At 63.0% G+C, this 112,164-nt stretch carries 122 protein-coding genes, 1 tRNA gene and 1 pseudogene (2 of these 124 running past the window's edge); 52 read left to right on the forward strand and 72 right to left on the reverse strand.

Annotated elements, in window-relative coordinates:
- The 4 genes from BVU17_10660 to BVU17_10675 all read right to left on the reverse strand — a co-directional run.
- Positions 1-1,165: the 5' portion of a hypothetical protein gene (locus BVU17_10660; GenBank protein ID AUG47956.1), read on the reverse strand. The gene continues 218 nt to the left of window position 1, outside the view; the window shows 1,165 of its 1,383 coding nt (coding positions 1-1,165); the start codon lies at positions 1,163-1,165; its stop codon lies beyond the left edge, outside the window.
- Positions 1,166-1,333: 168 nt separating this feature from the next.
- Entirely contained in the window at positions 1,334-1,522 is a 189-nt protein-coding gene (locus tag BVU17_10665; protein ID AUG47957.1) for a hypothetical protein, read from the reverse strand.
- Entirely contained in the window at positions 1,519-1,917 is a 399-nt protein-coding gene (locus BVU17_10670) for a (2Fe-2S)-binding protein (GenBank protein AUG47958.1), read from the reverse strand. Before BVU17_10670 ends, BVU17_10665 begins: the two co-directional genes overlap by 4 nt.
- Before the next feature lie 62 nt (positions 1,918-1,979).
- Positions 1,980-2,456, reverse strand: a complete 477-nt coding sequence (locus BVU17_10675) for a hypothetical protein (protein ID AUG47959.1) — start codon at positions 2,454-2,456, stop codon at positions 1,980-1,982.
- A gap of 153 nt (positions 2,457-2,609) precedes the next feature.
- Here BVU17_10675 and BVU17_10680 point away from each other — a divergent pair, with 153 nt between their 5' ends.
- Positions 2,610-3,323 carry a geranylgeranylglyceryl/heptaprenylglyceryl phosphate synthase gene (locus BVU17_10680; protein AUG47960.1) on the forward strand — a complete coding sequence of 238 codons (714 nt, stop codon included), beginning with the start codon at positions 2,610-2,612 and terminating at the stop codon, positions 3,321-3,323.
- Here the strand turns inward: BVU17_10680 and BVU17_10685 are convergent, their stop codons facing one another.
- From BVU17_10685 to BVU17_10710, 6 genes are all read right to left on the reverse strand, one after another.
- Positions 3,324-5,528, reverse strand: a complete 2,205-nt coding sequence (locus BVU17_10685; GenBank protein ID AUG47961.1) for an amino acid transporter — start codon at positions 5,526-5,528, stop codon at positions 3,324-3,326.
- Positions 5,528-5,995 carry a potassium transporter gene (locus BVU17_10690; protein AUG47962.1) on the reverse strand — a complete coding sequence of 156 codons (468 nt, stop codon included), beginning with the start codon at positions 5,993-5,995 and terminating at the stop codon, positions 5,528-5,530. Before BVU17_10690 ends, BVU17_10685 begins: the two co-directional genes overlap by 1 nt.
- Positions 5,996-6,122: 127 nt before the next feature.
- Positions 6,123-6,614: an ArsR family transcriptional regulator gene (locus BVU17_10695; protein AUG47963.1), complete on the reverse strand. Its 492-nt coding sequence runs from the start codon at positions 6,612-6,614 to the stop codon at positions 6,123-6,125.
- 149 nt (positions 6,615-6,763) lie between these two features.
- Complete coding sequence (locus tag BVU17_10700; protein ID AUG47964.1) at positions 6,764-7,336, reverse strand: hypothetical protein; 573 nt, start codon at positions 7,334-7,336, stop codon at positions 6,764-6,766.
- Positions 7,333-8,082 carry an ABC transporter ATP-binding protein gene (locus BVU17_10705; protein ID AUG47965.1) on the reverse strand — a complete coding sequence of 250 codons (750 nt, stop codon included), beginning with the start codon at positions 8,080-8,082 and terminating at the stop codon, positions 7,333-7,335. Before BVU17_10705 ends, BVU17_10700 begins: the two co-directional genes overlap by 4 nt.
- Positions 8,079-8,978 (reverse strand): nitrite reductase, encoded by a 900-nt coding sequence (locus BVU17_10710; protein ID AUG47966.1) that lies wholly within the window; start codon positions 8,976-8,978, stop codon positions 8,079-8,081. Before BVU17_10710 ends, BVU17_10705 begins: the two co-directional genes overlap by 4 nt.
- Positions 8,979-9,169: 191 nt before the next feature.
- On the opposite strand from BVU17_10710, the gene BVU17_10715 reads away from it, so the two are divergent.
- Entirely contained in the window at positions 9,170-10,474 is a 1,305-nt protein-coding gene (locus tag BVU17_10715; protein AUG47967.1) for an aspartate--tRNA(Asn) ligase, read from the forward strand.
- Positions 10,475-10,606: 132 nt separating this feature from the next.
- On the opposite strand, the gene BVU17_10720 is transcribed toward BVU17_10715, so the two are convergent.
- The 7 genes from BVU17_10720 to BVU17_10750 all read right to left on the reverse strand — a co-directional run bounded on the left by BVU17_10720 (position 10,607) and on the right by BVU17_10750 (position 17,518).
- A complete protein-coding gene (locus tag BVU17_10720; protein AUG47968.1) occupies positions 10,607-10,789 on the reverse strand; it encodes a hypothetical protein in 183 nt (60 codons plus the stop codon).
- 104 nt (positions 10,790-10,893) lie between these two features.
- The gene (locus tag BVU17_10725) at positions 10,894-11,724 is read right to left on the reverse strand and encodes a capsular biosynthesis protein CpsH (GenBank protein ID AUG47969.1); all 831 of its coding nucleotides are present in this window, start codon (positions 11,722-11,724) and stop codon (positions 10,894-10,896) included.
- A gap of 168 nt (positions 11,725-11,892) precedes the next feature.
- On the reverse strand, positions 11,893-12,654 hold the full coding sequence (locus tag BVU17_10730) for an aldehyde oxidoreductase (GenBank protein AUG47970.1): 762 nt from the start codon (positions 12,652-12,654) through the stop codon (positions 11,893-11,895).
- 79 nt (positions 12,655-12,733) lie between these two features.
- Positions 12,734-13,093 (reverse strand): transcriptional regulator, encoded by a 360-nt coding sequence (locus BVU17_10735; GenBank protein AUG47971.1) that lies wholly within the window; start codon positions 13,091-13,093, stop codon positions 12,734-12,736.
- Positions 13,094-13,245: 152 nt separating this feature from the next.
- A complete protein-coding gene (locus BVU17_10740) occupies positions 13,246-16,017 on the reverse strand; it encodes a bacterio-opsin activator (GenBank protein AUG47972.1) in 2,772 nt (923 codons plus the stop codon).
- A gap of 236 nt (positions 16,018-16,253) precedes the next feature.
- A complete protein-coding gene (locus tag BVU17_10745) occupies positions 16,254-16,859 on the reverse strand; it encodes a hypothetical protein (GenBank protein ID AUG48894.1) in 606 nt (201 codons plus the stop codon).
- A gap of 17 nt (positions 16,860-16,876) precedes the next feature.
- Complete coding sequence (locus tag BVU17_10750; protein AUG47973.1) at positions 16,877-17,518, reverse strand: hypothetical protein; 642 nt, start codon at positions 17,516-17,518, stop codon at positions 16,877-16,879.
- A gap of 75 nt (positions 17,519-17,593) precedes the next feature.
- Here BVU17_10750 and BVU17_10755 point away from each other — a divergent pair, with 75 nt between their 5' ends.
- On the forward strand, positions 17,594-18,196 hold the full coding sequence (locus BVU17_10755; GenBank protein ID AUG47974.1) for a hypothetical protein: 603 nt from the start codon (positions 17,594-17,596) through the stop codon (positions 18,194-18,196).
- Positions 18,197-18,239: 43 nt separating this feature from the next.
- On the opposite strand, the gene BVU17_10760 is transcribed toward BVU17_10755, so the two are convergent.
- The 3 genes from BVU17_10760 to BVU17_10770 form a co-directional block, all read right to left on the reverse strand.
- Positions 18,240-18,509, reverse strand: a complete 270-nt coding sequence (locus BVU17_10760) for a KEOPS complex Pcc1-like subunit (protein ID AUG47975.1) — start codon at positions 18,507-18,509, stop codon at positions 18,240-18,242.
- A 99-nt stretch (positions 18,510-18,608) separates the two neighbouring features.
- On the reverse strand, positions 18,609-18,743 hold the full coding sequence (rpoP, locus tag BVU17_10765) for a DNA-directed RNA polymerase subunit P (GenBank protein ID AUG47976.1): 135 nt from the start codon (positions 18,741-18,743) through the stop codon (positions 18,609-18,611).
- Positions 18,744-18,769: 26 nt separating this feature from the next.
- Complete coding sequence (locus BVU17_10770; protein ID AUG47977.1) at positions 18,770-19,078, reverse strand: 50S ribosomal protein L37Ae; 309 nt, start codon at positions 19,076-19,078, stop codon at positions 18,770-18,772.
- 75 nt (positions 19,079-19,153) lie between these two features.
- On the opposite strand from BVU17_10770, the gene BVU17_10775 reads away from it, so the two are divergent.
- Entirely contained in the window at positions 19,154-19,378 is a 225-nt protein-coding gene (locus BVU17_10775) for a hypothetical protein (GenBank protein AUG48895.1), read from the forward strand.
- Positions 19,379-19,413: 35 nt separating this feature from the next.
- Positions 19,414-20,055 (forward strand): hypothetical protein, encoded by a 642-nt coding sequence (locus tag BVU17_10780; GenBank protein AUG47978.1) that lies wholly within the window; start codon positions 19,414-19,416, stop codon positions 20,053-20,055.
- A gap of 18 nt (positions 20,056-20,073) precedes the next feature.
- On the opposite strand, the gene BVU17_10785 is transcribed toward BVU17_10780, so the two are convergent.
- On the reverse strand, positions 20,074-20,802 hold the full coding sequence (locus BVU17_10785; protein ID AUG47979.1) for a metal-binding protein: 729 nt from the start codon (positions 20,800-20,802) through the stop codon (positions 20,074-20,076).
- Between the two features lie 62 nt (positions 20,803-20,864).
- Positions 20,865-21,701, reverse strand: coding sequence for a sugar kinase (locus BVU17_10790; GenBank protein AUG47980.1), 837 nt, complete (start codon positions 21,699-21,701; stop codon positions 20,865-20,867).
- Between the two features lie 135 nt (positions 21,702-21,836).
- On the opposite strand from BVU17_10790, the gene BVU17_10795 reads away from it, so the two are divergent.
- The 3 genes from BVU17_10795 (at position 21,837) to BVU17_10805 (ending at position 23,092) form a co-directional block, all read left to right on the forward strand.
- Complete coding sequence (locus BVU17_10795; GenBank protein ID AUG47981.1) at positions 21,837-22,139, forward strand: hypothetical protein; 303 nt, start codon at positions 21,837-21,839, stop codon at positions 22,137-22,139.
- Positions 22,136-22,645, forward strand: coding sequence for a hypothetical protein (locus tag BVU17_10800; protein AUG47982.1), 510 nt, complete (start codon positions 22,136-22,138; stop codon positions 22,643-22,645). The genes BVU17_10795 and BVU17_10800 overlap by 4 nt, the downstream gene beginning before the upstream one ends.
- Positions 22,646-22,774: 129 nt before the next feature.
- Positions 22,775-23,092: a hypothetical protein gene (locus BVU17_10805; protein ID AUG48896.1), complete on the forward strand. Its 318-nt coding sequence runs from the start codon at positions 22,775-22,777 to the stop codon at positions 23,090-23,092.
- 13 nt (positions 23,093-23,105) lie between these two features.
- Here the strand turns inward: BVU17_10805 and BVU17_10810 are convergent, their stop codons facing one another.
- Positions 23,106-23,408, reverse strand: a complete 303-nt coding sequence (locus BVU17_10810) for a hypothetical protein (GenBank protein ID AUG47983.1) — start codon at positions 23,406-23,408, stop codon at positions 23,106-23,108.
- 270 nt (positions 23,409-23,678) lie between these two features.
- On the opposite strand from BVU17_10810, the gene BVU17_10815 reads away from it, so the two are divergent.
- Together BVU17_10815 and BVU17_10820 are read left to right on the forward strand one after the other, a co-directional pair.
- Positions 23,679-24,068, forward strand: coding sequence for a prefoldin subunit beta (locus tag BVU17_10815; GenBank protein AUG47984.1), 390 nt, complete (start codon positions 23,679-23,681; stop codon positions 24,066-24,068).
- A 4-nt stretch (positions 24,069-24,072) separates the two neighbouring features.
- On the forward strand, positions 24,073-24,309 hold the full coding sequence (locus tag BVU17_10820; GenBank protein AUG47985.1) for a DUF3194 domain-containing protein: 237 nt from the start codon (positions 24,073-24,075) through the stop codon (positions 24,307-24,309).
- A gap of 53 nt (positions 24,310-24,362) precedes the next feature.
- Here the strand turns inward: BVU17_10820 and BVU17_10825 are convergent, their stop codons facing one another.
- Positions 24,363-24,689 carry a hypothetical protein gene (locus BVU17_10825; GenBank protein AUG47986.1) on the reverse strand — a complete coding sequence of 109 codons (327 nt, stop codon included), beginning with the start codon at positions 24,687-24,689 and terminating at the stop codon, positions 24,363-24,365.
- A gap of 102 nt (positions 24,690-24,791) precedes the next feature.
- Complete coding sequence (locus BVU17_10830) at positions 24,792-25,259, reverse strand: hypothetical protein (protein ID AUG47987.1); 468 nt, start codon at positions 25,257-25,259, stop codon at positions 24,792-24,794.
- Between the two features lie 295 nt (positions 25,260-25,554).
- Here BVU17_10830 and BVU17_10835 point away from each other — a divergent pair, with 295 nt between their 5' ends.
- The 5 genes from BVU17_10835 to BVU17_10855 all read left to right on the forward strand — a co-directional run bounded on the left by BVU17_10835 (position 25,555) and on the right by BVU17_10855 (position 31,068).
- Positions 25,555-26,016: a hypothetical protein gene (locus tag BVU17_10835; protein AUG47988.1), complete on the forward strand. Its 462-nt coding sequence runs from the start codon at positions 25,555-25,557 to the stop codon at positions 26,014-26,016.
- A 43-nt stretch (positions 26,017-26,059) separates the two neighbouring features.
- Entirely contained in the window at positions 26,060-26,734 is a 675-nt protein-coding gene (locus BVU17_10840; GenBank protein ID AUG47989.1) for a hydrolase, read from the forward strand.
- 90 nt (positions 26,735-26,824) lie between these two features.
- Positions 26,825-29,278, forward strand: a complete 2,454-nt coding sequence (locus BVU17_10845; GenBank protein ID AUG47990.1) for a bacterio-opsin activator — start codon at positions 26,825-26,827, stop codon at positions 29,276-29,278.
- 99 nt (positions 29,279-29,377) lie between these two features.
- Entirely contained in the window at positions 29,378-29,677 is a 300-nt protein-coding gene (locus tag BVU17_10850) for a hypothetical protein (protein ID AUG47991.1), read from the forward strand.
- A 422-nt stretch (positions 29,678-30,099) separates the two neighbouring features.
- The gene (locus BVU17_10855; GenBank protein AUG47992.1) at positions 30,100-31,068 is read left to right on the forward strand and encodes a hypothetical protein; all 969 of its coding nucleotides are present in this window, start codon (positions 30,100-30,102) and stop codon (positions 31,066-31,068) included.
- Positions 31,069-31,122: 54 nt separating this feature from the next.
- Here the strand turns inward: BVU17_10855 and BVU17_10860 are convergent, their stop codons facing one another.
- On the reverse strand, positions 31,123-32,631 hold the full coding sequence (locus BVU17_10860; protein AUG48897.1) for a 2-isopropylmalate synthase: 1,509 nt from the start codon (positions 32,629-32,631) through the stop codon (positions 31,123-31,125).
- 193 nt (positions 32,632-32,824) lie between these two features.
- Positions 32,825-33,172 (reverse strand): hypothetical protein, encoded by a 348-nt coding sequence (locus BVU17_10865; protein AUG47993.1) that lies wholly within the window; start codon positions 33,170-33,172, stop codon positions 32,825-32,827.
- 82 nt (positions 33,173-33,254) lie between these two features.
- Between BVU17_10865 and BVU17_10870 the strand changes: the two genes are divergently transcribed.
- The 4 genes from BVU17_10870 to BVU17_10885 all read left to right on the forward strand — a co-directional run bounded on the left by BVU17_10870 (position 33,255) and on the right by BVU17_10885 (position 37,523).
- Positions 33,255-33,803 carry a hypothetical protein gene (locus BVU17_10870; GenBank protein ID AUG47994.1) on the forward strand — a complete coding sequence of 183 codons (549 nt, stop codon included), beginning with the start codon at positions 33,255-33,257 and terminating at the stop codon, positions 33,801-33,803.
- Between the two features lie 71 nt (positions 33,804-33,874).
- Complete coding sequence (locus BVU17_10875) at positions 33,875-34,972, forward strand: histidine kinase (protein AUG47995.1); 1,098 nt, start codon at positions 33,875-33,877, stop codon at positions 34,970-34,972.
- Between the two features lie 69 nt (positions 34,973-35,041).
- On the forward strand, positions 35,042-35,611 hold the full coding sequence (locus BVU17_10880; protein AUG47996.1) for a GMP synthase: 570 nt from the start codon (positions 35,042-35,044) through the stop codon (positions 35,609-35,611).
- Positions 35,612-35,666: 55 nt separating this feature from the next.
- On the forward strand, positions 35,667-37,523 hold the full coding sequence (locus BVU17_10885; GenBank protein ID AUG47997.1) for a hypothetical protein: 1,857 nt from the start codon (positions 35,667-35,669) through the stop codon (positions 37,521-37,523).
- A 187-nt stretch (positions 37,524-37,710) separates the two neighbouring features.
- Here the strand turns inward: BVU17_10885 and BVU17_10890 are convergent.
- Positions 37,711-37,795: transfer RNA gene (locus tag BVU17_10890), tRNA-Ser, on the reverse strand.
- 85 nt (positions 37,796-37,880) lie between these two features.
- On the opposite strand from BVU17_10890, the gene BVU17_10895 reads away from it, so the two are divergent.
- Positions 37,881-38,828, forward strand: a complete 948-nt coding sequence (locus BVU17_10895; protein AUG47998.1) for an ATPase — start codon at positions 37,881-37,883, stop codon at positions 38,826-38,828.
- On the opposite strand, the gene BVU17_10900 is transcribed toward BVU17_10895, so the two are convergent.
- Entirely contained in the window at positions 38,825-39,235 is a 411-nt protein-coding gene (locus BVU17_10900; protein ID AUG47999.1) for a polysaccharide biosynthesis protein GtrA, read from the reverse strand. The genes BVU17_10895 and BVU17_10900 overlap by 4 nt on opposite strands.
- A gap of 6 nt (positions 39,236-39,241) precedes the next feature.
- Positions 39,242-40,660 (reverse strand): sulfatase, encoded by a 1,419-nt coding sequence (locus tag BVU17_10905; GenBank protein AUG48000.1) that lies wholly within the window; start codon positions 40,658-40,660, stop codon positions 39,242-39,244.
- Positions 40,661-40,880: 220 nt separating this feature from the next.
- On the opposite strand from BVU17_10905, the gene BVU17_10910 reads away from it, so the two are divergent.
- On the forward strand, positions 40,881-41,408 hold the full coding sequence (locus BVU17_10910) for a GNAT family N-acetyltransferase (protein ID AUG48001.1): 528 nt from the start codon (positions 40,881-40,883) through the stop codon (positions 41,406-41,408).
- Positions 41,409-41,427: 19 nt separating this feature from the next.
- On the opposite strand, the gene BVU17_10915 is transcribed toward BVU17_10910, so the two are convergent.
- From BVU17_10915 to BVU17_10925, 3 genes are read right to left on the reverse strand one after another with little or no spacing between them, the layout of a single operon-like run.
- Positions 41,428-43,146: a hypothetical protein gene (locus tag BVU17_10915; GenBank protein ID AUG48002.1), complete on the reverse strand. Its 1,719-nt coding sequence runs from the start codon at positions 43,144-43,146 to the stop codon at positions 41,428-41,430.
- An 18-nt stretch (positions 43,147-43,164) separates the two neighbouring features.
- The gene (locus BVU17_10920) at positions 43,165-43,521 is read right to left on the reverse strand and encodes a molecular chaperone Hsp20 (GenBank protein AUG48003.1); all 357 of its coding nucleotides are present in this window, start codon (positions 43,519-43,521) and stop codon (positions 43,165-43,167) included.
- Between the two features lie 47 nt (positions 43,522-43,568).
- The gene (locus BVU17_10925; GenBank protein ID AUG48004.1) at positions 43,569-44,345 is read right to left on the reverse strand and encodes a hypothetical protein; all 777 of its coding nucleotides are present in this window, start codon (positions 44,343-44,345) and stop codon (positions 43,569-43,571) included.
- A gap of 199 nt (positions 44,346-44,544) precedes the next feature.
- Between BVU17_10925 and BVU17_10930 the strand changes: the two genes are divergently transcribed.
- Positions 44,545-45,471 carry a molybdenum cofactor biosynthesis protein gene (locus BVU17_10930; protein ID AUG48005.1) on the forward strand — a complete coding sequence of 309 codons (927 nt, stop codon included), beginning with the start codon at positions 44,545-44,547 and terminating at the stop codon, positions 45,469-45,471.
- Here the strand turns inward: BVU17_10930 and BVU17_10935 are convergent.
- The 6 genes from BVU17_10935 to BVU17_10960 all read right to left on the reverse strand — a co-directional run bounded on the left by BVU17_10935 (position 45,459) and on the right by BVU17_10960 (position 50,056).
- Entirely contained in the window at positions 45,459-46,106 is a 648-nt protein-coding gene (locus BVU17_10935; GenBank protein ID AUG48006.1) for a 3-phosphoglycerate kinase, read from the reverse strand. The two genes, BVU17_10930 and BVU17_10935, sit on opposite strands and share 13 nt — an antisense overlap.
- Positions 46,107-46,213: 107 nt before the next feature.
- Entirely contained in the window at positions 46,214-46,633 is a 420-nt protein-coding gene (locus BVU17_10940; protein ID AUG48898.1) for a hypothetical protein, read from the reverse strand.
- Positions 46,634-46,643: 10 nt separating this feature from the next.
- Positions 46,644-46,922, reverse strand: a complete 279-nt coding sequence (locus BVU17_10945; GenBank protein AUG48007.1) for a 4a-hydroxytetrahydrobiopterin dehydratase — start codon at positions 46,920-46,922, stop codon at positions 46,644-46,646.
- A 41-nt stretch (positions 46,923-46,963) separates the two neighbouring features.
- Positions 46,964-48,310, reverse strand: a complete 1,347-nt coding sequence (locus BVU17_10950; protein AUG48008.1) for a glutamyl-tRNA reductase — start codon at positions 48,308-48,310, stop codon at positions 46,964-46,966.
- The gene (locus tag BVU17_10955; protein AUG48009.1) at positions 48,307-48,954 is read right to left on the reverse strand and encodes a siroheme synthase; all 648 of its coding nucleotides are present in this window, start codon (positions 48,952-48,954) and stop codon (positions 48,307-48,309) included. Before BVU17_10955 ends, BVU17_10950 begins: the two co-directional genes overlap by 4 nt.
- Positions 48,955-49,000: 46 nt before the next feature.
- A complete protein-coding gene (locus BVU17_10960; GenBank protein ID AUG48010.1) occupies positions 49,001-50,056 on the reverse strand; it encodes a heme biosynthesis protein in 1,056 nt (351 codons plus the stop codon).
- A gap of 111 nt (positions 50,057-50,167) precedes the next feature.
- Here BVU17_10960 and BVU17_10965 point away from each other — a divergent pair, with 111 nt between their 5' ends.
- Positions 50,168-50,458: a hypothetical protein gene (locus tag BVU17_10965; protein AUG48011.1), complete on the forward strand. Its 291-nt coding sequence runs from the start codon at positions 50,168-50,170 to the stop codon at positions 50,456-50,458.
- Between the two features lie 5 nt (positions 50,459-50,463).
- Here the strand turns inward: BVU17_10965 and BVU17_10970 are convergent, their stop codons facing one another.
- From BVU17_10970 to BVU17_10980, 3 genes are all read right to left on the reverse strand, one after another.
- The gene (locus BVU17_10970) at positions 50,464-50,874 is read right to left on the reverse strand and encodes a hypothetical protein (protein AUG48012.1); all 411 of its coding nucleotides are present in this window, start codon (positions 50,872-50,874) and stop codon (positions 50,464-50,466) included.
- A 176-nt stretch (positions 50,875-51,050) separates the two neighbouring features.
- On the reverse strand, positions 51,051-51,245 hold the full coding sequence (locus tag BVU17_10975) for a cold-shock protein (protein ID AUG48013.1): 195 nt from the start codon (positions 51,243-51,245) through the stop codon (positions 51,051-51,053).
- A gap of 2 nt (positions 51,246-51,247) precedes the next feature.
- Positions 51,248-51,442 carry a cold-shock protein gene (locus BVU17_10980; protein ID AUG48014.1) on the reverse strand — a complete coding sequence of 65 codons (195 nt, stop codon included), beginning with the start codon at positions 51,440-51,442 and terminating at the stop codon, positions 51,248-51,250.
- Between the two features lie 115 nt (positions 51,443-51,557).
- On the opposite strand from BVU17_10980, the gene BVU17_10985 reads away from it, so the two are divergent.
- Positions 51,558-52,484 (forward strand): di-trans,poly-cis-decaprenylcistransferase, encoded by a 927-nt coding sequence (locus tag BVU17_10985; protein AUG48015.1) that lies wholly within the window; start codon positions 51,558-51,560, stop codon positions 52,482-52,484.
- Here BVU17_10985 and BVU17_10990 read toward each other — a convergent pair whose 3' ends face one another.
- Positions 52,485-53,093, reverse strand: a complete 609-nt coding sequence (locus tag BVU17_10990) for a UDP diphosphate synthase (protein ID AUG48016.1) — start codon at positions 53,091-53,093, stop codon at positions 52,485-52,487.
- Between the two features lie 95 nt (positions 53,094-53,188).
- Here BVU17_10990 and BVU17_10995 point away from each other — a divergent pair, with 95 nt between their 5' ends.
- Both BVU17_10995 and BVU17_11000 read left to right on the forward strand, forming a co-directional pair.
- Positions 53,189-54,547, forward strand: coding sequence for a hypothetical protein (locus tag BVU17_10995; GenBank protein AUG48017.1), 1,359 nt, complete (start codon positions 53,189-53,191; stop codon positions 54,545-54,547).
- A complete protein-coding gene (locus tag BVU17_11000) occupies positions 54,544-54,960 on the forward strand; it encodes a GNAT family N-acetyltransferase (protein ID AUG48018.1) in 417 nt (138 codons plus the stop codon). Before BVU17_10995 ends, BVU17_11000 begins: the two co-directional genes overlap by 4 nt.
- Here BVU17_11000 and BVU17_11005 read toward each other — a convergent pair.
- Together BVU17_11005 and BVU17_11010 are read right to left on the reverse strand one after the other, a co-directional pair.
- Entirely contained in the window at positions 54,957-56,285 is a 1,329-nt protein-coding gene (locus tag BVU17_11005) for a DNA primase (GenBank protein AUG48019.1), read from the reverse strand. The genes BVU17_11000 and BVU17_11005 overlap by 4 nt on opposite strands.
- A gap of 177 nt (positions 56,286-56,462) precedes the next feature.
- A complete protein-coding gene (locus tag BVU17_11010; GenBank protein ID AUG48020.1) occupies positions 56,463-57,173 on the reverse strand; it encodes a xylose isomerase in 711 nt (236 codons plus the stop codon).
- Between the two features lie 51 nt (positions 57,174-57,224).
- Here BVU17_11010 and BVU17_11015 point away from each other — a divergent pair, with 51 nt between their 5' ends.
- From BVU17_11015 to BVU17_11035, 5 genes are all read left to right on the forward strand, one after another.
- Positions 57,225-57,569, forward strand: a complete 345-nt coding sequence (locus tag BVU17_11015; protein ID AUG48021.1) for a tRNA-binding protein — start codon at positions 57,225-57,227, stop codon at positions 57,567-57,569.
- A gap of 75 nt (positions 57,570-57,644) precedes the next feature.
- Positions 57,645-57,854, forward strand: coding sequence for a hypothetical protein (locus BVU17_11020; protein ID AUG48022.1), 210 nt, complete (start codon positions 57,645-57,647; stop codon positions 57,852-57,854).
- 1 nt (position 57,855) lies between these two features.
- Positions 57,856-59,382 (forward strand): sodium:solute symporter, encoded by a 1,527-nt coding sequence (locus BVU17_11025; GenBank protein AUG48023.1) that lies wholly within the window; start codon positions 57,856-57,858, stop codon positions 59,380-59,382.
- A gap of 90 nt (positions 59,383-59,472) precedes the next feature.
- The gene (locus BVU17_11030; GenBank protein AUG48024.1) at positions 59,473-59,895 is read left to right on the forward strand and encodes a hypothetical protein; all 423 of its coding nucleotides are present in this window, start codon (positions 59,473-59,475) and stop codon (positions 59,893-59,895) included.
- A 402-nt stretch (positions 59,896-60,297) separates the two neighbouring features.
- Positions 60,298-61,047 (forward strand): hypothetical protein, encoded by a 750-nt coding sequence (locus tag BVU17_11035; protein AUG48025.1) that lies wholly within the window; start codon positions 60,298-60,300, stop codon positions 61,045-61,047.
- 371 nt (positions 61,048-61,418) lie between these two features.
- Here the strand turns inward: BVU17_11035 and BVU17_11040 are convergent, their stop codons facing one another.
- On the reverse strand, positions 61,419-62,375 hold the full coding sequence (locus BVU17_11040; GenBank protein AUG48026.1) for a hypothetical protein: 957 nt from the start codon (positions 62,373-62,375) through the stop codon (positions 61,419-61,421).
- 422 nt (positions 62,376-62,797) lie between these two features.
- On the opposite strand from BVU17_11040, the gene BVU17_11045 reads away from it, so the two are divergent.
- Both BVU17_11045 and BVU17_11050 read left to right on the forward strand, forming a co-directional pair.
- On the forward strand, positions 62,798-63,715 hold the full coding sequence (locus BVU17_11045; protein ID AUG48027.1) for an aspartate kinase: 918 nt from the start codon (positions 62,798-62,800) through the stop codon (positions 63,713-63,715).
- A gap of 230 nt (positions 63,716-63,945) precedes the next feature.
- Entirely contained in the window at positions 63,946-66,618 is a 2,673-nt protein-coding gene (locus BVU17_11050) for a valine--tRNA ligase (GenBank protein AUG48028.1), read from the forward strand.
- Positions 66,619-66,924: 306 nt separating this feature from the next.
- Here BVU17_11050 and BVU17_11055 read toward each other — a convergent pair whose 3' ends face one another.
- Positions 66,925-67,695 carry a hypothetical protein gene (locus tag BVU17_11055; GenBank protein AUG48029.1) on the reverse strand — a complete coding sequence of 257 codons (771 nt, stop codon included), beginning with the start codon at positions 67,693-67,695 and terminating at the stop codon, positions 66,925-66,927.
- Between the two features lie 153 nt (positions 67,696-67,848).
- Here BVU17_11055 and BVU17_11060 point away from each other — a divergent pair, with 153 nt between their 5' ends.
- Both BVU17_11060 and BVU17_11065 read left to right on the forward strand, forming a co-directional pair.
- Positions 67,849-68,757, forward strand: coding sequence for a pyridoxal biosynthesis lyase PdxS (locus BVU17_11060; GenBank protein AUG48030.1), 909 nt, complete (start codon positions 67,849-67,851; stop codon positions 68,755-68,757).
- Between the two features lie 89 nt (positions 68,758-68,846).
- Positions 68,847-70,070, forward strand: coding sequence for a mechanosensitive ion channel protein (locus tag BVU17_11065; GenBank protein AUG48031.1), 1,224 nt, complete (start codon positions 68,847-68,849; stop codon positions 70,068-70,070).
- Position 70,071: 1 nt separating this feature from the next.
- Here BVU17_11065 and BVU17_11070 read toward each other — a convergent pair whose 3' ends face one another.
- Entirely contained in the window at positions 70,072-70,380 is a 309-nt protein-coding gene (locus BVU17_11070) for a hypothetical protein (protein AUG48032.1), read from the reverse strand.
- Between the two features lie 214 nt (positions 70,381-70,594).
- Here BVU17_11070 and BVU17_11075 point away from each other — a divergent pair, with 214 nt between their 5' ends.
- Together BVU17_11075 and BVU17_11080 are read left to right on the forward strand one after the other, a co-directional pair.
- On the forward strand, positions 70,595-71,176 hold the full coding sequence (locus tag BVU17_11075; GenBank protein ID AUG48033.1) for a hypothetical protein: 582 nt from the start codon (positions 70,595-70,597) through the stop codon (positions 71,174-71,176).
- A 46-nt stretch (positions 71,177-71,222) separates the two neighbouring features.
- Positions 71,223-73,229 carry a hypothetical protein gene (locus tag BVU17_11080; GenBank protein AUG48034.1) on the forward strand — a complete coding sequence of 669 codons (2,007 nt, stop codon included), beginning with the start codon at positions 71,223-71,225 and terminating at the stop codon, positions 73,227-73,229.
- 20 nt (positions 73,230-73,249) lie between these two features.
- On the opposite strand, the gene BVU17_11085 is transcribed toward BVU17_11080, so the two are convergent.
- Entirely contained in the window at positions 73,250-73,999 is a 750-nt protein-coding gene (locus BVU17_11085; GenBank protein ID AUG48035.1) for a hypothetical protein, read from the reverse strand.
- Between the two features lie 181 nt (positions 74,000-74,180).
- Here BVU17_11085 and BVU17_11090 point away from each other — a divergent pair, with 181 nt between their 5' ends.
- Both BVU17_11090 and BVU17_11095 read left to right on the forward strand, forming a co-directional pair.
- The gene (locus BVU17_11090) at positions 74,181-74,858 is read left to right on the forward strand and encodes a hypothetical protein (protein AUG48036.1); all 678 of its coding nucleotides are present in this window, start codon (positions 74,181-74,183) and stop codon (positions 74,856-74,858) included.
- A gap of 98 nt (positions 74,859-74,956) precedes the next feature.
- A complete protein-coding gene (locus tag BVU17_11095; GenBank protein ID AUG48037.1) occupies positions 74,957-76,294 on the forward strand; it encodes a hydroxymethylglutaryl-CoA synthase in 1,338 nt (445 codons plus the stop codon).
- Positions 76,295-76,905: 611 nt separating this feature from the next.
- Here BVU17_11095 and BVU17_11100 read toward each other — a convergent pair.
- Together BVU17_11100 and BVU17_11105 are read right to left on the reverse strand one after the other, a co-directional pair.
- Positions 76,906-77,613, reverse strand: a complete 708-nt coding sequence (locus tag BVU17_11100) for a transcriptional regulator (protein AUG48038.1) — start codon at positions 77,611-77,613, stop codon at positions 76,906-76,908.
- A 52-nt stretch (positions 77,614-77,665) separates the two neighbouring features.
- Complete coding sequence (locus tag BVU17_11105; protein AUG48039.1) at positions 77,666-78,214, reverse strand: type IV pilin; 549 nt, start codon at positions 78,212-78,214, stop codon at positions 77,666-77,668.
- Between the two features lie 98 nt (positions 78,215-78,312).
- Between BVU17_11105 and BVU17_11110 the strand changes: the two genes are divergently transcribed.
- Entirely contained in the window at positions 78,313-79,833 is a 1,521-nt protein-coding gene (locus BVU17_11110) for an AAA family ATPase (protein AUG48040.1), read from the forward strand.
- Here the strand turns inward: BVU17_11110 and BVU17_11115 are convergent, their stop codons facing one another.
- The 5 genes from BVU17_11115 to BVU17_11135 all read right to left on the reverse strand — a co-directional run bounded on the left by BVU17_11115 (position 79,834) and on the right by BVU17_11135 (position 83,598).
- On the reverse strand, positions 79,834-80,814 hold the full coding sequence (locus BVU17_11115) for an amino acid ABC transporter permease (GenBank protein AUG48041.1): 981 nt from the start codon (positions 80,812-80,814) through the stop codon (positions 79,834-79,836). It lies immediately after the preceding gene.
- 3 nt (positions 80,815-80,817) lie between these two features.
- The gene (gene glnQ, locus BVU17_11120; protein ID AUG48042.1) at positions 80,818-81,570 is read right to left on the reverse strand and encodes a glutamine ABC transporter ATP-binding protein; all 753 of its coding nucleotides are present in this window, start codon (positions 81,568-81,570) and stop codon (positions 80,818-80,820) included.
- A complete protein-coding gene (locus tag BVU17_11125) occupies positions 81,567-82,247 on the reverse strand; it encodes a glutamine ABC transporter substrate-binding protein (GenBank protein ID AUG48043.1) in 681 nt (226 codons plus the stop codon). Before BVU17_11125 ends, glnQ begins: the two co-directional genes overlap by 4 nt.
- A gap of 3 nt (positions 82,248-82,250) precedes the next feature.
- Positions 82,251-83,045 carry a basic amino acid ABC transporter substrate-binding protein gene (locus BVU17_11130; protein AUG48044.1) on the reverse strand — a complete coding sequence of 265 codons (795 nt, stop codon included), beginning with the start codon at positions 83,043-83,045 and terminating at the stop codon, positions 82,251-82,253.
- 64 nt (positions 83,046-83,109) lie between these two features.
- On the reverse strand, positions 83,110-83,598 hold the full coding sequence (locus BVU17_11135) for a cytochrome AA3 biosynthesis protein (GenBank protein ID AUG48045.1): 489 nt from the start codon (positions 83,596-83,598) through the stop codon (positions 83,110-83,112).
- A gap of 128 nt (positions 83,599-83,726) precedes the next feature.
- Here BVU17_11135 and BVU17_11140 point away from each other — a divergent pair, with 128 nt between their 5' ends.
- The gene (locus BVU17_11140) at positions 83,727-85,640 is read left to right on the forward strand and encodes a histidine kinase (protein ID AUG48046.1); all 1,914 of its coding nucleotides are present in this window, start codon (positions 83,727-83,729) and stop codon (positions 85,638-85,640) included.
- A 172-nt stretch (positions 85,641-85,812) separates the two neighbouring features.
- Complete coding sequence (locus BVU17_11145) at positions 85,813-88,065, forward strand: NADP-dependent malic enzyme (GenBank protein AUG48047.1); 2,253 nt, start codon at positions 85,813-85,815, stop codon at positions 88,063-88,065.
- Positions 88,066-88,151: 86 nt separating this feature from the next.
- On the opposite strand, the gene BVU17_11150 is transcribed toward BVU17_11145, so the two are convergent.
- From BVU17_11150 to BVU17_11175, 6 genes are all read right to left on the reverse strand, one after another.
- Positions 88,152-88,412 carry a hypothetical protein gene (locus tag BVU17_11150; GenBank protein AUG48048.1) on the reverse strand — a complete coding sequence of 87 codons (261 nt, stop codon included), beginning with the start codon at positions 88,410-88,412 and terminating at the stop codon, positions 88,152-88,154.
- 328 nt (positions 88,413-88,740) lie between these two features.
- Positions 88,741-89,403, reverse strand: coding sequence for a ribonuclease H (locus BVU17_11155; protein ID AUG48049.1), 663 nt, complete (start codon positions 89,401-89,403; stop codon positions 88,741-88,743).
- Between the two features lie 395 nt (positions 89,404-89,798).
- Positions 89,799-90,494, reverse strand: coding sequence for a phosphoribosyltransferase (locus BVU17_11160; GenBank protein AUG48050.1), 696 nt, complete (start codon positions 90,492-90,494; stop codon positions 89,799-89,801).
- Between the two features lie 68 nt (positions 90,495-90,562).
- Positions 90,563-91,945 carry a tRNA pseudouridine(13) synthase TruD gene (locus BVU17_11165; protein ID AUG48051.1) on the reverse strand — a complete coding sequence of 461 codons (1,383 nt, stop codon included), beginning with the start codon at positions 91,943-91,945 and terminating at the stop codon, positions 90,563-90,565.
- 281 nt (positions 91,946-92,226) lie between these two features.
- Positions 92,227-93,576 (reverse strand): MFS transporter, encoded by a 1,350-nt coding sequence (locus tag BVU17_11170; protein ID AUG48052.1) that lies wholly within the window; start codon positions 93,574-93,576, stop codon positions 92,227-92,229.
- A gap of 77 nt (positions 93,577-93,653) precedes the next feature.
- Entirely contained in the window at positions 93,654-95,057 is a 1,404-nt protein-coding gene (locus tag BVU17_11175) for a serine--pyruvate aminotransferase (GenBank protein AUG48053.1), read from the reverse strand.
- Between the two features lie 159 nt (positions 95,058-95,216).
- On the opposite strand from BVU17_11175, the gene BVU17_11180 reads away from it, so the two are divergent.
- Positions 95,217-96,188: a 3-phosphoglycerate dehydrogenase gene (locus BVU17_11180; protein ID AUG48054.1), complete on the forward strand. Its 972-nt coding sequence runs from the start codon at positions 95,217-95,219 to the stop codon at positions 96,186-96,188.
- 22 nt (positions 96,189-96,210) lie between these two features.
- Here the strand turns inward: BVU17_11180 and BVU17_11185 are convergent, their stop codons facing one another.
- Positions 96,211-97,134, reverse strand: coding sequence for a transcriptional regulator (locus BVU17_11185; GenBank protein ID AUG48055.1), 924 nt, complete (start codon positions 97,132-97,134; stop codon positions 96,211-96,213).
- 204 nt (positions 97,135-97,338) lie between these two features.
- On the opposite strand from BVU17_11185, the gene BVU17_11190 reads away from it, so the two are divergent.
- The 4 genes from BVU17_11190 to BVU17_11205 all read left to right on the forward strand — a co-directional run bounded on the left by BVU17_11190 (position 97,339) and on the right by BVU17_11205 (position 100,836).
- Positions 97,339-97,998, forward strand: coding sequence for a thiaminase II (locus tag BVU17_11190; GenBank protein AUG48056.1), 660 nt, complete (start codon positions 97,339-97,341; stop codon positions 97,996-97,998).
- On the forward strand, positions 97,995-98,744 hold the full coding sequence (locus BVU17_11195; GenBank protein ID AUG48057.1) for a transcriptional regulator: 750 nt from the start codon (positions 97,995-97,997) through the stop codon (positions 98,742-98,744). The genes BVU17_11190 and BVU17_11195 overlap by 4 nt, the downstream gene beginning before the upstream one ends.
- The gene (locus tag BVU17_11200; GenBank protein AUG48058.1) at positions 98,745-100,253 is read left to right on the forward strand and encodes a sodium:proline symporter; all 1,509 of its coding nucleotides are present in this window, start codon (positions 98,745-98,747) and stop codon (positions 100,251-100,253) included.
- 187 nt (positions 100,254-100,440) lie between these two features.
- On the forward strand, positions 100,441-100,836 hold the full coding sequence (locus BVU17_11205; protein ID AUG48059.1) for a universal stress protein UspA: 396 nt from the start codon (positions 100,441-100,443) through the stop codon (positions 100,834-100,836).
- A 56-nt stretch (positions 100,837-100,892) separates the two neighbouring features.
- On the opposite strand, the gene BVU17_11210 is transcribed toward BVU17_11205, so the two are convergent.
- The 3 genes from BVU17_11210 to BVU17_11220 form a co-directional block, all read right to left on the reverse strand.
- Positions 100,893-101,585: a proteasome endopeptidase complex, archaeal, beta subunit gene (locus BVU17_11210; protein AUG48060.1), complete on the reverse strand. Its 693-nt coding sequence runs from the start codon at positions 101,583-101,585 to the stop codon at positions 100,893-100,895.
- Positions 101,585-102,319: a proteasome endopeptidase complex, archaeal, alpha subunit gene (locus tag BVU17_11215; GenBank protein AUG48061.1), complete on the reverse strand. Its 735-nt coding sequence runs from the start codon at positions 102,317-102,319 to the stop codon at positions 101,585-101,587. Before BVU17_11215 ends, BVU17_11210 begins: the two co-directional genes overlap by 1 nt.
- Positions 102,320-102,388: 69 nt before the next feature.
- Complete coding sequence (locus BVU17_11220; GenBank protein ID AUG48062.1) at positions 102,389-102,727, reverse strand: aminoacyl-tRNA hydrolase; 339 nt, start codon at positions 102,725-102,727, stop codon at positions 102,389-102,391.
- Between the two features lie 882 nt (positions 102,728-103,609).
- On the opposite strand from BVU17_11220, the pseudogene BVU17_11225 reads away from it, so the two are divergent.
- From BVU17_11225 to BVU17_11240, 4 genes and pseudogenes are all read left to right on the forward strand, one after another.
- Positions 103,610-103,789, forward strand: a pseudogene (locus BVU17_11225) (hypothetical protein).
- A gap of 595 nt (positions 103,790-104,384) precedes the next feature.
- Complete coding sequence (locus BVU17_11230; GenBank protein ID AUG48063.1) at positions 104,385-104,972, forward strand: dCTP deaminase; 588 nt, start codon at positions 104,385-104,387, stop codon at positions 104,970-104,972.
- The gene (locus BVU17_11235; protein ID AUG48064.1) at positions 104,973-105,869 is read left to right on the forward strand and encodes a DNA-binding protein; all 897 of its coding nucleotides are present in this window, start codon (positions 104,973-104,975) and stop codon (positions 105,867-105,869) included. It abuts the gene before it with no gap.
- On the forward strand, positions 105,866-106,516 hold the full coding sequence (locus tag BVU17_11240; GenBank protein AUG48065.1) for an alkanonic acid methyltransferase: 651 nt from the start codon (positions 105,866-105,868) through the stop codon (positions 106,514-106,516). The genes BVU17_11235 and BVU17_11240 overlap by 4 nt, the downstream gene beginning before the upstream one ends.
- A gap of 18 nt (positions 106,517-106,534) precedes the next feature.
- On the opposite strand, the gene BVU17_11245 is transcribed toward BVU17_11240, so the two are convergent.
- The 6 genes from BVU17_11245 to BVU17_11270 form a co-directional block, all read right to left on the reverse strand.
- Entirely contained in the window at positions 106,535-107,296 is a 762-nt protein-coding gene (locus BVU17_11245) for a hypothetical protein (protein ID AUG48066.1), read from the reverse strand.
- Between the two features lie 183 nt (positions 107,297-107,479).
- Positions 107,480-107,965 (reverse strand): hypothetical protein, encoded by a 486-nt coding sequence (locus BVU17_11250; GenBank protein ID AUG48067.1) that lies wholly within the window; start codon positions 107,963-107,965, stop codon positions 107,480-107,482.
- A gap of 130 nt (positions 107,966-108,095) precedes the next feature.
- Entirely contained in the window at positions 108,096-109,028 is a 933-nt protein-coding gene (locus BVU17_11255) for a thiazole biosynthesis enzyme (protein AUG48068.1), read from the reverse strand.
- 90 nt (positions 109,029-109,118) lie between these two features.
- Entirely contained in the window at positions 109,119-109,907 is a 789-nt protein-coding gene (locus tag BVU17_11260; GenBank protein AUG48069.1) for a hypothetical protein, read from the reverse strand.
- Positions 109,908-109,984: 77 nt separating this feature from the next.
- Complete coding sequence (locus BVU17_11265) at positions 109,985-110,443, reverse strand: hypothetical protein (GenBank protein ID AUG48070.1); 459 nt, start codon at positions 110,441-110,443, stop codon at positions 109,985-109,987.
- A 231-nt stretch (positions 110,444-110,674) separates the two neighbouring features.
- Entirely contained in the window at positions 110,675-111,319 is a 645-nt protein-coding gene (locus BVU17_11270; GenBank protein AUG48071.1) for a transcriptional regulator, read from the reverse strand.
- An 81-nt stretch (positions 111,320-111,400) separates the two neighbouring features.
- On the opposite strand from BVU17_11270, the gene BVU17_11275 reads away from it, so the two are divergent.
- On the forward strand, positions 111,401-112,164 hold the start of the coding sequence (locus BVU17_11275) for a urocanate hydratase (GenBank protein ID AUG48072.1). The gene runs 985 nt beyond the window's last position; 764 of the gene's 1,749 nt are visible here — the first part of the coding sequence; its start codon is at positions 111,401-111,403; the stop codon falls past the right edge of the window.

Raw genomic sequence — 112,164 nt, forward strand, 5'->3', positions numbered from 1 at the left:
CCGTCTTGTACTGTTCGTCAGCCTCGACCCGGACTTCGACTGTGGGGGCAGAGAGATTGGTCGCAGCGCACGCAATCACTTCCCGGACGCTCGTCTGGACAGTCGCGTCAGCGGCAGTGGCGTCCGGCGGTCCAGCGTCGATAGTGACCGAGAGGTCGGCATACTCGTGCCGGGCATCGGTGACGCCAGCCTCAACGGTAGCGTTTAGGTTTGCCGGCTCCTGCTCTCGGGCATCGAGGGTCCGGTCGACGTGCCGTGCGTTCTCCGAAAGCGAAGACAGGCGCTCCGCCGCCGTAGCGATGGTGTCGAGATGGTCTACAGCCGCTGCGTCGAACAGGCCTTGCGCTTCGAGCCATTCCAGCCGACCGCTGATGACGTTCAGTTCGTTCCGAAGATTGTGCCGGAGCACTCGGTTCACGACTGAGAGGCGTTCCTCTCGGCGCTCGACGTCGTCGCGGAATCGGTGGATATCGCGCGTTTGCTCCAGGAGGAGCGCTGCGTTTGAGAGTGGTGCGCCGTACTCAATGGCCTCCTTCGGCGGGGTGTAGTATGGGTTTGTACAGAGTGTCTCGCGGTAAATAATGGCCTCGTGCGTCTGTAACGCTTTGCCGATATCCTCGCCGGTAAACTGTTCCAGGCTGTACTGACAGAGCGCCGTGACTGGCAGGTCCGGGTGGGCTTCGTCAAACCGGTGTTCGAACTCGATGACATCCTCAAAGCTGCAGTCGAGGTCAAGCGACCAACTATTCTCACCAGCCGCACGGAGTCCGCTATATCCGTCTGCGACAGCATCGGCAGCTAAGTCACGGAACTCGTCGACGCTTTCCTTCGGGTCAAATACCCCGTTTGAATAAATCTTGGCGGAGTCAACTAACACCAGTTGGCCGTCGGCTTGCAGCGAATCGACGTCGAGTCCGGCGTCGGAGAGCGCCGTCGCGATTGTTGCCGTCTCGTTTTCATCGGCGATGTAAATCACCTGTTCATCCTGTTGGATGCCGCGGGCGACAAATGTCGTGACGACGCGCATCTGTTCCGCGTGTGTCCGGTAAAACAGAGCGAGGTGGCGAGGCAACTCAGTCGTCGCAAATTGGGTCTGGAGCTGTCGACGCCTGTCAGCTGGCGACGAGTCCGGGGTGTCTGGGTCACCCGTCGAGGACTCTGACATAACTACGTCTACGCGGTGAAGCGTCCTTATTCTTCGGTACAGGGTACAACCTGCAAAGCCGGATGGACAGCTGCCGGCAGTCGCTCAGTCTGCCGAAATACTCCCAAGGGAGAATGGAAACTGATGTTTATTTTCCGGCGTAGAACAGGACAGTAACAGTGAGTGTGGCTACGAGACGAAGGTTACGCCGCCACACACCGGGCACTCGACCGCTTCGGCAGTCTCGACAGTTATCTCGTCGACAGCGCCGTAGACGACTGCGTGTCTCATCGGCTCCGGAATCTGGCGCTCACAGAGCGGGCACTCGACGACGCCGGCCCGGAGTCGGTCCCGGTCGATGCTGTGGCCGCCGGTCACAACTGGAGGTGGGACGTGGAACTCGGGCCGTCGTCGTCGATGCCACCCTCGTGGGCGAACGCGTAGTCGTCGTCGGTGAGGAACACGTCGCCGTGGGTCTCCGATATCTCGACCCCGGGGAGCGTCGTCCCAGCGGCGTCGCCGTTGTCACAGCCGCCGTCGCAGGCATCGAACAGCGAACCGTGTCGGGGGCAGATGAGCTGGTCGTCCCGCATCGGGACACCTCGTCCGGTGTCGAACCGCTGTGCTTCGTGCGTACATCGGTTCACCCACGCCTCGACGCCGTCGTCACAGGGGACGAGAACGACCTCTTCGAGGTCGCCGTAAGGGTCTTCCGCGGTGAACAGCCATGACCCGTCTTCGTGGACCGTCTCGACTGTCGTAAGTCGCTGCACGACTGGCGCGTTAGGTTGCCGCCGGTATCAGCGTTCCCGTCGCACGCCTCCCGCTGTCTGCGTCACTCACCGGTCTCCGCGGCGATGAGACGGACCAGCGCAGTAACGAACACCGCGAACAGTCGCCAGACCAGCACGCAACTGACCACGAGCACGCCGAGGACGATGGCGACCAGCCAGAGGAGGAGGCCGAACTGCAGTTGGGTGAGCAGCCCCACGACCAGTCCGACGACGAACCCGCCGACGAAGAGGACGCCGGCACCCTTGAGACAGCGGCGCTGCCAGCGGTCGAACGCCAGCGTGTCCTCGGCCCCCAGAAGCGATGGCAAGGCGATACCGAGCCCGGCACCGCCAAGCGCGAGGACGAAGAAGACGCTGCCGAACAGATACGAGAGTCCGCGGACGAAGCTGTCACCGGACGACGACGCTGTCGGCATCGTCGAGAGGGAGTACAACACTGCCACCGTCACGGCAGCGCCCGTGAGAACGAGCACACCTCGGATGGCAGTGACGATGTACCGGCGCTTGTCCGCTGTCATCGTCTGACGATTGTAACATAACCGTCATAAATCTTCGGAGACATATATATCCGGAGCCGACGCCAGTCGGACTGTCCGATCGGGCTGTCAGCGTGACCCACTGTGATACGTGTATCCGAAGCGGTTATACGGCCACGCGCAAGTCTGGCAGGTATGAGCGACTGGGCGGACTGGGACCACATCGTGAAGATAGACCCCGACAAGACGCTGGTCGACGGAGAGACCTTCGAAGACGTCGCGGCGACGGGGACCGACGCCATCGAAGTCGGCGGGACCACCGGAATGACAGAGGAGAAGATGAAGCGGGTCGTCGACGCCTGCGGGAAACACGACATCCCCGTGTACATCGAGCCGTCTAATCCCGCGTCGGTCGTCCACAGCGACCGTCACGACGGCTATCTCATCCCGGTCGTGATGAATGCTGGCGACGTGGCCTGGATCACTGGCGCGCACAAGGAGTGGATACGCATCGACGACGAGATCGACTGGTCGCGGACCTTCACGGAGGCCTACATCGTCATGAACCCGGAGGCGTCGGTGGCGTCCTACACGCAGGCCAACTGCGACCTCGACGCGGCCGACGTGGCCGCTTACGCCGAAGCCGCCGAGCATCTCCTCGGGCAGGAAATCGTCTACGTCGAGTACTCGGGGATGCTCGGCGACACCGACATCGTCGCCGCCGCCGCAGACGCGCTCGACGACGCGACGCTGTTCTATGGCGGCGGCATCCACGATTACGAGTCCGCCCGCACCATGGCACAGCACGCCGATACCATCGTCGTCGGCGACCTCGTCCACGACGAAGGCGTCGAGGCAGTGCGAGAGACGGTGCAAGGCGCGAAGGACGCCACGGCGACCGTTCGGTAGTTAGAACGCGAGCCGTTCGAGCAGACGGCCGACGACACCGTCGGGATGACGTTTTGTGTCTACTTCCATCGACGCGTGGTCGCTGTCTTGAATTGCCGACTGCGTAGTGCTGTCGCCGTTTGACCGGCGGGCCGAAAGCCCACCGTTGTGTGCGTGTATCAGGAGCGTCCTGTCGCTGTCAGCCGCGTCTATTGTCGCTGAAAGGTCCTGCCGGTCGACGAAGCTCCGCTCCGTCGGCACGTCACAGAGGTCCAGCAGGTCATCGTGGTATGCTTCGAGTTGCTGGCGTTGTTCGGCCGACTGGCGCTCATCAAGCGGGTAGAGGAACTGGAGGTCGGCCTCGGTCGCTGTCGCGACAGCGTTCCCAACGCGGACTTTCAGCGGGTCATACGGGCCGCGGGTCGTGACCAGTGTGATCGTCTCCAGCGCGTCGAGCGGCTGTGCGTCGACGGCAATGGTATCACAGTCAGTCTGTTTCCGGATGCGGTCGATACTGTCGCCCAGCAGCGAATCCCCGAACGACGCGCCACGTTCCACCAGCAACACATCGACGCCTTGCTCGTCGACGGCGTTGGCGACGGCCCGTTCGGGGTGGTGGCTGACAAGTTCGCCGTATTCGACCGGGACATCAAGGGCAGCCGCCAGCGTATCAGTCCGACACTCGAATTCGCGGTCGTCCGGAGATTGCACGCCGGAGGCGTAATCGAGGGGCTGCTGGTCGGGCACTTCGTCGAACTGGACGACAGAGAGGCTGCTGCCGGTGGGTGAGAGCGCGGCCCCGACCTCCAGCAGTGTCGCTTCGCTCTCCCGCGAGGACCCCTCGGGAAGGGCAACAAGCACGGATGTATCCGCCGTCTCGTCGAGCGTCGCCTCAGTCCGGTCGAGCGCGCGGTCGCCGATACTCCGGCGAACGGACTCCTTGATCGCGCCTTCTCTGGTGACTCGCGGTCTGACGTAGCCCAGATACCAGATGACGCTGCCAACGACGATACCGGCGGCTCCGACTATCGCGATCAGGCCCATCTGCGTCAGCAGGGCAAAGCCGGTCAGGGTGCCGAATATCGGCGTCCACGGGTAGAGCGGGACCTCGAAGGAGGGGTCGTAGTCTGGGGCGTCGCTCTCACGGAAGCCGATGAGCGCGACGTTGATGAGCGCGAACACGAGGATTTTGAACGCGCTCGCGAGCTTCGCGATCTCCAGAATCGGAACGAAGAGGATAAGCAGCAACATCACGCCGCCGGTCAGCGTGATGGCGGTCACCGGCGTGCCAAAGCGGTCGCTGACCGTACTGAGCAGGTCGGGCGCGAGTCCGTCGCGGCTCATGGCGAACGGGTAGCGTGAGGACGAAAGGATGCCGGCGTTAGCTGTACTGACCAGCGCCAGAATCGCCGCCAGAACGACAGCCGCGACACCAGTGGTTCCGAGGGTCATCTCGGCCGCGTCCGCAATGGGCGTCGTGCTCCCGGCAAGCTGGTCGAGCGGGACGACGCCGACGACGACGGCGACGACGAGCACGTACAGCAGCGTGGTGAAGGCGAGCGATCCAAGCATTCCGAGCGGGATGACGCGGTCCGGGTCCTCGACCTCCTCGGCGATAGAAGCGATCTTCGTCACGCCGGCGAAGGAGACGAGCACGAGGCCGGTCGCGGCGAAGATCCCTTCGACGCCGTAGTCCCACATCCCGCCGTACGTCGCGGTGTTGACTGCCGGCCCGCCGCCAGCGACGAACCAGCCGATTGCCACGAGCATCACCGCGACGATGCCGATCTGGAGTCGGCCGGTCTGTTCCGCGCCGAGGATGTTGACGAGGATGAGAACGACGGCGAGCGTGATCGCAACCGGACGGATCGGCAGGTCGAAGAGAAGAACGAGGTACGGCACGCCGCCGACGAGCGCGAGCGCGCCCTTGAACGAGAGGGAGAACCACGTTCCGAGTCCCGAAACTGTGCCCAGTAGCGGCCCCATCGACCGCTCGATGTAGACGTAGGTGCCGCCGGCTTCGGGCATGGCGGTCGCCATTTCGGCCTTGCTGAGTGCGGCGGGCAGCACGAGCACGCCCGCGAGAAGGTAGGCAGCGATGATGCCGGCCCCGGCGTCTTTCACCGCCAGCGCCGGCAAGATGAAGATCCCGCTGCCGACCATCGCGCCGATTGATATCGCTACCACTGACAGCAGTCCGAGGTCGCGTTCCAGACCCTTGGCCATTATTTCGCGGTTTCGGACATCTGGAGCGTTGTTTCGACAGTGCATTCCAGTTCGGTCGCCAGGACCTGCGAACCACAGACCACCTCGGAGCCGACCGACTCGAACGCCGATCGATGCTGCGGGTCGTTAAGCACGACAACCACGGTTTCGACATCGAACTGCGTCCGAAGCAGCTGTGTCACGAGGAACGCCCCGTGGTCGGTCTGCATCGATACCAGAGCGACATCGGTCGTTTGGGCCCCGGCGTCCTGAAGAACAGTACGCTCCCGGCCGTCACCGACTACCACGCGTGTGTCGTCGGGCGTTTGCCCGGCAACGCCATCGTGGTCGGTGACGAGACAGGCATCGGTGCCCCGATCTAACGTCGTTACTACCTCAGACCCGACGTACCGGTCGCTGATGATCAGTACCGACGGGGGGTCGATGTCGTCGTCCACTCGTTCGCGGAGTCCAGTAAGAGATATCATTGGGTTCGTAGAGGCCAGAGCTACCCGGCCAGTACACCAGCATTGATTCCGGAAACCGATAAATATCTAGGGAATAGTTCCGATTCCGGACTATTGTGGATATATAATCTATTTTCGGAAGATTACACTATGTAGACTCACCTTCGGCATCGTCGTGCCCGAACTGGTGAAACGGCCGGGTGTACTCGTTCCGAATGAGGTCCTCGTCGACGACCTCCAGTCCGATATCGTTGAGGTCTCTGCCGATGCGGCTCAGGTCGTTTCCGTCGGTTCCGACCACCTCAACGTGGACGTTGTCGGCCCCCGTCATGACCTCTCGGATGGCGACGACGCCGGAGACGTCGAGTGCCCGCTGCGCGACCTCCTCGCGCTCGTGGATTGGTGCCGTGCAGACGATGAGCGTATGGAGTTGGTACCCCGCGGCCTCGTAATCGACATCGACATCGTAGCCGGCGATGACGCCAGCTTCTTCGAGCTTCGTGATACGGTTCCGGACCGTTCGTGCGGAGACATCGAGCGACTCGGCAATCTCACTCGCCGACGTATGTCTCGCATCCTGCTGCAGCGCATAAATGATGTTCCGGTCCAGGTCGTCGATAGGGTACTCCGCGTCGGCCATGTCAACTGTTTCGACGGCTACCAGTACAAAAGTTCAGGATATTGGCCCGGACGCTGCGGTATTGTCAGGCTGTTTTCCACACTCCTCTGTGACTCACCAGCAGCGCGACGCCCCGCTGTGTGGGTTCGGGGCACAGACGCCGCTATGTCTCAGGAAAGCACCGACTGTTCGGTGAGTGTCACGGTTACTGTCGGGTGATACGCGACCCAGTCGGTATCCTCGCCGGTGCGGTAGGATAGCAGAACGTCGTCAAAGTAGCCCTGCAGCGTGTACGTGCCGGCGGTCGACACCCGCCGCCCGATGAGTTGGTACTGCCGCTGAATAGATTCAGCAGTCGCTAGCGTTCCGGTGAGTGGGTCGCCGTCTTTATGCGCCCCGTTTGGCCGTACCTCGACAGCAGTTGACTGCTCATACGCAGCGGTCAACAGGAGAATGTCAGCGGACACTGACCCGCCCACTGGCGTCAACCCTAACATCCCGAGTGGCCAGACACCGGTGTTCTTTATTGTAACGTCCTGTGTCCCGGTGTTTCGGAGCGTTATGTCCAGCCGACCGGGGCTTTCGATTGCGATGTCCCGATCAATCACTGTCACATCCAGTGCCAGCGGGTGCGAATCAGCTTCGGTTTCCACGCTGGAGATCGTGTACTCAGGATCGCCCAAACAGCCGGCGAGTCCGGACAGCACCGCCGTCGACACAGCCAGATACCGGCGGCGGTTCATAGGTCCACCTCGGTAACGTGGGCGGAGCCATCAGTCAGTGTCATGAAGATGTCTTCCACTGTCGCATCGGACGAAAGGTCACAGGTGTCTCGGAGCGTCGGCAGCGTGCCTTCTGCAATGAGGGCCCCTTCGTACAGAATCCCGACGCGGTCACAGACCAGATCGACCTGCCCGAGGACGTGACTGGAGAAGAAGACGGTTGCCCCACGTTCGGATTCGGCTTCGACGACATCCCGTACCAGCGCGACGCCGTGGGGGTCAAGCCCAGTGAACGGCTCATCAAGGATCAGGAGGTCCGGTTCCCCGACGAGACTCATCGCGAGTGCTAACCGCTGTTCCATTCCCTGTGAGAACTCGCCGGCGGGTCTTTCGATAGCATCGACCAGTCCGACGCGCTCAAGCAGTGCCCGCGGGTCGTCGTCGGCACGCTTCGTGTCAATCACCAGTTCGAGATGCCGCCGCGCGGACAGCGACTCGTATGTCTCGAAGCGGTCGGGGCAGATCCCAACGCGCTGATGGCAGGCGACGACATCGGTCCACGGGTCGTGGCCGAGAACGCGCGCTGTCCCCGACGTTGGTTTGATGTAGTCCATCAGCAGATTGATCGTGGTCGACTTACCGGCGCCGTTCGGGCCGAGGAAACCGTACACCTCGCCCTGCGCTACGGTCATGGTCAGTGCATCGAGCGCATCAACCTCGCCGTACTGTTTCGAAAGCCCCTCGGTCTCGATTGCCGGCGGCGTCACGCGAGGTCACCTCGGTTGAATCGATAGCTGGCCAGTGCGAGCGGGATGACGCCCCAGAGAAGCAATACGACGAGAGCAACCGACTCGTGCAGGTAGGCAGGGACTGGCTGTCCACTGAAGGCTGCGTCAACGACGTACTCGTTGATCGAATGCCCGGGATACAGTACCGCGGCGACTGACGTGTACTGGCCGCCGGAGTTTGCCAGTCCGAGTATCCAGTTCGTTACCGTTCGGTACGCTCGCCCCGGTGAAATCCGAAGGATAGCGAACAGCAGGCCGTCAGCGGGCGGTTCGAGCGGATTCACTGCGTTCCCGGTCACAGCTGAGTAGAGCCGGACACCAACGATTTTCCATCCCAGTGTCAGCAGCAGAAAGAAACCGCCGAAGACCACGGCGGTTACACGGACTGTGCTGGTCGTCACTGCCGATGCCGCTGTTGCAATCGACACGAGCACAGCGATGTACAGCACCGTCACCAGAAACACGCCAATAAAACGCAGCGGGGAGAACAGCCCGAACTTGACACCGCCAACCACGCCGAGAATGACCGTTGCGAGGGCAAATGGAAGCACGGTGCCGACGCTCCGACCAAAGACCTTGCCGATGAGAATATCAGTTCGCGTGAGAGGCAGTCCAAGCAAGAATTTCAAACTCCCCGACGTGCGCTCCTTGATAATCGATCGATACGTGAGTAACAGGACGCCAAGTGGGAGCAGCGTGGACCCGGCCGCCTGAACGAACCCGACCGTAACATCCGGACCAAGGAGGTCCCAACTGATGTAGGTGGGACCGTAGCCCCAGACGGCGAGCAGGGGAGCAAGTAGCCAGGTTCCTTTTGATTTGAGTAGCGCGACTGCTTCTTTCCGCGCAACGGGAAACCATCGAGGGAGGGCCATGTGGTCGGATTTGAAAGTGTATCACATAAAACACACTATCAACTGTTTATACGTTCAAGCGGCACCGAGCTACCGCTTCGGTCGGGCCGGAACGGTACTGGAGACATTTTTAATACCACCCCCGCCAGGAACGACTTGCGTCCTCACCTCGAAAGGCTGTTCTTAAGTTCCGGCCACAAGAACCAACGTCCATGGAAAACCGAACCTACACGGCGGACGCGACGCCGGGCGACACGGTCACCGTCGCCGGCTGGGTCCACGAGATCCGAGATCTCGGTGGTATCGCCTTCCTTATCCTTCGAGACACCACCGGCAAGATACAGGTCAAGTTCGAGAAAGACGAGATGGACGACGACCTCGTGGAAACGGGGTTGAACGTCCAGCGCGAATCGGTCATCTCGGTGACCGGCGCTGTCGAGGAAGAGCCACGCGCGCCCACCGGTGTCGAAGTCACGCCGGAGTCCGTCGACGTGATTTCGGAAGCCGACCCCGAACTGCCCCTTGACCCGTCGGGTAAGGTCGACGCCGAACTGCCGACCCGCCTCGACAACCGCACGCTCGACCTCCGCAAGGACGAAGTGAAGGCCATCTTCGAGATCCGCGCGGAGGTCCTCCGGTCGGTCCGCGAGGCGTTCCGCGAACTCAACTGCACGGAGATCAACACGCCGAAAATCGTCGCTACGGGGACCGAGGGCGGCACCGAGCTGTTCCCGATCACCTACTTCGGACAGGAAGCGTTCATGAACCAGAGCCCACAGCTGTTCAAGCAGCTGATGGTCGGCTCCGGCCTCGAACGCGTCTTCGAAATCGGTCCAATCTTCCGCGCAGAGGAGCACAACACGCCGCGGCACCTCAACGAGGCGACCTCCATCGACTTCGAATCGGCCTTCTACGACCACACCGAGGCAATGGACGCCTGCGAACACGTCGTCAAGTCCGCCTACGAGGGCGTCGCCGAGAACTGTCAGGACGAACTGGACGCCCTCGGTCTCGAAGAGGAGTTCGAGGCCCCAGAAGGTGACTTCCCGCGGCTCACCTACGAGGAAGCGCTCGACAAGATCAATGCGACCGGCGAACTCGACGAACCGCTGGTGTGGGGCGACGACCTCTCGACGGAGGCCGAGCACGTCCTCGGGCAGGAAGTCGGCGAGCACTACTTCATCACTGACTGGCCCAGCGAAATCAAGCCGTTCTACATCAAGGACCACGACGACGACGAGGAGGTCTCGACCGGCTTCGACATGATGCACCCGTCGATGGAACTGGTCTCGGGGGGCCAGCGTGAACACCGCTTCGACCACCTCGTCGAAGGGTTCGAACAGCAGGGGCTGGACCCTGAGGCCTTCGAGTACTACACCAAGATGTTCAAGTACGGCATGCCGCCACACGCCGGCTGGGGCCTCGGCGGCGAGCGCCTCATCATGACGATGCTCGGACTGGAGAACATCCGAGAAGCGGTGCTGTTCCCGCGAGACCGGCAGCGCTTGTCTCCCTGAGACAGCGACTCTCTTCGTAGAGTCACACTGTCTCGTAGTGGTTCACGTTCTCGAGTTTGGAATGGCAGCGATGGATAGCCGCAGGGCTCCGCTCCGAACCGACACGAGGGCGGCGATCCGACCTGTCCCCGACTACGCGTTTGTTGCCGCCTGTTTCAGAATCTGTGGCACAACCACAACTTCGAGTGCGGCGATTCCGAGTGCGACATAGCGTATCGTTCCTTCGAGCAAGAAGAGCGCGACAGCCGCAACGATCGTGGCGCTGACCAGTGGGAGACCGTATCGAACAATCGGATTCTCGAATGGGGAGGGCATACAGACTAGCCACTTGGGCGATATAGCTTATTTTTTCTGCATCTGCTATTGTGCGGGCAGGGGCGGAGAGGCGGCAGAGCACCGCCTCTGTCTCAATACCCTACTCAGTCGTCTGCAGGCGCAGCCCCGCCGGAGCCGATGCCCATTCCGGACCCTGAGACGGTGCCTTCGTTGGCGGCGACCCAGCGCAGGAGCAGGAACGCGAACACGTACTTTGCGAGGATGTCTAGCCCGGAGTAGCCCCACGAGGTGACGCCGACGCTCAGAAGGGCAACCCCCTCGGAACCCAGCGCCCAGAGAATCGGGTAGCCGAGCCACAGCACCACAGTGAGAAGCTTGAGCGTCCCGAATATCTCGCTTGTGCCGGCGGCTTCCGCGTCGGCTGGCCACTGGACGAGCAGGACGTACAGTACGGCGAGGAAGAACGCGCAACTGATGCCGTAAAACACCCAGCGCAGCAGGTGCGAGGAGGTAATGAGCGCGGCGGCGAGGCCGGTCACGCACATTCCGATGTCCATCGTGATCGCGGTGAACAGCGACGCGATATCGGTGTCAGCCAACAGGCCCAGCGCCAGGAGAATCATCGGTGTCGAGAACGTCCAGGTCAGGTACCGACCCCACGGCGACAGGACGTCCTGACCGGCGAGGGCGTGGCCCGGCGGCATCTGCAGAAACCCGACCGTTAGCCCGGACGCCAGGCCGGCGTAGCTGGAAATCGAGACCAGCGGCACCAGCATCGTCGCAACCCAGATGAGTTTTGCGCGGGGCGACTCTATGTCTCGACCCATTGCGACGAACAGGAGGATGGCGACGCCCGCCAGCGCGATGTTCACCCAGAGCGAGGAGTTCAGGAGGAAATTCGACTGTATCTCCTGAAGCACGTCTGACTGTGTCGCCTGAAGCACTGTCGTTGCAGTGGTACTGGCAGCTGTCATGTATGCTAACTACGAAGAGTACACTTAAAGACGCGTAGCCAAACGGTATCGGTATGGCCCATCGGATTCGGGTTTCGGAAGGGATAGGCCACGCACGGACACGGGGAGAGGACCGCCGAGCCAGACCGTCTCAGACCGCGCCTGGCCGCTCGTGGTGGACGCTGGGAGTCACTCCGGGAACAGTTCTTCTTCTCGCTCGATGGCTTCGATACGCGCAATCTCGGCGTCGGTCAGTTCCAAGTCGGCAGCGGCGAGGTTGGCTTCGAGATGGGACCGGGAGGACGCCTTCGGAATCGTGACGACAGCTTCGTAGCTGGTCACCCAGGCGATGCTGACGGCGGCCGGCGACGCGTCGTGCTGGTCCGCGATGTCGACGATGGTCGGTTCCTCGAATACGCGACCGCCGGCCAGCGGTGCGTACGCGACCAGCGGATAGCCGTGTTTCTGGGCGTCAGCGAGGAGTGATTCCTGCCAGAACAGCGGATGGAACTCGACCTGATGTGCAGCAATCGCATCGAGGTGATCGCGCGCGATAGCCAGCTGGTCCGGGTCGAAGTTCGAGAGTCCGACGTGCTCGGTCAGTCCCGCCTCGCGCACGGCCTCGACGGCGGGCAGCGTTGTTCCCGGGTCATAGTCGCCACGTGGCCGGTGGACGTACAGTAAGTCGACGGCGTCGAGGCCGAGTCGGTCGAGGCTCGCTTCTGTCGCCGGGCGGACGGCAGTTGCCCCGAGTGCGTCGATCCAGAGCTTCGTCGCGACAGTCAGGTCGGCACGGTCGGTTTCGGCGGCGGCGATGCCCGCGCCGACAGTGCTCTCGTTGTCATATATCTGAGCAGTATCGAGATGACGGTAGCCACAGTCGACGGCTGTCCGAACGACCGCCTCGTCCTCGATACCCATCGTGCCGAGCCCGACTGGTGGGAGGTCCATGCTCCAGCGTTGGGACCCCCGTTAAAAACCAGTAGCGGCTCCGACAGGGGACATCCCCCCAGATGCGCCCCTCGGTCGGTTAGAAATCGGTCTGCTGCGTGACGGCCGCCGCGTGGTCAGCCCACTTTTCAACGGTGGGCGAACCCCAGTACTTTACTGCGCCGCTTCGCTCGTCGTAGTCGATGAGTCCGATCTGATGGAGCATCGGTAGGTGCTGCTCTTCGAGTTGGGCTCGGATAGTCGCGGGTGACGTGTCTGCTGCATCGACCGTGCTCGTGCCCCCCAGCTCCGATATCGCCGATGCGAGCGCCCCAACGTCAGCGGCCGTCCGGTCACTGCTCGCAAAGTAGCGACAGACGGCGCGGCGCCGCCAATCAGCCAACACCTCGAACACGTCATCTACATCCGCCGTAGACAGCGTTCGCTCCGACGGCGTCATCCCACACCACTGGTCGCTCTGAGACCCTCCATTCCTTTGGTTACTCATTACCCACGTAAAATTAATAGCCCTACCCCATATTAACTCTGTACCTAGACGGCTAGGCACCCGTCGAATGCGCCGCCCTCGCTCGCTGACGGCCTCACCGCGGCTCAGGAGTCTATTTCAAACACGGCATCGATGAGATTCCGCTGCGCCCGCCGGAGGTGCTGATGAAGCGTCGGTGACGCGATACCGAGCCGCTCTGCCAGTTGCTCGGCGTTGGTGTCCCGGGGCCAGCCGTAGTAGCCCGTCAGGAAGGCCGTTCTGAGGACTTCTTCCTGGCGCTCAGTCAGGTGATTCCGAGGGTCTGTCTCGGCGTCAGGGATGTCGCTTGGCTGCTCACACTCCTGTTTTGCCGTCAGCGCGATGCCTGGCATCCGGTCAGAGACTGCGTCCTGTATCGCCCGGGAATCGGCATCCTGCGGGGCCTCGACAGTAATAGAGAGCGTCCCGTCATCGGCAACTATCGTCCGACAGCGGGCACCGACATCCAGCAGCAGTGATTGGACGGTTTCTGTCACCTGAAGTTCGACAACGGCGCTGGCCTCGTCTGAACGAACGACCCGCGAACCGAGGACCTCCGTATGCGAACAGAGATGCGCAGCGACTGCATCGGGCGGCCCCCCGTGTACGGAGAGATAGAGCAGATGTGTCGGCTTGGTCTCGACAGACTCAATGACTTCAAGCCGGCATCCGTACGCGTTCGCTGCCGAGACAAGCGGTATGTCAGGGCGTTCTGATTCGAATGTCAGCTCAAGCGCGGTGTCGTCAGACAGGAGTTGCCTATTATGGACCGCGGCAAGCGTGTACCCAACCATCTCACCGAGGACAGCGAAACTCTCGGCTATACGGCCACTGAATGCCGCCGGCTGGTCGGCGTACACGCAAAGAACGCCGTGGACGGTGTTCCCCTGAACCAGTGGAATCGCTGCGGCAGATTTGAATCCCTGTTCACGAGCGGCGGCCCCACACCGCTTGAATTCGGTCGGGTCACCACAGTCCTGTATCGTCTGGACGGCGCCTGTCACGAGGGCCGTTTCACACAGCGCTCGGTTGGTCCCGTCACCACCGATGAGGTCGTCGACACAAGCGCCATCGTCGCCGGCTACCGTTTTCGGGACGAGACTGTCGTTCGCGCCCGCTCGCTCGGCGATCCACGCTAGCTCACAGAGGTCGGATTCAACGACGCGCTCACACACCGTCTTCGCGGTTTCGCGGCGGGTCGCGGCACCACCTAGCGCGTGAATGAGGTCCTGTATGACCATGTTGACCCCGTTGAGTGTCGCCAGTTCGTCGCGCTGGCGTTCGATTGCGTTCTGACGTTTCCGTTCGTCGGTGATGTCCTGATGGATTCCGACTGCTCTGATCGCCTCGCCGTCGTCGTTCCACTGGAACACCTTGCCGATGTCCCGGATCCACCGCCAGTCCCCGTCTTTGGTCTGCATTCGGAACTCGCACTGATACAGATCGGTCTCCCCGGCCTTCAGCTCCTCAAGCGCCTGTTCCGCTCGGTCGAGGTCGTCTGGATGGACGAGGTCGGCCCACGTCTCGTAGTGTGGCTCCAGTTCGTCTGTCGTGTAACCGAGCATTCCGGTCCATCGTTCGTCGAAGGTGACAGCGTTGGTTTTGGGGTTCCAGTCCCAGACGCCGAGTTCCGCGCCCTCGAGCGCGAAGTTCAATCGCTCCGTCATCTCCTGATACTCGCGCTCGCGGTCACAGCGTTCCGTGATGTCCCGAGCGACGCCGAGCAGCCCACTGTAGTTGCCGTTTTCGTCGTGAATCAGCGTGTGGTTGATTGATACCTTCCGTTCAGTACCGTCTTTCCGACGAAACGTCAGATCAGCAGTTGCGCTCTCCCGTTCAGGCGCTTCAAGCAGTGTTTCGACAGTCGCCTGCCCCGTCGAGAGTTCACCGGGGGCAAGCACTGTCGTGGCGTGTTCACCGCACAGTTCGGTCGGCTCGTACCCGAGGTTCGACGCAAACGACTCGTTACAGAAGTCGATGACACCGCGTTCGTCGAGCGTGTAGAGCCCGTCCTGTGCCCGCTCGACCATGAGATCCAGCAGCGCTGTGCGGGCATCACGCCGGGCAGTGTCAGTGATATCTCGCAGCAGGACGAGCGTAAGTCCGCCCGCAGCGGCCGGTAGTTCGTGCCCGCGTCGGAGGAGGTACTGATCGCGGTCGCTACCCGAAACCCGGATGGCAACCGGTTCAGTCGAGGTGCTCTGGAGCCGCTGTAACTGCCGACGGCCACTGGACGTATCGGGGAGTGCTGTCTGCATGGCGTCGTAGAAGCGTTCGACCTGGCGAGTGTCGTCGAGAGAGTCAACGAACACCGACACCGATTCGCTCGACCAGTGTACCGTTCCGTCATCTGCCAGCAGGACAGCGATTTCGTTCGCTTCAGCACGCGATTCGATTTCGGACAGCGCATCTCGGAACGCGGACTCGGTCCGGTCGGCTGACGCCGACACGACGCTGATAATCTTCTCCGCCAGCAGCAGCGGCTGTCCGTCCCCCTGTTTCGAGACGACTGTCGCCGCATCGTCGACGACAGCCGCGGCGCTATTCGTCGCAGTGGCGTCGGTGTAGAGGACGACCGGGTAGCGGTCATTCGACACCAGTGCGGCCGGGATATCGCCCAGTCCAGTCGGGTCCAAGACGAGACAGGAGACATCCGTCGACACGGCGGCTTCTAGCGCGGCATCTGTCGTTGCCACGCTCGTCACCGTTATATCAGCGTGGTGGTCCGCCAGTCCCTCGCGTATCTGCTCTCGTGCCGTTGCGTCGGAGTCGAGATACACAACTTCGATGTCTCGACTGGCAGCGTCGGCCTGTCTCGCTCCCGCAACCGCGACGTCGTCGAGGTCGTTTCCAATCATCACCCTGGTATGCTGTTCAACCACTTTACTGAGGGGTAATAACTGTTCGGCGGCGACGGGTTTCACATGACAACTACTCAACTGGATGGTGGCCACGGTAATTGAACGGCTGGGGATCGCACGCGGCTTCCGTTGTGGCCTATCGAACAGACATCGTTCGGGTCAATGGTGTACTGTGTTCGGCCACCACAGCCACCGTAGCTAGCATTTCGGCTACCAAGTCCGGCGACACAGTATCAGTCGACACCGAACAGTCGTTCTCGAATGGTTTCGGCGACATCGGTGAGGTGGGCCTGTCCGAACGCCGCGACCAGCAGCGCCCCGAGCGAATTGAACATCGTATCCCGGACCGTGTCGTCGAGACCGTGTTGCGCCAGCGGCATCGTGACACCTGTTTCGGTGGCGACGATATCGAGCGCGAACTCGAACAGTTCCCAGATAACTCCGAACGAAAGGACGACGACGAAGATGTACACGAAAAAGACGCGCTTTGGGATGTGTATCGAATCGTTGTGGAGGTCGATGGTCCGGGCCGTCGTGTACCCGAATGCGGCGATGAGCGAGGCCGACATCGCGTGGGTGAGGTGGTCCCACCAGCCGATCTGACCGTAGAGTCCGGCCGAGCCGAGCGTATGCAGAAACACCGCGGTCGTGATCCAGAGGGCGAGCCACGGGTCAAGCGCGAGGTTGTAGTTCCGCCGCATCACTGCAGGGAGAAACGTCACCAGCAGACCGACACTACCGTTCGTAATCGGCTTTGGCCGACCGGCGACGATGCCGTAGGCGACCAGCGCAAGCAAGACGAGTTGCATTGCATGGGTGATCCGCCGCTGATTCCGAATCGACGGTCGGGGCAGCCTCATCGTCGCACCATCCGTCGGATGACGCGCCAGAGGCGGCGGTCCCGCCGTCTGAAGTAGCCATCGAACAACACACCCGCGACGAGGCCAGCGAGGGTGACGTACAGCCACTCGGTCATCAGCGCTTCGTTGGTCGTGAGATACGTCGTTCCGAGAAACCGGTCGGCGTTCCACCGGAACACCGTCCAGGCCGCCACGGCGGCGAGTGTTGTCAGGACGACGAGACAGACAGCGAACCAGTGTGTGACCTCCATCTCAGTGAACATGTGCAGTTCCGCGATAACGAGCAACGACAGCGCTGCCAGCGAGAGATACGTCGCAAAGGTTCCGACCGTGCCGCCGACGAGGCCCCGGACCAGGATCGGCAGACAGGCGAGAAAGAGTAGTTCCCACGGCAGCATGACGCGCCACTCGCGGAACGCCACCGGCGGCACGAGGACGACGAAGCCGACGACACCGACGAGTAGTATCCACTGGTAGTCGACATCAAGGGCGCTTTCGATGAACACAGCCGTGAGAATAGCGACGAGCAGCCACGCGATGAGTGCGTTTGTTCGCCCATCGCGGAAGAGCATCTCGAGCGTGTCGTCGAGGTCGATGTTCCCGAGGGTACCGTCGGGACGCTCGGACCCATCCGTCATTGCGTCCACGTGGGGTACGACAGCGAATAAACCCAGCGACGTGTTTATACCGCCGACAGACGCTTATACAGGTATATGATGCTGCCGACGCACGCGATAGCGGGGCTCGCCATTGCGACACCGCTGCTCGTCCTTGCGCCGGACCACGCCGCGGTCGCGCTCGCAGGCGGTCTCGTCGGTGGCGTTCTGCCCGATCTCGACCTGTACTCGGGCCATCGGCGGACGCTGCATTACCCCAGCGGGTACACGCTCGCGGCGCTCCCGAGTGCCGGTTTCGCCGCTATTCTCCAGACGCCACTCCTCGTCGCGGTCACTTTCGTCCTGCTGGCCGCTGCCCTCCACTGCCGGATGGACCGGTACGGCGGCGGCCTCGAACTCCGTCCGTGGGAAGCTACGTCCGAGCGCGCCGTGTACGACCACGTCCGCGGCCGATGGCGGTCGCCGAAGCGATGGATACTGTACGACGGGGCACCTGCAGACGTGGGGCTGATGGTACTCGTTGGCGCGCCGCTGTTCGTCGTTCTAGACGGACCGTTCCGCTGGGTCGTCGCCGTGGCCCTCCTCACCGGCGTGACCTATGGCCTCCTGCGCCGTCGACTGGCAGCCCTGGCACCGGTTGTGTTCGGCAACGTTCCCGAATCGATTGCGGCCCACGTCCCGGACCGCTACCGGCAATAGCGCTCGCCTGCCGCGCCGCTTCCTGATTTCCGTGATGCCTCCGTTATTTCGGCGCTGCTTCTCTCTGCCGTCCCACGAGAGCGTCTTCGGCAACGCCGCGTAGCGTCAACCACGTGTTGATACCCGCCCGCAGTGCGACGAGGTCAGTCGCCTCGACCGTGAGTTCGACTCGCTGTCCATCCCGGCCGAGCCGCGCTGTCGTCCGGTCGCCCTCGATATCGTCGATTTCGGGACGAATGCTCCGCTCGATAGCGCGAGCCCTGGCAGCGCTGTCGTACTCGGCGGTGAGGTGGGTCTGATGTGGTGCAGTCATACTGTTGGTGGGTATCGAATCGGTCGCAGGACTGCCCCAGAAAAGCCGCATGTAACGTGGCGCAGTCGACCGTCGGCTGTCGGCCGCGAACCGACCGCCTCAGTTGACGTTGATCTCTTTGACGTCTGGCGACCGCTCCTTCAGCAGGACGCGGTGTCCGCAGTACGGGCAGCGAACGCCGCCGTACTCGTCCAGCGTCACGTCGCGCTTACAGCGTGAACACTTGTAGCTCATAGTTGAGAGATAGGAGCGGAGGTCCTTTACTCCTCGTCTTCGGACAGTGCAGCCCGAATGGAGCGTCGAACGGTCTTGCCGCCGGGCGTCTCCGGCTTGTAGCTGCCGCCGGTGAATTTGTAATCACAGTACCCGCACTGCCAGATGCCCGTCCCCTGACGGTCGACGCGGTCCTCGCCGCAGTTCGGACAGGCGTGGTCCTCGTTCATCTCCGATTCAATCTCCGCGACGCGGCGTCGAGACACGCGACCGTAGCGAGCGCCGAAACGGCCCGAGCTACCGGTCTTTCCGCTCTTGCTAGCCATAGTGGTCTGTTGTCCGCCGAGCGGCCACATAAGGCCTTCGAGATGCGGTCCAGTCGGCCGACGGCCACAGGGATTAACACGCTCGGCCAGCAACGCCCGACCGACATGGACGAGATACTCGACGTCGTCGACCTCGTCGCGGACTCCGGATTCGAGGGTATCGTCACGTGGCTCGTGCGAATCGTCGGGCTCGTCGCGCTGCTGGGCGGCCTCGGTCTGTGGCTGTTCACCGACATGGGACTGCTCGTCGTGCCGGCAGTGCTGTTACTCGTCGGTCTGGTCCTCCTCATTGCCCCCAGCGTCCTCCTGCTGGCCGCGGAGCTAGCCTAGACCACTCAAGAGGGAGGCGAGCAAACCATCGGTCGATGGCAGCCAACGAACTCCGCAGTCGCATCCAGCGGGTCGCGCCAGCCACGAGCGGGCGGCTTACAGCATCGGAGTTCTTGCTCTCGGGTGCAGCGGCCGGGCTGGTCGGCTGGGGTGGTACGCAGGCGGTTGCGTGGTCGGACCACGCTACCGGCGCGCTGCTCGTCACGGTGCTGTGGGCCGTCCTGATCGGCGGCTTCGTCGGCCTGACCGTGCTTCACGCACCGGACTCCATCCGCTTCTCCGACGCGATGTTCGCCTGGGGAGCAGTCAACAGCACTGCGATGGCGCTGACCGTCGCTGGCCTCTTCAGTGTCGTCCCCGGACAACTGGCGTTCTGGCACGCGTGGGTCGGTGCGACAGCCGTTGGCTACTGCTGGACCGGCGGCGTCCTCGAAGGAGCCGGACAGCCCGTGCGCGGCCGCGGGTACCTCGGTGCCGGCGTTGTCGGACTCGGTCTGTTGGCCATCGGGGCGGTCGCGTTCCCGCTTGTCTCCTCGGCCGGCTACCTGGCGCTCGCCGCGCTCCATGCGCTCCCGATGCTTCTCGACGTCCGAACGGCGTTACCGGCTGCTCACCGGACTAGTGTCGTCGGTGTCGCGGTGGCCGCAGTGCTTGTTGCGGGCGTCGTGGTGGCGTGACCACAGGTGCTGCGGGTACTACTCCTGCAATTCGGCTTCTCTGAGTGCTTCGTTCAGGTCGGCCCGGACGTGTTCGCCGAGTTCACGGTCGCCGGCCGTCGTGACGACACGGTTCTCCTGAACGCTAGAGCCGTCGCGGATGAGCACCCGGACGTTGCCGTTGTCGTCGGCGCGGGTCGCCTTCGCCCGGACGCCCGTCGGCGAACTCGCGCCGCCGGCGTCGATGGGACCGGGGATGACCTTCTTGACGTGGGGGTGGCCGGCGACGGTCTGGATGACCCGCTGGCCCGACCGGCCGCCGATGAGCGTCGAGTGGCTCCCGCCGAGTTTCTCCGCCGGCGCGGCGTCGACCACCTCCAGCGCCGGTTCGCCCTGGCGGTCGATGACCCGCTGGACCGGGTCCTCGCCCTCGACGCGGAAGAACTCGTAGTGCAACTGCGGGCGGACGGCGGCGATGACGTCGCGGTCGCCCGTGACGTACACCTCCTCGGGCCGCTTGCGCCGGACTTCGTCCGCGACGAGGCCGGCGAAGTTCCGCAGTTCGACGACGACGGCCTCGTCGCTGCCCTCGCCCTCCGGCGTCGTCGTCACCGTCCGCTGGCCGACGACAGCCCCGTCAAGCAGCGCTGTCACCGTCGCCCGCTCGCGGTCGAGTTCGAGGACGGCGGCGTCCGTATTGGCAGTGTGACAGACCAGGCAGTAATCGCCCGGTCGGTCGAGCGGCGTGGCACACTGCCGACAGTCCATAGCTGTGGCTACGGGTCCGCGCTGATAAGGGGGACGGTTCGGCAGTTTCCCGAGGCGCTGCGTCAGCCCTCGTCTTCGATGGTCGCCCCGGGCGGGTAGACCGTCGTAACGGTCGCGTCGTAGCCGGCGTCGGAGAGCCCGGTACCGAGCGCGAACACCGTCTCGCCGAGCATCGCCATGGCGGCGTCACCGCCGGCTTCGGCCACGTCGTCGATGACCGACTTGACCTCCGGCGTCAACAGGTCCGCCTCGCGGGAAAACTGCCGAGCGGCCTGCATGAACGCCGATAGTTTCGGCTCTTTGACGACGGTAGAGAGCGCGCGCTCGCCGGCAGCCGTCAGCGGCTCCGTGTCACCACCGACCACGTCCGCCGTCGATAGCTCGCCGAGCGTGAGATATTCGACGCGGCTGCGGGCCGGGATGGCGTCGAGGTAGTTGAACTGCGGCCCGCCGGGTTCGAGGCGAAGCGGCACGCCGCCCCGGGCCTGCGCGACAACGTCGCCGAGGCCCGAGCCGGACTGGACTTCCGCGCCGTGGGCGATGGTCACCAGTTCGTTGTACGACAGGCCGTGGCCGAAGGCAGCGTTGGCCGCTAGCGCAGTGCCGAGCGCCAGTCCGCCAGAGACGCCGAAGCCGGACCCGAGCGGAAGCGGCGTTTCGGCGGTGACAGTCGCCGTTGTTCGCAGGGCGTCAAGCACTCGCTCGACAGCCTCCACCGCAATCGGCTCGCCGTTCAGCGTTATCTCGGTTTCAGCCTCGCGGCTGACAGTAACAGAAACGCCATCAGACAGGGTTAGCCCCCCGCCGCGAGAGCCGGTCTCGATCGGATCGTCGCCCCGGTCGACGGTAAAAAAGCCCGTGATGTGGCCGGGCACGAACGCGTGTGCTTCGTCGCTCATTGCCTCCCCGTGGGTTCCGGCGGCGTTAAGGGTTGGTGGTCGCCTCGTCTGCCCCGTCCGGACGTTCAGGCCAGCCGACAGGCAGTTCTCCGACCCGTAGTTTGATGTGCGTTTACGGCGGATGACTGTGCAAACATGCCGACGATAAGCGCGCGACTCCCGAGCGAAGAGAAAGCCGAACTGGACGATGTCGCCGAGTTGCTCTCCGAGGACCGGTCGACCACGATTCGAAAGGCCCTCCGGGAGGGACTGGAGACGCTCCGACTCCGCGTCGCTGTCGAGCAGTACCAGTCCGGCGACGTGTCGGCGGCCGAAGCCGCACAGCTTGCGGACCTCTCCATCGCGGAGTGGCTCGACGTGGCCCGCGAGCGGAACCTGACGACACAGCTCGAACTCTCCGATCTGGAACTCGATGCCGACACAGCCGCGGAGCTATGACTCGCATCTACGTCGGGCCGACGTCGCTGTACTCGCTGGGGCAGGTTGGGGAGCTGTCGCTGCTTGACGCCTTTGACGGCGACATCGTCATCCCAGAGCCAGTCATCGGCGAGGTACAGGTCGAACCGACCGCGACGAACCTGACCGAATACCGCGAGAACGATATCGACACTGGCGTCGACGAGGACCACATCGACCAAGCCAGGTCTCTGCTCGGCGATTCCGAACTCGGAGCCGCTGTGACAGTGCTCGCTGGCGTGTTAGCTCACCGTACCAGCGACGACCGCTCCGCCGTGGCTGTCGTCTCTGAGGATCGCACCGTCCGCCGGATGGCGCAGGGCCTCGGCGCGGAAGTAACGAGCAGTTTCGGCGTCGTAGTCCGGGCCGCTATCGAGGACAAGTACCTCAAACCGACCCAGGCAAAGCGAATCGTCAGGCGAATCGACCAGCACGGGATGCATTTGACTGGGGAGTTGCGGGAACGGGCCGTCGGCGAGGTCGCATAGCGCCAATTGAACACGCGCCGGCGTTAGCCCATCTGTGCTGGGGTAAGGGACTAATAAACACGGTCCGTACTCCTTGCCGTGTCAGAACAACCCGCGCCTCAGTTTCTCGTGGCCTCGGCCGCCGTCTGCGTGCTGGGCTGTCTCGTCGGAGCACTGCTCCCGGTTGTTGTCGGGTCATCAGCCGCGTTTACCGGCAGCGTGACTTCGAGCGGGCTTCTCGGACTCGTTTTCACCGTCCGAAACCTCCAACTGCTCCGCGTGACCGGCGAGCCGAGTTTACCACCGGCTGTCCTGACGACGATTTTTGGCGGCTGGTTCATGCTCGCCCCGCTGTTGTACACGGATGTCGGCTTTCTCGCCACTGCGGGAACACAGCTCGCCGGAACGGTCATCTCGACGTTCGGACTGTACGTCACAGTCGCCGGCCTAGCCGACGGGCCAGCGTAGCTAGCCGCGACAACTACTCGCCGGCCGCGGCGGCCAGTTCCGTGGTAACGGCATCGACAGCGCTCTCGATATCTGGATATCGACCCGTTCCGACGTCTTTGCACCCCTGTTTTCTATCGACCCGGACCGCGCTGGCGTCGAAAAGCTCGGGTCGAACGACGAGTTTGGCCGCGGCACAGACGCCGTCGTCGTCCGGAATCCGATACTCGACGATACCACCGTTGGCATCAGTCCGCTGCCACGGTTCCAGCGGGTCCGGCAGTGCAGCGACCAGTTCATCCGGGTCAGCGGCTGTCTCCGGTGACGGGTGGGACATACCGTAGTCAGGGCTGTGAGACGCAAACGTGTTACGCTGACCCTCTCGGTGCTTTGTTCAGACACCGTCATGATGCCATGCTCTCAGGACTTCGTCTATCCCTGTGGTCCCGTGTCGTTCTACTGTCGGTGCGTTGGGCTGACTCTGCCCCCAGTTCGGACGTTTTACGCCGATATCGGACGATTCGGACCCTGAGCCTGCCGCGGTTTCGACACCTATGTTCGGAGCTAGATGCATGGGTTTAACACTCCGGCTCCCAACTCTGAAGGTATGCAGGGTAATCTTCCGCCTGAAGCACAGGAGAAGCTCGAGGAACTGCAGGACCTTCAGCAGACAGCACAGCAGGTCGCTGCACAGAAACAGCAGGCCGAGACAGAGCTCCAGGAGTCCCAGACGGCGCTCGACGAGCTCGACGACATCGACGAGGACGCGACCATGTACCGCGAGGTCGGCGAACTCCTCGTGAAGACCGAGTTCGACGAGGCACAGGACGACCTCGAAGAGAAGGTTAACAGCCTCGAAGTCCGCGTGGAAACGCTCGAAAAGCAGGAAGAGCGTGTGCAAGAGCAGTTCGAAGACCTCCAGAGCGAGCTCCAGCAGATGCTCGGCGGCGCGGGCGGCGCGGGTCCGGCCGGCGGCCCCGGCGCTGGCGGCGCATAAGGCGATGCCGACAGACGATGAGGTCGTCGAGACGGCCTCGGCCGCCGCCGAAGACGTTGTCTTCTCTCGGTACGACGTCGGCGCAGTCGAGGACCTCGACGTGACTGTCACCTTCGAAGACAGCGTGCTGGACGTCGACGTGTACGTCAACGCGCCCGACAGTCGTCAGGACGAGGCACAGGTCGCGGACGACGCCGCCCTCGCCGCCCGGGCTGCCGTCGACGACCTGTTCGAAGAATAGGCACCCGCACCGGCGCGGGCAGTCACTCGGTGTTCTACCGACGCCGAGAACCGTCAGTCGTGGCCATCGAGGGCTGGGTCTCCGGTCCGGTCGCTCGCGAATCCGGTCCGAAACGCGATCCAGCCGAGCACTGAGACGAACAGTATCGGCGGGAGAATCATGAACCCCCACAGCGGGTCCAGCCCCCAGCCGAGCAACAGGGCCAGGTCGAACAGCCCGATAGCGAGAAACGGCGAGACAAACAGAAGGGCCCGCTTCCGGTTCATCTCGCCCGACGATTCTGACGCCGACGAGTCCTCGTCACCCGCAAGGAGGTCCGCTGTCGTGCGGTCACCAGTTCCGTCGTCGGCGTGGACGCTGGACTCGGCGGTGTCATCCATACACACCACTCAGAGGTCAGCAAGCAAAAAAACCGCGCTTGGTCAGTCGTCGGTGGAGAGCCGGCGAGTCAGGGGGAGGTACGCGTCACTGTCGTCGTCAGTTCACTGGTCGCCGTCCGAATCCGTCTCGCCAGTCGGCTCCTCATCAGCGTCATCCGCGTCACCGCTTTCGTTCGCAGTCGCATCGCTCTCCTCACTGGGAGTCAAGTCGCTGATCTGTTCGCCCAGATTCCCTGTGAGTTCACCGGCCTGCTTCTGGTCGATGAGCGTGTGGATCTCGCTGACGAAGTCAGGGACCTGTTCGGGAAGAGCCGATGGCGGGCCGCGCTGGTCGGCTGCCTGGCCGGCGTCAGCGGGCGGGCCGCGTCGGTCAGCCGCCTCGGCAGCGCCGCCCGATTCGTTCTCGTTTGCGGTCGTTGTTTCGTTCGCTGCCTGCTCCGTCGCGGTGTTCGCCTCTGCGTTGTCCGCGTGGGCATCGGCCTGTGCACCTGCTGCGCCGGGCAGTGCCGCCGCCGAGCCCGTGATAACGAGCACGGCGAGTAGGCCGCCGGCAATCGTAGTGAGTTTCATTGTGGTCGTTGCCTCCGCTTGGCTCTCTGGCCCAGTAGCATATGAAGGAGGGAAGCGGAAAACGCGGATTAAGCCGAATTTATCCGAATTGGATTCTCTAACGTCCGTTTTAATTCGGTTTAATTCCGATTCGACGCCCGTTCACAGCTCAGTCACACTGTAGCCGGACTGCCGGATGAGATGGCTGGCATGCGCGCCGTGCTGCCGGTCCAGACGGCGAGCGAATCGTACACGGAACAGCTCCTGAAACCACCGGCGGGGTAGCTTTTCATACCCGCGAGCCCAACACTGGTCCATGGAACACGATGCCACGGTCGAAGGGGTCGGCGTCGGCGTCAGCGAGGAGGGGGGCGGCACGCCGGTCGTGCTGCTCCGGGCGCGTGAGGAGATCGTCCCAATCTTCGTCAGCAAGGACCAGGCCCAGTCGATGCAGCTGGCGATGGCCGGCGAGCCCTTCGAGCGCCCGCTCACCCACGATCTGCTGGTCGAGATGGTGACGGAATTCGGGGCTGCCATCGACCGCGTCCGTATCGACGACTTGGCCGACGGGACGTTCTACGGGAAAATCGACGCGGAGCAATACACCGACGACCGGCGGAAGGACATGGTGTTCGACGCCCGCCCATCGGACGCTATCGCAATTTCCCTGCGAGTAGATTGCCCAGTCGTAGTAACCGATGACGTTATCGACGAGGCCGGGCGACCGCCGGAGCAGTTCGATCAGGGCGGAAGCGACAGTGAGGATCTCGGCCTGTGAGGACGCGAAACCTTTCTGCGCCTGTCCGTCCTAAAAATGCGTGATGGGGTACGAATCGGTCATCTTCGACAACGACGGCGTGTTGCTGACGCTGACGGACATGGATGCACACTACGTCGGCGCGCGGCAGGCCTTCGAGGAACTGGGGGTGGTCTCGCCGTCGACAGCCCACGTCGAAGCGATGAGCATCGGCGTGACAGTTTCTGAACTCACTGACATCTGTACGGAGTACGATATCGACCCCGAGCGGTTCTTCCGGGCTCGTGACGAGGCCCTGACCGCGGTGCAGCAGGCGCTTATCCGGGCCGGCGAGAAACAGCCCTACGCCGACGTAGCCGAGCTTGACCGACTTGACTGCCCGCTGGGTGTGGTTTCCTCGAACCAGCGCGAGACCGTCGCCTTCGCCTTCGAGCATTTCGATATCGGCCACTATTTCGACACCGTCTGGGCGCGCGAGCCGACAGTCGAGAGCCTTCGGCGGAAGAAACCCCGGCCGTACTACATCGAGCGGGCGATGGCGGACCTCGATGTCAGTGACGCCCTGTTCGTCGGCGACAACGCATCCGACATCGAGGCGGCACACCGGGCCGGCATCGACTCGGCGTTCATCCGTCGACCCCACAGGGTCGACACGCAATTCGACGTGACCCCAGACTACGATGTGTCCGGCCTCGAAGACGTAGTTCGAATCGCCGGTCGACGTAGCGGGAGCGACTGAGCCGTATCCGGACCCAACAGATACACAGTCGCCGCATTCTGGTACGTACACTGAAAGCAACCTTTCCCATGGCAAGTGCCGTGAAACGGTATGGAGAAGCCGGTCGGTGGAACGGATGAAGACGAACAAGCGGCACCTGACACACCGGCACAGCAGTCCCCCCCTGTGCTGTTGGAGACGCTCGCCGCGCGAATGCCCGAGCCAGTGGTCGTCGTCGCCGCGGACGGGGAGATACGGACCGGGAACGATCACCTCTGTGCGCTCCTTGACTCCGACCCGTCGGACGTGTTTGGAAGCCAGATAGCTGCGTTCTTCCCAGCTCTGCGTGACGCTGACCTCGGGACCCACTGCAGTGAGTCACCGGGAACACCGCTGACGTCGTCGTGTACTGCCGGCGACACGGAACGGTGGGTCGAAATCGCCTTCGAGCCCCAGCAGTGGGACGGCGAGGAACTGTATCTGGGTATTGTTCACGATGTCACCGAGCGCCACGAGCGGACGGAGATGCTCGAGCAGTACGAGCGCATCGTCGAGACCATCGAGGACGGCATCTACACGCTCGACGAGTCGTTCACGATGCAGACGGTCAACAGCGCCGTCGAATCGATGACTGGCTACGACAAGGACACGCTGGTCGGGTCGAACGCGACGCTGCTGGCGGACGAATCCGTCATCGAGGAGGCCGCGGAGATGTCGCGACAGTTCATCGAGGGCGAACGCGACGTGGGGACGCTGACGACGGACCTCCGGACCGCCGACGGCGAGACGCTCCCGATAGAGACCAAGTTCACCACATACGACCGCAAGGACGGGAGCTACCGGCAGGTCGGTGTCGTCCGCGACATATCGGACCGGAAGCGGTTCGAGGAGACGCTCGCAGCGCTACATGAGTCGACCCGGAAGTTGCTACACACGGAAACGAAGACGGCTGTGGCCGAACAGATACTCGACACCGCCGTCGACGTGTTGGAGTTGCCCGACGTAGAGATCTACCTGTTCGACCGGAGTGACAATACCCTCCGAAGCGTCGGCGACGTCGAGACGGATCGAAGCGCGTCTGTCGGACCGGGCGAGAGCACGGTGTGGGACGTGTTCGTACAAGACAGCCCAGTCGAAGTCGCCCCCGGCGACTCCATCGACCTCGGGGCGGGACCAGTAACGGCGGACGCGAAGCGACTCTGTCTCCCGCTCGAAGACCACGGCGTGTTTTACATCGAACTGGGTGAGCAACACAGCGACGCCAGAACGCGCGAGATGGTAGACCTGCTCGCCGCCAGCGCGGAAGCCGCACTCGCACGCGTCGACCGCGAGACGACGCTCCGAGAACGCGAGGCTGAACGCCGCGAACAGAACCGCGAACTGCGGCGGCTCAAGCAGGTCAACGCGATCATTCGACGGATCGATCAGGTACTCGTCGAAGCGGAGACCACCGAGGAGATCGAACAAGCGGTGTGTGACCAGTTGGCCGACTCACAGTGGTTCTCTTTCGCCTGGCTCGGCCGGCAGGATGCGACGGAACTCGTCCCCCGGGCGTGGGCGGGCGACACCGCGAGCTATCTGGACGCCATCTCGCTGTCACTCGAACGCGGCGGCGGACCGCCGGCCGTTCAGACCGCACAGTCCGAAACGATGACTGTTGTCCCGTCAGTGGCCGACAACCTCCGGGGCGACCACTGGCGGACTGAGGCGCTCTCTCGCGAATTCCAGTCGGCGCTCAGTATCCCGCTTGAGTACGACGACTTCGTCTACGGCGTCCTGACGGTGTACGCCGACCAGGAAGACGGGTTCGATGAGATGCTCCAAGAGGTGTTCGCCGAACTCGGTGAGACAATCGCGAATGCGATACGGGAAATCGAATCCCGGCAGCGACGGGCCGGCGACGGCACTGTCGAACTCGAACTATCGCTGTCTGCTCCGCAGTCGTTCCTGACCCAGCTCGCGGACCGGCTCGGCGTCTCTGTCGTCTGCGAAGGCGCCGTACAGCGAGGCGACGGTGCACTCCGTCTCTTCCTCGCTGTCTCGGACTGTGACCCGGTTGTTGTCGAGGAACAGCTGCTATCGATGGCTCGTGTCGACACCGCGCGAGCGATCTCTACCGACCAGCTGGACGGGCTTTACGAGGTTGTCGTGACTGGCCAGACCGTCGCAGGGACGCTACTGGAGCAGGGCGGGCGGTTGAAATCGATCCGAACGTCGACGGGCGGACTCACAGTGACAGTTGTCGTTTCGGGTGAGACTGACATCCGGCAGTTTGTCGAACAGTTCGACGAGCGCTACGCCAACGTCGCGCTGATTGCGCGCCGTGACGGCGCAGAGTCTGACAGTCAACAGGACGGGACAGTCCGGTCGGCGCTGGAAGAGCAACTCACAGACAGACAGTTTGAAGTCCTCCAGACGGCGTACCTGAGTGGCTTTTTCGACTGGCCCCGAGAGACGACCGGGCAGGAAATCGCGGCCAGTCTGGACGTGTCACAGCCGACGGTCAACCGGCACCTCCGCGTCAGCGAGCGAAAGCTGCTCGAACTCGTGTTCGGCGATAGCTGACGCCGTCGCTATACTATTAGTGGTCAGTCAACCGAGCTGTATCTGTATAGCCACAATCACCTTTTCAATCACTCATCAAACCACAAACAGCGACGAACAATGTCCCAGGCAAAACTGGTCTACAGACCGACACCCAACGAACCGCTGAGCGAAACCATCGTCCACGCCGTGGCTGACACGCTGGGTGTCGACCCCGTCGACCTCGATGATCGAATCAGTGACTGTATCGATCCAGATGCGCTGGACCGGCTGTTCCGCCCAGACACGGATGGGGCACCGAGTCCTGACGGCCTGGTCGTGTTCAGTATGGCCAACTGCCGCATCGAAGTTGAGGGGAACCGCTCAGTGCTGGTGACACCGTCCCGTGACGTTTCGGCCGCAACCGGACTGGAAGCGTAACTTGACCCCACGGCTGTTCTCCTGACACTCTCTATCGTGAGTGGTCCCGCCGACAGGTGGGTTATTATTACCTTATTTTCCTCTCTGAGTTGTATATCGCCGCTACGTTTCAGTAAGTAGATATTTCTTTTCCGGTAGCAATTGAAAAACTGGTACGTAACCTGGAGTAAAACCGGTCAAATACTTTGTTAATAGTATACTACCAGCAGGCTAGGCGTCAGTACCACTATAGGCTCAACTTCGCCTTTCGGATGTATGGACGTCGGACACCAACTGATCGAAACCGGCTCGCAGTCGGGTAAGAACGCCAAGGCAGTGACCGTTCAATCCGAGGCAGTAGAGACAGCAAAACCTCAGTTAATCAGACATTATTCCACCGACTGTGCCGGAATAGAGGCTGCAAGCGTTGGAGGGCAGTCACGATGAGCGTTGAGTCTCCGTCGGTTGATGCACAGAGCCTTCTCGAAGAGGTTCGGACGACCAGCCTCCCGGACCGGGTTGCAGAACTGGCAGACGAGTACGAGCGGGTCTGTGGCGAGCGTGATCGGTTCCTCTGGCAGTGGATCTACTCGCTGTTCCCCGAGTTTACCCTCTCCTCTGTCCATCCGGCCCACGCAGACCACGTCCGGACACAGAAGACGATTCTCACGATGTACGTCACGATTCTGGACGATATCGTCGAGAACGACGGAGACCGAGACACCTTCGAAGAGGCCCGACGGCTTGTTCAGGACCCGTCAGCCGTTGACCCGAGCCGTGCGGCAGTAAGTGAAGACTATTTCTCCTTTATCGAGCGCATCTGGCGGGAGTTCGAGGGGGGACTGACCGACGCGCCGCGCGTCAACGAGTTCTACGACGTGTTCACGTACGATATGCGACAGACGCTGAACGCGATGGACTACAGCGCAGTCGTCAACGAGAACCCCCGGATTGCGAACCTCAGCGGGGCAGAAACTTATGGGGCACATAACATGGTAATGTTCCCCTACGCGGCTGTTGACCTCATGTATTCGCCGGATTTCGAACTCGCTGACTACGGCACCGTTCGGGACCTCATCTGGGACCTACAGGAGATGGCCCGAATCGGCAACTGGCTCACGACATGGGAACGAGAGGTCAAAGAAGGGGACTACACTGCGGGAATCGTCGTGTTGGCCCTTCAGGAGGGATTCGTCACGCCCGAGGAACTCGAAAACCCTGACGGGAAAGCCGAACTCATCGACAAAATCAAAGCCGAACAGTTCGAGGCCCGGTTCCGGGACCGGTGGGCCGACATCTACCAGTCCGTTCGCGACCGCGAGTTCGACACCGAGAGCGTGGACCTCGATGCGCTGGTTCGGGGCATGGAAACAGTGTTCCAGTACCACGAGGCCAGCCGCGGACACAAGTAACGACCGTTCGTGTCGTGGTCCCGGGAGGGGACCCGTTCTGCGTAAATCAGTTACTCAGTCGTCGGCGACGAGCGTTTCTTCGTCGTCGGCGACGAGGCGGTCCATCGCGTCCACCATCGCGCGCACGGACGCCCGGGTGATGTCCGAGTCGCTGGCAGAGACGACAACGTGATCGTCACCGCGTGACATCTCGATTTCGACAGTGACGAGTGCGTCTGTCCCGCCCGTGATAGCGTCGACGTGATAGTCTTCGAGTGTCGCGTCGGCAGTGTGGGACAACGCCACTTCGGCGGCGTTCATCGCGGCGTCGACCGGTCCAGAGCCGACCGCTGCCTCCTTGCGTTCCTCGCCGTCGACCGACAGTCGGACGCTTGCGGTCGGCGTATCGGAGCCGGAGACGGCAGTCAGGCCGAGCAGTTCGACCCGGCGGTCGCGTGCGTCGCCGGTCACCTCGTCGGCGATGGTCAGCAGGTCGGCGTCGGTGACTCGCTTGCCGCGGTCGCCGATTTCCTTGACGCGACTGACGATCTCCGAGAGCTGGTCTTCGGTGACCTCGACATCGTGTTCGTCGAGGGCCGCCTCGACACCGGCCCGGCCCGCGTGCTTGCCGAGCGCGAGGCGGCGCTCGCGCCCCACCTTCTCGGGTGGGTACGGCTCGTACATCGAGTCGTCCTTGAGCGTGCCGTCGGTGTGGATGCCGGACTCGTGGGTGAAGGCGTTCTCGCCGACGACCGCCTTGTTCGGAGCCAGCGGGATGCCGGTCCGGTTGGCGATGAGTTGGGCGAGGTCGTACACCTCGGTGAGGTCCATCGACTCGACGCCGTAGCCGTGGTCGAGCGCGATGGCGACCTCTTCGAGGGCGACGTTGCCGGCACGCTCGCCAATGCCGTTTATCGTCCCATGGACGAGGTCCGCGCCCGCCGCGATAGACACCAAGGCGTTGGTCACCGCCAGCCCCAGGTCATCGTGGGTGTGGGTGCTGACCGGACCCAGATCCGAGAGCCGAGAGACGCATTCAAGCGCGCGGTCCGGCGTCGCGTGGCCGACGGTGTCGGCCCAGCAGATGCGGTCCGCACCGGCCTCGGTGGCCGCTCCGAGCAGTTCTTCGAGGTAGTCTAGGTCGGCCCGCGAGCCGTCCTCTCCGATGACCTCAACCCAGAGCCCGTGATCGACAGCGTACTCCACCAGTTCGACGGTGTTGTCGACGTTCTCGGTCTTCGAGGTGCCGACCTTCTGTTCTACGTGCTTGTCGCTGGCCGGAACGACGAGGTTGATGCCGTCGACACCACAGTCGAGCGCGAGGTCGATATCGTTCTGGATCCCACGACAGAAGCTGGTGACAGTACTGTCGAGGTCAAGTCCCGCGACGCGGGAAATCGTCTCGCGTTCGCCGGGGCCAGTACAGGCGCTCCCGGCTTCGATGACATCGATACGCGCCGCATCGAGCGAGCGGGCGATGTCGGCCTTGTCGTCCGGCGTCAGCGAGACGCCGGGGGCCTGCTCACCGTCGCGCAGTGTCGTGTCGAGAAACTGTACCTCACCGACATCTGAGAGCGCACGCATCGCTGGGTGCCCCTCGAACAGTGTGTTCTGACTCACAGAAGATGCTCCATCACGCGCCACGAATTTCGCGGCCAGCCGCCTCGCGGCGACTTCCTCTATCCTCCGTCGGGTGTTCCGACATAGTGGTGACTACTCTAATCCTCACGGTCTAAAAGGTGACGGAACCGACGACCACACTTCATACCGGTCGTGTTCAGGATTCTAAGCGGACCATGTCACCCACAGAGACGTCTGATGCCGCGCCACCGGGTAGTTCGATGACAGTGTCCGCGTTCGCGTAGCCGACCGAGCGCCAAGGTTGCATGGTTTCGACGGCTTGGACCTCCTCGTCGACGAGCCAGAGTACGTCCAGCGGGAACCGGACGAACAGCATGTGGATAAACTGTCGGCTGGCGCGGTTGAAGGGGAAGACAAGCGCGTAGTCGTCGGGAATCGATGACCGGAACATCAGCCCCCGGCTCTGTTCGAGTATCGATTCGGCGTATTCCACTTCCGTCGCGAGAGGGCGAGCCGCGCCGTCGGGGTCGTGGACGAGCCGCATACCACCGCGGAAGTCGTACGCAGTCAAAAAGTCTTCTGTCGGAACGGAGGGTTTGAGGGGGCATGGCCACGGACTATATGACATGGAGAAGGCTCCCGGGGGGACATCCGTCGGCGTTGACGACCCGTATGACCACGTGACGCGGTGTGACTTCGTTACCAGCGAGGGGAAGTGCCGCTGGGCGCGCGAACACGGCCGCCACGACCCCGAATTCGCCAACACACGGAGCTCTGACGACTTTCGCTGTCCGGCAGCAATCGCGCCCGACGACGCAGATGCAGACACAGAGCCGGAATGGGACTGGGCCGACTGCCCGCATTTCCGCTCCCGGAATCACGACCGGGAGTGTGTTCGCTGCGGACTCGAAGAGCGGCGTATGGCCCACTCCGACGAGCGGCCGCTACTGGAGGAACACCACCTCTCGTACCGCGGCGACGGCGACGAGCTATCGCACGAAATAACGGTGTTTCTCTGCCGGTGGTGTCACGCCAAAATCCACCAGTCCTGGGCGCGGCTCGACGACGACGTGAATCCAGACCCCGAAGCCATCGCACAACGGGAACAGCGCCGCTCTAAGGAGCAATCCGAACTGGGGTTTGAATCGGCAGCCGACCGCTACGACGACTCGTAACTCCATCTTAATATCAAATTTGATATCTGGTGGCAGACCGATAAGTAGGATCACAGTAACTGAGTAGTATAGTGACCTCTCCGGCGCTCACGAAGCAGTCGCTGGGGACGGGATATGTCGTCGCAACCGGTGTTGTGATTACCGGCGCACTGCTCGCCCACGGCATCTCTACCGTCCGCCCGTCCCTGATTGACATGGTCATCCTCAGCGTGGGGCTGACACCGGCGCTAGCTCTAGTAGCGGCGAACTACTGGCTTCCGGTGAGCGGACTGTCCGGCGACCAGATATGGACTGCTGCGGAGTGGTGCGGGCTGGGCATCGCGCTGTTTACGCTCATCAAAATCGTCGTACTGCTCGCCCCGATGCCGCAGTCCTCGATGATCCCGTCGATACTCGCAAGCGGGGTCGCAGTCGGCGGGTTCGGCGGGATTTTGTTCGGATGGCTGCTCGAACTCCGGCGGTCCAGACGCCGACTCGCACAGAGCAACGAAGTGTTGTTTCGAGTGCTCAGGCACGACCTCCGGAACAATCTCAACGTGGCACTCGGACACCTCGGCGAACTGCAGCGGGAGACGGCAGAACGCGGCAGCCCGAAGTCGCGTGCACACGTCGAGCAGCTGAGCGGGACCATCGATGGCATCATCGACACCACAGAGAAGGCGAGACAGATAGAGTTCGCGTTCGATGCGGACCGCCGCGCACAGGAGCCGATTGACCTCGTACCGTGTATCAGAGAACAGGCGAAACAGATCACGCAGTCACACCCGGAGGCCACCGTCGAACTCGACCTCCCTGAACAGTCGCAGGTGTACGCCGACTGGATGCTCGACATCGTGTTCCGGAATGTTGTCGAGAACGCAGTCGTCCACTGCGAGGAGACCCCGACACTGTATATTTCGGTCGAAGAACACGGCCGAACCGTGTTCGTCCACATCGGCGATAACTGTCCGTCGATTCCACAGCACGAACGGGAGGTCCTCGACAGTGGAGAGGAGACGCAACTGCACCACTCGAAAGGAGTCGGACTGTGGCTGACGACGTGGATCGTCGAAAGTTACGGCGGGGCCGTACACCTCACAACCTCGGACGACGGCAATGTCGTGACGCTGGAACTGTGCGGCCCGACGATCCTCGACGAGATTCGCCAGACCCTTCGAGAGTGGCCCTGAAACCGGACGCGAGGGGACCCGTCGACCGCATCAGGAGATATATACGCCTTCGCGGCCTTCGCGTCAGTAATGACCCGAATCGACGTTATCGACAATCACGGACAGTTCACACATCTGGAGCAACGCGCGCTCCGTGACATGGGCGTCGACGTTTCGCTCAGGGACAACACGACCCCACCCGAAGAGATTGACGCCGACGGCATCGTCCTCTCGGGCGGCCCGGATATGGACGATATCGGGAACTGTCCCGAGTACCTCGACCTCGACGTTCCCGTGCTCGGCATCTGCCTGGGCATGCAACTCATCGCCGACGAACTCGGCGGCCGGGTCGGCAGCGGCGAGTACGGTGGCTACGCGGACGTGACAGTCGACATTCTCGACGAGGCCGATCCGCTCCTCGGTTCGCTGTATCCCGACACGCGTGTGTGGGCCAGCCACGCTGACGAAGTGAAGGAGGTCCCACCCGGATTCGAGCGAACCGCGACTTCCGATGTCTGTGGCGTCGAGGCGATGAGCAACACGGACGAGGCGATATACGGCGTCCAGTGGCATCCGGAGGTCGCTCACACCGAAGAGGGCGAAGAAGTGTTCGAGAACTTCCTGTCGGTGTGTGATCAGCAGTCTGTCGCCCGCCAGTAACCGTCGGGGAAGAATGTAACTGGTTTTATATTCGCTCGTAGGGTGTGATACAAAAATGACGGCGACACAGGGAAATCTTGCTAGCCTTTCTCGATTTATTTTCAGGGCTCCGACCTGGTATACGAGCCTCGCCTTCGCGCTGATCATCGCCGCGATGACTGGCATCGTTGCGTTCGACTCACGGTTCATCCTTGACGACGCATGGCAGGGCGTGTTTCTCATCGGCCTGCCGACTTCAATCGCCAGTGCCGTGACGCCGTGGGTCGACCGCCAGTTGGGCGGGCAACTCACCCCAAACCGGGCCACTTTGCTTGCAGTCATCTGTGAGCTCATCACCATCGCGATGCTGACCGTTGCCGGCCTCATCGCCATCTTTACTGTCCGCCTCGGGCAGAACTTCGTCTTCGACGTGTTGCTAGTCGCGCTGGCGTCGATATTCGCCTTCCGGCTGCTGATACTGATGGCCGTCTCGCGGCACTCACTGCTGAAAGCGACGATTCCGGCGAGCGTCCAGACAGTCACTGCCGCCGTGTTGCTGGCGATATACAGCGGGGCGACCGCGTTCATCCTCGAAGACCCGATGCTCCGGGAGTACCTTTCTCGCCCCGAAGAGGTCCCGCCACAGGTCCAGGGGTTCATCCCGGAAGACTTCATCATTCTCGCGGTTATCTGTGTCATCTACGCGCTGGCGGTCTGGCTGTTCCTCGTCGTCATCGACCAACCGTGGCGCTCCTCGCTGGGCGTTTCCGCGCTAGATTTCCTCCGGGGCTTCATTGGCCACATCGCCGAGGGCACGCGTGAACTGGAGGAGTTCTTCGAGGATATCGGCGAAGAGGCCGTCGTTCCGGTCACCTTGCTGTCGGTCCGTCGGCCGGACGGTGAGGAGAAAGCCCGGTTCGTCCTGCCGATGATTCACCCCGGTCCGATGGGTGAGATCGGCGGGGGGAACCTCCCCAGACGCGTCGCCGAGTCGGCTGACGGCCTCGCATTCCCGCCCCACGCGACTGCCGGCCACGACTTCAACCTCGTCACAGAGCGGGAAGTCGACAAGATTCTGTCGACGGCCGAGACAGCGTACCAGCACATCGAATACGACAGCCATGCGACGGCAGGCCACCGAGTCACCGAGGGCGAGGCCACGCTGACGGGACAGGCATTTGGCTCCGACGCGCTCGTCGTGAACACGTATGCGCCAGGCTGTGCCGACGACGTGGAGTACGCCGTCGGACTCTCAGCGATGTCGGAAGCGCGGGCCGACGGGCTGGAAGACGTGCTGCTGGTCGACGCGCACAACTGCAACGACGGACTCGAAGGCGACGACCTCGGCCACGTCGTGCCCGGCAGTCAGCGGTCCTTCGATATGCTCCACGGAGCTGGCCAGCTCGGGAGCCTGCTCACAGACGCCGAAACTGGCCAACTCCGCTGTGGGGTCGCCTGGGACGCAACGCCCTGGGAGCCTGCGGAGGGCATCGGCCCGCTCGGTATCCGGGTCTGTGTCTTCGAGGTCAACGACCAGCGGACGGCGTACGTACTCATCGACGGCAACAACATGGAGCCGGGCCTCCGTCAGCGCATCATCGACGCCGCCGAAGGCGTGGATATGATGGAGGTGATGACCAGCGACACCCACATCGTCAATACTGTCGAGGCCGAGAATCAGGTCGGGCAGGCCATCCCCGAGAAGGAAATCGTTGCGCTCATCGGGGACCTCGTCGACAGAGCCGTCGCCGATCTTGAACCCGTCGAGGCCGGGATGGCGAGCGAACAGGTGACCGTGACGGTGTTTGGCAACGACCGAACCGAGACGCTGGCTTCGACCGCCAACGCGATGGTGTCGATGGGCGGTGCGCTTGCCGCGGCGTTTATTCTCATCGTCATGACGATCAGCGTGCTGATTTTCTTGCTGACCTGACTGGCAGTCGACCGGAAACGGCCCGCTCGGCCCCAGTGCTATCGCCCGGTGTTCAGTCAGAGAGCCCGGGGAGCGGAGGCGAACCACGGGCGGTGGTCACAGCATCGTACCGCGGCTCCTCATCCGGGTTTCTACTGTCTGCTACAGCATTCAGACTCGCGACGCTCACCGGTTCTGGTACAGAGAACGCCGAGGAGGAGATTTGAACTCCTGAGTCCGTGAGGACAGTTGCTCTCGAAGCAACCGCCTTGGCCAGGCTAGGCTACCTCGGCTCATCCATCAGTACCGCCGTTTGCTCTTTAGGGGTTTCGATTTCGGACTCGACACCCCTTTATCGGACCCGTAACATGACAGACTATGGACGCTACCGAGGCAAGCGAGGTGTCGAGTCAGATCCTCGACGAGATCGGGAGTGCCGTCATCGCTGACCGCGGTTTCTTCGAGACGGTGCTGCTGGGTGTTGTCGCGAAGGGCCACGTCCTCCTCGAAGACGTGCCCGGCACAGGGAAGACGCTGACCGCCCGCAGCGTCGCGACCGCGCTGGGACTGTCTTTCTCCCGCATCCAGTTCACGCCGGACCTCCTGCCGGCCGATATCACGGGAACACACATCTTCAACGAGGAGACCCGGAGCTTCGAATTCACTGAAGGGCCAGTGTTCGCCAACGTCGTACTGGCCGACGAAATCAACCGCGCACCGCCCAAGACACAGTCCGCGCTGCTCGAAGCGATGGAGGAAGGACAGGTCACCGTCGACGGAGACACGTACGACCTGCCCGAGCCGTTCTTCGTCATCGCCACGCAGAACCCGGTCGATATGGAGGGGACCTTCGAGTTGCCGGAGGCACAGGTCGACAGATTCCTGGCAAAGACGTCACTCGGCTACCCCGACGACGAAGGCGAGGTCGAGCTCCTCCGGCGGCGTGCCGGCCGGACGACACAGAGCCCGACCGTGGAACCGATACTCGACGCGGCATCGGTCACGGAACTCCGGAGTGTCCCGGAGACGGTCACCGTCGACGACGACCTGCTGCAGTACATGGCTGACCTCGTCCGGGCGACCAGGGACGACTACCGCGTGGATGTTGGAGTCTCACCACGTGGGACCCAGCGGCTGTTCGAGGCGACGCGAGCGATGGCGACAATCGCGGGCCGGGAGTACGTTGCGCCGGACGACATCAAGCGGGTCGCACAGCCGGTGCTGGCACACAGACTGGTGTTAACCCCTGATGCCCGCGTCGAGCAGGTGGACAAGGGAACGGTCATCCAGAGCGTGCTCGACGAGGTCCCCGTTCCGACGGTCTAACCCCACGTCCAGTGGGCGTCCAGCGCGTACCGGTACACGCCAGTAATGACGATTGCGCCGCCGTTCCCTATGAGGTACGTCACGCCGCCCCAGGTGACGAACGCATAGAGGAGGCCCAGCTGGAGCGGAATTGCCGTTCCCCGGACGAGGTTCGTCTTCCCCATCCCCAGCATGTACTCTTTGAGCGTCGAGTGTTGCGAGCGGTGAAACGTCCAGGCGTTGTTGAGGACGTACTGAAACAGTATCGTGAGTTCGATAGCGAGCGCCGCCCCGAGGATGTAGTTTAGACCGCCGACATCGACGAACGACCACAGCAACACCGTCTGGGCGGATGCCGCGACCACGCCGACGAGGAAAAACCGGACGAGTTGCTGTCGCCGGGCCGGTGTGACGACAGCAGACGCCATACAGCCTTACTGATAACCGAGCGCCTTTAACCGTGCTGTTATTTCGTCGGACGCTTCAGTGGTTCCAGCTCCGTTCCCGTCGCTGTCGAGTGTGGCGAGGTGCTCAGCGACAGCATCCGAAAGCCGGTCGAGAACGGTCGCGGGCGGGTCGGCGTCCGTCGAGTCCGAACACAGGTCGACCTGCTCCTCGGGGTCGTTCGTCCGGTCGTACAGTTCTTGACGGCCCGACTCTGTGAACTCGATGTACGTGTAGCGCTCGTCACGTGCGCTGAGGAGGAGTTCCCCGTCCGCGCGGCTCCGTGGAATCGGTTGGCTGGTCACGCTCTCGCCCCGGACCGCTGCGGAGACGATGGGGCCGCGGTCCTCGATAGCCGCGCCGTGGACCGCCGGAGCGACAGACTCCCCGTCCCACTCCGCCGCGGGCGTGAGCGACAGCAGGTCACACACTGTCGGCGCGATTGTATCGAGGCCGACCGGCGTCTCGACCGACTGGTCCTCGCTGTCCGGCGTCGAGACGATGTAGGGAACGTCGATGAGTTCTCGATAGAGCTTGGGGTAGTGGGCGAGATGGCCGTGTTCGAGGAACTCCTCACCGTGGTCGCCGGCGACGATGATGGCCGTATCGTCGCGGTGGCCCTCGGTTTCGAGGGTGTCGAGTAGCCGACCGACGCTGGCGTCGACCTGCCGGACTGTCGCCTCGTACAGGGTCCGAAGTGTCTCCAGCGTCCGGTCGTCGACTTCCCAGCCCAGCCCGGTTCGGAGGTGGGACGTGAGCATCCGGAGAACGCCGAAGTGGTTGTCCGACACTTCGCGAATATGCCGCGGTGCCGGCACGTACGGCGTGTGCGTGTCCATGTAATGGACCCACAGGAAGAACGGCCCATCGGTCGTCTTCAGGAACTCAGTCGCGTGGTCTTCGAGGTCTCCCATCCGGGACACGTCAGCGAAGGGGCGTTCGTCGGACCCGCCGCTGAGAACGGTCGCAGCGCGTCGGAACGGCGAGGTTCCCAGCTGGACCCAGGCCTGAATCGTCGGGTGGGCCGCCAGGTACTTGCTGTAGCCGCCGCTGTCGACGAACGGCTCGAACTCGTCGAACCCGCGGTCGTACCCCCAGTGATCGGTGAGAAAGCCGTTTGCGGCGTTGAAGCCTGCGGTCTCGATGCCGGCATCGGACACCTGCTCGGCCAGCGTCGGCGTCGACGCCAGACCGATGTCCTCGCTCTCCGCGAACACTGGCCGTGACCCGTGGATGCTGGGAAACGAGAACGGCGTCCAGTTTCCCTGTGCGGCGGCGTTTTCGAAGACGGCGCCAGATTCGGCGAGCGAGTCCATGACAGGGGAGACGCTGTCAGCGCCACCCAGTGCGTCCGCCCGCAGCGAATCAACCGTGACCAACACCACGTTGTTGGTTGCTGGGGCCGTCATTGTCGACTCACATGCCCCCTTGATCGCAATGGTATCGACGTATCGCGTCCGCAAACGGGGGGTTGCACCCAGCACGTGCCACCGGATTTTCTCATACCCCCTGTACCAGAGCCGGAATACTGAACGTTCCGGATAAATTCAGGCGGCTATAATAGAACCATACGCTGATAAGGTAGAATTAAAGCCTCACTTCGACAATGAGTCGTCCAGAGCGTACTCGATGACCGACCAGATTCAGTTTCGGTCCTACGACGACCGAGACGCCGCCGCCGTCTGGCGTCTCCACGAGCGGGCGATCCGTGCGACCGGCAACGACCCCAGCGACATCCCCGGGACGTCAGACCTGAAACACATCGAAACGCGGTATTTCGACACCGGCGGCGCGTTTCTCGTCGGTGTCGTTCCCGCCGTCGACGACGAACTGCCGGAGACGTTCGACGGCGGCCTCGCCGCGATGGGGGGGTTCCTCCCGAACGAGGTCGGCCACGCCGACGAGCGGACTGTGCCCGGCGCGGCCGAACTCCACCGGATGCGGGTCGCTCCGTCCCGGCAGCGGCGTGGCTACGGTCGTCGACTCCTGCACAGACTCGAACAGCAAGTGGCTGAGCAGGGGTACGAGGTCCTGCTTGCGACGACATCACAGAGCCAGCCCGCCGCGGTCGCGTTCTACCGCGACGAGGGGTATCAGGAGGTCGGCCGGTCGACACAGGGCGAGTACGAACTCGTTCACTTCGAAAAGCGGCTTTGACCCCCAACTCGGTCGGCGTTCAGTCGCCGCTGTAGGCGTCGTCGGTGTCCTCGCCGAAAGAGGTGTTGAGTCCGCCCGGACTCTCCCGGTCTTGCTCGCGCATACTCTGTCGCGTGAACTGTGGCTTGGCGCGGACAGCCTTCTTTGAGCGGAATGACCACCACAGCGCCAGGGACAGGCCGACAGTTCCGGCGATGCCGACACCGGTGGCCGGCAGCGACGCCTGCGTGTACAGGAACGCTGTCGAGAACAGCGTGCTCGCGAGCAACATCCCGAGGATGAGTCGCTTCGTCATCGTCGCGAGCAGGCCGTCGGAGTCCTCGATGTCGGCCTGTACGCGGAAGTCCTCACGCTCGACCCTGTCGAGGGCGGACTCCAGTTTCGGCGGGATACGGACGGCCGACCGGGCGGCATCGGACACTTCGGTTGCGCGGTCCTCGACGAAGTTCCGCACGCCCTCGGCGATGTACCCCTCCTCGCGCAGGTAGTCGGTGGCGACGCCGATGAAGTCGAAGTCCTCATCGAGAGTGACACAGACGCCTTCGACGACTGTGGCGACGCGCAATACGAGCGCCAGGTTCGCCGGCAGTCGGAGCGGAAACTCGTAGATCGTGTCCTCGACCTGCTGGATGATCTGCTGGACGCGGTACTGCTCGATATCCTCGCCACGAGCGTCGGCGATGGCCAGTTCCATCACATCGCCCATCACTTGCCGGTCGGCCTCCGGCGAGAGCGTCCCCATCTCGATGAGGGCGTCGAGGATGGCGTCGATGTCCTGGTCGGCGACGGCGGCGTAGAAGTCGATTATCTTGTCCTGGACGAACGGGTCGACCCGGCCGGACATCCCGAAGTCGTAGAAGACCAGCGTCCCGTCGTCCTGGACCGCGAGGTTCCCCGGGTGGGGGTCGGCGTGGAACACGCCGTCGTCGATAATCATCTGGAGGTACGCCCGCTGGAGCGTCTCAGCCAGCTCCGTCCGGTCGATACCGCCCGCATCGAGGCTGTCGATGTCGTTTATTTTCGTGCCGGGGACGTACTCCATCGTCAGAACCCGCTGGGTGGAGTGGGACTCCTTGACCTTGGGGATGCAGATGCGGTCGTTGTCCCGGAAGTTCTCCCGGATTTCGGTGAGCATCCGCCCCTCGCGCTGGTAGTCCATCTCCTCGCGGATGGTCTTCGAGAACTCGTCGGCGAGCGTCTCCAGCGAGAACGACCGGGAGTCGTCGATGAAATACATCAACAGCGGCAGCGACCAGCGGACGACCCGCAGGTCAGCCTCGACCAGCGCCTCAATGCCGGGGCGGCGAATCTTGACCGCGACCTTTTCGCCGTCGACCTCCGCCAGATACACCTGCCCGAGCGACGCGCCGCTTATCGCCTCCGTCTCGAACTCGTCGAAGCGGTCGTCGACAGGGCCGAGTTCGTCTTCGAGGACGACCCGCGCCTCGTCCCAGTTAGCCGGTGGCACGCGGTCCTGTAGCTTCGAGAACTCCTCGATGTACTCCGGTGGCAAAACATCCGGCCGCGTCGAGAGGATCTGGCCGAGTTTGATAAAGGTCGGGCCGAGCGTCAACAGCGAGTCCAGTAGTTGCTGTGCTCGTTTGCGACGCTGTTCGGACGTGACGCGGCGCGATGAGCCGATCACGAAGAACCGTTTTCGGTCTCGTGCGTACGCGACCAACAGGGGCAGGAAGTGGCGAGCGACGACGAGGAACCGCCAGTACGCGCGAAGGTTCACCGGATTGCCACCTCTGAGTCAGTCCCCGTCGATCGGAATCGTCGTACTCGGTGCGGCTGTTGCCTTCGGCAGGCGGAGTTCGAGGACGCCGTTTTCCACGGTTCCCTCTCCGCCCTGACCGGTCGTGTCCGGCGGGAGCGGGAGTTCGGCATCGAGGAAGACAGAGCGGTCCTCGCGGACGAAGGTGAACTCTCCGGGCACATCCTTGGTCCGTTGCCCGTCGATGCGAAGGCGGCCCCCTTCAACGGTCACGTCGATTGTATCCGCGGTCACACCCGGCAGGTCGAGCACGAGCAGGTATTCGTCCTCGGATTCGAGCACGTCCGCGAACACGGCATCGGGAAGGTCCCGAAGCGCTTCACGCAGGGCAGACATACGCTCGTCTAGGTGGTAGGCTGTGGTAAACCCGACGGTCTTCGCTACTACAGGAGGACGGAGAGGAGGACGGCAGCGCCGATGAGGACTGCGACAAGTCCGAACGCGACTTCGGCGATACTGCCCCGAACAATCCGTCGGGCAGTACCACGCTCGCTGGTGTCGGAGATAACGAATACCGGCGTCGCGTTGCCGTCCCCGACGATGGCGTCGACCAGATTGCTCCCCCATTCTGTTGCGGGGCCGCGCATCGCCTGGCCGTAGACGTACACGTCCTCCCCAACGTCCAGTCGGCGCTCGGTAAAGCGCTGTTTGTTCCCCAGGCTGATCTCCGTCACGAGCAGGTTCACGGAGCCGTCCTGCGCCTCGACGCCCTCCGTTCGCTCGACGTAGTCGGCCAAGCGCTCGGGGAGTTCAGTTCCGGGAGACACCGTCACTGACTGAGACTCGAATCGCACGTCCGCTCCATCGGGGTTCACTCGGACGCGGTCGTTCCCGTCGTCGACGACGAAGTCGACGCCGTTCTGTCCCTCGTCCAGCGTCTCCCAGTGTGAGTGTTTCCCGGACGACCGGTACTCCTCGACCTCGTAGGTGTATGCCAGACACTCGCTGCCGGTGAAGGGGGCCGTAACGGTCTCGCCCTCCTCGTGGGCGACAGCCGTACCGGTGATTTCGACGGGGCCGGTGTGGCCATCGAGCGAGCGCACCGGGACCGGATCGTTCCGGAGGATGTGAAACACCGTTTGGAGTTCCTGGCCGCCGCGGAAGAGGACGACGCTACCGATGAGCAAGAAGACGGTGGCAACCAGTTGCGGGAGGACCATACGTCGATGCCGGACCCGGCTGAAAAAAATGTTCCCAGTTATGCCGACCGACGGCTAGGGCGCGGCAGCCGGCTGAGAGCAACGTCGCCACACGCGGCAGCCAGCACAAAGCAGCGTCGCCGCGGTGGCTGAACCGGCACCGCATCGCGACAGCGCCACTACGCAGGGTACTTTTGATAGAGCGGCTGCTAGTACGGGTATGGCTGGCCCCTCGCCGTCGGATGCTGCGTCGCTCTCGCTGGAGACCGCCCGCCGCCGAATCGGCAGTGTTGCCGGACCCATCGACCGGACGGACAGAATTCCGCTCTCCGTCGCCGTCGGACGCATTCTGGCGACAGATACGACAGCGAACGAGCCTGTCGAGGAGGCAGATATCTCGGTCGACGATACTGTCTTCGAACAGGGCCATCAGGTACGGCCCGGCGACGTGGGGCTGCTGCGGGCAACCGGCGTCTCCGAACTGCTCGTCCGCCAGCGACCGCAGGCCGGAATCATACCAACCGGTGACGAACTCCGACCGGATGCCAGCACGGCCAGCAAGGTCGAGACGGCGGGGTTCACGCTTGCTCAGTACGTCGACCGGTGGGGCGGGAAGGTGACCTACCGGGACCCAGTCGCCGACGACGCGCCGGCGCTCCGGATGGCCATCCAGCGCGACCTTACCCGTGATATGATCGTCGTTACCGGAACGGAGCCGGGTGATACGCTCCGAGAAATCGTCGCCGAACTCGGCGAGGTGCTTGCGGACCGCCTCGCGATCGATCCCGGCCGTCGGGCCGGACTAGCCGTCGTCGAGAACCGACCGGTAGTACTGCTGCCGGAGTCGGCAGGCGCTGCCCGCGTCGGCGCTGTTCAGCTCGTGCGCCCGCTCTTGAAGACGTTTGCCCATGCCCCGCTGTCTCCTCATCCCGAAACACGAGCGACGCTCGCAGCGCACGTCGACAGTCAGACCGGCATCGAGACGTTTACTCCGGTCGCCGTAAGCGACGGGACGGCAACGCCGCTGCCCGGTGTTGACCTCGCGACAGCGACCCGGGCTGATGGCTGGGTGTCCGTGCCCGCTGACGAGGCCGATATCGATGCCGGAACGGCCGTCACTGTCGAGGACTGGGACTACCTGCCCTGAGACGACGCCAGATCGAGCAACGTGGCGACGCGTCTGTCGCCGCGCACGCACCGTCCCGTCTCCGCCGGGGACCGCCGACCAACGTGGACGCCATCAAGGCCTGCGTTCCACGCCGCACCGATGTCTGACGGATTGTCCCCTGCCAGCACGCCGCTGTGGCCGTTGTACCAGACACCCAGCTCCCGCATCGCCAGTTCGACCGGTTTCGGGTCGGGCTTCCAGCCGATATCGTCGTCACAGCAGACGACTGTTTCGAACCAGTCGGCGATGTCGAGATGGTCAAGCACCGGTTCGGTGAGGTACTGCTGGCAGTGTGTGACCAGTCCGACCGGTGTATCGAGGGTTGCGAGGAACGCCTCGGCGTCGTCGTAGAGATACGTCGCCTCCGCCCGAGCGACGGGGTCTTCCTCCTCGTGGAACAGCCGCCAGAACTCCTGCTGGTCGACGCCGCGCTCTGCAAGCGTCCGTGACCGTGTCCCACCGAATCCGTACCAGAGTGCATCCCGTTCGCGGTCGGTGAACTCGACGCCGAGGCGGTCGCCGACAGCACCCATCACCTTCCGAGGGTAGGCTGGCTCGATGTCGACGAGCGTCCCGTCGAGATCAAACAGCCAGAAGTCGTAGTCGGTGGTCATGAGGATACATCACTTGGAGACTCTCTAATAAAGTCTTTCGGGCCCTACGACCGGTTTTATTGCGTATAACTGCTCTGTAGCCATTGACTACGCAGCGGCGGCTCGTTTCACGTCACCCGGATCGAGCTACCAAGGTACTTGTTGGTCACGTCGCTGACCGAGTCGGCATTGAACAGCGACAGGTCGTCCGCAATCTCGGCTTTCAGCGCGTCGAAATACGCCTCGTCAGTCCTGAGTTCACTGAACGACGCCGAAACGACCTGACAGCCGAGTTCGTCTGCGACGAGCCGGCGGAAGTGCGGTTCGTCAGCGATTTCACCCCGCCAGAGCGTGTCCCGGAAGAACAGCCAGCCGCTTGTCCCCGGGTCGTCAGCCGCCCGGTACAGCGTCGTCTCGAACCGGTCAGGGTCGGTCCACAACCCATCTGCGGCTGGCTCCAGTCGGACCTCTACCCGGAAAACGTACCGCGCGGTCGCGCCGTCGGGCGCAGTCGGCTGGAGGGCAGCGAGTCTGTCAGTCGTGTCCACGGTCACACTGTCAGTCGTGGATGCCGTTCAAGCGCTCGGCGAGATCAATGTCGTTCTCGGTGATGCCACCGGCGTCGTGGGTCGTGAGTCGAACTTCGACCTCGCCCCAGCGGATGGTCATCTCCGGGTGATGCCACGCGTCCTCAGCGATGCCAGCCGCAGCGCTCAGAAAGCCCGACGCGTCGAGATAGCCGTTGAACTCGAAGACGCGGACGATCTCGTCGCCTTCCCGGGTCCACTCTTTCGGTAGTCGGTCGCTAATCTCTTCGTCAGAGAGCAGGTCTGCCATATCGACCACGTCGGACGGCGTGGGCAAAAAGGTGGGCGTGGTCAGTCGTCGGAGAGGCGGTCGAGCACCGCGTTCGGGATGTCGTCGCGCATGCCGTCCGGGATGTCTTCGACCGACATACCCTTGGTGAATTCGGGCTGGGTAGCCTGGTCGGGGCCGCCGAAGTCCGGGTCGAACAGCTCCAGCGCCGTGTGAATTGTCGACCAGTCGTCCTCCTCCGCGGCGTCGCGCAGGCTCTTGGTCGGTGCGGCGAGAATCTGCGAGACGATAGCGTCGGCCATCGCTTCGATGACTTCTGCCTGGTCCTCGTCGAAGTCAGCCGCGGAAAGTGCGCTGTTTATTTCTGCGGCTTTGACCTGTTCGGCGCTCTCGTACATCGTCGATATGACCCTGTCTGCGCGCTTGCGCTTGTACTGCGTGAGCAGCCGGTCGAACTCCTCGTCGACGATACGCTCGACCGCTTCGGCGGCTCGCTGTCGCTTGTTCCGCGTTTCGGCGGTCACCGACTCCAGCGCGTCGAGGTCGTACACCGTCACCGACGGGAGGCGGTCCGCGCCGGCCGGAACGTCGCGCGGTTGTGCGATATCGACAATTGACACCTCGCCGGCATCGCTGAAAGTCCCGATATCGAACACCTGATCGCCGCTTCCCGTCGCCGAAATGACCGCACTGGCCTCGGAGACCGCCGCCTCGATGCCGTCGAGCGCCACCGCACTGGCGTCGATGTCGACCGATTCGGCGACGTGCTCGGCGTGTGGGACCGTCCGGTTGGCCACGAGCAGCCGGTCTACCTCCTCGCTGAGTGCATCGGCAGCGAGTTGGCCCATCTCGCCAGCCCCGACGACGAGCGCTGTCTCGTTTGCCAGCGAACTCTCCTGTTTGAGAAGACGCACCGCGGCGGAGGCAATCGAGACGACGCCCTCGTTGATTTTTGTCTCCGTGCGGGCGCGCTCGCCGACGTGAATCGCTTTCGTGATGCCGTCTTCCAGCATCGGGCCGATGCCGCCGACGCCGCGGGCGGTCTCGTAGGCGGTCCGGAGCTGGCCGAGGATCTGGTCCTCGCCCAGCACAATCGATTCGAGCCCGGCGGCCACCCGGAGCAAGTGACGGAGACTCTCCTCGTGACCCATCTCGACGACAACTTCGTCGGGCACGGCTCGGGTAAACAGTTCGAGCGCGTCGAGCCCATCCTCGTGATCAGAGACGACAACGTACCCCTCGGTACGGTTACACGTCTGCAGCGCAATCGCTTCTTCCACTGCGGGATTCGCGAGCAGGGATTCGACGGCGTGGCGCTCGCTGTCCGCCGCAGCAGTCTCTAATTGGTCGACGCTTGCGCGTTCATGGGAGATACAGACCCCAACGATTGCACCAGTGTCCCCTCTCACGTTTGATCACCAGGTAACTCTCCGGTCACGTCTCTAGCTACTTGCTCACCCTTGGACCTGCCACTATCTAAAGCCTTCCAAACTTCCCGTGACCTGACAACGAACCTAACGGCGTCACGCCGTTTGGCCGGCGGGACCCCTCGCTCGCGCAGGTCCTCACGGAGGTCGCCGACGAGTTCCGCCATCAGACCAGCGTTTCCGAACTCGTCTTCGAACTCCTCGCGAAGGTACTTCGATAGCGCTGGTGCGCGCCCGCCGGTTGCAATCGCGAGCGTCACCGGGTCGTCCCGTACCGTGGCCGGTACGACGACATTGCCAAACGACTGGCCACCGTGGTCGTCAGCGCGGTTGACGAGTGCGCCGTGGTCATTGGCGGCAGTGCTGAAGGCGTCGTTCAGGTCCGGGTCGTCCGTCGCGGCGACGACCAGCGCCGGGTCGGTCCGCTTGACCCAGTCCATGGCGTCCTCCGGGGTCGGTGCGGCCCGGACTTTTTCCGCGTCCGCGAACGCGCGATCATCGAATTCGGGACTGAGGACGACGACGCTCGCCTCCGCGGCGAACGTTCGGGCCTTGCGCGCGCCGACCGGACCGCCGCCAACGACGAGTACCGTCTCACCCTCGAAGTCGTGCATGAGCGGAATCATCGGTTAGGGCTCCCTGATTCGACACTCCAGTCCGAGATGCGTACGTTCACGCGGTCTCGGTGTTCTGTCGCGCTCGTTCGTCCAACCTGATACCTGTCTTTTTCAGGATGCGAGTCGAGAACAGCGTGTCCCAGTCGTCCTCGGTCACGTCCCAGTGGTCGGCCATTCGGTCGCGGACCTGCTGGATGCGCTCCTGGCTCTCCGCTTCACTTCGCCCGTGGGTCATCGCGAAGAAGTTGTACGGCCAGACGCCGTCGTGGCGCGGCCGTTCGTAGCAGTGGGTCACAAAGTCGAACTCGGCGATGGCCGGTCCCACTTCGTTGATGACTGCGTCGGGCACGTCCCAGACGGTCATCCCGTTCTCACTGTAGCCGAGCGCGTAGTGGTTCGGGATGACGCCGACGCGGCGGACCTTTCCTTCCATGTTGAACCGCTGTAGCGTCTCCAGTACCCAGTCGACATCGGCGCCGATCTCGTCGGCCACGTCGGCGTACGGTGTGGCAGTGACTGGGAGGCCATCTTGAATTTCAAGCACGAGATCAAGTTCGTCGGCGGTGAGAGACTGGCTGTCAGTCGGTGTCACATCCGGCCCTAAGTTCGAACAGTCGACTGCCTGCGTCTGTGGGCCCTCGACGGGGAATTTCGCGCCGACGTGGAACTCCTGCTGTTTCGGGAGATTGTACGTCTCCTCGCCGGTTTCAGCCTCGATGTCGGCCAGGACTTCCTCGACACGTCCTTCTTCAGCCACCGAGACCACGAACCACATGTTCAGATGCGGATGTGCTCGCTCGTAATTGTGCGCGACCTCCGGGTACGCGTTTATAATTTCGGCATGGTCGTCGTAGCTCTCCTCGGGGGCGTGGGTCGCGACGAGCGTGGCAGTGCCGCCAATCGCTTCGGCGTTGATGAGTGCCCCGAACCGCGTGAGCACGCCCGCGTCGTCGAGGTCCTGTACGCGCGTCAACAGTTCGTCCGCGTCGATGTCGACACCGTGGTCGGTAAGCGCCGACGCGGCCGGCTCGAACGGCCGTTCGACGACCGGGAACCCCCCCTGAAAGGCGTTCAGCACGGCCCGGTCTACTGTTCCGAGGTCTTCGCTCATAGCGCTATCTGGGGGTTCTGCGAATAAAAGCAGTCCGGGACAGGCGGGCGAATGCAGCCCGCACGCCCGGGTCGCCGGAGCGTTTTACCTCCTTGCGTCCCTACCCCAGATGTGGTAATCTCGACAGCCGAACTGACGGTCCGGCTGCTGGTCTACCTGTTCGTCCTGATAGGGGTGCCGCTGTGGTTCGTTCTCATGTTCCGGCTCATGGACTACGCCGCACACGACACGCTTGTCGAGCAGTTCAGCGGCCAGCCCAACGGTCGCGACACCGGCCAGCTCAACGCCTACTTCGAACAGGCCGCCGTCGAAGCAACAAACTGCCGTATCTGTGGCGCAGCGAACGGCCCTGACTACACCTACTGTCACAACTGCCAGGAACGGCTGGTGACCAGCGACTAACGTAGCTACTCGCCTTCGACCCCGGTGACAGCGTAGCCGGCGTCCTCGATAGCTTTGAGAATCCCGTCGTGGTCGGCGCTCGCCTCGTAGTAGAAGACTAAGTCGAAGGAGCCGTTGCGCAGGAGCTGCTGGCACTCCCAGACGAACTCTTCGTCGTCCAGCGTGAGGCCCTGATGCTGGTTCGAGGCGAACTCGGGGTCGTCGCTACCGGAGTAGACGAACGTGTCCGTCGGGTCCAGCCCCGCGCCCTCGGCGATGATTTCACCGACCTCGATGGTGGCCTGCATCATCTCTATCTCGTCACTGCCGTCGTACTCCGTGTGGACGACAGCGCCGTTGAGCTGAATCTCGCCGGGCTCAAGCAGTTGTTTAGTCCGGCGGTAAAGGTCGTCGTCGAGTGCGTCGGCCTCGCTCATACCATGCGGTCGGCGGCCCTGTCCCTAAGACACTTCGGATTCCGAGCGCTGGTCGGCTCTACCCGAAGATATTCGGGCCGTGAGACGGCGCGGAGATAGCGATGAGAAGACACGCGCTACCGGAACGCGCCGCTCCATCGAGCAACACTCCTCATCGAAAAGCGAGTCGCTCTCGCCTACAGCCGCGTGAGGTTCTTCGCCCGCGGGCCTTTGTCTGCCTGTTCGATCTCGAATTCGACTTCTTGCCCTTCTTCGAGGTCTGGGCCGCCGACGTCTTCCATGTGGAAGAACACGTCTTCGTCGGCATCGTCGGTTTCGATGAAACCGTAGCCACCCGTATCGTTGAAGAAGTCGACAGTGCCTGTCGCCATGGTTACAGCCGCGTGAGGTTTTTCGCGCGCGGGCCTTTGTCGGCCTGCTCAATCTCGAATTCCACTTCTTGCCCCTCCTCGAGGTCAGGACCGTCGATGTCCTCCATGTGGAAGAAGACGTCCTCGTCGGAGTCTTCGGTATCGATGAAACCGTAACCGCCTGTGTCGTTGAAGAAGTCTACCGTACCGGTCGCCATTGCAATTTGAACGTTAAGCCGGGGTATATTAAAACTATGCGCATATATTTCACCATATTAGGCAGGAAATAACTGTACCCAGTCCCTTCCACAAAGCCCTTATTGAGTGGTTGAAATGATTACAACGATGCTATCGAGGGGGAAGCGACTGGGATATGCGGCCTACGAGCGATTGCTCCAGTGGGAACTGTCAGGTACGCCCGACCACGTCGCAGTCATTATGGACGGGAACCGGCGCTACGCCGAGAAACAAGGGACGAAGAAGCAAAAGGGCCACACAGAAGGGGCTCAAACGACGGAGGCACTGCTGAACTGGTGCGACGAACTCGGCGTCCGCGAGGTGACGCTGTACACGTTCTCGACGGAGAACTTCGACCGCGACCCCGAGGAGCGCGAACACATCTTCGACCTTGTCGAACAGAAGCTCCGAACGTTTGCCGACGCCGAACGGGTCCACGAGGCCGGCGTGTGTATCCGCGCCATCGGCGAGACAGAGATGCTTCCCGAGCGGGTCCGAGACGCTGTCGACTACGCTGAAGGGCGAACCGCCCGGTACGACCAGCTCAACCTCAACATCGCGCTGGCCTACGGCGGCCGGGCCGAACTGCTCGGCGCGGCTCGCGACATCGCCACTGCTGTCGAGGACGGGACTCTCGACCCGACGGATGTCTCCGCGGAAACCATCGAAGAACGGCTCTACGAGGGGCCGACCCGCGACGTCGACCTCATCGTCCGGACCGGCGGCGACGAACGCACCTCGAACTTCCTGCCGTGGCACGCCAACGGCAACGAGGCCGCCACGTTCTTCTGTACCCCCTACTGGCCGGAGTTCCGGAAAGTCGACTTCCTGCGAGCGATCCGGACGTACCAGAACCGAGAGCAGTCCTGGCGGACGACCCGTGCCGAGCGGTCGCTGGCACTGGTTCGTGCCATCGAGCAATCGGAGCTACCGACGGCCAAGCGGATGCTCGGGCGATTCCGTGACGCGCTCCCGAGTACCGAACGCGAGCAACTCGACGAAGAGTACGACCTCGCGGACTGATTACCGCCCGAACCGCCGCTGTCGCTCCTGATAATCCCGCAGCGCCCGCAAGTAATCCCGCTGCCGGAAGTTCTGCCAGTTCACGTCGGTAAAGTACAGTTCCGAATAGACGGACTGCCAAATCATGAAATCGGAGAGCCGTTCGGCCCCGGTCTTGATGACCAAGTCCGGGTCGGTCGGGAAGACGAGGTGCTCCTCGACCGCGGCCTCGTCTATGTCGTCCGGGTCGAGTGAGCCCGCATCGACGTCTTCCGCGAGTTTCTGGACGGCCGTCGCGAACTCCGACTGCCCGCCGAGTCCGATTGAAATCTGAATCGGGGCGTCGGCCGTCGTCTCGTCGTCCGGTACTCTGACCGCTATCTCCCGTGGCGCGGTGACATTTTCGAGCTCACGCTGTAGCGTCGGAATCGCCTCCTCGTCGAGGACGCTCACGTAGACGACGACGGTGTCAGTGCCGTACTGAACAGCCCAGTCGAAAAACCGCTCCAGGGTCCGATATGCACCGTCACCCAGCAGGTCTCGCTCTGTAATCACCAGCGCGACCGTTTCGGGCAGGTCGGCGTCGCTGCGCCGAACACGCGTTGCGAGATACCGGTCGTATAGTCCCACGCCCGCCGGTATGCTGACAGCCACAGTAAATCCCACGGTACCGTCGCCTCCACAGTTCGGAAAGGGTAAGTGCCTCTCGGGGATACCGGTGGGACGTGACTGGCACAGTCCGTCGGGCAGGTGCGTTCGCCGCGGTGGGGACCCTCGCGGTCGCCGTCCCGGCCGCAACGGGCTTTCGCTCGCTCGAACTCGCGACTGTCGCCGCTATCGCGCCCTTCGTGATCGTCGCCGCGCTCGGCGTAACGGTCATCGGACAGGACTCTCGGCTGTTCGACCTGTTCGCGCGCCCCGGCGACTACGAGGATGGGAAACTGTACGGGCTGGCAGCCTTTTCACTGGCCGCCGCCGGGCTCGCGTTGCTTGCCGTCCGGTTCAGTTTACCGGTGCCGGTGTTCGTCGGCGTCGTCGTCATCGTCGCCTACGGCAACCTCGGCCAGCGACTCGCATACACCGTCCGCGCAGACGAGGTGGTGGCAACCGCGGGCTTCGTCTTCGTCGGCTTCGTCGCCGGGGTCACAGGGCAGGTGCTCGGAACGCGGATTCAGGCGGCCGTCGGCGAGGGAGCAGCCGCCGTCGATCTGCCGCTCGTGCTGTTTCTCGCCGCCAGCGGCGCGTTCGTCGCCGCCCTGCTTCGCTCGGTCCTGTTCGAACGGGACGACCCGCTGGTGATACTCACCGTGGGACTGCTGCTGTGGCTGTTTTTCGAGCTCGACCCGTCAGTGACGACACGGCGCGTCGTCATCGCACTCGCCGTAACAGTACTGCTTGGCTACCTCTCCTACGCGCTCGACACCGCGTCGCTCCCCGGAATGCTCACCGGCGTCCTCCTCTCCTTTTTGACCATCGTGCTCGGCGGTTTCGGCTGGTTCGCCATGCTGATAACCTTCTTCGGGCTCGGCGGCCTCTCGACGAAGTACCGCTACGACGAGAAACTGGAACGAGGCATCGCCGAGGAAAACGAGGGGGCACGCGGGAGCGGGAACGTGCTGGCGAACTCCATCGTCGCGCTCTTTGCCGTCGTCGCCGCGGCGGCGAGCCCGAGCCACATCACCGTCGACCCGCTGCTGTTCTTCTATGCCTTTGCCGGGGCCGTCGCCGCGGCAATGACCGATACGTTCTCTAGCGAGTTCGGCGGGCTCTACGACAACCCGCGACTCATCACGACGCTCAAACCCGTCGAGCCGGGTACTGACGGGGGCGTGACCTGGCAAGGCGTAGCTGCTGGGGCTGTCGGCGCGGGTATCATCGCCGGCATCGCCGCACTCACACAGGACATCACCACGGTCGGCAGCGGTGTTATCCTCCTCTGTGGGCTGGTCGGCATGACCGTCGACAGCCTGCTGGGTGCGACCGTCGAGGGGTCAGTCGTCGGCAATCAGGGTGTCAACATGCTCGCGACCCTGGCGGCCGCATTAGCCGGAGTCGGCGTCGTGTTGGTCGTCGGCCTCTTATGATCCGTGAGGCCCGCCCTGAGGACGAAGCCCGGCTCCGGGCGATCCAGACAAACACGCTTGACGAGCCGTGGCCGGAACTACTCGGTTTCGGAATCGACGGTCCGCCGCTCGTGCTGGTGCTCGACATCGGTGAACCGCTCGGCTACGCGCTGGTCGTACCGGACCCGCCAGTCGCGTATCTGGCGGAGTTCGCTATCGCCCCCGGCAAACAGGGACAGGGCCTCGGGACGGCACTGATGGACGGGCTACTGGACAGGCTCCGGACTCGTGAGTTCGAAACAGTCAGACTCACCGCGCGCACGGACGACGAGCGAGCGCGCGGCTTCTACGACGGGTTCGGGTTCTCGGTCGCCGACGAACTCCCCGGCCACTACGACGACGGCGACGGCGTGTTGCTCGTTCGGGACCTCTAACCCTCGATACGGACCTGCACGGCCGTCGGCTGTTTGACGTACTCACCGTGGCCGGCGGCGACGACAACATCGACGCCGCACTGGGCGGCGACGTCGAGGAGCTTCTGCGTGCAGTCGCCGTCGACGACGACCGTCCTGGGAACAGTCTCGGCCGACGCAAGCAACGAGACGACATCGTCGGTCTCGCCCTCCGCGAGCAGCGTCGCGTCCTCGTCGAGCAGTCTGGCCGTCCCGCTGTGGTTCTGGATGACAGCCTCGATGTGGTCTGAGAGCGACGGGATGGCCGGGTTGTCGGTGGCATCCTCGTCGGTCGCGTCGGCCGCCGGAGGGGCCGTATCCGACTCGTCGGACGCCGCCGTCGCCTCGTCGGCTGTTTCGGCCTGTGCCGACCCAGCCTGTGTGCTGGGTGTGGGCTGGGTGTCAGCGGTGTCGTCCGACATCGCAGTCGCCACGGCACCGCCATCAGCGGTCGTCGATTCTCCTGTCTGGGACATCTCCTCGCGGATGGTGTCGAGGCTCTGTGCGCTTGCGACCGTCTCGTAGGGCACCTTGTCCCGGAGCGCCGCCATCACCTCGCTACGCGAGAGGTCCTCGACGGACTTGCCGGTGGGCGTGACCGCGACGTAGTCCACGTCGCCGACCTGCGCGAGTTCCTTCAGGATGAGGTCGCCGCCGCGGTCGCCGTCGAGGAACGAGGTCACCGTGCGGCCAGCTGTCAGGTCTGCGATGGCGTCGGGGACGTCCGTGCCCTCGACCGCCACGGCGTTTTTGATGCCGTACTTCAACAGTTGCATCACGTCCGAGCGGCCCTCGACGACGACGATTGCGTCGGAGTCGGCCACGCGCGGTCCGGCCGGGAGCCCCTCGTAGTCGGTCACGTCGGCGACCCGGACCTGCTGTCTGACCGTCTCGACGATGTCCGCGGTCTGGATGGACTTCTCCTCGAAGTCGTTCAGCAGTTCCGTCGCGCGCTCGACGACCTCGCGCCGCTTGGCGCTACGCACGTCCTCGATTTCGGAGACCTCTATCTCGGCCCGACACGGTCCCACCTGTTCGATGGTCTCCAGTGCCGCGGCGAGAATCGCGGTCTCGACCCTATCGAGGCCGCTTGCGACGGTTATTTCGCCAAAGGACTGTCCACCTTCGGAGCGTATTTCCACGTCGATGCGGCCGACCTTCTTCGAGTCCTGCAAGTCCCGCAGGTCCAGTTCGTCGCCGAGTAGTCCCTCCGTCTGGCCGAACACCGCGCCGACGACGTCGCTCCGCTCGACGACTCCCGCCGCCGTGATGTCGGCATGTATCAGATATTTCGCCGTATCTTGCATGATTGTCCTGTTTTCCAGCCCGTCAACCGGTGTTCCGACGGACTGCTGTCACTATACTGATGTTGGGATGTACAGCGGAATAACCTTGCGCACCCGACTCGATGGGGGAATCGTCCCACAGCTGCGTGGTGAGTCAACACTGCCGCTGTGAAACACTCTCTCCGACAGGGCAGCCACTCACTCTAGCAACGGGCGCATGCCGTCGATACCAGCCCGGATAGCGTCGACTGGGTCCGTTGGATTGTCGTGTTCGAAGACGAGCCATTGAGTCCCAGCCTCGCGGGCCGCATCGACCACCGCCTGGAGCGGCACCACGCCGTCTCCGAGGGCAGTCGGTTCCCCATCCGCAGTCATGTCCTTGAGGTGGACGACGGGCACGCGCCCGTTGAGTCGCCGAAGCAGTGCGACAGGGTCCTGTCCCGCCGCGTGCGCCCAACCGGCGTCGAACTCGAAATCAATCGTCGTCTGGTCGACGAGCGCGTCGAAGGCGGTGCCGTCGCCAAACGGGACGAACTCGTGGTCGTGGTTGTGGTACAGCAGGGGCCGGTCAAAGTCCGCCGCGAGCATCCCGAGCAGCGTCGCCGTCGACTCGACCGCGCTTTCGCTTTCGAAGTGGTCGTCGTCGAGATACGGGAGAACAATGTACGGCGCATCGAGCGTCCGGGCCTGATTGCCAACAGTGCGCGGGTCGGACTGCAGGTCGTCCAGCGGGACGTGGACGCCGGCAATGTCGAGCCCCGCATCGTCGAGTGCGCGCTGAGACGCACCCGGGTCGCCGATACCGGCGAACTCTACGCCGTCGTAGCCCGCGGCGCTGATGCGGTCGAGCACGTCCGATAGCGGTTCCCGGAGCTCGCGGAGTGTCCAGAGCTGGATCGCTGTCTGCATATCGTTGCTGCGAACGCTGTCGTAAAATAACTGGACGGGCTATCGGGGGGCATGGGATTCACTGAAACCGAGATCGACCCCGCACGGTTCCTCGAAGACGTAGAGATGCGTATCGGTGAAATCGTCGATGTCGAGCCGTTTCCCGAAGCACGCAAGGATGTGTACAAGCTCGACGTGGATTTCGGCAACGAGACCCGCCAGTCGGCCGCAGGGTTGACCGACGTGTACGAGCCTGCGGACCTGCTGGGTTCACAGGTCGTCGCCGTCGTCAACCTCGGGACAGTCTCTATCGCCGGGTTCGAGAGCGAGTGTCTGGTGACCGGCGTCGACAGCGAGGACGGCGTCGTTCACCTGACACCCGAACGGGAGGTCGACCCCGGCACCCGCGTGTATTGAAGAAGATAGTTCTTCAACCAGAGTTGATGAAGGTTCGTTACCCATTAGTACGGCCAGCGGCTAGCCCGTTGTAATATGAGTACGGTCAGGGCCGCTGGGTGGACAGTCGTCGCGCTCGTGTTGATGGCGCTGGCAGTGCCGTGGTTCCTCTGGGACACCAGCACAGTCACGGCTGGGCTACCCGTGTGGCTGTGGTGGCACATCGGATGGATGGCGCTCGCGAGCATCGTCTTCGCCGTTTTCGCGCGCACCGACTGGGGTCTCGGGGTCGAGGAGGTGCGGTGAGATGGCTGACACCGGGCTCCAGTTGGGTATCGTCGGTGCGTACATGATCATCGCGCTCGCGGTCGGCGCAGTCGCCTACCGTTTGACCGACCGGACCGCCGAGGACTACTACCTCGCCAGCCGGACGCTCGGGACGGTCGTCCTGCTGTTCACGACGTTTGCGACGCTCCTGTCGGCGTTTACGTTCTTCGGCGGCCCGAACCTCGCCTTCAGCGCCGGTCCCGAGTGGATTCTCGTGATGGGGCTGATGGACGGCATCATCTTCGCGGTCCTCTGGTACGTGCTGGGGTACAAGCAGTGGCTCGTCGGCAAGCGCCACGGCTACGTCACGCTGGGGGAAATGCTGGGCGATCGCTTCGGCTCGACGGCGCTCCGCGTTGTTGTCGCCGGCGTGAGCCTTGTCTGGCTGTTCCCGTACGTGATGCTCCAGCAGAAAGGAGCCGGACAGGCTATCGTCGGCCTCACGAACGGCGCGGTCCCGTTCTGGGTCGGGGCCGGCGGCATCACGCTGTTCATGATTGCCTACGTTGCGCTCTCAGGCATGCGCGGCGTCGCCTGGACCGACACGCTTCAGGGGCTGTTCATGCTCTCTTTAATATGGGTCGCCGTCGCCTGGGTCCTCTCTGCTGTCGGCGGCGCTAGCGAGGCGACGGCCCTGTTGGCGTCCAAAGAGCCAGCCTTCGTCGGTCTCGGCGGCGGCCTCTACACGCCGCAGTACATCATCTCGACCGCGGTCAGCATCGCCTTCGGCGTGACGATGTTCCCCCAGATCAATCAGCGCTTCTTCGCCGCCGGCTCGAAGAAGGTGCTCAAGCGGACGTTCGCGCTCTGGCCGGTGCTGGTCCTGCTTCTGTTCGTGCCGGCGTTCATGCTGGGCGCGTGGGCGGCCGGCCTCGGTGTCACGGTGCCGGAGGGCGGCAACGTCATCCCCGCGCTGCTGGGCGAGTACACGCCGACGTGGTTCACCGCGCTGGTCATCGCCGGCGCGATGGCCGCGATGATGTCCTCCAGCGACTCGATGCTGCTGTCGGGCTCGTCGTACCTGACTCGAGACCTCTACCGCCCACTGACCGGCCGTAGCAACGCTAGCGACGAAGCAACCGACCGGCGCGAGGCGCTCGTTGCCCGCCTCGGCGTGATCGTCTTTGCCACCCTCTCGTTCATTGCGAGTCTCTACTCGCCGGGAACGCTGGTCCAAATCGGCGAAACGGCCTTCAGCGGGTTCGCACAGCTTACCCTTCCTGTCGCACTTGCGCTGTACTGGCAGGGGACCACGCGAACGGGGATGTACGCCGGCGTGATCGGCAGCCAGGTGTTCTATGGCCTGCACGTCTTCCCGGTGCTCTCGACACTTGGCGGACTTGTCGGTATCAGCGTTGCCCTGCCGACGGCATACCTGGGCTGGACGCCGGGCATCGTCGGTATCATAGTCGGTCTCGTGCTGACGGTCAGCGTCTCGCTGGTGACTGCTCCCGCTGCGACCGAGAACCACACCGTCTACGCCGTCTCCGGCGTCGAGAGCGACTGAACAGGGCGCTCCGTTCTACACGGGAACCGCCGGACGGCGGCCACCGGCCGACATGTAAACCTACAAAAGCATCCAGACGAATGTGTCAATATGGACTCCGATAAGAATGTCGGCGGTCGCGACCGCCTGATCCGAGCGGTGCTGGCAGTTGTCCTGACAATCGTCTCCCTGCGCTGGCTTCGCAGCGGGAAACGCAAGCGCGGCCTGCTCGCCGGAATCGGCGCGCTCGGCCTGGGTTTCAACGCTTCAACCGGCTACTGTGGTTTCAACGATACGCTTGACATCGATACGACGGCCGATGACGACGACGTGTTCGCTCCGAACGTGGACGACGAGCCAGCAGATGAGTCGACGGACGTGAGTGTGGATTTCACGTCGTCCGACGACGCCGAGGCCTCGAACGGCCACGCCAGCGGGAAGCTTACCTGTGCCGTCTGTGAGGACCCAATCGTTCCTGGTGAGCGCCGCGGACCGAACGAAGAAGGCGCTATCGTGCACGAAAGCTGCGAATAGCGGTCGCCCGTAGACGCGTTCGGCAGCCTGAGTCTGGTCCTTTTTATAATCACCGCCCCAGTCATGCACGTATGCAGACCCACATCGTCCCGGTCGGGTTCGACTACGACCGGCGCTATATATCGATGGAGGGGGAACAGCGTCGTGGCTACTTCAAGCGAGGATAGCATTGAGACCGGCCGAACACCCCACGACAACAAGTTGAAATAGATGTATGAAACACGCTACAGCTATTGACGCTGATAATTGACCCTCACGAGGCAGGCAAGGGAGTATACGGTTCGGGCTTCGAACGAGTTCAGCGAATACGTCAACTGAATGCCTGATTCACTAGTAGGACAATTGGTGGTAGATATATACCGTTCGCGTCCTTCTGTATGCCACACGCTGTAGGAACCATTGATGAACACAATCAAAAACAAGATCGCACAAGCCTACCAGATAATGTCTGGTCATGCGGTTGAGAAATTTCTCAACCCGGTTGATTATAATGGCGTAAAGATAAACACAAACTGTGGAGCAGTACAAACGAAGAATAAAGCGCGTTTCTTTCCGTATTACTTCCGGAATGAACATTCAATAAGAGAAAAAAATCTCATTGACGCGTATCTTCCAGAAAACTATCCTATAATTGAGTTTGGTGCCGGAATTGGGTATATTTCAGCTTACATTGATAGCAAAGTTCGAGACGACGAGAGGCAAATCGCTGTCGAACCAAATCCGGAGAATGTTAACTGTAATAAAATGACGAAGCAGCTAAATCAGTCTGATTATATTCTGCTGGAAGGTGCATATTCTGCAAATGACGATGACGTAAAGTTGAGTCTTGATAATAAGTTTTCCTCCGGGAGTACGGAAAAGGAAATGTCTGACAGACAAATTAGTGTCGAAGGGTTCAGTATATCAAGCATCTGTGCCGAATATGAATTAGACGATTTCGTATTAATATCTGATATGGAAGGAGGAGAATTTAGAATGATTGACGAAGAACTCAATATTATTTCAGATTTCGTTCCCTTTGCAATTATCGAGTTCCACCCGTTTGACGAGTTTAGCGAAAGAGAATATGTGGATAAAATGGTCTCTGCTGGGTTTGTTGAATTGGACGAAATGGGGGGAACTTACGCTTTCAAAAATAAGAGTCTGATATAATCATACCCTTGGCAACAACATATCTATTGCTGACCCCCGAAGACGATAGTAGCCATTGAAAATCAATACACACCTGATCGCCCGACGGCAGTGCGATCAGTGTGTAAATCGTTTCAATTGTTACTATAGCGGCCCCACGAGACTCTTCCAAGCCTTGGAACGTCGCTAGTGGTCATAGAGAGACAAACCACATGGCGCCTGTCACTGACAACTGCACAAGACAACCTGTCCTCTTGTGGGGGAGACAATTACGACAAAATGCTGCTAACCATCGCCAGCGGTCGTAACCAAATCGTATCACTATGCCATTTTAACGGTATTCGATAAATAGGGCAGAACTATGAATCAATTAAAAAGTGTTGGACAGAATATCAGGATTTGTAACCTAGTGCCTCGAGACGGTTGTCAACAGTCTCCTTATCTGGTCTGTTAAATGCAGTAGGTGGTTCGCTAACCACTTCACGCCGGGTTTCTGAATCCTGCTCAACCTCAAACCAAGGAACAAAGCGCAACTCACGGGTGTACAAGTTATGCGGGTGAGCGTACTGGCGGTGTGTTAACGGGAATACCCGCTCTCCGAGCATTTCGCCGTGATCTGATGTTATAACGGACTTGCCGTCGAGTTCATTAACTAATGTTTCAGCATGTTCTAAAGCAATGTCAACCGATTCTTGATAGGCTTGACGAAGTTCTTCCCGTGTAACCTGCCCTTCTATTGTCGACTTCCATATATTTTGCCCACTGGAGTTCCCTGTCTTTGAGGTGTTCAGCTCCTCATTTCGCTCTCTGAGTTTCTTAGCAGTCTTTCCAAGATGAGGTGCATGAGGCGACATGATATGAATAATTAAACGCTTATCCGGATACTTTTCATGAGCATCGAGTGCCATTTGTATTGTTTTTTCAGGTTCAGATGGGTTGTGTGTTATGTCGATAGCGTGGAATGTATTATCAGGCAGTTTTGGGGTGTGCGGATTTCCCGTCACATAAACGGTATCATAGAGAGACTTTCCAGCGAAATTATTCCGCATAAACTCCCAGCTGTGGGCTCCCTTAGACAGGACTGGACGCAGCGAACCCCGAAGGGTATTTTGTTCTAAAAAGTGATCATATCGGCACGCGTCAAGAATAACCAAATTATCCCAGTCTTGGGACATTATATCAATGCCGTCTCCGTGCCTCCTCTCAAATATTTCATTATTTATGGGGAACACTACCCTCGAAGTTATACGCCCAAGTTCCCGTCTGAGAAGCGTGGGATTACTAAAGACCCGCTGTAAATTGGTAAGGTTGTACCTTTCTGGAAACATATACGATTTTCGGGAACCCACGTATAAAGTAGTGTGTTCTCAGGTTATAGAGGTGGGCAACGGGTTGTATAGCCGTGTTTATTACAACTAAACGACAATAGGGGGCATAATAGTCAGAGGTACTGCCCGGCTGACCTCATCCTTACTGGCCGACAGACGACCAAGAATGGATATCCAATCAGTTCGGTCAATAATCAAGAGTATTCGGGCAGGCGTCACATCCGCCGTTGGTTGTTGTACCGAGTGCTGTACCTCAGTGCCCGAAATCAGCGCGCCAGCGGAGTCATTCCGCGACGGTCTTCTGGAATACGGGACGGACTGAAACCGCCACGGCGGTCCTATCGCTATAGAAACACAGGAGAGTGCTGTGACAAGCATCAGGATGGGCATAACGGCGATCGAGAGGCTGATGTTTTTATAAATTCCCGCCCACTGTCCCACATATGCAGACCCACATCGTCCCGGTCGGGTTCGACTACGACCGGCTCATCGCGCCGCTGGTGCGCGAGCAACTCGACGTTGACCGCGTCATCCTGCTCGAGGGGGCGGTCGGCAGCGAGGCCAACGTCGAGTACTCGCGCAACCTCGCCGAGAAGCTCGAAAAGGACTACCAGAACCTGCTCGGGGCCGAAACAGAGCGGTTCGTCGTCGCCGACGTGTACGATTACGACGAGGCCTTCGAGCAGGCCTTCGAGCTCATCAACGCGGAACTCGACGCGGGAAGCGAGGTGTGGGTCAACGTCTCTGCGATGCCCCGGACTGTCTCCTTTGCCTTTGCGACCGCGGCCCACTCGATCATGGTCGAGCGCGAGGGCGACCGGGATCGCATCCACACCTACTACACGGTTCCCGAGAAGTATCTGGAGACGGAACTCGCCGAGGAACTGCGCAAGCAGATCGATATGCTGGAAGACATGCGCACGGGCGAGGATGTCGACGAACGCGTCGATGACCGACTCGAAACCGCACGGGATCTGCTGGCGGAGTTCGACGAACGCGGGACGACCATCGGCGCGAAAGAGATCGACGGGTCCCACATCGTCGAACTGCCGGTCGCGTCCTTCTCGAACGTCAAGCCCTTCGAGGAGGTCATTCTGTTTACCCTCGGCGAACACGGCGAGTTCGAATCCGTCTCCGAACTGGCCCAACAGCTGGCCCGGGACATGGGCGAGGAGTACACCGACTCCTTCCGATCGAAGGTCATCTACAACGTTGACCGGCTCGGCCCCGGCGGGAAGGGGTATATCGAGCAGGAAGAGCACGGAAAGTCCTACCGGACGACACTCTCGCGTATCGGACAGCTCTGGGTCCGTGCTCACTCTGCCGAGGACCGCGAACATCGCGAGCCCGACCTGCCGTGAGCCGGTCGCTGGTGTGAGCCCGCCGGGGCGCCAGTGAAAACCGAAGTCATTAATCCTGCCGTTGGTCGAGTATTGTACAGATGGTGCGTCGACTCTCCCGAACGCTGGTTCTCGCGCCCGTCGGTGTAGGGGCCCCCACGCCCCACACCACCTCCCCAAATCGACGCACGCACCGCTGATAACCACGCCGCAGTCAGATGCGACCCGGGTGTTACACCCACAGTTTGAATATGAGTGATACACAGGACCCACCGCAGGACGAATCGAGCGCAGACAAACCAGAAAACGCCCTTGAGGGGGAGTACGACCCTCGCGAGGTAGAGCCGGAGTGGCAAGACCAGTGGGTCGCGGACAAGACCTACGCCTACGACGGGGACGCCGACACCCGTTTCACTATCGACACGCCGCCGCCGACGGTGTCGGGGAACCTCCATATGGGGCACCTCTATCAGTTCACCCTGCAGGACTTCGTCGCCCGCTTCCACCGGATGCGCGACGACACCGTCTATTTCCCCTTCGGTTACGACGACAACGGCATCGCCTCGGAACGGCTCACCGAGCGCGAACTCGGCATCCGACACCAGGATTACCCGCGCCGAGAGTTCCAGGAGAAGTGTCGCGACGTGTGTACACAGTTCGAGGACGAGTTCACCGAGGACGTGCAGTCGCTTGCCATCTCGGTCGACTGGGACAACACCTACAAGACCATCGCGCCGGACGTCCAGCGGGTCTCCCAGCTATCCTTCCTCGACCTCTACGAGCAGGGCCGGGAGTACCGCCAGCGCGCACCGACCATCTGGTGTCCGGACTGTGAGACGGCCATCTCACAGGTCGAACAGGAGGACAAGGACAAGCACACGAAGTTCAACGATATCGCCTTCGACCTCGTGGAGACGGGCGAGGGGCCTGCCGACGAGGACGCGACGTTCACCATCTCGACGACGCGGCCCGAGCTACTTCCGGCCTGTGTCGCCGTCTTCGTCCACCCCGAGGACGACGACAATCAGCACCTCGTCGGCGGGACGGCCCGGGTCCCCATCTTCGAGCAAGAGGTTCCCATCATCGCCGACGAGCGCGTCGACATGGAGACCGGCAGCGGCATCGTGATGTGCTGTACCTTCGGCGACCAGAACGACATCGAGTGGTACCAGGCCCACGACCTGCCGCTGCGGCTCGCCATCGACGAGTCCGCGACGATGACCGACCTCGCCGGCGACTACGAGGGGATGCACACCACCGAGGCCCGCGAGGCCATCATCGAGGACCTGCGCGAGGAGGGGTCGCTGCTGGAGAGCCGCGACCACGACCACACCGTCCAGGTCCACGAACGCTGTGAAGAGGAAGTCGAGTACCTCGTCACCGAGCAGTGGTACATCGAACTGCTCGACAAGAAAGAGGAGTACATCGAGGCGGGCCGCCAGATGGAGTGGTTCCCCGAGAAGATGGCCACCCGCTACGAGCACTGGATAGAGGGACTTGAGTGGGACTGGTGTATCTCCCGCCAGCGCGACTCGGGCATCCCGATTCCGGTGTGGTACTGCGACGACTGCGGCGAGCCCGTGATGGCCGAGCGCGAGCAGCTCCCGGTCGACCCGCTGTCAGACGACCCGCCGGTCGATAGCTGTCCTGAGTGCGGCCACGACTCGCTGACGCCCGAGGAGGACGTGTTCGACACCTGGGCGACCTCGTCGCTGACGCCGCTCGTGAATGCCGGCTGGGACTGGGACGCCGACAGCGAGTCGTTCACCATGGAACTGCCGGAGCTGTACCCCTTCGACCTGCGCCCGCAGGGCCACGACATCATCTCGTTCTGGCTGTTCCACACCGTCGTCAAGTGCTACGAACACACCGGCGAGGTGCCCTTCGAGAACGTGATGATAAACGGGATGGTCTTAGACGAGAACCGCGAGGCGATGTCCAAGTCCAAGGGCAACGTCATCCCGCCAAGCGAGGTCTTAGAGAAGTTCCCGGTCGACGCCACCCGGTACTGGGCCGCCGGCACCTCCATCGGCGACGACTTCCCATACAAGGAGGGGGACCTCGAAGCTGGTGAGCGACTCCTCCAGAAACTCTGGAACGCCTCCCGGCTGGTCGACCAGCTGACCCCCGCCGAGCGCCCGGCCGAACCGGACGACCTCGCCTCGGTCGACGAGTGGCTGCTGGCCGAACTGGACGCGACCATCGAGTCGGTCACGGCGAAGTTCGAGGCCTACGAGTTCTCGAAGGCCCGCAACGAACTCCGGTCGTTCTTCTGGAACACGTTCTGTGACGACTACCTCGAAATCGCCAAGCAGCGGCTTTCGGACGGGACCGCGGCCTCGACCGAGTTCACGCTGCTGCAGGCCCACCGGACCTTCCTGCAGCTGTTCGCGCCGTTCCTCCCCCACATCACGGAGGAACTGTGGGACCGCGTCTACGACGAGGACGGCTCGATTCACACGACGGACTGGCCGACTTCGGGCGGCTACGACGCCGACCTCGAAGCGGGCGAGACGGCGATGGAGGTCGTTTCCGCGCTCCGGCGGTACAAGACCGAGAACGGTCTGCCGCTGAACGCCGACCTCGACCACGTTGAGGTGTTCGGCCACGTCGCCGGCTTCGAGGACGCCGTCGCCGAGGCGATGCACGTCGCGCAACTAGACACCTACGACGAGGCCCCGGACATCACGACCGAGGTCAGCGGCATTGACCTCGATTACTCGCTGGTCGGCCCCGAGTTCGGCAGCGAAGTCGGCGCTATCGACGCTGCTATCGAAGATGGCGACTACGATATCGACGACGACGAACTGCACGTTGCCGGTGTCACGCTCACCGACGAGATGTTCACCGTCGAAGAGTCCCGGACCTACTCCGGCGAGGGCGAAATGACCGAAACCGAGAGCGCCGTCGTCGTCGTTCGGTAGACTCGGCTCGTTTTGCAGGTGTTCCCGGCGGTCACTGACCGCACATCGCCGGGACCAGTAGCATCAAGACCTGCGGGTCCGGTCATTTGAACCATGCGAACAGAGGAAACGATTCGGGACCGCATCGAGGCGCTGCAGGACGAGTACGACAAGCACGACCCGCCGTCGACCGAACTGGAAGACGAGGCGGAGGTCGCCATCCTGCGCGCTATCGAGGAACTGGAGTGGGTGCTCGACGAGCGCGAGGCAGAGGACGGATTCACGACCTGAGACACTACCGAAACCACTGGCGGGAGACCGAACCGTTCACGCCTGTCGTTTTACTTTCTCTACACGCGTCGCCAGCGCGAGAAATGTCGCCAAGAGCGTCAGTACGACCGCCCAGCCGGCCGCAAGGTCGTGGGCGAGCACCGTGTGGTCGAACCCACCGGTGGCGGCGAGAGGTTCAGCACGCAGCCAAGTGTGGTGGGGACCGTCCAGAATCGGGAGGAAGTAATCCACGATGTCGTTGAAGCCGTACCAGAACACCGCAACGGCAACCGAGATGACCGAAAAGCTCGCGTAGCGGTGGATGAGAAACGCCTCCAGCGCCATCGCCAGATGGCTCAGAATCAGGAACCAGTAGAGCCACAGCGGAATTCCGCCGGGACCATTGAGAGCGAGCTGGACGTACGGCGTCCAGAGGCCGAGCTTGATGCAGCCGAAGAAGCCGAGCATGTGGAGCCACTCAGCGTTCCAGTCGAGCCGCCAGGCCACCAGCGAGAGCCCGATGAACATCGTCGCCACGGGTGAATCCGGAATCAGGGGGTAAGCAGCTAGCGGAGCCGCACCGAGCTGCCCCTCTATGAGCGGCGGCGCTGTGTTCAGCGGCCGGCCGGCGTAGTACCAGAACCCGAACAGCGTCCCGACCAGATTGACGAGCGCGATTGGCCAGGCGAGTCTGAGGCCGACGTTCTCTAGCCACGCCGGCAGCGGCGCGACGTACCGCGGAAGCCCTTCGGCATCGGGGAGCCGCCGGCTGAACACCCGCGCGACAGCCGCGTCGATGCGTCCGCCGACACCCTCATCCGGAGCCATGTCGATGGAGTGGGGAGACGCGATGAAAACGGTAGTGGTCTCAGCTTCGTCCTGTGATCGCTGGCCCGATACCGGGTCCCCGCGGGTGGGTCAAACGGCGTTCTGTCCCTCGAAAGGACACGCGTTAAGTAAATCCAGCACTAAGTCTGGATAATGACTGAAGAGACCGACCTCGAGGACCTCCGTCGCGGGACTGACCTCGTCAAACGCGGCTTCGCGAAGATGCAGAAAGGCGGCGTCATCATGGATGTCGTCAACCGTGAGCAAGCCCGGATTGCCGAGGACGCCGGCGCGGTTGCCGTGATGCACCTAGAGTCGGTGCCGGCCGATATCCGCAAGCGAGGCGGTGTCGCCCGGATGGCTGACCCCAGTAAACTCGAAGAGATAATCGAGGAAGTGTCGATTCCGGTGATGGGCAAGGCCCGCATCGGCCACACCGCCGAGGCCCAGATTCTGGAAGCGGCTGGCGCGGACATGGTCGACGAGTCGGAAGTGCTGACCCAGGCCGACGACCGCTACCACATCGACAAGCGCGAGTTCACCGCTCCATTCGTCTGCGGGGCGCGGAACCTCGCCGAGGCGCTGCGCCGCATCGACGAGGGCGCGGCGATGATTCGCACGAAGGGCGAGGCGGGTACCGGCGATGTGAATCAGGCCGTCACGCACCAGCGTAACATCCAGCGTGCTATCGGCAAGCTCGAAGGGATGGCCTACGAAGAACGCGACGAGTGGGCCCGCGAACACGGCGCGCCCCGGCGGCTCGTCCACGAGACGGCCGACCGCGGTCGGCTTCCGGTTGTCAACTTCGCGGCCGGCGGCATCGCCACGCCCGCCGACGCCGCGCTCATGATGCAACACGGCTGTGACGGCATTTTCGTCGGCTCGGGTATCTTCGGCGCTGAGAACCCACAGGCGATGGGTGAGTCCGTCGTCGCGGCGGTCAACAACTACGACGACCCCGAACAGCTCAAAGAGATCGCAAAGAACCCCGGCAAAGGGATGAAAGGCCAAGCGAACGCGGACCTAGACGAGGAAGAGCAGTTGCAGGGTCGCGGCGTCTAACTGGAGCCACAACGAGTCGCTTTTGACCGGTTTCAGATACTTACAGACCGTCTCAAAGACGAAGACACAAGTTCCTACGGCGGCGATACGTGGCTGTGCAGGGGACGGCCACGCCTACGCCGACGGCCAACGACACCGGAGAAAGCCTTCTGGACCTCTTTACCGTGTTACAGCGGTCGCTGGACCAGTTGGTCGCAACGCAGGGGCGACTCGTCGCGACGCTCATTCTCCTGACCGTGCTCCTTCTCAGCGTCGTCGTCGTTCCAGCAGTCCTCTCCCGGCTTCGATCTGTCGCATCGGCCCGAACCGGGGACTGGCTGCAGCTCATGGCCGACTACACGCCGACGACCATCCGGGGCGTGTTTCTCAGGATCGCCCAGTTCTCGATGGTCGTTCTCGTCGTCGTCTCGTTTCTCATCGTCTGGGGCGTTCTCGATATCGTCCAGACAGTCGGGCCGTACCTCAACGGGAGCGATCGGTCAGTACTGGCGACGATACAGACGGTCGTTCTCGTCATGCTGGCCTTCGTCCTGTCTGACCAGATGCAGCGGTGGATTGGACGGTTCAGCCAAGCTGTTACCGGCTTCACAGAACATCAGGAGGAGATCCTCCTCCGACTGGGGCAGGTCACCGTGTTCGTCACCATCGGTGCAACGATCTTCGCCGTCTGGGGTATCGATCTCAGTGGCCTGCTCGTCGGGGCCGGGTTTCTCGGTATTGTTGTCGGTCTGGCCGCCAGACAGACGCTCGGCTCGCTCATCGCCGGCTTCGTCCTGATGTTTTCCCGTCCGTTCACTATCGGCGACTGGGTGCTCGTCGGCGATCAGGAGGGTATCGTGACCGACATAACGATCTTCAACACGCGGCTGGAGAACTTCGACGGCGAGTTCGTCATCATACCGAACGACCGCGTGAGCGACCGCGCGGTGACGAACCGCAGCCGGAAGGGACTGTTGCGGCTCACAGTCGACATCGGTGTGGACTACGACACCGACATCGACCGGGCGATGGACCTTGCCCGTGAAGCGATGGCGGACATCGAGCACGTCGTCGATTCGCCGACGCCGGACGTTGTCCCGAAGGACTTCGGCGATTCCGCCGTGGTGATGGAACTCCGGTTCTGGATCGATCACCCGACGCCACCGCGGAAGTGGCGCGCCATCTCGGCGGTGGTCCGGGGCGTGAAAGCCACGTTCGACGAGGAAGACATCTCGATCCCGTTCCCTCAGCGGACCCTCTCGAACCGCGTGGACGCGGCGGACGAGGAGTCACTGCAAGGCAGCGTGGAGATGCGTCCGGACGGCGACGGCTGACCTACAGGTCGAGACCGTCGAGAAGGAGCCCCAGCCCGAGAGCCCAGCATCCCAGCGCGGTCCCGAGCGCACTGACGTAGAACAGCCGAGACAGGCCCTGCGCTGCTGTCAGCGGCCCGCTCATTGCGCCGGCCGTGGCATCGGTCGCGGCCGAGAGCGACCCGGCGGTAAGGGCCATGCCGGCGAACGCACCGACTGCAACCGGCAGCGCCACGGCGACCAGCGCCAGACCAACACGTTTGGCCAGCACGGCGACTGCAGCCGGCTCGAGTGGGCCGTCATAGGTCGGAACTGGCTGTCGCTGTGCCATGACAGAACATAACATGTTCGGCTGACATAAAAGTGCGTCCCTCGACCGAGACCGTAGCAGGCCTTCGGAGCGTGCAGACGATCCGGAAATCCTCACAAAGGAGCTGTTTCAAGCGCTAAAATAGTGGTTCGCTTGTCCCTCTCTACGAGAAAGCCCGCGCGCCAGAGCGACCGCCGGTCGAAACTACTATCCCCAACGGCACGAACGGACTGGTATGAGCACTCCGCCGGGGGAGTATTACACCGAAGAACGCTGGCAGAACTGGCTAGACCGTATCGAGGAAGAAGACGTCGACCCTGAAGACGAGGATTCGGCGCGTCTCCTGTTGAACCTCCAAGACGACGCCGCGATCGCGGTCGCGAAGATTATCACCGACTACGAGGACGGACCACTTGACGAGGAGGCGACGCTCGACGAGCTTACCGGGGTCCGGGAAATCGTTCTCGATGACATCAACATCGACGACGAGGAGACCGTGATGCTGATCGACGGCGTCCAGACCTCGCTTTTGTGCGTGTTCTACGCGGCCGAGGAGTTCGTTGCTGAGGGGGCCGCGGACGACGCGACCATCACGGACTACATTGAAGCTGCCGCAGACGCGGAAGCCCAAGAGGATCTCGATGCGGCGCTCGGGTACTGTGTGCAGGCCGGCACGCAGATCATCGGCGGGTCGGAGCTCCCGATGGAGGTCGCTGAGGACCTCGAATACGGACTCGTCTCCGAGTGGGTCAATGGACTCGACAGTCTCCAGACTGCGATGAGCGATCCGGAAGTCGTCGAAGAAGACGAGAGTTGATAATTCGGCAGTCAGGTTTTTACCGCCGTCTCCGCAACTCATCGCCATGACTTTCATGGGCGATGAGCGTGCGCAGTCAGTACAGGTCGGGGCTGTACTGCTGTTTGGCGTGCTGATCATCGCCTTCTCATCGTACCAAGCGTTTGCCGTGCCGGAGCAAAACCGGGAGGTGGAGTTCAACCACAATCAGCAGGTCCAAACGCAACTACAGGACCTGCGAAACGCAATCGTCTCTGTCCCGGGACAGCCGAGCCGGCAAGCCGTCTCGGTCCAGTTGGGGACGCGATACCCGAGTCGGCTGGTGGCGACGAATCCCGGGCCACCGTCGGGGTTGCTGTACACAGATGGGACCAGCAACGAGTCGCAAAACCTCACGGTTCGCAACGCTGAGGCGATTACCCCTGAAACGGCAGATTACTGGGACGGAGCCACGCCGCGACACTACAACACGGGGGCCATCGCCTACAAGCCGGAATACAACGTCTACGGGGAGGCGCCGGAGACTGTCTACGAGCACTCGGTGGTCTACAACCAGTTCCGCGGGGGGAACATCACGCTCTCGGAACAGGCGATGGTCGACGGGCGCGACATCACGCTCGTCACGCTCAACGGGTCGATGAGCCGCTCGGCGAGCGATTCGGTCACGGTCGACGTAGAGCCGAAATCCCAGTCCTCCCGGACGGTCCGCGTAACAAATACGACGGCGACATCGAACGTCTCGGTCTCGTTTCTCTCCCGTCTCCCAGAGGAGGAGTGGAGTGTCCTTCTTGAGGACCAAATCGACCCGAATCCGGGCGACATGAGCAACGAACGATACGTCGCGAACGTCACCGAGGCTGATGGACCCGGATCGCTCTACAACATCACCATCGTCTTTGAACGAGGGACGAACTACCGCCTGAAGATGGCGAAAGCAGGTGTCGGTACTCGGGTTACCTCCGAGAGCGAGGCGTACCTCACGACGGTCGACAGTGAGAATATTACTGTCGCGAAAGGCGAAAGCGGAGAGGTTGTGCTGGAGGTTCGGGACGCGTACAACAATCCCAGCGGCGATATCCAAGTCAACGGCACAGTCGACGGGAGTAACGCCGGCTCGCTTACCACGGGTACGGAAGTGTCCGACAACGACGGTCGGGTCAAGTTCGTCTACGAAGCGAACCAGTCGACGGCAACTGGAACATACACCGCACAGTTCAGCCTCGGTGAAATCGACGGGTCGTTCGATGGGGAGACCCCAGAAAATGTCTCGATTCCGGTAACGGTGACGGAGCCAAACCAAGGATCCGGTGATGGGTCCGGCACCAGTGGTCTCATTTACAACGAGGACGCTGTTGCCCTCGATAGCAACGGGGACACTGACGGTGGCGTCCAGTTTACTGTCACCAATGAATTGGATGAGGAGATCACAATAACGACGGTGGCAATCGACCCCGTTAATGACGATATAATCCGACTCAGCGACAGCTTTAGCAACGACCGTCCCCCGGCACCACAAGAGAATGAGATATATATCCAGGCAGACACGGACGGATATACCGACTTCGGTGGCGGAACAGATATCCCACGAACTGTTGATGTCGACAGTGATGGCAGCCTGAACGGTCCAAACCCGGTACTGTCCGACACATCAACTGCGACGTTCCACCTGTTCGAGTTCGTCCAGGACACTTTATTTGGCACCTCCGAGGTGGATATGGCCGGCGAGAGCGTCACGATAACAGTCACCTACGAGCGGGCAAGCGGCGGTACTGATTCGAAGATGTTCACGGTCACTCCCGGCGGCGCGAACACGAACGAGCAACCGAACGCCGACTTCACGATAGCCTCCAATGGACCGGAATCGAACGACAAGTGGGACTTCGATGCCAGCCCATCCAGCGACCCGCAGGGCGACATCGCAGCCTACGAGTGGGACCTCGACGGCGACGGTATCTTCGACGATGCAACCGGACAGACGGTAGAGAACAGAAAGGTAGACTCCGGCACAGTAGTCGCACTCCGCGTTGTTGACTCGGGAGGAAATGCCGATACTGTTCGCAAAGAGGTGCCGTAACGGCCGCTCTGTCGCCGGTCTCAGCAGAGATTCACGGTAATATAGACAACACCGTCAGCAGTCGCCGCGCCGACGCCGATGTGGTTCGCGTTCGCCACGTACAACGTGTCACGGGGGCCCGAGAGGTCGAACCAGTGGTCGGCGACGGCGTTCGCCGTCCGGGTCGCGTTCGCCCCGTTCGGGTCGATGCTCGTGACCAGTTCGAGGTCGGTCACCGGGCGGAGATACGCATTGCCTTCGTGACGGAGGCGACACTGCTCGGACAGTCCAGCGGCTGCGTATCGATCTGTCGTATCTGACCCGTTCGCAATCGGGGAGGCCAACCCCTGTGCAGCCATTCGCTGGCTGTGGTTGCCGGCCATCGCTGAGAGCTTCTGTCCGGTTTTGGTCTCATCCGAGAGCGAGCCGTCGAAAGCGTCGTTGGCAACCGGGTTGCCGCGTCGGTCATTGATTGCCGCTACGAGCCGGTCTTCGAGGCGGGCCGTATCGATATCTGTCCCCGAGTCTGCCGGTGTGGGCTGTACCGCTTCCGGCGTCGAGGGAGCTTCGGTGGATTGTGTGACCACGGCCGCGGTCTTCTCACTGCGTGGCGTATCGGGTGACACACTGTCCGTGTGGGGCGTCGTCGCCGACGACGCTTCTACGGACTCCGTCGGGGCTGGCTGACTCGCGTCTACGCCAAGCGTTCCCTCGACCGCTACTCCCGCAAGTCCCGAGACACTGAGTACCGCCAGAACCACTACTCCGAGTGTGATGACCGACCTGTTCATATGAAACGTTCCTGTTCGGTTCCGAGAAATGATACCTTGGATACAGTTATCTCGGACCCGTCTCGAACGGCGTAGATTCGGCTCTCTCTCCACAAATATGTTTGGGAGGGGGCGGCGATCCAATTACCAGCGACGAGAACCCGCCCGTAAACATCTTTACTGTGGATGAGTGTCCTGAGGTATGGGTGACCTGTCGCGGCGCGGCTTCGGAGCCTCGGTGCTCGCCGCGCTCTCTGCCGGCTGTCTCGGGAATCGACCTGAAGAGGAGTCCGAGACGACGCCAGTCCCGGAACCGACAGCGTCACAACGCACCGCGACAGCGGATCGTGTTAACACTGCCTCGTCAGCGAATAGTGCTGCTCCGGCAAACACTTCAACAGCACAGCGCGCCGAGGCGTCGCAGGCGAACAGCACTACGGAAACATCGGCACGGCTGCAGGTCGAGACTGAGACACCGACGCCGACACCCGAGCCGAACCACCGGTCGGTTGATACGACGTTCCGATTGGAAGAAAACGAGTACGAAGATTTCACAGTCGACGTGACTGGCCAGACGACGCTCACCTACGACCTCATCGTTCGGCGCGGCCCGGCCGTGGATGTCATTCTGTTCACCGAAGAAGAGTACCGGGCGTTCCAGAGTCGCTACCGGGCCCGGTACGCTGGTGAGGTGTCACGGTTCCACAAGACGAACATCCGCGACAACCGGATTACTATCGAGCCGGGAACGTATCGGCTCGTAGTCAACAACACCGACTGGTCGCGTGCCGTTCCGTCACCAAGTGAGCCGTACGACGTTCTCGAAGACGAATGTATGGTCGATTTCTCCTTTAATACGAAGCCGGCAGCCAGCGAATAACTATCTCACGGACCGTTCGCGCCATATTGGCGCAATACTAGGCAATCGTCGAAAGACCAGTCGACAAACCCATATACATCCACACTGACGTTAGACTCATGACTGCAGTCGGTATCGACGCCATGGAGATCTGGACCGGGAAGCTCAAACTCGACCTCGCTGAGACGTTCGCACCGGCTCAGGGAGACGATCCGGGGAAGTACACGAAGGGACTGGGCCTGCGCGCATCATCGTTCCCCGATGTGTACGAGGACATCGTCACGATGGGGGCGAATGCGGCCCATCGCCTGATGAAGCGCAAGGGGCTAACACCGGAAGATATCGGCCGCATCGACGTAGCGACCGAGAGCGCTTTCGACAACTCAAAACCCGTCTCGACATACATCGCGGGCTGTCTCGAACAGGTATACGACGAGAACTTCCACCACGCCAACAAGGGCGAGCGGAAGTTCGCCTGTATCTCCGGGACACAGAGCCTCGACGACGCCTACAACTGGATTCGCGCCGGACGAAACCGCGGTCGGGCCGCGCTCGTCATCGCTACTGACACCGCACTGTACGCCCGCGACGACCCCGGCGAGGCCACGCAGGGAGCCGGCGCGGTGGCGATGCTCGTCGACGAAGACCCGAATCTGGTCGAACTCTCTGCCGAACAGGGATACGGCAGCGCCGACGAGACTGACTTCCTCAAGCCCAATCAGCAGTTCCCGTCAGTCGACGGGAAACGCTCGGTGAACGTCTACCTCGCCCGCATGCGCGAAGCGCTTGAGGACTTCGCCGAGGTGGCCGGCGACATCCACCCGGGCGACTACGAGATGATTCCCTTCCACACGCCGTTCCCGGGGATGGTCCGGAAGGCCGCGGCACTCGGCTACCGACACATCGTTCGCGGCACGGACGTGGGTGACCTGCTGGCCGAGGAAATCGGTCACCAGCCCATGCGGTCGGACTTCGAGACAGACGACGAGTTCCATGCCGCAATCAAGGAGTACACCGACGCACTCACCGAAACCGAGCGCTATCAGGACTGGTACGCCAATACTATAGAGCCGACGCTTGAAATCTCCCGCGAGGTCGGCAACTGGTACACCGGCTCCGTCCACATCGCCCGTGCCTCCGGACTGAAACACGCCCGTGAGAACGGACTGGATCTGGACGATGCCAGATTGTTAGTTGCCTCCTACGGGTCCGGCGCGCAGGCGGAAGTCCACGCCGAGACTGTCGTCCCCGGCTGGGAGGAGGAAATCGGCGCGCTCGACATCGACGAACAGATCCGGAACCGCTACGACCTCTCCTTCGCCGAGTACGAACAAGTCCACGACGTCCATAATCACGAGACTGAGACCGATGTCGAGGAGTTCACCGCCCCTGAAAACGAGTTCGCCTTCGACGGCTGGGGCCGGATGGGTGAGCGGAAATATCGGTACGTGGAGTAGCGAGAGCCCGAGCGAAGCGAGGGGTTTCGTACAGACGAGCGGCGCAGCCGCGAGAATAGCGAGGTTCGGAGCGAGCAGCGCGAGCGAGAACCTCGAAATGCGAACGGGGAACGGAGTGACCCGTGAGCAGCGAGAGGCACGACCGAAGGGAGTGGCTCTCGAGTCGGAACGGCGACCGCAGGGAGCCGTGGAGAATAGCGAGGGGTATCCCATCTATTGTCGTGGATACGTGGAATTCTATTTGTACTGCACTGGACAGTATACACTACCCGACTACGGCTTATCGTTGTTGAGGCGGCTAATACTGTCGTCGAGAGACACAGAGAGGGTTCCCCCACTGTTGTAGTATTGAAGCGCAAGCATCGTCCCGACGAATGAGGCAGCAACAAGAAGTCCAAAGCCGGCGAACGCCCAGAGGATAAGATAGCCCAATTGCACCATGCGTGGACATGACACCTCGGTATCAAAGTAGTTCTCCCTAGAAACTCTGCAGTCCGACGGAGCAGTTGTGTCACGCTGTCCGGTGAACAAAGAGATCGCAGTCACGACAACAGTCGTTTTCCAGAGAGTACGTCGACGGGCGCGAAACAGCACGGCCAGAACCGGCGCGCTCAGGGAAGCTCTCGAAGGCCACCCAACAGATCCTCAAGATCTGTATTGGTGATCGCAAGCGAAAAGTCGTCGATGCGGGCGAGGTCCTGCGCGTGCTCCCAGACGGCCTCGTCGTCAAGTCCGTGGAGGATGACGGCGTTGGGCGTCGGTGAGACGACCCGAAGTGCGACCAGGGGGGATTCGCCGCGGGTCACATTGGTAAACACGAGCGCGCGGTTCGTCGACTGACCGTACAGCTGGTAGAACTCGTCCGAAGAGAGGCGCGTGATGGCGGCGATGGAGTTGATGACAGTGTGGCCCGCCACGGTGTCTTGACTACCTCGGAACAGTTCCTCGGCGTCGATAGCGTCGTAGACCCGCTCGACGCCCACATTCGCGGAGTATTCGCGGAGGTCGTGGACCACGTCGCTGTCGAATCCAGCCGAAAGCACGCGGGCGTGCTGGCGGATGTGGTCGCCGCCGCGGTTCTCGTCGATGTCAAGCAATGCGACGACGAGTCGCCTGACAACGCCGATACCGGGGTTGTCACGCCGACCGCTCTCGTAGTCCGAGACCACGGACGGGGAGACATCGAGTTTGTCGGCGAGTTCGGTCTGTGCAACGTCGAAGTCGGTACGCCACTTCCGCAGGGTCGCCCCTGGGTCGTCGCTCAGTGCCACCTCGCCCGCCATTTTTTCCGCGAGGTCGTCACGTGCGCCCCCTGCCATTAGTTCACACGCTGGGGGGTCGCGAATAAAAGGGTATCGGAACCACGGGCGCTTACCGGCGAGCGGTCAGTTCGGCCTCGACAAGGACACCGTTCGTGGGAGCGTGGACGACGCGTACTTCGATGCTGTCGCCCGGCTCGACGGTTCCACCGCCGGCGTTCAGTTGGAACGCGATTATCCGGCCCGCAGACCACCGCTGTCCGCCATTAGCGATGACACCGCCGACACAGTAGTCGTAGACGACGTTGTCCGGATCAGCAGTATTCCTCGCTGATAGCGCCGTCCCGGAAACTGGCAGCGCAACGATGCGGGCGCCGTTGTCCGGCAGTCCAACAGCGACTTCCAGTTCGTCGGCCGGGACCGGGTCGCCGCCGTCGTGTCGAATCGTCACCGTATTCTCACCGCACCTACCCGACGGACCAATCACGAACTCCCCTGTCGAGCGGGCAACGGTCGGTGTCTGCTGGTTCAGGTCGCTGCTGGCACTGAACACAACACTGCTGACTGTTGCCGCCAAAAGGACGCTAATCACGAGCATGAGGACCACGCCGACGACGGGACTGACGCCGCGACGAGCAGAAGGGAGATTTCGTCCGGCCACTGGTGGGACACACTGTCCGGTGCTTTCAATAAAAATCTCAGTAGTGGACCGACACCGCTCCGCAATCCCTAAACGCCGGTCGCGCCAACAACGAGCCAATGGATTGGACGGAGAAGTACCGCCCGACGACACTGTCGGAGGTGCGGGGCAACGACAAGGCCCGCGACGCACTCAAAAAGTGGGCGGAGACGTGGGACGACCACCGTGAGGCGGTCATCCTCTATGGCTCCCCGGGTATCGGGAAGACCTCAGCGGCCCACGCGCTGGCAAACGACATGGGGTGGCCGACTATCGAACTCAACGCCAGCGACTCCCGGACCAAGGACGTTATCAATCGGGTTGCCGGCGAGGCGGCCAAGTCAGGGACGCTGACCGCTGGCGGTGGCGGCCGCCGGCTCGTCATCATGGACGAGGCGGACAACATCCACGGCAACGCCGACCGCGGGGGTGCACGAGCGATCACGGCCCTCGTGAAAGAGGCCAGTCAGCCGATGATTCTCATCGCCAACGAGTACTACGAGATGTCAAACGGCTTGCGAAACAACTGCCAGGACATCGAGTTCCGGGATGTTTCGCCCCGCTCTATCGTCCCCGTTCTCCGTGACCTCTGCCGCCAGGAGGGCGTCGAGTACGAGTCCGACGCGCTGCAGGAACTCGCCGAGCAGAACAGCGGCGACCTGCGTGGCGCGGTCAAAGACCTCCAAGCCATCGCCGAAACGACAGAGCAGCTGACCGCCGACGACGTGGTAACCGGCGAGCGCGACACGACTGAGGGCATCTTCGAGTACCTCGACGTGGTGCTCAAGGAGGCCGGCGCACAGGAAGCCCTTGAGGCCAGCTACGACGTAGATGAGACGCCCGATGACCTCATCAACTGGATCGAGGACAACATGCCCAAGGACTACGAAGGGGCCGAACTGGTCCGTGCCTACGAGTTCCTCTCGAACGCCGACCAGTGGCTTGGCCGCGTGCGCGAGACGCAGAATTACTCCTTCTGGCGGTATGCCGGCGACAACATGACCGCCGGCGTCGCCGCAGCGCGGGACGGGACAAAGGGCGGCTGGACTCGCTACGGCCCGCCGAGCTACTGGTCGAAGCTCGGCCGGTCGAAGGGAACCCGGAACACACGGGACTACGTCGCCCAGCAGATTGCCGCTATCGACGGCGTGTCGATGCGGACCGCCCGCCGGGAGATCATGCCCTTCCTCTCGACGATGACTCACCACTGCCGGAACCGGGACCTGACGGTGGCAATGGCGGCGACCTACGACATGGAGGCCGAGCACGTCTCATTCGTCACTGGATCGGGCAAAGACACGAATAAGGTGCAGGACATCGTCGCTGACGCCGAGGCACTCAAGGAGGAAGCTGCCGTCGAACACTCCGGTGGGGCATTCGAGGATGCGAGTGCCGACGGGGACGGCGAAACCAATACGGAGACCGATAGTCAGGATACCAGCGCTGACGAGGAGAACGGCGAGCAGCAGGTGACGCTTGCGGCGGACGATGGCGCTGGCTCCGACGCCGCCGAGGACGACAGCGCTACCGACGACGAGACGGAAACAGCGAGCGAGACAGCCGATGACGACCAGCAGTCTGGCCTTTCTGACTTTATGTAGTCATCGGCTGGTCGTGCCGAGGCCGGGAATGGCGACCCGGTCCTCGACGAATTCCATCAGGAGCGACGCCGAGAGCACCAGCGCCAGATACAGCAGGCCGGCGAGGACGAACAGTTCCGTGTACCGGTAGGTCTCGCTGGCGATGGCGTCGGTCCGCTCGAACAGTTCACGGACAGTGATGAAACTCGCAAGCGACGAGTACTTGATGAGGTACACCAGTTCGTTCGACCAGCCCGGAATCGCGTAGCGCAGGCCCTGCGGCAGGACCACGTGCCGTATCCCATCAACCTTCGAGAGGCCGATGGCGCGCGCGGCGGTGAGTTGCCCCTCCGGGACGGAGTTCAGCGCCGAGCGGATGTACTCCGACTGGTAGGCGGCGCTGTTGAGCATGAACGCGATAACGGCCACCCAGAACGCCTGTGCGGGAATGAATCCGGTCCCGACTGTGGGCAGTTCGCGGATGATTGCCGTCAGCGGCGTCGCGAAGTAGAGGACGAACAACTGGGCGAGCAGCGGCGTCCCGCGGAACAGTTCGGTGTACGCCAGTGCGACCAGACGGGTGATAGACCCGCCGTATACCCGAGCGACGCTAAGCGGGACGGCGATGACGAAACCGAGCGCGATACCCAGCCCCGTCAGCAGTATCGTCGCCCACACGCCGGTCGCCAGCGGTGGCAAGTACGGGATCGATGCCGCCAGGAACTCGAAGAAGCCGGCGACCCAGCCGACGGGGACCCCGACCGGACCGAGACTCGTCGCGAGCCCACCGAGCGTTGACGCGGCCGCCTCGAACGGCGCAGTCGGGAAGAACGACGTATTGCGCTCGATGAGCGCCCCGTCCAGCAGGAAGTCGTTCGTCCAGCGCACGACGAGCCACGTCCAGAAGGCGGCGACAGTAAGCAGCGTCAACGGCTGGTCGGTCAGCCCGGCAGCGCGGGCGCGAAGCGTTCGCCCGGCGGTCGTTGACTCCGGCGTCCCCATGGGTCACTCCCCCTCGTGGGTCGTCTCCAAGCGACTGAGGAACTCGCCGGTCCGTGCCGCCTCTGGGTTCTCGAACAGCTGTTCCGGCGGGCCGTGTTCGACGATACGCCCGTCATCAAGGAAGATGATGTCTGACGCCGCCGACCGCGCGAATCCCATCTCGTGGCTGACGACGAGCATGGTGATGCCCTCGGCGGCGAGGTCGCGCATTACCTCGACGACTTCGCCGACGAGTTCGGGGTCGAGCGCGCTGGTCGGCTCGTCGAACAGCAGGAGCTTCGGGTCCATGGCGAGTGCGCGCGCGATGCCGACGCGCTGTTTCTGCCCGCCGGAGAGTTCAGCGGGGTACGAGTCGGCCTGATCCAGCAGTCCGACCTGTTCCAGATGTTCGTACCCCTTCTCCTGGGCCGCCGATTTGTCCATGCCGCGGACTTTCCGCAGGCCAAGTGTGACGTTCCCGAGCGCCGTGAGATGAGCAAAGAGGTTGAAATCCTGAAACACCATCCCGACCTGTTTTCGGAGTTCGTTGACGTCGGTGTCGGCGTCGGTGACGCAGTCGCCGTCGAGGTAGATGTCGCCGCTGTCGATCTCGGTGAGGCGGTTCACACAGCGGAGCATCGTCGACTTGCCGCTTCCGCTGGGGCCGATGACCACGTCCACGTCCCCGGCGTCCATCTCGAAACTGACGCCGGAGAGCACCTGTTCCTCGCCGTAGGACTTGTACACGTCGTCAAGTTCCAGTAACGGGTCGCTCATGCACGCTCACCGCCGGGGATGCTGAAGCGGTCGTCGACGTAATCGAGCGAGCGGTTCGTCACGAACGTGAGAACGAAATAAATGAGGCTCACAGTCAGGAAAATTTCAAGCGCAGCAGTGCTTTGACCGCCCTGGTAGAGGTTCTGGCCGACAGTCAGCAGTTCGCCGAGACCGATGACGATGGCGATACTCGTGTCTTTCAGGACGATCGTGAACTCGTTCTGGAAGCCGGGCACGCTTCGGCGGAGTGCCTGGGGCACGACGACGCTCCGGATGGCCTGGAGCCGGCCCATGCCGACGGCGCGAGCGGCTTCCAGTTGTCCCTCGTCGACGCTCTGGAGTGCGCCGCGGAAGATCTGTGACTGGTACGCGGCACTCCGGAGTCCGAGCGCGATAGTCGCCGTCACGAAGGCGCTGCTCGACACCGAGAGACCGAAGAACAGCAGGATAATGATGACGAGCAGCGGCGTGCCGCGAAGGACGACGCCGGCCGTCTCGACCGCGCGTTTGAGCGGCCCACGGCCGTACACTTCGACGGCCCCCGCCGGAAAGCCGAGCAGAAAGCCGAGCAGAATACTCGCGGCTGTCAGGCCGACCGTGACACCCGTGCCTGCGAGCAGCAGGTCGAGGTTCCCGGCGACAAACGCCCAGTCACTCTGCAACGGGAGCGGTGGCATCGGTTACTGCTGGCCGAACCACTTGTTCGTCAGGTCTTGGTACGTGTTCCCGTCGCGGACTGCGGACAGGCCATCGTTGAGCGCCTGGGTGAACTCGTCGTCGCCCTCCCGGACGCCGAACCCGAAGTTCTCGCCCGTCTCGTACGTGAAGGCGATGGTGACCGGACGCTGTGCGGCGAAGGTCTGTGCGACCGGCTCGTCGATGACGACGGCGTCGATGTTGCCGTTCTGGAGGTCTTCGACCGCCAGCACGTAGTTGCCGTAGGAGTTGTAGTTTGACTCGTCGAGGTTCCCCGGTTCGATGAGTTCCGACTGGACCGTGCTCTCGCCCGTCGTGCCCTTCTGTGCGCCGACTGGGCGCCCGGAAAGGTCCGACATCGACTCCGGTGAGAAGTCACCGTCTTCACGGACGACAATCGCCTGGTTCGAACTGTAGTACGGGTCGGTGAAGTCGATGGTCTCGTCACGCTCGTCGTTGATCGTCATCCCCGCGGCGACTACGTCGATATTCTCGTTCGTCAGCGCCGGGATCAGAGACTTGAACTCGAATTCTTCCCAGCCGGCAAGGGTGTAGTCGGTCTCGTCGACGACCGCTTCAAGCAGGTCGATGTCGAACCCGACGAGTTCGCCGTCCTGTTTCATCTCGAACGGGGGGAACCCCGGTGCAGTTCCGGCAGTGATTTCGGTAGCGCCGCCGTCGCCGCCACCGCCCCCGAAACACCCAGCGAGCGAGACAGCTACTGCAGTTCCACCGACAGTGGAGAGGTACTGGCGTCGTGAAAGACCGTTGTCTGACATAGTCCTCACCACACGACAGACCGGAATATATCTTACGTGTTACCCACAGAGGTGGGACACGTGTTCAATCGTCAGCGCGTGCTGTGTGCTGGGTCTCGGTCGATTGTACCGACGGCGACTCCGCCGTATCGGTGTAGGCCCACGCCGTCGCCGCGACCATCGCACCGAAGATAAGCTGTGCGGCCCCGTGGTGGAGTACCTGCGCCGTGGCACCGAAGTTGAAGATAGTGTTCGCGCCAAGGAGAATCTGCACCGGGAGCACGACCGTGGCAACACCTGTCGCAAGCTTGATCCGCCGGCTGTACTCACCGCGCCACGCGGCGATCGTCGAACCGAGGATGCCAAAGCCAGTGATCATTGCGACTAAACGGTGGAACCACTCGACGAAACTCGCCCAGTTTGCGGGGAACAGCCCCATCCAGCCGTCACAGAACGGCCAGCGTGCCTCACAGGTCAGCCCGGCACCGATAGCACCGGTGTACACGCCGAGCAGGATGAGTGCGAACGTCAGCACCGTCGTCGTCGCCACCAGTCGGCGGAAACGGGTGGTCATACCTAGACCTTCGGTTGCACGTACTTATGCTCTCTTTTCGCGCTCGGCCACCGAGCACAATTATCTTTACTGATACTCTCGGAGTCATCTTTATCTACAGCTGTTAGCCAATGTAACATAACCACCCTATGTTCGAACAGATCCGCACCTATCTCTACGGCCAGCGGTCCCGTTCTCCGGACGCTGCGGCCAGACGGGCGGACGGCGGATTCGTCGCGAGTGACGGACAAGCTCGCTTTCTGGCCGACGCCCTTGACCCGAACTCGCCACGCCTCACTGATCGCTTCGACGACCCGGAGACGGCCGCTATCGGGACACAGCACGTCGAGCGGCAGTTCGAACTCGAGCCTGACGAACTCCGGGCGCTGATTGACGACTACGAAACAGCTGGCATAAGCCAGCGTGAGTTCATCGCCACCCAGGGCTTTGTCACGGAATCGCTCGTCGAAAGTGCGTTCGAACAGCTTCGGGACGAACTCGGCCCGGATGCACAGAATGCTATCGACACTGTCGAGGCAGAGCTTCACGAAGGGCTGGAAACAACACAGTCAGTCACCCAGGCCGGTATCGACGCCTTCACTGACGCTACAGCTGAAAACAGCGCTACCGATGGGTTCGACTACCACGACGTACTGCAGCATATCGGGACGCCGCTCTTTGTTCTGGATACGAACGGTGATATCCGCAGCTGGAACAGTTCGATCGAAAACCTGACTGGTGTCTCCGAGGCCGAAGCAAAGGAGATGGAGATGGCGAGCATGGCGTTCTATCCGGACGGTCGACGCGGGAAGACCCTCGCCGACAAGGTCCTCGACGCACCGGAGACGACCCACAGGAAGTACGACGTGCCAAAGGTCGAAGACGAGGACTTCACGCTGTACCGCGATACGAGCGTGATGGCCGACCAGCACGGAAACGAGCGCAACATCTCGTTCAGCGCCGCCCCCATCTACGACGAGGACGACGAACTCATCGCGGTTGTCGAGATGGTCCAGGACCGGACTGATGAGGCCAAGCGCCACGAGGCGGTGACGGACCTAGTCGATGAGGTCAAATCGACCATGGCTGCACTCAAGAACGGCCGCCTCGACGCCCGGGCGTCGTTCGACCGGACTGACGGCGGCGAATACGTCGACGATCAGCTGTACGAAGTCATCGGGTCGCTCAACGATATGGCAGAACAGGTCGAGGAGCTGGCGGACCAGGTGGACGAGCAGGCACAGCAACTCGCGGTCACTATCGAACAGGCGAACTCGTCCGCAGAGGCCGTCGAAAGTCGCGTTACCGAACAGACCGCCTCCCTCACTCAAGCGGCCGACAACATTCAGGACATCGGGGCTGGGATGGAGGAGGTCGCCGCCACGTCCAGCGAAGTGGCGTCAGCAGCACAGCGCGCGAAGGCGGCCGCAGAAGACGGCTCAGCGGCCGGTGAAGCAGTCATGGATGTCACCGATGGGCTTGCCGAAACGAGCGAAGCCCTCGTGGACACCGTCACTGATCTCGACGACCAGATGGACGAGGTGAGCGAGATCGTCGAAATAATCGCCGACGTGGCCGAGCAGACGAACATGCTCGCGCTGAACGCCAACATCGAAGCGGCCCGGGCCGGTGAAAGCGGGAGCGGGTTCGCTGTCGTGGCCGACGAGGTGAAAACGCTCGCGAACGAGACAAGCGAATACGCCTCCGAGATCTCGACGAGCATTACTTCGATTCAGGACCAGGCGACCGAGACAGCCGAAATGGTCGAGACATCACACGAGCAGGTCGAGCGTGCGGAGTCCGAGATTGAGGACGCGCTGGATGCGCTGGACGAGATTTCCGACGCCGTCGAGGAGGCGACGAGTGGTATCCAGGAAGTCGCCGACGCCAACGACGATCAGGCGAGCGCTATCGAGAACGTGACTTCGATGGTCGAAGACGCGCAGAACCACGCTCGAGAGGCCGAAGCGGCGACGAAGGAGATCGTCGAGGCGACCGACCAGCAGGAAGACGCAGTCACCGAACTGACCGACCGAGTCGGCGAACTCACGAACGCGAACTGAGGGCCAACGGCGGTCCAGCACGACGCTGTCTCGGCAGTGGATATTTTCCAATTGATGGGATACAACCGGGGCAAAATCCGCTGCAACCGGCCGGTATTCGACAACCGTCGTTGTACCGCTCGTCCGTTGACGGTAAACTTGTCTTTTTTACAGTTGGGTTCGACATCCGGGTATGGGACTTGACGAGGACGCACTGGAGTACCACCGGAGCAAGCCGCCGGGGAAGATAGAGATTGCGACAACAAAGCCGACGAACACCCAACGTGACCTCTCGCTGGCGTACTCGCCCGGCGTGGCCGCACCGTGTAAGGAGATAGACGAAGACCCCGAGCGGGCCTTTGAGTACACCGCGAAGGGGAACCTCGTCGGCGTCGTCTCCGACGGGTCCGCCGTGCTCGGCCTGGGCGACATCGGTCCGGAGGCCGGGAAGCCGGTCATGGAAGGCAAGGGCGTGCTGTTCAAGCGGTTCGCCGACATCGACGTGTTCGACGTGGAACTGGACACGGACAACGCTGAGGCGATGATACAGACGGTGGCGGCGATGGAACCGACCTTCGGCGGTATCAACCTGGAAGACATTGCCGCCCCGGAGTGTTTCGAAGTCGAGCGCCGACTCAGCGAGAAACTCGACATCCCGGTGTTCCACGATGACCAACACGGGACCGCGATCATCTCCGGCGCGGCGCTCGTCAACGCGGCCGACATCGCCGAGAAGGAACTGGAGGACCTAGAGGTCGTCTTCTCCGGGGCCGGAGCGTCCGCGATTGCCTCGGCGAAGTTCTACGTCTCTCTGGGCGTCTCGAAGGACAACATCACAATGTGTGACTCCTCGGGTATCATCACTGAGGAGCGGGCGACCCACGAGGAACTCAACCGGTTCAAACAGGAGTTCGCCCGGGATATTCCGGAGGGTGGCCTCGCCGACGCGATGGACGGGGCCGACGTGTTCGTCGGGCTCTCAGTCGGCGGCATCGTCGACCAGGAGATGGTGCAGTCGATGGCCAGCGACCCCATCATCTTCGCGATGGCGAACCCGGATCCAGAAATCGACTACGAGTCTGCCAAGTCCGCCCGTGACGACACGGTTATCATGGCGACCGGTCGTTCAGACTACCCGAATCAGGTCAACAACGTCCTCGGGTTCCCGTTTATTTTCCGCGGCGCGCTCGACGTGCGAGCGACCGAAATCAACGAGGAAATGAAGGTGGCAGCGGCCCGAGCGCTGGCCGACCTCGCCAAGCAGGATGTGCCCGACGAGGTCGTCAAGGCTTACGGCGACCAGCCGCTGCAATTCGGCCCGGACTACATCATTCCGAAACCGCTGGACCCGCGGGTCCTGTTCGAGGTGACGCCCGCGGTCGCCGAGGCCGCCATCGAGAGCGGCGCGGCACGGACGGAAATCGATACGGAGGCCTACGTCGAGGAACTCGAAGCCCGGCTTGGCAAGTCCCGCGAGATGATGCGCGTCGTGCTCAACAAAGCCAAGAGCGACCCCCAGCGCGTCGTGCTCGCCGAGGGCCACGACGAGAAGATGATCCGCGCGGCCTACCAGCTGGTCGAACAGGGTATCGCCGAGCCGATACTCATCGGCGACGCCGACCGCATCGAGTCCACGCGCCGGAAGTTCGGGCTTGAGTTCGACCCCGTCGTCGTCGACCCTGAGACGGCCGACGTGGCCGACTACGCCGACCGGCTGTACGAACTCCGCCAGCGCAAGGGCGTCACGCGCCGCGAGGCCGACGAGCTCATTCGGGACGGGAACTACCTCGGCAGCGTCATGGTCGAGATGGGCGACGCCGACGCGATGCTGACCGGCCTGACCCACCACTATCCCTCGGCGCTGCGCCCGCCGCTCCAGGTTATCGGGACGGCTGACGACGCCGACTACGCGGCCGGCGTCTACATGCTGACGTTCAAGAACCGCGTCATCTTCTGTGCCGACACCACCGTGAATCAGGCCCCCGACGCGGACGTGCTGGAGGAGGTCACCCGCCACACGGGGGAACTGGCCCGCCGGTTCAACGTCGAACCGCGGGCAGCGATGCTGTCGTACTCCAACTTCGGCAGCGTCGACAACCTCGGGACGAAGAAGATCCGCCGGGCTGTCTCTCGCCTGCAGGACGACGACCGCGTCGACTTCCCGGTCGACGGGGAGATGCAGGCCGACACCGCCGTCGTGGAGGACATCCTGCAGGACACCTACGAGTTCTCGGAACTCGACGACCCCGCGAACGTCCTCGTGTTCCCCAACCTCGAAGCCGGGAACATCGGCTACAAGCTCCTCCAGCGGCTTGGCGGCGCTGAGGCCATCGGGCCGATGCTCGTCGGCATGGACAAGCCGGTCCACGTCCTCCAGCGCGGCGACGAGGTCAAGGACATCGTGAACCTCGCCGGCGTCGCTGTCGTCGACGCGCAACAGGAGTAACGGACAGGCGACTGCTTTTTTCGAGTTAGGTCGGAATCATCCGTCCGAAAAAACATAGCGTTCAGGCCTGTCGCCGGAACGCGATGTCACGTATCGCCTCGCCGTCGGCCGCGGGTCGGCGGGTGGAGGAAGAGCGCGTCGACGACCGCCACGGCGCCGACGAGCGACGCGCCGGTTATCGCCGCCTGCAACGAGAGGCCCAGAACGACCGCGGCGGCGAGTGTGAGGACAAACACCGCGGGGATGACGGCGAGGACGAGGTCGTGCCGCGTCGGCGACTGACGCGGCAACAGCTGCTCGACGTACTGTCCGCTGAAACCGTCGGGTCCGTCAGTTCTGGTACTCAACGTAGCTCACCTCCCACCGTATACTATCTCATTTCTAATACATAAAATTTGGTCTGTGTGACGTTACCCGAACGTACGCGGCCACTCGCTACGCTATCTGCATAACTTATAGAGATAATCTACTGTGAAACAGGACCGGTACAGCACCCTAGAGCCGCTCGCTACGACACGCTCTCACCGTGGCTGTCGAATCTCGCAGAATCGTCGCCGTATGTTAGTATCCCGAACTCGGGGGCAGGGCCGGAGAGAACCAGATGGCGACGCGGCGCTGTCGACAACGATTCGAGAGAACAGGGGGCCGCCGGTCGGTGGGACCGACCGGATGCCGTCAGTCCGATGCCCCGCCGCGCTCGGCACGCGACGGCGGCGGGACGCGTTCGTTCACGGTCGGCGCGTCGGGGAGGACACACCGGTCCGGTTCGCCGTTGACGTGGGCGTACTGGTCGGGCGCGTTCGCGAGCGGATGCGCGGGGTTGCGGTCGCCGGAAATCCGTGCGGCGCGGACCTCGCCGAACCCGTTGATACGTGCCTGAATCCCGCGCCAGTGCAGCCCTGTCGCCGGCGGGACCGACACGGAGTGTGGTGGGTCGTAGGCGGAGCCGTGAGAGGCCAGTACCTCCGCGTTCACGTTCTCAGCGAGCTGGTCGTGGTCGATGAGTAAGCCGACGCGGGCGTTGGGCGGAGCCCGTCTCGCAAGCACGTCAAGCCCCAGATGGAGTGCCCGATACTCCGCAACGTTGTTGTCGGGGCAGGTGTCCGGGACCGATAGCCTGACGACGCGCTCACCGTCGAGAGTTTCCACGACGACACCCAGTCCGCCGGTCGAGCTAGCTGCCTCGCTGTCGGGTGATGTGGTGCCGTTGTGGGGTCTGAACGACCCGTCTGTGGCGATGTAGAAGTCTCGATGGTGACTCCGCGGTGGATGCGCGATGTGCGGCGTCGGTGATTCATCGAACAGGTCTCGAAGTGACGGCCGGCCGTAAGCGGCCATGGTTTCTGTTGGGTGAGCAGGGTATTAAATATATTCCCTCAACGGGGTGTTCCCGTGTGATGGTTTTGGCGGCCCACCGGGCGGCCCTGCTGCCGTGTCAGACCTGCGCTCGCGTCGAATGTGTTAGCAGGTGAGAAAGATTTATACCGGTGTAGAACCATGTTACCAACACACATGACTCCAACGAAAATTCGTGAACGACTCGAAGAGTCCGAGGAACGAGTCGACACAGAACTGTTCCTCAGTGCGTTAGAGTACGTTCGGGACGACGGCCGAACTCGCCGTTAACCGCGTTTGTATCGTGACCGGCGGCGGTGTGTATTGGACCTAGCGGCAGTGGGCGTCGGGACTAGCGAGCGTGAGCGATACCTGCCGGGCTGTCGCGGCTGACCTGCTCAGTCGTCGGTGAGTTGCCAGCCGTCACCGACCGATTTGACGACGTCCCGCCGTTCCATCTCGGTCGTGACCTCGCCCAAGCGGTTCGGCTGTGCGATTTCCAGATTCGTCCGGCTAACACCGTGGTACTCCCGGAGCAGACGGCGGATGTCATCTTCGGTGTGGGTCTGCTGATCGCTCTTTGCCATCACGCCCGCGACGAGTTCGACCATGTCCTCGACGAAGTTCCAGGGGTAGACGACCCAGGTCCACTCGTCGAGGCGCTCGCCGACGAACTCCGGTTCGTGGTCGCTGGTCTGGAGCAACTGGAGCGTCGCCGTTCGGACGCTGCTTGGGTTTCGGTCGCGGACGCACTCGGCGGCTGTCTCGATTGACTGGCCGGTGTCGGCGATGTCGTCGACGACCAGCACGTCCTTGCCTTCGACCGCGCCGTCGGCCAGCGGGTACTTAATCTGTGCCTCCTCGCCTTTCGCCGCGGTCCCGACGTAGTGTTCGACTTTCAGGCTCGCCAGGTCGTCCAGCCCGAGGAAGTCACAGAGACAGCGCCCGCCGAACCAACCGCCCCGCGCCAGCGCGACGACCACGTCGGGCTCGAACTCGGCGGCCTTCACGTCGTCGGCCACGTCTCGACAGAGGCCGTAGATGTACTCCCAGTCGGTGATGGTACACGAAAACTCGTCCGGTAGCTCGCCCATACGAGATGGCGTGTGTGGCCGGACTTAACCGTTGCATATTCCGCGTCACTTGCGCCACAAGCGACTGCTCACTCTGCCGGGTCGCCTTTCCGGAACTCCCGGAGGACGACTGTCGCGTAGCTCCCCTTCGGCAGCGAGAAGGTGAACGTCAGGTCGTCGCCGGTACGGTCGACGCCGAGGTCGGTCCGGAGCAGTATCGCGCGGCGCGTCCCGTCGCTGTCGAACGCCCCGGGGAGGTCGAAATCGCCGCGTTCGAGCCCGAGGTCGTCGAGGACCCCGCGGGCGATGTCGCCCGGCTCGCCGCCGCCGAGGTCGGTGTCGGTCCCGACCAGCGGCGCGGTGACAAACGCTCGACCACGCTCGCAGTGACGCTCGACGGTCGAGAGCCGCTTTGCCGTGACCTCTTGGGTGCGGTCGGCGTCCGGAATCGGGAAGTCCTCGGGCGCGTCGCTGTCCCGGAAACAGACCACGTCGCCCTCGACCGGCCGGTCGAAGGGGAGCCCCCGCTCCAGCCGCTCCGAGAGGATGCGGTTGAACACGTAGGACTGTGCAGCGTTGACGAACAGCGACTGGAGGTTCGACGGTAGCGCTTCTAGCGCCTCACGGAAATCCGTCGGCTCATCGGCCCCGTTCTCGACCAGGCGGTGACAGATGGAGCGCTCGTAGCCCAACGCGCCGGGCAGCCTGTCCAGCGCGCCGGCCCAGTCGTGAGTTTCGTCGACGTACGCGCGGGCTTCCCGGGTTGACTCGGGTTCGCGGTCGTGGGGGTTCCCGACGTAGGCGAGAACCGCATCCTCCCACTCGCCGCGAGCGATGGCCAGCCCAACCTCGTGGGTGACCGGCCGGCGGGACCCGAACCGCTGCTGGCCGAAGTAGTTGGGCACGCCGACCGTCGTGTCGCCGGCCGGTAGCGCGGCGTCGCTGGAGCGGTCCTCGCCCGCAGTCGGGTCCTCCCCGGCGGCGAACGCCTGGAGGTCCGCCACGACGCTCGCGGCGGCGTCGGCGTTCTCGGTGTCCCGGACGACGATTTCGAAGGCGTTGCCAGCCAGGTCGCCAAAGAGGATGGGGCGGCCGGCGCGGCCGACGACTTCGATGTCCGTGCCGCCGATATCCGGCAGGTCCCCGGCCGCGACGCCTTTCACCGAGAACAGCTGGGTCGTGACCGCGCGCTTGTCCTTCGTCCCCGCCCACGACACCCGCTCGCGGGAGATCCCCAGTCGGTCGGAGAGTTCGCTGGCGAAGTCGTTGGTCTCCCAGTTGCGAAGCTCCGCCCGGAAGACGAGATGCGGGTACGCGCCGGTGTCGGCGTCGACCGGCTCGGTGTCGAACGCCTCCAGTTCCCGAACCCGGAAGTCCGCCGGGGCGGCACGGAGGCGGCCGCCCACCCCGTCGGCGTCGCTGACGTAGTACTCCATGCCGACCGCTCGCTCGATTGGATGGGCGTCTCGCATTGGTCGAGTAGTTCGTTGCTCGGCGCTTATGGCTGGCGTTTGCGGACTCGGCGTGGGTCCGTCTCTCAGCCGATACCTAGTGTTATCACGGGACATACTCTATCTAGCACAGGTCGTGGCTGTGCAGGCGACCCGAGAGCACCACGATGCCAAAGCTAGCATGTGAGAGCTGTGGACGGGAGATAACGTTCGACAGGGACGGTCAGGAGTCCCGCGCACCGATGCGGTACTGCCCTCGCTGTGGCGAGGAGTTCCCGCCCCGCGAGGAGTGGTAAGCCCGACTACTCGTAGGCTTCGAACTCCCGACCGAAGGCGACGAAGTAGGCGACGCCGGCCAGTCCGACGGCGGTAGCGACGCCGAAGGCGAGTTCGGGGCCGGCCCGTAGCGTCACGCCACCGACGCCGACGGCCCACTCACTGCCGTACAGCCAGCCACCGAGCGCAGCGCTGGGGATGACCAGCGTATTCCGAAGCAGGTAGTACGTCCCGGTGACGCGGCCGCCAGTATCCTGTTTCGCCGGGCCGACGATGAGCGCCTTGTGAGCGGGCAGGCCGGCAAATCGCAGGCCCGAAAACGCGAACAACAGCACCAGCACCCACTGGTCACCCGGTGCGAAGATGAGCAAGAGTGGAAAGACGGCGTAGACGAGAAAGCCCAGTGCGACGGCGGGCTTGAGGCCGGCCCACTCGGTGAGTTTTGCGACGGGGGCCATCGAGAGGATAGCGACGACCATCTCGACGCCGAGCAGGACGCCAAAGAAGGCGTCGGGCCGCAACTGGACGCCGAAGCCGGTGAACCCCACAGCGAGGAACTCGGTGACGACGATGACGAAGAAGACATACACCATGCCGTTAGCGAACCGGACGAGCGTATCGGCGACCAGCAGCGGGCGGAGCGTCGCCGGCATCGTCCGCAGGTCGGCGAGAATCTGGTCGATGCCCTCGAAGGACTTCCCGAGCGTGTCCTCGCTGGCGTCGTAGAGGACGTGCTGAGCGACAGTGGCGACGACGCCACAGGCAAGCGCGACCGCCAGCACGCGCTGGAACCCCTCGACGAACGTCGCAGTCGTCGCCAGCAGCGCCGCGGCGGCGAGCGGTCCGAGCAGGAAGCCGATGCGGCGGAACATCTCCGTGCTGGCAAATCCCATCGCCAGTCGCCCCGGCGGGACGCTCTGCTTGACGATAGCGAATGTCGCACCCAGCCCGAAGGACTTCCAAGCCTGTGCGAGAAAGAGGCCGACGAACACGAGCGTCCAGGCCGGCAGCGTCACCGTTCCAAGCGCGATGTCGCCGATGACCGAAGCGAGATACCAGATACCGAAGCCGACCGTCGCCAGCGTCGCGAAGGCGGTCAGTGCCAGCCGCGAGCCGATGCGGTCAGACACCGCGCCGCCGGGGTAGGGGTACACCGCGCTGATGAGGTTCCCGACGCTCCCGTACAGGCCGATGACGCCGGCACTGGCCCCCAGAATCCGCATGTACTCGGGGACGTACCGGCTGGTCATCTGGAACGCGAGGCTGAATGCCAGCATGGACAGCGACAGCACGAGCACGTCCCGCTCCAGCGCGAAGAACTGCCGAAAGGAGTCGAGAAGATCTACGTCCCCCTCGGCTCCCGTCTCAGTTGCCATTGTCGGAGTGCAGTTTCTCTAACAACTTAACGCTCGAAGAAGAGGCAATCAGCCTCGGCTGTCACGCCGCTGCCGTCTCAGTACGGGAGGACGAACAGCACGACAGCCAGAAACGGCGTCAGCGCGAGCAACATTGCAATGGCGTAGCCGAACATCTCCCGGGCCTTGATGCGGGTGATAGCGAGCAACGGCAGCGCCCAGAAAGGGTTCAGGAGGTTCGTGTGGGCGTCGCCGACGGCGTAGGCCATCGTCGCCTGACCGGCCGGGACCCCGAGGTTCTGCGCGGCTTCGAGAATCGGCGGCCCGAGGATGATCCACTCGCCGCCGCCGGAGGGAGCAAAGATGTTGACCGTCGCGCCGGTGAGCCAGGCGATGACCGGGAACGTCTGTGGCGTCGAGACCGAGATGAGCGCGTTTGCCATCAACTGCGCCAGCCCGGAGGTGGCCATCATGCCCTGAATGCCGGCGAAGAACGGAAAGAGCAACACGATGCCCGAGGCGGCGGTCGCCGCCTCGCCGAACTTCTCCCGGTAGGTCTGTGGGTCCATGTAAATGAAGATACCAATCGTCAGGAAGCCGAAGTTGACGATGTTCAGTCCGAGCGCGTCGATGCCGGACTGGACGAACTGTGAGGCGACCAGCGCGATGCCGGTCAGGCCGATAATCCCGCCGAGAACGCGACTGTGGTTGATGCGCTCGGCCGGGACCTGATTGGTGGTTGCGGTTGCTTCCACGCCGCCGTCACTCGCGGATTCGAACAGGTCGTCTTCGGGGATGTAATGCGTGATGCCCCGCGCCTGGTCTCCGGTCGGCGTGATGACGTAGAGGACGACGAGCGCGTAGGCTATCGACAGGCCGGTCAGAATGAGGCCGTAGGGGTGGAAGATGGTTTCTGAGGCGGAGACGACGACGTCAATGACGCCCTGCTGAATGAACTCATTGCCCTCCGTCGCGAGCAAGAGCGGTGCAGACCCGGACAGCCCCCAGTGCCAGGTGAGACCGAGACCGAGGTAGCCCGCGACACAGAGGACCGGATAGTGGACGTTGATGTCGTTCTCGTGGGCGGTCTTGCCCATCTCCCGGGCGAAGATCGCGCCGAGGATGAGGCTCAGTCCCCAGTGGACCCAGCCAAGCAGCATCGTCAACAGTCCGACGAGGACGACCGCCTGCTTTCCGGTGCTGGGTAGCTCTGTCAGCCGGCGGATGCCGGCATTGACGCGCGGATGGTACGCCACAACGAAGCCCGTCATCAGGATGAGGACCATCTGCATCGAGAACGTCAGGAAGGCCCAGAAGCCGTCGTACCAGAACTGGACCATCTCCACGGGGCCGGAGCCGGTGAGGCCGACGCCGGCCAGAAACACGACGTAGCTGAGGATGAGCGCGAACAGGAACGGGCTTGGCATCCACCGTTCCACCCACGCAGAGAGTCGATAGCCGATACGTTCGAGCGCTGTCTCACCTGTGTTACCAGCCGACATACTGTTGCCACCTCCTCGCGAATGTATCATAAAAGTTTGCTACTATTCTGTCAGTTCTGTGCCGGTTACCGGGGCGCAGTAGTGCCACAGTGACGCGGTTTCAATGACTGAACCGATCCTGACAGATGATTTTATTTCCGGGGCAGAGCAAGCCAGAGTATGTCTCACAAAGTTGTCGTCTCTGACACCAAAGTGATGGACGGAGAGACACGGGCGGCGGTGCTGGATGCGGTTGAAGCGACCGTCAAAACGACAGCGGCGAAAGAACCGGCGGCCGTCGCGCGCGCAGTGAACGACGCTGATGCGTTAATTGTCGACGCCGGCACACAGGTCACAGCCGAGGTCGTCGAAGCCGGGGACTCGCTCAAAGTGGTGGGGCGGGCTGGCATCGGCGTGGACAACATCGACGTGCGAGCGGCGGTCGATGCCGGTGTGAGGGTGGTCAATGTCCCGGACTACTCTGTCGAGGAGGTGTCAACTCATACGTTCGCGCTCACGCTGGCTTGCCTGCGGAAGATACCGACGTTTGACCGCTCGGTCAAGCGTGGTGAGTGGGAGTGGACTGTCGGCCAGCCGATGCGCCGTCTTGCCGGTAGTACCGTGGGTCTCGTTGCCTTCGGTAAGCTTGCCAGCCGCTTCGCCGCGAAGCTTCGAGGGTTCGACGTCGATGTCGTCGCCCACGACCCGTACGTGCCCGAGTACCGGATGGGCGACCTCGGTGTCGAGTCAGTCACCTTCGAGACGTTGCTGGCCGATTCCGATATCGTCTCGCTGCACGCCCCGCTGACCGACGAGACACGGGAGATGGTCGACGCGGACGCGCTCGACCGGATGCGCGACGACGCGCTGCTCGTGAACACGGCCAGAGGCGGCCTCGTCGACGAAACGGCGCTGTACGACGCGCTCGTCAGCGGCGACCTCGGCGGGGCCGGACTAGACGTGCGCGAGCCAGAACCGCCCGGAGACGCACCGCTTCATGACCTCGATAGCGTTGTCTGTAGTCCCCACGTCGCGTGGTATTCCGAAGAGTCCCGGGTCGAACTGACACAGACCGTGGCCGAAGACGTCATCCGGGTACTGCGGGGCGAGGAGCCCGAGAATCCCATCGACCCCGCGACCGGCTGGTTCTGACGGGTTCGGCGACCGAAACCGCTCAGGAGTCGGCCGCGTCGAGAAGTTCGATCATCAGTTCAGCAGCTTCGACCGCCGACTCACCGAAAACGTAGGTTATCGGTTCGATACCGAACGCACCGCTGTGGTAGATGACACGCGGAACAGCGCCGCGTTCGCGGAAGGTGGCTTCGAGCCGTTCGTTACGGTCTTCGTAGCCGGCGTCGAACTTCAGCGGCTCGACACCGTGTTCCCGGGCAGCATCGAGAAATGCCTCGTCAGTCGTCAGATTGAGCGCCGCTCGGCACGAGGGATCGACCGCCATCGCGGTCAGTATCGTCCGGGCGACGTGTTCCGACGCCCCGAACTCGGGGTTCGACGGCACGTTGACCCGCCCTCGAAGGTTGTGAATCCGACCGGGAACTGCCGCCACGTCGAGCGCGTCTTCGGCGTCCGGCAGTGCCATGCCGACGTTCATCCCCACATTCGGGATGGCGTCGACGACGGCGTCGTTGTCGGCCAGCAGCCGCGTGGCTCGCCGGACTGACGACAGCACAGCCCGTTCCGCCTGTACTGCGGTGTCTGTCCCCCGAACACAGAGGTCACAGCCCATCCCCTGCAGCGCCGGCATCTCCTCCTCGTGGACCGCACAGATGGGACCCCGGTCCTCGAACTCCCGTACCAGGGTGAGCAGTTCGTTCAGCACCGCGTACTCGTCCATCTCGCCCGCGACCAGGCCGTCAGCGATCCGCTCGATGGTCTGTTGCATCCGGGCGTCGTCCCGGAACCGCTCCTCGATGGTGACCGAGCCGCTGCCGTATTTGCTCACTGCGGCCTGTGTCACGCCGAGCTGGTCGGCGATCTCCTGTTGCGTCCAGCCCTCCTCGTCGAGTCTCGTGGCGAGCATCGCCCGGGCCGTCGGGAGAAACCGCTCGACCACAATTTCGCTCGGTAACTGCAGTGTCATTGCCGGAAGTGAGGGGCGTAGTTCGCTTAGCAGTTGGGACTACGGACGCTGTCGGTCGACTGCGTTGTCGTGATTGCCAGCAGCGAAACCGGCCCGGAGACGCGCAGCACCTGTAGCTCACTGCGCGCACTGCTCGTCTACGGATTTACAACCTAGTTGTATTAGCAGGATATATTACCTCGGAGTTTGTTGTATTTGCTACCAATGGCGTTCAGCGACCACCTGCTTGACATCGGCGAGAACATCTGGGACGCACAGAAGGACCACCCATTTGTCCGCGAACTGGCCGACGGGACGCTCGACGAGTCGGCGTTCAAACACTGGGTGAAACAGGACTACCGGTACCTGCAGGACTACGCGCGGCTGTTCGCGCTCGCCGGCGCGACGGCAGACGACGAGTCGACGATGACGCATCTACTCGGGGTCGCCCATCAGGTGCTGGATACCGAGATGGATCTCCACCGGGAGTTCGCGTCGGAGTACGGTATCTCGGAGCGAGAACTGGAGTCGACCGAGAAAGCCCCGACCTGTCTGGCGTACACGAACTTCCTCGTTCGAACAGCCTACGAGGGCCACGAGGCGGAGATTGCTGCTGCGCTGTACCCCTGCATGCAGGGCTATCTCGACGTGGCCGAGCACATGGCCGATTTGGCTGACGGCGAACACCGGTACACACCGTTCATCGAGATGTACACCAGCGATGACTTCCGCGAGGCGACGGGCTGGTGTCGGGCGTACGTCGACCGCTGTGGCGAGCGGTATCCCGGCCAGCGCGACGCCATGGAGGACGCGTTTCTGACGAGTGCGAAGCTCGAACACCGGTTCTGGGAGATGGCCTACACGCAAGAAGGGTGGGCGCTATGACAGCCGAGACGTACTCAGCGTACGCCGAGCGCACCGACGAACCCCGATTCACCGAGTGGCTCCGCGACCAGAGTCAGCCGGACTGGGACGACGCTGTCGGCCACCGATTCGTCGAGGAACTCGGGACCGGCACGCTCGACGAGGACGCGTTCGCACACTACCTGGTGCAGGACTATGCCTTCGTCGGCGAACTCGTCGGGACGTTCGGCCACGCGGTCGGACAGGCTCCGGACATGGCGGCCAAGCGCCGCCTCGTCGAGTTCCTCGATACCGTGACCGACGAGGAAGACGACTACTTCGAGCGCTCCTTCGCCGCGCTGGGGGTCGACGAGTCGCGCCGGCAGGACCCCGAGCCTACGCCGACGACGGCGGCGTTCGTCGACCTGCTCGGCCGCGCCGCACGGGAAGGCGGGTACGCAGAGACGCTGGCCGTCCTCGTCCCGGCAGAGTGGATATACGAGTCGTGGGCGACAGCGGTCGCTACGGACCACGGCGACCCGGACGGCCCGCCCAGCGCCGGGATGGGACTGCCCTTCTACTTCGCCGAGTGGGTGGACCTCCACGCCGTCGACTCGTTCGTCGCCTTCGTCAACTGGCTCCGGAGCGAACTCGACGCCGTCGGCCCGACGCTCTCCCCGCGGCGAGCGGCACGCGTCGCGTCGCTGTTCGACCGCACGGTCGCGCTCGAACGGCGGTTCTTCGAGACGGCCTACGAGAGCGCGGCCGACGGGGAGGTGCGCCCGTAAATGGTCTCCTCGACCGTGGCTCTCGGCCTGACGGCGGCGACCGTCCTCGTGTTCACCGGCGTCGGCCTCTTCGCCGCCCGCGGCCGCATCGACTCAGTGGAGACGTACATCTCTGCTCGTGACTCGGCCGGCAGCGGAACCCTCGCTGCGACCGTCATCGCGTCGATGATGGGCGTCTGGATTCTGCTGAGCCCGGCCGAAGCCGGGGCCGCCTTCGGTGGGCTGCCCGCCGTACTGGGTTACGCCATCGGCAGCGCGATCCCGCTCGTCCTCTTTATTCCGGTCGGCGCTCGCATCCGCGAGGTGATGCCCGCGGGCCACTCGCTGACTGAGTTCGCCTACGCCCGCTTTGGCTCCGGGATGTACCTGCTCGTCCTGCTGGTCTCGGTGTTCTACATGTTCATCTTCCTCGCTGCGGAGATGACTGGCATCGCCGGCGCGCTCGCACTCGTCGCGGACGTACCCCTCTGGCAGACTTCGTTGCTCATCGGCGGCTTCGTCCTCATCTACACGACATACGGCGGCCTGCTCGCCAGCATCGTCACCGACACCGTCCAGACGCTGGTCATCCTGCCGCTTCTGGCCGTCGGCTTCGGCGGCGCGCTGCTCTCGCTGGGTGGCACGGGCGAATTCCACGCGACGGTGGTGTCGGCCGACCCGACGCTGCTCGACCCGACGTTCGGTCCCGGCCTGAAGTTCGGCCTGTACGTCGCGTTCGCTCTGCTGGGCGCGAATATGCTGAACCAAGGCGTCTGGCAGCGGGTGTACGCCGCCGACGGCGAGCGTACCCTCCGCCGCGGAATGGGCATCGCCGCCGTCGTCGTCGTCCCGATGCTCCTGCTGTCCGGACTGTTCGGCATCGCCGCCGCAGGGCTGGGGCTCACGGAATCCGGCTCCGCCAGCATCGCCTTCTTCCTCGTGGTCGCGGAGGCGTTCCCGGCGTGGGTGACCCTCGCCGTCGTCGTCCTCGCCGTGTTGCTGGTGATGAGTTCCGCCGACACGATGTTCAACGCCATCGCCAGCGTCGTCACGGCCGACCTCGCCCGACTGCTCGACGACCCCGACCAGCGGACCCTCTGGCTCGGCGGGCGGGGGCTGACCGTCGCCGTCGCCCTCGCCGCGATGTTCATCGGCGCACAGGGGTACAGCGTCCTCCAGTTGTTCCTGACGGCCGACCTGCTTGCCGCCGGCGTCTTCGTGCCGTTCCTCGCCGGCCTCTACACCGAGCGACTCACTGGGCCGGGCGCGATGGTCTCGGGAGTTGCGGGCCTGGTCGTCGGCTTCGCGTACTTCCCGTCGCTGCGTGGCCTCGTCGCCGCCGTGCCGGGCATCGGAAGTCTGCTGCCAGCGCCGTCGTTCCTGGTCGCCTTCGCCGGCGCGACGCTGGTCTCGGCCGCGCTCACCGCCGCGGCGACGCTGCTCGGCGGGGCCGACGCCGACCTCGACGACCTCGGCCGGGAGGTCCGAGCGCTCGACGACCCGGTGGCCGACGGGGGGTCCGAGCGATGACCGCGACGGCCGCGCTCCCCCTCGCCGCGCTGGGCTCGACGGCCTTCGGGGCGCTCGTCTGGGGGTCGATACTGCTCGTCCTCGCGGTCTTTCTGGCGGTCTGTTGGCTGGTCGTCACGGAGCGTCGCTAGAATGTGGATTGGTAACTAGAAACATACTTATAACGGCGGCGGTCGCACCTCGGCGTATGCAGACCTTCGTGCTCGCGACGAACTCAGAGACAGTCAGCGAAACGCTGTGTTCGTACCTCGAAGGGGTCCTCGATCCCGACGACAGCGTCTACGCGGTCAACTCACAGCGCGGCGGCGACAGCACGTCGTCGGCGGCGGTCGCCGACGGGAAGGCCGCGCTCGAAGTCGTCTCGGACCGGCTGGGCGACCAGGTGTCCGTCGAGACCTACCAGATAATCCGGGGCAACAGCCCCGCGACGGATATCTTCGACATCGCGGCGGAGGTCGACGCCGACGAACTCGTTATCGGCGTCCGCAAGCGGAGTCAGACCGACCGGCTCATCTTCGGCAGCGTCGCACAGGACATCATGCGGCAGTCGGAGTACCCGATGCGGGTCGTGCCACGAGACTGAGCAGCAACTGCCGGGAACAACTGACCGCAAAGAAACCGAAAACCGAGGGAGCCGAGCTATTCGGCCGACTCGTAGTCGTCGAAGGCGTCGATTTCGACGCCCCCGTCGGTGATTTCGGCGATGACGACGCCGTTGCCGGAGCCGGTGTCGCGCTCGGCCGCGGCGTTGACCGCGCGGATGGCAAGCGAGCGCGCCTCGTCGAGGGTCATCTCGGGGTCGTACTGCCCTTCGATGGTCCCCGTCGCGACCATCGTCCCGGAGCCGGTGACGGTGTAGTCGTCTTCCAGCACGCCGCCGGCCGGGTCGACGCTGTAGACGTGGCTGCCCTCTTCGTCGACGCCGCCCACGATGGGGTTGATGGCGAAGTACGGGCCGCCGCGGGCGAAGTTGCCCGCGAGCGTCGCCAGCGCGTGAATCGAGAGCGGTTCGTCGCGGCGCACCTCGTAGAGGTCCGCCTCCGCGCGCAGCGAGCGGATGAACGACTGGGCCCCGCCGACGCTGCCGACCAGCGTCATCGCGGCTGTCGGGTGAATCTGCTCGACCTTCGTGACCTGCTTGTTCGAGACGAAACGGCCGCCGAGCGACGCGCGCCGGTCCGTGGCGATGATGACGCCGTCCTCGGTCGAGAGGCCGACGGTCGTGGTCCCGGTCTTGACGACGTTCTCCTCGTCGCGGCCCTCGCTCTCGTTGGGGAGGGTCCCGACCTCGGGCTCGTAGGCGTCGGTCAGCCGGTTCTCGGGGTCGTACATCAGTTCTCACCTCCGAGTTCGAACTCTTCGAGGCGCTCGGCGATGTCGTCCTCCGAGAGCTTCTCGAACTGTTCGGTCTCCACGTCGATGGTGGCGATGTCGACGCCCGTGGCGTCGAGGCCTTCCTCGTTGACCGACGCGAGCGCCCGGAGCGCGAGTTCGATGCCGCTTTCGAGGTCCATCTCCTCGGCGTACTCGTCTTCGAGGAACGACTGGATGTCCTCGCGCGAGCCGCCGATGGCGACGGCCTGCCACTCGTAGGGCGTCCCCGACGGGTCCGTCTCGAACAGCCGCGGCTGGCCGTCCTCGATACCGGCGACCAGCAGCGCGACACCGAACGGGCGCGCGCCGCCGGTCTGGGTGTACTGCTGAATGTAGTCTGTGATCTCCTTCGTCAGCGACTCGACGGAGGCCGGCTCGTCGTAGCGCAAGCGGTTGACCTGGGCCTGACGACGAGCTACGTCGATGAGCTGGCGCGCGTCGGCCACGTGGCCGGCGCTGGCCACGCCGACGTGGGAGTCGATTTCGTGGATCTTCTCGATGCTGTCGCGCTCGATGAGCGGCGACCGGGCGTGGCGGTCGGCGGCGATGACCACGCCGTCCTCGGTACGGACCCCGACGCTGGCGGTTCCGCGCTTGACGGCTTCTCGTGCGTACTCGACCTGATAGAGGCGTCCGTCCGGGGAGAAGATGGTAATCCCGCGGTCGTAGGCCTGTTGTTCGTTTCCTTGCATGATGTATCGTGTTGTTGTTCACCTGAGGTTAGGGTTGCTCTTATATAACCGTATCGCGGGCCGCTGCCCTCAGAACAGCGGCAGGTCGCCGGTGACGCGGTCCACCAGCTCGTCCTCGGCGGGGCCGACGGCGAGCGCCGTGACGGTTCCCGGGTCGAGCTGTGTGCGGCCGGCGTCCCGGACGACCGCATGCGGCAGGCCTTCGCGCTCGGCCACGTCCGCGAGTTCGAACAGCTCGGACTCGCTCGTGGCTTTCAGGACGACTTTCTTCTGGCCCGCGCCCTTCCAGGCTTTCCGGGGTTTCGGGCCGGCGTCCTCGTAAGCCGACAGCGAGGCGTGGGCAACCTGGGCGGCGAGCTTGCCCTCGCCCATGCCGATGTCGGCCCGTGCGACGATAGCCTGCTTCATGTGCTTACATGGCCACCCGTACTTAAACTCCCGTCGGACTCCCTCCACGGTTGCACATACCACAGAGTACATACGCCGTGGTCGAGCACATCCCTAACGATTCTTCGGCTGGTGCGTCCGAGATACATATCGATTACCGTTGGCTCATCAGCGTTTGCGACACTGGCAAACTGCCGGGTCTCGTCTTTCTAACGGGGCCAACGCCGTGTGTCAGCCGTAATAGCTTCAGTCGGCATCTCATCCCCGACCAAGATACGAAACGAAGTATCGCCTTACTGGCATAAGTTGGGTATTAACGAAAAAACACCCCTTGTTACTAATGGTCGATGTCATCGATATTACCAATCGAATGCAGTGTAGCTGGGAGGCTGTATAGTTCAGGCCGAACAACAGCCAGGGAGTCTGTCGATGAGTGACGACCCAGGGGGTGTCGATATCCCATTCATCGCGGTCACGGCCGTAATCACGCTGTTCGTCGTCGGGACGACAGTCGCCGTCGCAGGCGTCGGCCTGGGACAGGTCACTCCATCGGCACAGTCGTTTCTGGTACAGACTGACGACCGGAGCCCGTCCCAGCCCTGTGCCCCGGGCGAGGACCTGTTGGCGAAGTACAACTGGGAATCGACCGATGACGGGTTCGGATTCGTCTTCGAGAAGGGAGCAAGCGACGCCGTCACGTTCAATGTGAGAGCGTATGATGGAGGCCCGTCCGAAGGACCAACTGAAGTCGAGTGGACATCGCAAGTCCCCGTCGATGTCGAGGTTGTCAAGTCTGGCGGCGGGAGCAGTATAAACCAAGCCAACGAACTGGACCCGGCGGCAACATCGGGAACAGCTACGTCACAGCAGGGAATTAGTTTCCTGGCTTTTTGTACGGTGCCCTCGACACCGACACCAACTGAGGAGCCCACTGAAGAACCAACCGAACAACCCACTGAAGAACCAACCGAACAACCCACTGAAGAACCAACCGAACAACCCACTGAAGAACCAACCGAACAACCCACTGAAGAACCAACCGAACAACCCACAGAGGAGCCCACGAAGACGCCGGAAGACACGGTGTACTGGCAGGTAGACTTCGGACCGGGCGAAGAACCGCCTGATCCGCCGTATTACGGCAAGAACGACCGTGACCTGATGGCCGCACTCGGAAACTCCGAGGACGGGGTCAGACAGAACCCCTCCGTTCTCCACCAGAACAGGCCGGGGCAACTGCAGAACGTCACCATCACCGGCAAGTCGTTTAGTTTCGACGACCCGGACGACCCGACGCAGGTCACCGTGGAATTCACCATTCCGGAGGACGGGCCAAACCGGACGCTCCACCTTGCATCCTTCACCTTGCCCGGGGCGTTCAACTACTCTGAAGTCCCCCAGCAAGAACTGCACACGGTCACAAGCGGGAACTTCACCGCTGGCGAGACCGGGACGCTGACCATCAGTATCCCACAGCCTACCAGCGGGCCGAGTTCGTCGGCAGGGCGGCGGTCGGCGCTCGTGCTGTTCGGGTTCGGCGCCACGCTGCTCGGTATGACAGTTGTCGGCCGACGACGGCAGCTGTAGCGGACCGAGTGCTCTCGCGCCGACCCCGCGATGCGGTCGAGCGTGGGCCGGAACCGGGAGGTTTAGGCCCGCGGCCGCAAACGCCACTCTCATGATACTCTCAGATGCGGATATTCTCCGACGGCTGGAACAGGGTGACCTCGTCGTCGAGCCGCTTGACGACCCGGACATCCAGATTCAGCCCGCCAGCGTCGACCTCCGTCTCGGCCGGGAATTCCTGGAGTTCCAGCACGCCAACATCCCCTGTATTCATCCGAACTCCGAGGACGAAGTCGCAGACTACGTCGAGGAAACCATCATCGAGGAGGGCGGGGAGTTCATCCTCCACCCCGGCGACTTCGTGCTGGGGACGACACACGAGCGCGTCGCCATCCCTGACGACCTCATCGCCCACGTCGAGGGCCGGTCGTCGCTGGGCCGGCTGGCGATTGTGGTGCATGCGACCGCCGGACTCTGTGACCCCGGCTACGAGGGACAGATCACGCTCGAACTGTCGAACCTCGGCACTGCGCCGGTCGCGCTGACGCCCGGTATGCGGATCTCACAGCTCACGTTCACGGAACTCAAGACACCCGCCGACCGCCCGTACGGGGCCGAACGCGGCTCGAAGTACCAGGGCCAGTCCGGACCGCAGGCCAGCAAGATACAGGGGGACCGCGAGTTCGGAGGCGACCAATAGATGCGGTTCATCGAGGAGATCGTCGTCGACGACTTCCTGCCGACGTTTCGCTCGCTGCTGGCCGACGCTCTCAGGGAGCGCGGGCTGACACAGTCCGAAGTCGCCGACCTGCTGGGAATCAGCCAGAGTGCGGTCTCGAAGTACGTCCACGGCGACGTGGCGCGTCAGGAGGACTTGCTGGCCCACCGCGGGCTGGAAGAGTTGGTCGAGCGGCTGGCCGACGGGCTGGCTGACGGCGATATGAGTCCGGTACAAGCGCTGGTCGAAACGGAGGTGTTCATCCGCGAACTCGAACAGGGCGGCGTGCTGGCGCAGATACACGAGGACGCCGTCCCGGAACTGGGCGACTACGACGACGAGTTCGCCGTCCACGACCCGGACTCACAGCTCCGAGCAGCAGAACGAACGCTCGCGTCGGTGCGGCGCGGACTCAGTGTGTTGGAAAACACCAGCGGGTTCGCGACGCTCATCCCAGCAGTGGGGTCGAACCTCGTCCAGTGTCTCCCCGACGCCGAGAGCATCGAGGACGTGGCCGCCGTCCCGGGGCGGATTCTCGACGTGAAAGGGCGGGCAACGATTCCGGCAGACCCGGAGTTCGGCGTCAGCGAACACGTCGCGACGCTGTTGCTGGCGGCGCGGACCGCCGGGAGCGACGCCCGCGCGGTGTTGAACGTCCGGTACGACGACGGCGTCGTGGCCGCGCTGCGAGAGGCGGGCCGGACCGTCGTCGAGTTCGACGCCGAGGAGCGCGTCGAACCAGCCGTCGCAGCCGCGCTGGCCGACGACCCGGGCGTCGACGTGCTCTATCACACCGGCGCGATGGGTATCGAACCGGTGGTGTACCTGCTCGGGGACGACGCCGTCTCGGTCGCTGAAACGGCCCGCGAAATCCTGTGACCGACGCGCAGTCGTTTTACGGCCGGTGGGCGCGGGTGTACGACTGGATAGCGAATGCACCCGGTGTGACGGCATGGCGCGACAAGACGGCGGAGGCGCTGGCGCTCGCGCCCGGCGATACCGTCGTCGAGATGGGCTGTGGCACGGGGGCGAACGTGCCGGCGCTCCGTGAGCGAGTCGACCCGTCGGGTCGGATCGTCGGCGTCGACGTGACGCGGGCGATGCTCGAACGCGCACGCGAACACGCCGCGCGGACGGGCGGGACCGTACACTACGTGCAAGCCGACGCCGCCAGACCGCCTGTTCGAGAGGCGGACGCCGTCCTGGCGACGTTCGTTGCCGGCATCTTCGAGGATCCCGCGGCAGCGGTCGATGCGTGGTGTGACAGCGTCGCCCCCGGCGGCCGTGTCGCCCTGCTGAACTTCCAGCGGAGTCCCAGCGCCCTCGCCGCGCCGCTGAACCTCGCGTTCGAGGGGTTCGTCCGGCTCTCAGCGCCGGGGACGCGGCTGTCGCGGCGGTCACACGCCAGCGCGTTCGAGCGGCGGGTCCGGGCGGCCCGGGAGCGACTCACCGAACTGACCGTCGACAGGCGCTACGAGGCGCTCGCCGGGGGATACCTCGGCCTGCTGAGCGGGACTGTGCCCTGACGGGCGCGGGCCGAACCGCTACGGTCGGTACCGTTCAGCGTGCGCCGGACAGAACTCGGGCTTCCGTAGCTGTGCAGCGACGACGCCGGGCTGGCGGTGGGGGTTGTGGAGCCGACAGGTCTCCTCGTCACAGAACGCCTCGCCCGTGTCGAGGTAGTGGTACGCCTGCAGGACGTAGCCCTTGAGCGCCTCGGTCGTCCGCGGGTCGTCCTCGACGAGAAACTCCCCCTCGACCTCGTTTTCGAGCACCTCGCGGGGCGGCGTACCGCCGGAGAGCAGGGCGTGTTTCTGCTGTTCCTTGTAGTACTGCTCGGGCTTTGCGGGGGCCTCGTACAGCCCCGGCACCGAGACGACCGCGGGCTGGCCGAGGACGTGCACGCGCTTGTGCCAGCGGCCGTCGTGGTCGCCCCAGGTCCCGACGACGCGGTCCAACAGCGGGACGTGGAGGTGGTCCAGCGACCGCTCGGACTCGGGGAGTCGCTCGTGGAGCGCCCGCTGGACGGCCAGCCCGTCGTAGATGACGCCGCCGGCCCGCTCGGGCGACTCTATGGCTCGCTCCTCGTAGCGGACGATGCCGAGCATCGTGTTCCCGGTCTCGCGATCGTACGGCGAGAGCACCCGCGCCTCCGCGAACGACTCCGCCAGGTCCGAGTCGCCATGCAACGAGAGAAACCGGTCCCGGACGGAGACAGTGGCCTCGACCCGTTCGTCGAGCCAGTCGGCGATCGCGTCGGCGTCGACGACCGCCGTCGGGGCGCGGTACAGCGTGACGGACTTCATTGTATTAGCCAGTGGTATCGTTGGGTAATACCATTTGTGTCTCGGAGACCCCCGCGCATTGAGACGGCGAACTGAAGAATCAGAGCGAACGGGTCGATGCGGCGCTACCGGTGAGAGACAGCCACCTACCGCAGTGCTGGCCAGAACCGCCACGGACAGTCTGTGACGTTCCAGTGGCGAGCACTACTTCGGTTCGTGCGGGAGTGCCGTCGGGTCCGCAGTGAGCGCGTCGATGCAGTCCGTGACCGACCATGTGGTTTCCCCGTCAGTACACGGGTATACCCCGACCAGATCGTCGTCCGCGTAGACGGCGACGGCTATCATCGGGAGTCGCAGCACCTCCGTACTGCCGCCGACGAGTAACGACGAGGTCCGCGTCTCAAAGGGCGGTCGGAGACTCAGTCCTCGTCTGGTCGCCCACTGTTCGTATCTGTCGACAGTCGCAAGCATCTCTCCATGCTCGCTCCGCTGGGACACGGGAATTTCCTCGGGCCACGTCTGGATATCGAAGTCATCGATAACTCCCGTTGCGGCGAGTTCTGTGAACCGGTCGATAGCTGTCGTTCGAGGGCCACAGACCGGTCGCCGACTCCAGAGCTGGACCGCAATCTCGCCGCCGACTGGCTCGTCAGACCCGTGGTTGTCGCTCCGCTGCATCTCTTCAGGCATTGATTGTCAATCACTAACATAACTATCGCACGGTTGTATAATTGTTTGTATTAATGCGATATTATGGCCTGAATGGATTACTGAAACGTATAAAAGATGGGTTTTTAAAACCAGTGACGTGGGAGGGGATTCAGTCGTCAGCCGGGGTTGCGTCGCGACTCGTGACGTCGACCGGCTCGGCATCGACTTCAAGCTCATCAAGCGCGACCTGCGCCGCGCGCTTGCCAGAGACGAGCATCGCGCCGAACGTCGGGCCCATGCGCGGGAGGCCGTAGGTCGTCGCGGTGGCCATGCCGGTGACGACGAGGCCGTCGTGGGCGAGGCCTGTGTGTTCGACGACAGCGTCTTCGCTCTCGCCGACCCACATAGAGTCGTGGCCGGGTGAGTCGTGGCCAGGCGCACCGTAGGTGTCGTCGTCGGTCTGGTCCATGCCGCTGGCTTCGTCTTCGAGGCCCGGCGCGTTGAGGACGCCGCGCTCGTCGAGTTTCTTGACGGCCATCGCGTCGTGGCCGGTCGCGTCGATGACGAGGTCGGCCTCGACGGCGATCGGGTCGACGCAGGTGATTTCGCGGGGTAGCGCGTGGACCGGCGTCCAGTTCATGACGATGCCTCCGACACGGTGGTCCTCGCGGATGACGATGTCGGTGAACTCCGTCATGTTCTGCATCTTCGCGCCGGCGTCGCAGGCGGCCTTGATGAGGCCGGAACAGGCCTCAGGCCCGTTGGCGACGTAGAGCCCCTCGCTGTCTTTGGACTGTTTGTGGTCGACGTCGAGTTCGTCGAGTACCTGCTGGGCCGGGTCCCGAACGGTGACTTTGTTCATCAGGAAACCGCCGAGCCAGAAACCGCCGCCGAGGTAGTTGTTCTTCTCGACGACCATCACCTGCACGCCGCGCTCGGCGAGTTCTTTCGCGGCCATCAGCCCCGAGGGGCCGCCGCCGACGATAATCACGTCGGAGTCCGAGAAGTCCATGAACTCCTCGGTCCACTCCTGCCCGATGGCGCGTGTGACTTCCGCCTCGCCGACGTCGCTGAACTGTTCGAATGAGTCGGAATCGCTCATACCACTTAGTGATATTTTGCGGTGATACATAGTCGTTCTGATGCAGACACCAGTCGCTGTCCGCACAGTAGCAGGAGAAAAGACCCGCCGTCAGCCCCAGGCACTCAGTCCAGTGACGGTCAGTACGTCCGTACCGCCATCGGGCTGGCAGACGGCCCACCGTGAGCTGTCCGCGTTTTCGGGGAACAGGTGCTCAGGGACCAGCGGCATCGGCACGGGCGGGTAGCCGCCGCGCCGCATCGCTGTCGGACCGGGGAACCGTTCGATTACGTCGCCGCCGGCTGTCACCTCGAACTGCCCGTTATCCGCCCGGCGGTAGGCGTGCTGGAAGGCGTGGCGACCGGCCTCGGCGAGCGAGTCGACGTGTTCGAGAACTGCGATCACCTCCGTCCCGACGCCGAGTTCGAGTCTGGGCCGACCCTGATCGACTCTGACTTCGCGCCACTGGAGGTCACTGGCGGGGGCTCGCGCACAGGCGTAGGTTCCATCTGAGAGCGGGACGCGGTCGGGGCCATTGTAGAACTGCCGGCCGTCAGGGCCGTCGGCGGCGAGACAGGCGGGCTCACCCAGGATGGTAGCGACCATCTGTGTCAGTGTCGTTCCCATCGCCTCCGTCGACGGGACCACGAACAGGCAGTCCCGGCCCTCCCGAACCGCGTCGACGAACCGGGGAATGAGTCCATCGGGGCCGACGTTGGCTTCGGTCAGCGGCTCGATAGCGACGGGGCGCGGGTCTGTGGCATCCACGAGACCGACCGCGTCGTCGTTCGGCGTCGCGAGCGCGGGCGGTCCGCCGTTATCGTCACGCACCGCCACATCGTAGCCGGCCCGCTCACACAGCGAGACGCCGTGGTCTCGGACTGATGGGTAGATGAGCATTCGCCATCTATACGGGCGCTTCCCGCTTGAACCCTCGCCCCTGATAGCGGGGTGTTGCGTGGGCTATCGGACCCTGCTCAGGTAGTCGCGGTAGCAGCCAGCGCCGAGAGCGTATCGGTGGTCCGTAGGTTCTCAATAGTGCAGTACCACGCCCCTCGGAGGCCGTGCTGGTCGTTCTCGACAGGACTTCCGAGCGGTACGAGGTCGGCCAGTTCGAACACTACGACATCGTCCGTCTCCGAGAACGGGTCGATGAGGGCGGCCCAATCGTCAGCGTCCATCGGTCCCGGGCCGCCACGGGTCTGCTCCGTTCTGGCGGTCACCGGAGCGTAGTGCGTGACCGCCGATACCGGGGCAGTCCGGTAGAACGCCATGTAGTCGAACGGTTCTGTCGTTCGGTCATACGACTCCGGAGACGGGTAGAAACCCTGCCGACAGCGTTCGAACGTCTCCGTCTGCGCGGCGACAACACAGACCCTGGCCTCGCCGGGTGCGTCGTCGGCCGGCGTGTCGTCGGTAAAGCGGTCGAGGTCCATACTCGGCCCTTCGCCCGGACACGGAAATACACCCCGCCAGCGGCAGCAGGACACTGATGTGGACGCAGACCTGCATTACTGCTATGGCACAGCTACTCGTCTGCCAGCAGTGTGACACCGGCTTCGAGTATGACGCGACGGCGTTCAGCGCGACGTGTCCGGACTGCGGGCATCGATACCATCCCCGAACAGGGTGCTGCTAGGACAGCGTATTGGTCGCACCCGCCGTCGCTACAGGTACCCCACCAGCGCGTCGGCCAGTTTCTTTTCGGCGCGCCGCAGGTGGTCCTCCGCAGTTCGGCGCTGGACACCAACACGGTCCGCAATAGCCGCCGTCGTCGTCCCGCGCGGCAGTTCGTAATACCCCTGCTCGTATGCCGTCAGGAACACCTCGCGCTGGCGTGGCGAGAGCGACGGGACCACGTCGCCAACGGTCACCAGCGGCGCGTCGGGCGTCAGTGATCCGACCTCGCGTTTCGACTCGACAGTGACCTCGAACGCCGACGCTAATGACCGGTACACCGCCGACAGCGCCTCGGAACTGAGCCCCAGCGCTCGAACGAGCTTGTGCCCCTCCGCGTACCGAAGTGGCGGCACGAGCAGACACCCCTCGTCGGCCAGATAGTGCTCGACGGTATCCGCTAAGTGTACCTTCAGACACGCCTCTGTGACCAGAACCTGCCCGTCATCTGTTTCGAGGCGCTCGGCGACGCCGACAGTCTCACGGACCTGCTCGACGACCGGCCCGACATCCCCTCCGCGGACGTAGAGGAGGTCGCTGTGGTCGGTACACCACAGCTCGATTCGCGTGCCCGTCCCGTCGGTCGCCGCCTCGTAGGCCCCGTCACCGGCCACCCGGAACACCGCCTCGTACATAGCAACCAATACACACATACATATAAAAACAGTTCCGCAAGGAGGGCCTCTGCTATCACACTCGGGCGCAAACAGGAGGGTATGGCACAGCAGTCTGGCCCAGACACCGGCCACGACGTCGGGACGCCCTCAGAACAGTGGCGCGAGTACCAGGGTGCGCCCACCGGCACTGATATCGAGTGTGAAGGGTGGCGACAGGAGGCCGCGCTACGGATGCTGAACAACAACCTTGACCCCGACGTCGCCGAGCAGCCCGAGAAGCTGGTCGTGTACGGCGGAACCGGGCGTGCGGCCCGATCGTGGGACGCCTACGACGCCATCGTCGACGAACTCCGCGAACTCGGTGCTACCGAAACACTCCTCGTCCAGAGCGGCAAGCCGGTCGGTCGATTCGAAACCCACGAGAAAGCCCCCCGTGTCCTCATCGCGAACTCGAACCTCGTCGGCAAGTGGGACACCTGGGAGCACTTCCACGAACTCGAAGCGAAGGGACAGATCATGTACGGCCAGATGACCGCCGGTTCGTGGGCCTACATCGGCACGCAGGGCATCATCCAGGGGACCTACGAGACGCTGGCCGCACTTGCCCGGAAACACTACCCAGAGAACGACGGCCTTCGCGGGAAGATTGTCGTCACCGGCGGTCTCGGCGGAATGGGCGGTGCGCAGCCGCTCGCGGTGACGATGAACCACGGCGTCTGTATCGCGGCCGAAGTCGACGCGGACCGTATCGACCGGCGCATCGAGACGGGGTACTGCCAGGAGAAAACCGACGAGCTCGCGACGGCCATCGAGCGCGCACAGGCGGCCGCGGCGAACGGTGAGCCCTACAGCGTCGGCGTCCA

Source organism: Haloarcula taiwanensis (assembly GCA_002844335.1).
Taxonomy (GTDB): domain Archaea; phylum Halobacteriota; class Halobacteria; order Halobacteriales; family Haloarculaceae; genus Haloarcula; species Haloarcula taiwanensis.

Coding starts and splice junctions, on each gene's coding strand:
- BVU17_11050 (AUG48028.1), top strand. CDS start 63,946: ATGAGTGATACACAGGACCCACCGCAGGACGAATCGAGCGCAGACAAA.
- BVU17_10945 (AUG48007.1), bottom strand. CDS start 46,922: ATGGCAGACCTGCTCTCTGACGAAGAGATTAGCGACCGACTACCGAAA.
- BVU17_11220 (AUG48062.1), bottom strand. CDS start 102,727: ATGAAGCAGGCTATCGTCGCACGGGCCGACATCGGCATGGGCGAGGGC.
- BVU17_10795 (AUG47981.1), top strand. CDS start 21,837: ATGCCGACGATAAGCGCGCGACTCCCGAGCGAAGAGAAAGCCGAACTG.
- BVU17_11045 (AUG48027.1), top strand. CDS start 62,798: ATGCAGACCCACATCGTCCCGGTCGGGTTCGACTACGACCGGCTCATC.
- BVU17_11005 (AUG48019.1), bottom strand. CDS start 56,285: ATGCAAGATACGGCGAAATATCTGATACATGCCGACATCACGGCGGCG.
- BVU17_10825 (AUG47986.1), bottom strand. CDS start 24,689: ATGGATGACACCGCCGAGTCCAGCGTCCACGCCGACGACGGAACTGGT.
- BVU17_11140 (AUG48046.1), top strand. CDS start 83,727: ATGTTCGAACAGATCCGCACCTATCTCTACGGCCAGCGGTCCCGTTCT.
- BVU17_10820 (AUG47985.1), top strand. CDS start 24,073: ATGCCGACAGACGATGAGGTCGTCGAGACGGCCTCGGCCGCCGCCGAA.
- BVU17_11095 (AUG48037.1), top strand. CDS start 74,957: ATGACTGCAGTCGGTATCGACGCCATGGAGATCTGGACCGGGAAGCTC.
- BVU17_10905 (AUG48000.1), bottom strand. CDS start 40,660: ATGACGGCCCCAGCAACCAACAACGTGGTGTTGGTCACGGTTGATTCG.
- BVU17_11000 (AUG48018.1), top strand. CDS start 54,544: ATGATCCGTGAGGCCCGCCCTGAGGACGAAGCCCGGCTCCGGGCGATC.
- BVU17_11250 (AUG48067.1), bottom strand. CDS start 107,965: ATGCCTGAAGAGATGCAGCGGAGCGACAACCACGGGTCTGACGAGCCA.
- BVU17_11175 (AUG48053.1), bottom strand. CDS start 95,057: ATGTCGGCTGGTAACACAGGTGAGACAGCGCTCGAACGTATCGGCTAT.
- BVU17_11260 (AUG48069.1), bottom strand. CDS start 109,907: ATGCTCATCTACCCATCAGTCCGAGACCACGGCGTCTCGCTGTGTGAG.
- BVU17_10865 (AUG47993.1), bottom strand. CDS start 33,172: ATGCGGCTCGTCCACGACCCCGACGGCGCGGCTCGCCCTCTCGCGACG.
- BVU17_10850 (AUG47991.1), top strand. CDS start 29,378: ATGTCCCAGGCAAAACTGGTCTACAGACCGACACCCAACGAACCGCTG.
- BVU17_10845 (AUG47990.1), top strand. CDS start 26,825: ATGGAGAAGCCGGTCGGTGGAACGGATGAAGACGAACAAGCGGCACCT.
- BVU17_11215 (AUG48061.1), bottom strand. CDS start 102,319: ATGCAAGGAAACGAACAACAGGCCTACGACCGCGGGATTACCATCTTC.
- BVU17_11080 (AUG48034.1), top strand. CDS start 71,223: ATGACTTTCATGGGCGATGAGCGTGCGCAGTCAGTACAGGTCGGGGCT.
- BVU17_10930 (AUG48005.1), top strand. CDS start 44,545: ATGGCTGGCCCCTCGCCGTCGGATGCTGCGTCGCTCTCGCTGGAGACC.
- BVU17_11085 (AUG48035.1), bottom strand. CDS start 73,999: ATGAACAGGTCGGTCATCACACTCGGAGTAGTGGTTCTGGCGGTACTC.
- BVU17_10910 (AUG48001.1), top strand. CDS start 40,881: ATGACCGACCAGATTCAGTTTCGGTCCTACGACGACCGAGACGCCGCC.
- BVU17_11055 (AUG48029.1), bottom strand. CDS start 67,695: ATGGCTCCGGATGAGGGTGTCGGCGGACGCATCGACGCGGCTGTCGCG.
- BVU17_10900 (AUG47999.1), bottom strand. CDS start 39,235: ATGGCGTCTGCTGTCGTCACACCGGCCCGGCGACAGCAACTCGTCCGG.
- BVU17_11210 (AUG48060.1), bottom strand. CDS start 101,585: ATGTACGACCCCGAGAACCGGCTGACCGACGCCTACGAGCCCGAGGTC.
- BVU17_11115 (AUG48041.1), bottom strand. CDS start 80,814: ATGGGGACGCCGGAGTCAACGACCGCCGGGCGAACGCTTCGCGCCCGC.
- BVU17_10685 (AUG47961.1), bottom strand. CDS start 5,528: ATGGCCAAGGGTCTGGAACGCGACCTCGGACTGCTGTCAGTGGTAGCG.
- BVU17_11230 (AUG48063.1), top strand. CDS start 104,385: ATGATACTCTCAGATGCGGATATTCTCCGACGGCTGGAACAGGGTGAC.
- BVU17_10840 (AUG47989.1), top strand. CDS start 26,060: ATGGGGTACGAATCGGTCATCTTCGACAACGACGGCGTGTTGCTGACG.
- BVU17_10815 (AUG47984.1), top strand. CDS start 23,679: ATGCAGGGTAATCTTCCGCCTGAAGCACAGGAGAAGCTCGAGGAACTG.
- BVU17_10790 (AUG47980.1), bottom strand. CDS start 21,701: ATGAGCGACGAAGCACACGCGTTCGTGCCCGGCCACATCACGGGCTTT.
- BVU17_11265 (AUG48070.1), bottom strand. CDS start 110,443: ATGGACCTCGACCGCTTTACCGACGACACGCCGGCCGACGACGCACCC.
- BVU17_10725 (AUG47969.1), bottom strand. CDS start 11,724: ATGACAGCTGCCAGTACCACTGCAACGACAGTGCTTCAGGCGACACAG.
- BVU17_11110 (AUG48040.1), top strand. CDS start 78,313: ATGGATTGGACGGAGAAGTACCGCCCGACGACACTGTCGGAGGTGCGG.
- BVU17_11035 (AUG48025.1), top strand. CDS start 60,298: ATGAACACAATCAAAAACAAGATCGCACAAGCCTACCAGATAATGTCT.
- BVU17_10895 (AUG47998.1), top strand. CDS start 37,881: ATGGACGCTACCGAGGCAAGCGAGGTGTCGAGTCAGATCCTCGACGAG.
- BVU17_10810 (AUG47983.1), bottom strand. CDS start 23,408: ATGTCCCACCCGTCACCGGAGACAGCCGCTGACCCGGATGAACTGGTC.
- BVU17_11030 (AUG48024.1), top strand. CDS start 59,473: ATGGACTCCGATAAGAATGTCGGCGGTCGCGACCGCCTGATCCGAGCG.
- BVU17_11155 (AUG48049.1), bottom strand. CDS start 89,403: ATGGCCGCTTACGGCCGGCCGTCACTTCGAGACCTGTTCGATGAATCA.
- BVU17_11135 (AUG48045.1), bottom strand. CDS start 83,598: ATGACCACCCGTTTCCGCCGACTGGTGGCGACGACGACGGTGCTGACG.
- BVU17_10920 (AUG48003.1), bottom strand. CDS start 43,521: ATGTCTGCCCTGCGTGAAGCGCTTCGGGACCTTCCCGATGCCGTGTTC.
- BVU17_11245 (AUG48066.1), bottom strand. CDS start 107,296: ATGAAGTCCGTCACGCTGTACCGCGCCCCGACGGCGGTCGTCGACGCC.
- BVU17_10770 (AUG47977.1), bottom strand. CDS start 19,078: ATGTGGCCGCTCGGCGGACAACAGACCACTATGGCTAGCAAGAGCGGA.
- BVU17_10960 (AUG48010.1), bottom strand. CDS start 50,056: ATGAGCGAAGACCTCGGAACAGTAGACCGGGCCGTGCTGAACGCCTTT.
- BVU17_10695 (AUG47963.1), bottom strand. CDS start 6,614: ATGGCCGACGCGGAGTACCCTATCGACGACCTGGACCGGAACATCATT.
- BVU17_10830 (AUG47987.1), bottom strand. CDS start 25,259: ATGAAACTCACTACGATTGCCGGCGGCCTACTCGCCGTGCTCGTTATC.
- BVU17_11025 (AUG48023.1), top strand. CDS start 57,856: ATGGCTGACACCGGGCTCCAGTTGGGTATCGTCGGTGCGTACATGATC.
- BVU17_10985 (AUG48015.1), top strand. CDS start 51,558: ATGATTACAACGATGCTATCGAGGGGGAAGCGACTGGGATATGCGGCC.
- BVU17_10800 (AUG47982.1), top strand. CDS start 22,136: ATGACTCGCATCTACGTCGGGCCGACGTCGCTGTACTCGCTGGGGCAG.
- BVU17_11160 (AUG48050.1), bottom strand. CDS start 90,494: ATGGGCGAGCTACCGGACGAGTTTTCGTGTACCATCACCGACTGGGAG.
- BVU17_11010 (AUG48020.1), bottom strand. CDS start 57,173: ATGCAGACAGCGATCCAGCTCTGGACACTCCGCGAGCTCCGGGAACCG.
- BVU17_11190 (AUG48056.1), top strand. CDS start 97,339: ATGGCGTTCAGCGACCACCTGCTTGACATCGGCGAGAACATCTGGGAC.
- BVU17_10735 (AUG47971.1), bottom strand. CDS start 13,093: ATGACGCCGTCGGAGCGAACGCTGTCTACGGCGGATGTAGATGACGTG.
- BVU17_10675 (AUG47959.1), bottom strand. CDS start 2,456: ATGACAGCGGACAAGCGCCGGTACATCGTCACTGCCATCCGAGGTGTG.
- BVU17_10780 (AUG47978.1), top strand. CDS start 19,414: ATGGCAGCCAACGAACTCCGCAGTCGCATCCAGCGGGTCGCGCCAGCC.
- BVU17_10980 (AUG48014.1), bottom strand. CDS start 51,442: ATGGCGACCGGTACGGTAGACTTCTTCAACGACACAGGCGGTTACGGT.
- BVU17_11205 (AUG48059.1), top strand. CDS start 100,441: ATGCAGACCTTCGTGCTCGCGACGAACTCAGAGACAGTCAGCGAAACG.
- BVU17_11130 (AUG48044.1), bottom strand. CDS start 83,045: ATGTCAGACAACGGTCTTTCACGACGCCAGTACCTCTCCACTGTCGGT.
- BVU17_11070 (AUG48032.1), bottom strand. CDS start 70,380: ATGGCACAGCGACAGCCAGTTCCGACCTATGACGGCCCACTCGAGCCG.
- BVU17_10690 (AUG47962.1), bottom strand. CDS start 5,995: ATGATATCTCTTACTGGACTCCGCGAACGAGTGGACGACGACATCGAC.
- BVU17_10755 (AUG47974.1), top strand. CDS start 17,594: ATGATGCTGCCGACGCACGCGATAGCGGGGCTCGCCATTGCGACACCG.
- BVU17_11170 (AUG48052.1), bottom strand. CDS start 93,576: ATGGCAACTGAGACGGGAGCCGAGGGGGACGTAGATCTTCTCGACTCC.
- BVU17_10740 (AUG47972.1), bottom strand. CDS start 16,017: ATGATTGGAAACGACCTCGACGACGTCGCGGTTGCGGGAGCGAGACAG.
- BVU17_11125 (AUG48043.1), bottom strand. CDS start 82,247: ATGCCACCGCTCCCGTTGCAGAGTGACTGGGCGTTTGTCGCCGGGAAC.
- BVU17_11270 (AUG48071.1), bottom strand. CDS start 111,319: ATGTACGAGGCGGTGTTCCGGGTGGCCGGTGACGGGGCCTACGAGGCG.
- BVU17_11100 (AUG48038.1), bottom strand. CDS start 77,613: ATGGCAGGGGGCGCACGTGACGACCTCGCGGAAAAAATGGCGGGCGAG.
- BVU17_10785 (AUG47979.1), bottom strand. CDS start 20,802: ATGGACTGTCGGCAGTGTGCCACGCCGCTCGACCGACCGGGCGATTAC.
- BVU17_11075 (AUG48033.1), top strand. CDS start 70,595: ATGAGCACTCCGCCGGGGGAGTATTACACCGAAGAACGCTGGCAGAAC.
- BVU17_11060 (AUG48030.1), top strand. CDS start 67,849: ATGACTGAAGAGACCGACCTCGAGGACCTCCGTCGCGGGACTGACCTC.
- BVU17_10715 (AUG47967.1), top strand. CDS start 9,170: ATGGAAAACCGAACCTACACGGCGGACGCGACGCCGGGCGACACGGTC.
- BVU17_11180 (AUG48054.1), top strand. CDS start 95,217: ATGTCTCACAAAGTTGTCGTCTCTGACACCAAAGTGATGGACGGAGAG.
- BVU17_10885 (AUG47997.1), top strand. CDS start 35,667: ATGACGGCGACACAGGGAAATCTTGCTAGCCTTTCTCGATTTATTTTC.
- BVU17_11235 (AUG48064.1), top strand. CDS start 104,973: ATGCGGTTCATCGAGGAGATCGTCGTCGACGACTTCCTGCCGACGTTT.
- BVU17_11145 (AUG48047.1), top strand. CDS start 85,813: ATGGGACTTGACGAGGACGCACTGGAGTACCACCGGAGCAAGCCGCCG.
- BVU17_11185 (AUG48055.1), bottom strand. CDS start 97,134: ATGACACTGCAGTTACCGAGCGAAATTGTGGTCGAGCGGTTTCTCCCG.
- BVU17_10955 (AUG48009.1), bottom strand. CDS start 48,954: ATGATTCCGCTCATGCACGACTTCGAGGGTGAGACGGTACTCGTCGTT.
- BVU17_10925 (AUG48004.1), bottom strand. CDS start 44,345: ATGGTCCTCCCGCAACTGGTTGCCACCGTCTTCTTGCTCATCGGTAGC.
- BVU17_10870 (AUG47994.1), top strand. CDS start 33,255: ATGGAGAAGGCTCCCGGGGGGACATCCGTCGGCGTTGACGACCCGTAT.
- BVU17_11165 (AUG48051.1), bottom strand. CDS start 91,945: ATGCGAGACGCCCATCCAATCGAGCGAGCGGTCGGCATGGAGTACTAC.
- BVU17_10680 (AUG47960.1), top strand. CDS start 2,610: ATGAGCGACTGGGCGGACTGGGACCACATCGTGAAGATAGACCCCGAC.
- BVU17_10720 (AUG47968.1), bottom strand. CDS start 10,789: ATGCCCTCCCCATTCGAGAATCCGATTGTTCGATACGGTCTCCCACTG.
- BVU17_10855 (AUG47992.1), top strand. CDS start 30,100: ATGAGCGTTGAGTCTCCGTCGGTTGATGCACAGAGCCTTCTCGAAGAG.
- BVU17_10730 (AUG47970.1), bottom strand. CDS start 12,654: ATGGACCTCCCACCAGTCGGGCTCGGCACGATGGGTATCGAGGACGAG.
- BVU17_11015 (AUG48021.1), top strand. CDS start 57,225: ATGGGATTCACTGAAACCGAGATCGACCCCGCACGGTTCCTCGAAGAC.
- BVU17_10860 (AUG48897.1), bottom strand. CDS start 32,631: ATGCGTGCGCTCTCAGATGTCGGTGAGGTACAGTTTCTCGACACGACA.
- BVU17_10935 (AUG48006.1), bottom strand. CDS start 46,106: ATGACCACCGACTACGACTTCTGGCTGTTTGATCTCGACGGGACGCTC.
- BVU17_10760 (AUG47975.1), bottom strand. CDS start 18,509: ATGACTGCACCACATCAGACCCACCTCACCGCCGAGTACGACAGCGCT.
- rpoP (AUG47976.1), bottom strand. CDS start 18,743: ATGAGCTACAAGTGTTCACGCTGTAAGCGCGACGTGACGCTGGACGAG.
- BVU17_10975 (AUG48013.1), bottom strand. CDS start 51,245: ATGGCGACAGGCACTGTCGACTTCTTCAACGATACGGGTGGCTACGGT.
- BVU17_11020 (AUG48022.1), top strand. CDS start 57,645: ATGAGTACGGTCAGGGCCGCTGGGTGGACAGTCGTCGCGCTCGTGTTG.
- BVU17_10880 (AUG47996.1), top strand. CDS start 35,042: ATGACCCGAATCGACGTTATCGACAATCACGGACAGTTCACACATCTG.
- BVU17_11255 (AUG48068.1), bottom strand. CDS start 109,028: ATGAGCGATTCCGACTCATTCGAACAGTTCAGCGACGTCGGCGAGGCG.
- BVU17_11195 (AUG48057.1), top strand. CDS start 97,995: ATGACAGCCGAGACGTACTCAGCGTACGCCGAGCGCACCGACGAACCC.
- BVU17_10775 (AUG48895.1), top strand. CDS start 19,154: ATGGACGAGATACTCGACGTCGTCGACCTCGTCGCGGACTCCGGATTC.
- BVU17_10970 (AUG48012.1), bottom strand. CDS start 50,874: ATGAGCGAGGCCGACGCACTCGACGACGACCTTTACCGCCGGACTAAA.
- BVU17_10710 (AUG47966.1), bottom strand. CDS start 8,978: ATGGCCCTCCCTCGATGGTTTCCCGTTGCGCGGAAAGAAGCAGTCGCG.
- BVU17_10750 (AUG47973.1), bottom strand. CDS start 17,518: ATGACGGATGGGTCCGAGCGTCCCGACGGTACCCTCGGGAACATCGAC.
- BVU17_11090 (AUG48036.1), top strand. CDS start 74,181: ATGGGTGACCTGTCGCGGCGCGGCTTCGGAGCCTCGGTGCTCGCCGCG.
- BVU17_10835 (AUG47988.1), top strand. CDS start 25,555: ATGGAACACGATGCCACGGTCGAAGGGGTCGGCGTCGGCGTCAGCGAG.
- BVU17_11200 (AUG48058.1), top strand. CDS start 98,745: ATGGTCTCCTCGACCGTGGCTCTCGGCCTGACGGCGGCGACCGTCCTC.
- BVU17_10700 (AUG47964.1), bottom strand. CDS start 7,336: ATGAACCGCCGCCGGTATCTGGCTGTGTCGACGGCGGTGCTGTCCGGA.
- glnQ (AUG48042.1), bottom strand. CDS start 81,570: ATGAGCGACCCGTTACTGGAACTTGACGACGTGTACAAGTCCTACGGC.